Annotated in this window: 109 protein-coding genes, 3 tRNA genes and 3 pseudogenes (2 of these 115 cut by a window edge); 78 read left to right on the plus strand and 37 right to left on the minus strand. The window is 74.0% G+C overall.

Annotation, left to right across the window (positions count from 1 at the left end):
• The 3 genes and pseudogenes from ACWIX3_RS11480 to fxsT form a co-directional block, all read right to left on the minus strand.
• Positions 1-367: the 5' portion of a VOC family protein gene (locus ACWIX3_RS11480; RefSeq protein WP_448612200.1), read on the minus strand. It extends 32 nt beyond the left edge of the window; only the first 367 of its 399 coding nucleotides appear in the window; it begins with the start codon at positions 365-367; its stop codon lies beyond the left edge, outside the window.
• 63 nt (positions 368-430) lie between these two features.
• Positions 431-538 (minus strand): annotated as a pseudogene (locus tag ACWIX3_RS11485) (IS5/IS1182 family transposase); the annotation flags it as partial.
• 111 nt (positions 539-649) lie between these two features.
• Positions 650-3,169 carry an FxSxx-COOH system tetratricopeptide repeat protein gene (gene fxsT / locus ACWIX3_RS11490; RefSeq protein WP_448612201.1) on the minus strand — a complete coding sequence of 840 codons (2,520 nt, stop codon included), beginning with the start codon at positions 3,167-3,169 and terminating at the stop codon, positions 650-652.
• Positions 3,170-3,431: 262 nt separating this feature from the next.
• On the opposite strand from fxsT, the gene ACWIX3_RS11495 reads away from it, so the two are divergent.
• The 5 genes from ACWIX3_RS11495 to ACWIX3_RS11515 all read left to right on the plus strand — a co-directional run bounded on the left by ACWIX3_RS11495 (position 3,432) and on the right by ACWIX3_RS11515 (position 7,433).
• On the plus strand, positions 3,432-3,728 hold the full coding sequence (locus ACWIX3_RS11495; protein ID WP_448612202.1) for a hypothetical protein: 297 nt from the start codon (positions 3,432-3,434) through the stop codon (positions 3,726-3,728).
• Between the two features lie 590 nt (positions 3,729-4,318).
• A complete protein-coding gene (locus ACWIX3_RS11500; protein ID WP_448612203.1) occupies positions 4,319-4,627 on the plus strand; it encodes a dihydrofolate reductase family protein in 309 nt (102 codons plus the stop codon).
• A gap of 77 nt (positions 4,628-4,704) precedes the next feature.
• A complete protein-coding gene (locus ACWIX3_RS11505; protein WP_448612461.1) occupies positions 4,705-5,013 on the plus strand; it encodes an alpha/beta fold hydrolase in 309 nt (102 codons plus the stop codon).
• Positions 4,974-5,930 (plus strand): alpha/beta fold hydrolase, encoded by a 957-nt coding sequence (locus tag ACWIX3_RS11510; RefSeq protein ID WP_448612462.1) that lies wholly within the window; start codon positions 4,974-4,976, stop codon positions 5,928-5,930. Before ACWIX3_RS11505 ends, ACWIX3_RS11510 begins: the two co-directional genes overlap by 40 nt.
• Before the next feature lie 558 nt (positions 5,931-6,488).
• Positions 6,489-7,433, plus strand: a complete 945-nt coding sequence (locus tag ACWIX3_RS11515) for a diacylglycerol/lipid kinase family protein (protein WP_448612204.1) — start codon at positions 6,489-6,491, stop codon at positions 7,431-7,433.
• 327 nt (positions 7,434-7,760) lie between these two features.
• Here ACWIX3_RS11515 and ACWIX3_RS11520 read toward each other — a convergent pair.
• Positions 7,761-8,982 (minus strand): annotated as a pseudogene (locus ACWIX3_RS11520) (IS30 family transposase).
• 292 nt (positions 8,983-9,274) lie between these two features.
• Between ACWIX3_RS11520 and ACWIX3_RS11525 the strand changes: the two are divergent.
• The 4 genes from ACWIX3_RS11525 (at position 9,275) to ACWIX3_RS11540 (ending at position 14,958) form a co-directional block, all read left to right on the plus strand.
• The gene (locus ACWIX3_RS11525; RefSeq protein ID WP_448612205.1) at positions 9,275-9,499 is read left to right on the plus strand and encodes a hypothetical protein; all 225 of its coding nucleotides are present in this window, start codon (positions 9,275-9,277) and stop codon (positions 9,497-9,499) included.
• A gap of 312 nt (positions 9,500-9,811) precedes the next feature.
• Positions 9,812-10,360, plus strand: coding sequence for a TIGR03086 family metal-binding protein (locus ACWIX3_RS11530; protein WP_448612206.1), 549 nt, complete (start codon positions 9,812-9,814; stop codon positions 10,358-10,360).
• A 53-nt stretch (positions 10,361-10,413) separates the two neighbouring features.
• Positions 10,414-10,755: an ArsR/SmtB family transcription factor gene (locus ACWIX3_RS11535; protein WP_448612207.1), complete on the plus strand. Its 342-nt coding sequence runs from the start codon at positions 10,414-10,416 to the stop codon at positions 10,753-10,755.
• Between the two features lie 1,908 nt (positions 10,756-12,663).
• Entirely contained in the window at positions 12,664-14,958 is a 2,295-nt protein-coding gene (locus tag ACWIX3_RS11540; RefSeq protein ID WP_448612208.1) for a protein kinase domain-containing protein, read from the plus strand.
• Here ACWIX3_RS11540 and ACWIX3_RS11545 read toward each other — a convergent pair.
• The 3 genes from ACWIX3_RS11545 to ACWIX3_RS11555 form a co-directional block, all read right to left on the minus strand.
• Positions 14,878-15,636: a site-specific integrase gene (locus ACWIX3_RS11545; protein ID WP_448612209.1), complete on the minus strand. Its 759-nt coding sequence runs from the start codon at positions 15,634-15,636 to the stop codon at positions 14,878-14,880. The genes ACWIX3_RS11540 and ACWIX3_RS11545 overlap by 81 nt on opposite strands.
• Positions 15,637-15,724: 88 nt before the next feature.
• Positions 15,725-16,087: a hypothetical protein gene (locus ACWIX3_RS11550; RefSeq protein WP_448612210.1), complete on the minus strand. Its 363-nt coding sequence runs from the start codon at positions 16,085-16,087 to the stop codon at positions 15,725-15,727.
• A gap of 47 nt (positions 16,088-16,134) precedes the next feature.
• On the minus strand, positions 16,135-16,344 hold the full coding sequence (locus ACWIX3_RS11555; RefSeq protein ID WP_448612211.1) for a helix-turn-helix domain-containing protein: 210 nt from the start codon (positions 16,342-16,344) through the stop codon (positions 16,135-16,137).
• Between the two features lie 380 nt (positions 16,345-16,724).
• Here ACWIX3_RS11555 and ACWIX3_RS11560 point away from each other — a divergent pair, with 380 nt between their 5' ends.
• Entirely contained in the window at positions 16,725-20,201 is a 3,477-nt protein-coding gene (locus tag ACWIX3_RS11560) for an NB-ARC domain-containing protein (RefSeq protein WP_448612212.1), read from the plus strand.
• A gap of 359 nt (positions 20,202-20,560) precedes the next feature.
• Positions 20,561-20,815, plus strand: coding sequence for a DUF7662 domain-containing protein (locus ACWIX3_RS11565; protein ID WP_448612213.1), 255 nt, complete (start codon positions 20,561-20,563; stop codon positions 20,813-20,815).
• 672 nt (positions 20,816-21,487) lie between these two features.
• On the opposite strand, the gene ACWIX3_RS11570 is transcribed toward ACWIX3_RS11565, so the two are convergent.
• A tRNA-Gly gene (locus tag ACWIX3_RS11570) sits at positions 21,488-21,561 on the minus strand.
• 97 nt (positions 21,562-21,658) lie between these two features.
• Between ACWIX3_RS11570 and ACWIX3_RS11575 the strand changes: the two genes are divergently transcribed.
• The 7 genes from ACWIX3_RS11575 (at position 21,659) to ACWIX3_RS11605 (ending at position 28,862) form a co-directional block, all read left to right on the plus strand.
• A complete protein-coding gene (locus ACWIX3_RS11575; RefSeq protein ID WP_448612214.1) occupies positions 21,659-22,822 on the plus strand; it encodes an MFS transporter in 1,164 nt (387 codons plus the stop codon).
• A gap of 69 nt (positions 22,823-22,891) precedes the next feature.
• A tRNA-Pro gene (locus ACWIX3_RS11580) sits at positions 22,892-22,965 on the plus strand.
• Between the two features lie 118 nt (positions 22,966-23,083).
• Positions 23,084-24,580 (plus strand): trigger factor, encoded by a 1,497-nt coding sequence (tig, locus tag ACWIX3_RS11585; protein ID WP_448612215.1) that lies wholly within the window; start codon positions 23,084-23,086, stop codon positions 24,578-24,580.
• A 283-nt stretch (positions 24,581-24,863) separates the two neighbouring features.
• Complete coding sequence (locus ACWIX3_RS11590) at positions 24,864-25,499, plus strand: ATP-dependent Clp protease proteolytic subunit (RefSeq protein WP_448612216.1); 636 nt, start codon at positions 24,864-24,866, stop codon at positions 25,497-25,499.
• Between the two features lie 20 nt (positions 25,500-25,519).
• Complete coding sequence (locus tag ACWIX3_RS11595) at positions 25,520-26,146, plus strand: ATP-dependent Clp protease proteolytic subunit (RefSeq protein ID WP_448612217.1); 627 nt, start codon at positions 25,520-25,522, stop codon at positions 26,144-26,146.
• A 286-nt stretch (positions 26,147-26,432) separates the two neighbouring features.
• Positions 26,433-27,704 (plus strand): ATP-dependent Clp protease ATP-binding subunit ClpX, encoded by a 1,272-nt coding sequence (clpX, locus tag ACWIX3_RS11600; RefSeq protein WP_448612218.1) that lies wholly within the window; start codon positions 26,433-26,435, stop codon positions 27,702-27,704.
• Between the two features lie 237 nt (positions 27,705-27,941).
• Positions 27,942-28,862 carry a DUF559 domain-containing protein gene (locus ACWIX3_RS11605; RefSeq protein ID WP_448612219.1) on the plus strand — a complete coding sequence of 307 codons (921 nt, stop codon included), beginning with the start codon at positions 27,942-27,944 and terminating at the stop codon, positions 28,860-28,862.
• Between the two features lie 58 nt (positions 28,863-28,920).
• Here ACWIX3_RS11605 and valS read toward each other — a convergent pair whose 3' ends face one another.
• Entirely contained in the window at positions 28,921-31,503 is a 2,583-nt protein-coding gene (valS, locus tag ACWIX3_RS11610; RefSeq protein ID WP_448612220.1) for a valine--tRNA ligase, read from the minus strand.
• Between the two features lie 42 nt (positions 31,504-31,545).
• On the opposite strand from valS, the gene folC reads away from it, so the two are divergent.
• Positions 31,546-32,901: a bifunctional tetrahydrofolate synthase/dihydrofolate synthase gene (folC, locus tag ACWIX3_RS11615; RefSeq protein ID WP_448612221.1), complete on the plus strand. Its 1,356-nt coding sequence runs from the start codon at positions 31,546-31,548 to the stop codon at positions 32,899-32,901.
• A complete protein-coding gene (locus ACWIX3_RS11620; protein WP_448612222.1) occupies positions 32,898-33,302 on the plus strand; it encodes a DUF4233 domain-containing protein in 405 nt (134 codons plus the stop codon). Before folC ends, ACWIX3_RS11620 begins: the two co-directional genes overlap by 4 nt.
• On the opposite strand, the gene ACWIX3_RS11625 is transcribed toward ACWIX3_RS11620, so the two are convergent.
• A complete protein-coding gene (locus tag ACWIX3_RS11625; RefSeq protein ID WP_448612223.1) occupies positions 33,299-36,889 on the minus strand; it encodes a fibronectin type III domain-containing protein in 3,591 nt (1,196 codons plus the stop codon). The two genes, ACWIX3_RS11620 and ACWIX3_RS11625, sit on opposite strands and share 4 nt — an antisense overlap.
• A gap of 86 nt (positions 36,890-36,975) precedes the next feature.
• Here ACWIX3_RS11625 and ndk point away from each other — a divergent pair, with 86 nt between their 5' ends.
• Complete coding sequence (ndk, locus tag ACWIX3_RS11630; RefSeq protein ID WP_448612224.1) at positions 36,976-37,386, plus strand: nucleoside-diphosphate kinase; 411 nt, start codon at positions 36,976-36,978, stop codon at positions 37,384-37,386.
• A gap of 90 nt (positions 37,387-37,476) precedes the next feature.
• Here ndk and ACWIX3_RS11635 read toward each other — a convergent pair whose 3' ends face one another.
• Positions 37,477-37,989: a hypothetical protein gene (locus ACWIX3_RS11635; protein ID WP_448612225.1), complete on the minus strand. Its 513-nt coding sequence runs from the start codon at positions 37,987-37,989 to the stop codon at positions 37,477-37,479.
• On the minus strand, positions 37,986-38,252 hold the full coding sequence (locus ACWIX3_RS11640; protein ID WP_448612226.1) for a helix-turn-helix transcriptional regulator: 267 nt from the start codon (positions 38,250-38,252) through the stop codon (positions 37,986-37,988). The genes ACWIX3_RS11635 and ACWIX3_RS11640 overlap by 4 nt, the downstream gene beginning before the upstream one ends.
• 172 nt (positions 38,253-38,424) lie before the next feature.
• Here ACWIX3_RS11640 and ACWIX3_RS11645 point away from each other — a divergent pair, with 172 nt between their 5' ends.
• The 7 genes from ACWIX3_RS11645 (at position 38,425) to proB (ending at position 48,181) form a co-directional block, all read left to right on the plus strand.
• A complete protein-coding gene (locus tag ACWIX3_RS11645) occupies positions 38,425-40,353 on the plus strand; it encodes a TIGR03960 family B12-binding radical SAM protein (RefSeq protein WP_448612227.1) in 1,929 nt (642 codons plus the stop codon).
• The gene (locus ACWIX3_RS11650; protein WP_448612228.1) at positions 40,353-41,117 is read left to right on the plus strand and encodes a TIGR03936 family radical SAM-associated protein; all 765 of its coding nucleotides are present in this window, start codon (positions 40,353-40,355) and stop codon (positions 41,115-41,117) included. Before ACWIX3_RS11645 ends, ACWIX3_RS11650 begins: the two co-directional genes overlap by 1 nt.
• A gap of 263 nt (positions 41,118-41,380) precedes the next feature.
• Positions 41,381-44,542: an Rne/Rng family ribonuclease gene (locus ACWIX3_RS11655; protein WP_448612229.1), complete on the plus strand. Its 3,162-nt coding sequence runs from the start codon at positions 41,381-41,383 to the stop codon at positions 44,540-44,542.
• A gap of 251 nt (positions 44,543-44,793) precedes the next feature.
• On the plus strand, positions 44,794-45,105 hold the full coding sequence (rplU, locus tag ACWIX3_RS11660) for a 50S ribosomal protein L21 (RefSeq protein WP_012947747.1): 312 nt from the start codon (positions 44,794-44,796) through the stop codon (positions 45,103-45,105).
• 7 nt (positions 45,106-45,112) lie between these two features.
• The gene (rpmA, locus tag ACWIX3_RS11665; RefSeq protein WP_012947748.1) at positions 45,113-45,370 is read left to right on the plus strand and encodes a 50S ribosomal protein L27; all 258 of its coding nucleotides are present in this window, start codon (positions 45,113-45,115) and stop codon (positions 45,368-45,370) included.
• Positions 45,371-45,569: 199 nt separating this feature from the next.
• Positions 45,570-47,063, plus strand: a complete 1,494-nt coding sequence (obgE, locus tag ACWIX3_RS11670) for a GTPase ObgE (RefSeq protein ID WP_448612230.1) — start codon at positions 45,570-45,572, stop codon at positions 47,061-47,063.
• Entirely contained in the window at positions 47,060-48,181 is a 1,122-nt protein-coding gene (gene proB, locus ACWIX3_RS11675; RefSeq protein ID WP_448612231.1) for a glutamate 5-kinase, read from the plus strand. The genes obgE and proB overlap by 4 nt, the downstream gene beginning before the upstream one ends.
• Positions 48,182-48,318: 137 nt before the next feature.
• Here the strand turns inward: proB and ACWIX3_RS11680 are convergent, their stop codons facing one another.
• Positions 48,319-48,726: a RidA family protein gene (locus ACWIX3_RS11680; protein ID WP_448612232.1), complete on the minus strand. Its 408-nt coding sequence runs from the start codon at positions 48,724-48,726 to the stop codon at positions 48,319-48,321.
• Positions 48,727-48,789: 63 nt separating this feature from the next.
• Here ACWIX3_RS11680 and ACWIX3_RS11685 point away from each other — a divergent pair, with 63 nt between their 5' ends.
• From ACWIX3_RS11685 to ACWIX3_RS11705, 5 genes are all read left to right on the plus strand, one after another.
• Positions 48,790-49,443, plus strand: a complete 654-nt coding sequence (locus ACWIX3_RS11685; RefSeq protein ID WP_448612233.1) for a TetR/AcrR family transcriptional regulator — start codon at positions 48,790-48,792, stop codon at positions 49,441-49,443.
• Complete coding sequence (gene def, locus ACWIX3_RS11690) at positions 49,440-49,925, plus strand: peptide deformylase (protein WP_448612234.1); 486 nt, start codon at positions 49,440-49,442, stop codon at positions 49,923-49,925. Before ACWIX3_RS11685 ends, def begins: the two co-directional genes overlap by 4 nt.
• 1 nt (position 49,926) lies before the next feature.
• Positions 49,927-50,523, plus strand: a complete 597-nt coding sequence (locus ACWIX3_RS11695) for a GNAT family N-acetyltransferase (protein WP_448612235.1) — start codon at positions 49,927-49,929, stop codon at positions 50,521-50,523.
• A gap of 21 nt (positions 50,524-50,544) precedes the next feature.
• Positions 50,545-51,327 carry an isocitrate lyase/PEP mutase family protein gene (locus tag ACWIX3_RS11700; protein ID WP_448612236.1) on the plus strand — a complete coding sequence of 261 codons (783 nt, stop codon included), beginning with the start codon at positions 50,545-50,547 and terminating at the stop codon, positions 51,325-51,327.
• A gap of 88 nt (positions 51,328-51,415) precedes the next feature.
• Entirely contained in the window at positions 51,416-52,591 is a 1,176-nt protein-coding gene (locus ACWIX3_RS11705) for an acyl-CoA dehydrogenase family protein (RefSeq protein WP_448612237.1), read from the plus strand.
• Positions 52,592-52,599: 8 nt separating this feature from the next.
• Here ACWIX3_RS11705 and ACWIX3_RS11710 read toward each other — a convergent pair whose 3' ends face one another.
• The 4 genes from ACWIX3_RS11710 to ACWIX3_RS11725 form a co-directional block, all read right to left on the minus strand.
• Positions 52,600-53,010: a Fur family transcriptional regulator gene (locus tag ACWIX3_RS11710; RefSeq protein WP_448612238.1), complete on the minus strand. Its 411-nt coding sequence runs from the start codon at positions 53,008-53,010 to the stop codon at positions 52,600-52,602.
• A gap of 73 nt (positions 53,011-53,083) precedes the next feature.
• The gene (locus ACWIX3_RS11715; RefSeq protein WP_448612239.1) at positions 53,084-54,103 is read right to left on the minus strand and encodes a metal ABC transporter permease; all 1,020 of its coding nucleotides are present in this window, start codon (positions 54,101-54,103) and stop codon (positions 53,084-53,086) included.
• Between the two features lies 1 nt (position 54,104).
• Positions 54,105-54,905, minus strand: a complete 801-nt coding sequence (locus tag ACWIX3_RS11720; RefSeq protein WP_448612240.1) for a metal ABC transporter ATP-binding protein — start codon at positions 54,903-54,905, stop codon at positions 54,105-54,107.
• The gene (locus ACWIX3_RS11725) at positions 54,902-55,861 is read right to left on the minus strand and encodes a metal ABC transporter substrate-binding protein (RefSeq protein WP_448612241.1); all 960 of its coding nucleotides are present in this window, start codon (positions 55,859-55,861) and stop codon (positions 54,902-54,904) included. The genes ACWIX3_RS11720 and ACWIX3_RS11725 overlap by 4 nt, the downstream gene beginning before the upstream one ends.
• 74 nt (positions 55,862-55,935) lie before the next feature.
• On the opposite strand from ACWIX3_RS11725, the gene ACWIX3_RS11730 reads away from it, so the two are divergent.
• From ACWIX3_RS11730 to holA, 10 genes and pseudogenes are all read left to right on the plus strand, one after another.
• Positions 55,936-57,189, plus strand: a complete 1,254-nt coding sequence (locus ACWIX3_RS11730) for a glutamate-5-semialdehyde dehydrogenase (RefSeq protein ID WP_448612242.1) — start codon at positions 55,936-55,938, stop codon at positions 57,187-57,189.
• Positions 57,190-57,231: 42 nt separating this feature from the next.
• Complete coding sequence (locus tag ACWIX3_RS11735) at positions 57,232-58,119, plus strand: AAA family ATPase (protein ID WP_448612243.1); 888 nt, start codon at positions 57,232-57,234, stop codon at positions 58,117-58,119.
• A gap of 53 nt (positions 58,120-58,172) precedes the next feature.
• Complete coding sequence (locus tag ACWIX3_RS11740; RefSeq protein ID WP_448612244.1) at positions 58,173-59,585, plus strand: vWA domain-containing protein; 1,413 nt, start codon at positions 58,173-58,175, stop codon at positions 59,583-59,585.
• A 243-nt stretch (positions 59,586-59,828) separates the two neighbouring features.
• On the plus strand, positions 59,829-60,587 hold the full coding sequence (gene nadD, locus ACWIX3_RS11745) for a nicotinate-nucleotide adenylyltransferase (protein ID WP_448612245.1): 759 nt from the start codon (positions 59,829-59,831) through the stop codon (positions 60,585-60,587).
• Complete coding sequence (gene rsfS / locus ACWIX3_RS11750) at positions 60,584-61,117, plus strand: ribosome silencing factor (protein WP_448612246.1); 534 nt, start codon at positions 60,584-60,586, stop codon at positions 61,115-61,117. Before nadD ends, rsfS begins: the two co-directional genes overlap by 4 nt.
• Positions 61,114-61,845, plus strand: a complete 732-nt coding sequence (locus ACWIX3_RS11755; RefSeq protein ID WP_448612247.1) for a histidine phosphatase family protein — start codon at positions 61,114-61,116, stop codon at positions 61,843-61,845. Before rsfS ends, ACWIX3_RS11755 begins: the two co-directional genes overlap by 4 nt.
• A gap of 50 nt (positions 61,846-61,895) precedes the next feature.
• The gene (locus ACWIX3_RS11760; RefSeq protein ID WP_448612248.1) at positions 61,896-62,807 is read left to right on the plus strand and encodes a DegV family protein; all 912 of its coding nucleotides are present in this window, start codon (positions 61,896-61,898) and stop codon (positions 62,805-62,807) included.
• Between the two features lie 139 nt (positions 62,808-62,946).
• Positions 62,947-63,795: a ComEA family DNA-binding protein gene (locus tag ACWIX3_RS11765; RefSeq protein ID WP_448612249.1), complete on the plus strand. Its 849-nt coding sequence runs from the start codon at positions 62,947-62,949 to the stop codon at positions 63,793-63,795.
• Positions 63,796-64,484: 689 nt separating this feature from the next.
• A pseudogene (locus ACWIX3_RS11770) lies at positions 64,485-65,906 on the plus strand (ComEC/Rec2 family competence protein); the annotation flags it as partial.
• Positions 65,907-66,231: 325 nt separating this feature from the next.
• Complete coding sequence (gene holA / locus ACWIX3_RS11775) at positions 66,232-67,224, plus strand: DNA polymerase III subunit delta (protein WP_448612250.1); 993 nt, start codon at positions 66,232-66,234, stop codon at positions 67,222-67,224.
• A 309-nt stretch (positions 67,225-67,533) separates the two neighbouring features.
• Here the strand turns inward: holA and rpsT are convergent, their stop codons facing one another.
• Complete coding sequence (rpsT, locus tag ACWIX3_RS11780; RefSeq protein ID WP_448612251.1) at positions 67,534-67,800, minus strand: 30S ribosomal protein S20; 267 nt, start codon at positions 67,798-67,800, stop codon at positions 67,534-67,536.
• Between the two features lie 179 nt (positions 67,801-67,979).
• On the opposite strand from rpsT, the gene lepA reads away from it, so the two are divergent.
• Both lepA and ACWIX3_RS11790 read left to right on the plus strand, forming a co-directional pair.
• Positions 67,980-69,809, plus strand: coding sequence for a translation elongation factor 4 (gene lepA / locus ACWIX3_RS11785; RefSeq protein ID WP_448612252.1), 1,830 nt, complete (start codon positions 67,980-67,982; stop codon positions 69,807-69,809).
• Positions 69,806-70,465: an MOSC domain-containing protein gene (locus tag ACWIX3_RS11790; RefSeq protein WP_448612253.1), complete on the plus strand. Its 660-nt coding sequence runs from the start codon at positions 69,806-69,808 to the stop codon at positions 70,463-70,465. The genes lepA and ACWIX3_RS11790 overlap by 4 nt, the downstream gene beginning before the upstream one ends.
• A gap of 16 nt (positions 70,466-70,481) precedes the next feature.
• On the opposite strand, the gene ACWIX3_RS11795 is transcribed toward ACWIX3_RS11790, so the two are convergent.
• On the minus strand, positions 70,482-70,892 hold the full coding sequence (locus ACWIX3_RS11795; protein ID WP_448612254.1) for a VOC family protein: 411 nt from the start codon (positions 70,890-70,892) through the stop codon (positions 70,482-70,484).
• Between the two features lie 212 nt (positions 70,893-71,104).
• Between ACWIX3_RS11795 and ACWIX3_RS11800 the strand changes: the two genes are divergently transcribed.
• Both ACWIX3_RS11800 and ACWIX3_RS11805 read left to right on the plus strand, forming a co-directional pair.
• Positions 71,105-72,913: an FAD-dependent monooxygenase gene (locus ACWIX3_RS11800; RefSeq protein WP_448612255.1), complete on the plus strand. Its 1,809-nt coding sequence runs from the start codon at positions 71,105-71,107 to the stop codon at positions 72,911-72,913.
• Positions 72,910-73,443, plus strand: a complete 534-nt coding sequence (locus tag ACWIX3_RS11805; RefSeq protein ID WP_448612256.1) for a hypothetical protein — start codon at positions 72,910-72,912, stop codon at positions 73,441-73,443. The genes ACWIX3_RS11800 and ACWIX3_RS11805 overlap by 4 nt, the downstream gene beginning before the upstream one ends.
• A gap of 27 nt (positions 73,444-73,470) precedes the next feature.
• Here ACWIX3_RS11805 and ACWIX3_RS11810 read toward each other — a convergent pair whose 3' ends face one another.
• From ACWIX3_RS11810 to ACWIX3_RS11835, 6 genes are read right to left on the minus strand one after another with little or no spacing between them, the layout of a single operon-like run.
• Positions 73,471-74,013, minus strand: a complete 543-nt coding sequence (locus ACWIX3_RS11810) for a Clp protease N-terminal domain-containing protein (protein ID WP_448612257.1) — start codon at positions 74,011-74,013, stop codon at positions 73,471-73,473.
• Positions 74,014-74,015: 2 nt separating this feature from the next.
• Positions 74,016-74,249, minus strand: coding sequence for a helix-turn-helix domain-containing protein (locus ACWIX3_RS11815; RefSeq protein ID WP_448612258.1), 234 nt, complete (start codon positions 74,247-74,249; stop codon positions 74,016-74,018).
• Between the two features lie 59 nt (positions 74,250-74,308).
• The gene (locus ACWIX3_RS11820) at positions 74,309-74,608 is read right to left on the minus strand and encodes a hypothetical protein (protein WP_448612259.1); all 300 of its coding nucleotides are present in this window, start codon (positions 74,606-74,608) and stop codon (positions 74,309-74,311) included.
• An 18-nt stretch (positions 74,609-74,626) separates the two neighbouring features.
• Entirely contained in the window at positions 74,627-74,791 is a 165-nt protein-coding gene (locus ACWIX3_RS11825; RefSeq protein WP_448612260.1) for a hypothetical protein, read from the minus strand.
• A gap of 37 nt (positions 74,792-74,828) precedes the next feature.
• The gene (locus ACWIX3_RS11830) at positions 74,829-75,089 is read right to left on the minus strand and encodes a YbaK/EbsC family protein (protein ID WP_448612261.1); all 261 of its coding nucleotides are present in this window, start codon (positions 75,087-75,089) and stop codon (positions 74,829-74,831) included.
• On the minus strand, positions 75,086-76,054 hold the full coding sequence (locus ACWIX3_RS11835) for a zinc-binding dehydrogenase (protein WP_448612262.1): 969 nt from the start codon (positions 76,052-76,054) through the stop codon (positions 75,086-75,088). Before ACWIX3_RS11835 ends, ACWIX3_RS11830 begins: the two co-directional genes overlap by 4 nt.
• A gap of 198 nt (positions 76,055-76,252) precedes the next feature.
• On the opposite strand from ACWIX3_RS11835, the gene ACWIX3_RS11840 reads away from it, so the two are divergent.
• Positions 76,253-77,125: a class I SAM-dependent methyltransferase gene (locus ACWIX3_RS11840; RefSeq protein ID WP_448612263.1), complete on the plus strand. Its 873-nt coding sequence runs from the start codon at positions 76,253-76,255 to the stop codon at positions 77,123-77,125.
• A gap of 142 nt (positions 77,126-77,267) precedes the next feature.
• Here ACWIX3_RS11840 and selD read toward each other — a convergent pair whose 3' ends face one another.
• The gene (gene selD, locus ACWIX3_RS11845) at positions 77,268-78,275 is read right to left on the minus strand and encodes a selenide, water dikinase SelD (protein WP_448612264.1); all 1,008 of its coding nucleotides are present in this window, start codon (positions 78,273-78,275) and stop codon (positions 77,268-77,270) included.
• Between the two features lie 23 nt (positions 78,276-78,298).
• On the opposite strand from selD, the gene ACWIX3_RS11850 reads away from it, so the two are divergent.
• From ACWIX3_RS11850 to ACWIX3_RS11865, 4 genes are all read left to right on the plus strand, one after another.
• Positions 78,299-78,394, plus strand: a tRNA-OTHER gene (locus ACWIX3_RS11850).
• A gap of 41 nt (positions 78,395-78,435) precedes the next feature.
• A complete protein-coding gene (selA, locus tag ACWIX3_RS11855; protein WP_448612265.1) occupies positions 78,436-79,746 on the plus strand; it encodes an L-seryl-tRNA(Sec) selenium transferase in 1,311 nt (436 codons plus the stop codon).
• Positions 79,737-81,512 (plus strand): selenocysteine-specific translation elongation factor, encoded by a 1,776-nt coding sequence (gene selB, locus ACWIX3_RS11860; protein ID WP_448612266.1) that lies wholly within the window; start codon positions 79,737-79,739, stop codon positions 81,510-81,512. Before selA ends, selB begins: the two co-directional genes overlap by 10 nt.
• A 79-nt stretch (positions 81,513-81,591) precedes the next feature.
• Positions 81,592-81,957 (plus strand): VOC family protein, encoded by a 366-nt coding sequence (locus ACWIX3_RS11865; RefSeq protein ID WP_448612267.1) that lies wholly within the window; start codon positions 81,592-81,594, stop codon positions 81,955-81,957.
• A gap of 128 nt (positions 81,958-82,085) precedes the next feature.
• Here ACWIX3_RS11865 and ACWIX3_RS11870 read toward each other — a convergent pair whose 3' ends face one another.
• Complete coding sequence (locus ACWIX3_RS11870) at positions 82,086-82,235, minus strand: hypothetical protein (RefSeq protein ID WP_448612268.1); 150 nt, start codon at positions 82,233-82,235, stop codon at positions 82,086-82,088.
• A gap of 79 nt (positions 82,236-82,314) precedes the next feature.
• Between ACWIX3_RS11870 and ACWIX3_RS11875 the strand changes: the two genes are divergently transcribed.
• On the plus strand, positions 82,315-82,689 hold the full coding sequence (locus ACWIX3_RS11875; RefSeq protein ID WP_448612269.1) for a PH domain-containing protein: 375 nt from the start codon (positions 82,315-82,317) through the stop codon (positions 82,687-82,689).
• A 156-nt stretch (positions 82,690-82,845) separates the two neighbouring features.
• On the opposite strand, the gene ACWIX3_RS11880 is transcribed toward ACWIX3_RS11875, so the two are convergent.
• The gene (locus ACWIX3_RS11880; protein WP_448612270.1) at positions 82,846-83,616 is read right to left on the minus strand and encodes an enoyl-CoA hydratase-related protein; all 771 of its coding nucleotides are present in this window, start codon (positions 83,614-83,616) and stop codon (positions 82,846-82,848) included.
• Between the two features lie 50 nt (positions 83,617-83,666).
• On the opposite strand from ACWIX3_RS11880, the gene hemW reads away from it, so the two are divergent.
• On the plus strand, positions 83,667-84,887 hold the full coding sequence (hemW, locus tag ACWIX3_RS11885) for a radical SAM family heme chaperone HemW (RefSeq protein WP_448612271.1): 1,221 nt from the start codon (positions 83,667-83,669) through the stop codon (positions 84,885-84,887).
• Between the two features lie 150 nt (positions 84,888-85,037).
• On the opposite strand, the gene ACWIX3_RS11890 is transcribed toward hemW, so the two are convergent.
• On the minus strand, positions 85,038-85,463 hold the full coding sequence (locus ACWIX3_RS11890; RefSeq protein WP_448612272.1) for an SRPBCC family protein: 426 nt from the start codon (positions 85,461-85,463) through the stop codon (positions 85,038-85,040).
• The gene (locus ACWIX3_RS11895) at positions 85,460-85,771 is read right to left on the minus strand and encodes an ArsR/SmtB family transcription factor (RefSeq protein ID WP_448612273.1); all 312 of its coding nucleotides are present in this window, start codon (positions 85,769-85,771) and stop codon (positions 85,460-85,462) included. Before ACWIX3_RS11895 ends, ACWIX3_RS11890 begins: the two co-directional genes overlap by 4 nt.
• A 165-nt stretch (positions 85,772-85,936) precedes the next feature.
• On the opposite strand from ACWIX3_RS11895, the gene ACWIX3_RS11900 reads away from it, so the two are divergent.
• From ACWIX3_RS11900 to ACWIX3_RS11915, 4 genes are read left to right on the plus strand one after another with little or no spacing between them, the layout of a single operon-like run.
• Complete coding sequence (locus ACWIX3_RS11900; protein ID WP_448612274.1) at positions 85,937-86,842, plus strand: ABC transporter ATP-binding protein; 906 nt, start codon at positions 85,937-85,939, stop codon at positions 86,840-86,842.
• Positions 86,839-87,594 carry an ABC transporter permease gene (locus ACWIX3_RS11905; protein ID WP_448612275.1) on the plus strand — a complete coding sequence of 252 codons (756 nt, stop codon included), beginning with the start codon at positions 86,839-86,841 and terminating at the stop codon, positions 87,592-87,594. The genes ACWIX3_RS11900 and ACWIX3_RS11905 overlap by 4 nt, the downstream gene beginning before the upstream one ends.
• A gap of 20 nt (positions 87,595-87,614) precedes the next feature.
• Positions 87,615-88,724, plus strand: a complete 1,110-nt coding sequence (locus ACWIX3_RS11910) for a sensor histidine kinase (protein ID WP_448612276.1) — start codon at positions 87,615-87,617, stop codon at positions 88,722-88,724.
• The gene (locus ACWIX3_RS11915; protein ID WP_448612277.1) at positions 88,721-89,326 is read left to right on the plus strand and encodes a response regulator; all 606 of its coding nucleotides are present in this window, start codon (positions 88,721-88,723) and stop codon (positions 89,324-89,326) included. Before ACWIX3_RS11910 ends, ACWIX3_RS11915 begins: the two co-directional genes overlap by 4 nt.
• A gap of 84 nt (positions 89,327-89,410) precedes the next feature.
• On the opposite strand, the gene ACWIX3_RS11920 is transcribed toward ACWIX3_RS11915, so the two are convergent.
• Positions 89,411-89,782, minus strand: a complete 372-nt coding sequence (locus ACWIX3_RS11920) for a type II toxin-antitoxin system VapB family antitoxin (protein WP_448612463.1) — start codon at positions 89,780-89,782, stop codon at positions 89,411-89,413.
• A 241-nt stretch (positions 89,783-90,023) separates the two neighbouring features.
• On the opposite strand from ACWIX3_RS11920, the gene hrcA reads away from it, so the two are divergent.
• From hrcA to ACWIX3_RS11935, 3 genes are read left to right on the plus strand one after another with little or no spacing between them, the layout of a single operon-like run.
• Positions 90,024-91,046, plus strand: coding sequence for a heat-inducible transcriptional repressor HrcA (gene hrcA, locus ACWIX3_RS11925; RefSeq protein ID WP_448612278.1), 1,023 nt, complete (start codon positions 90,024-90,026; stop codon positions 91,044-91,046).
• A gap of 16 nt (positions 91,047-91,062) precedes the next feature.
• Entirely contained in the window at positions 91,063-92,187 is a 1,125-nt protein-coding gene (gene dnaJ, locus ACWIX3_RS11930) for a molecular chaperone DnaJ (RefSeq protein WP_448612279.1), read from the plus strand.
• 4 nt (positions 92,188-92,191) lie between these two features.
• Positions 92,192-92,959 (plus strand): 16S rRNA (uracil(1498)-N(3))-methyltransferase, encoded by a 768-nt coding sequence (locus tag ACWIX3_RS11935; protein ID WP_448612280.1) that lies wholly within the window; start codon positions 92,192-92,194, stop codon positions 92,957-92,959.
• A 205-nt stretch (positions 92,960-93,164) separates the two neighbouring features.
• Here the strand turns inward: ACWIX3_RS11935 and ACWIX3_RS11940 are convergent, their stop codons facing one another.
• Positions 93,165-94,349: a DUF418 domain-containing protein gene (locus ACWIX3_RS11940; protein WP_448612281.1), complete on the minus strand. Its 1,185-nt coding sequence runs from the start codon at positions 94,347-94,349 to the stop codon at positions 93,165-93,167.
• A gap of 57 nt (positions 94,350-94,406) precedes the next feature.
• Here ACWIX3_RS11940 and ACWIX3_RS11945 point away from each other — a divergent pair, with 57 nt between their 5' ends.
• A complete protein-coding gene (locus ACWIX3_RS11945; RefSeq protein ID WP_448612282.1) occupies positions 94,407-94,979 on the plus strand; it encodes a TetR/AcrR family transcriptional regulator in 573 nt (190 codons plus the stop codon).
• Positions 94,980-94,998: 19 nt separating this feature from the next.
• Here ACWIX3_RS11945 and ACWIX3_RS11950 read toward each other — a convergent pair whose 3' ends face one another.
• From ACWIX3_RS11950 to ACWIX3_RS11960, 3 genes are read right to left on the minus strand one after another with little or no spacing between them, the layout of a single operon-like run.
• On the minus strand, positions 94,999-96,612 hold the full coding sequence (locus ACWIX3_RS11950; protein WP_448612283.1) for a PhnE/PtxC family ABC transporter permease: 1,614 nt from the start codon (positions 96,610-96,612) through the stop codon (positions 94,999-95,001).
• Positions 96,609-97,355, minus strand: coding sequence for a phosphonate ABC transporter ATP-binding protein (locus tag ACWIX3_RS11955; protein WP_448612464.1), 747 nt, complete (start codon positions 97,353-97,355; stop codon positions 96,609-96,611). Before ACWIX3_RS11955 ends, ACWIX3_RS11950 begins: the two co-directional genes overlap by 4 nt.
• Entirely contained in the window at positions 97,352-98,293 is a 942-nt protein-coding gene (locus ACWIX3_RS11960; protein WP_448612284.1) for a putative selenate ABC transporter substrate-binding protein, read from the minus strand. Before ACWIX3_RS11960 ends, ACWIX3_RS11955 begins: the two co-directional genes overlap by 4 nt.
• Positions 98,294-98,615: 322 nt before the next feature.
• Here ACWIX3_RS11960 and ACWIX3_RS11965 point away from each other — a divergent pair, with 322 nt between their 5' ends.
• From ACWIX3_RS11965 to ACWIX3_RS11985, 5 genes are all read left to right on the plus strand, one after another.
• Positions 98,616-99,791, plus strand: coding sequence for an ABC transporter substrate-binding protein (locus ACWIX3_RS11965; protein ID WP_448612285.1), 1,176 nt, complete (start codon positions 98,616-98,618; stop codon positions 99,789-99,791).
• 101 nt (positions 99,792-99,892) lie between these two features.
• Positions 99,893-100,768, plus strand: coding sequence for a branched-chain amino acid ABC transporter permease (locus ACWIX3_RS11970; protein WP_448612286.1), 876 nt, complete (start codon positions 99,893-99,895; stop codon positions 100,766-100,768).
• Positions 100,768-102,603, plus strand: a complete 1,836-nt coding sequence (locus ACWIX3_RS11975) for a branched-chain amino acid ABC transporter ATP-binding protein/permease (RefSeq protein ID WP_448612287.1) — start codon at positions 100,768-100,770, stop codon at positions 102,601-102,603. The genes ACWIX3_RS11970 and ACWIX3_RS11975 overlap by 1 nt, the downstream gene beginning before the upstream one ends.
• Complete coding sequence (locus ACWIX3_RS11980; protein WP_448612288.1) at positions 102,600-103,349, plus strand: ABC transporter ATP-binding protein; 750 nt, start codon at positions 102,600-102,602, stop codon at positions 103,347-103,349. The genes ACWIX3_RS11975 and ACWIX3_RS11980 overlap by 4 nt, the downstream gene beginning before the upstream one ends.
• A gap of 44 nt (positions 103,350-103,393) precedes the next feature.
• Positions 103,394-103,753, plus strand: coding sequence for a histidine triad nucleotide-binding protein (locus ACWIX3_RS11985; protein ID WP_448612289.1), 360 nt, complete (start codon positions 103,394-103,396; stop codon positions 103,751-103,753).
• A 12-nt stretch (positions 103,754-103,765) separates the two neighbouring features.
• Here ACWIX3_RS11985 and ACWIX3_RS11990 read toward each other — a convergent pair whose 3' ends face one another.
• Positions 103,766-104,236, minus strand: coding sequence for a TspO/MBR family protein (locus ACWIX3_RS11990; protein WP_448612290.1), 471 nt, complete (start codon positions 104,234-104,236; stop codon positions 103,766-103,768).
• A gap of 43 nt (positions 104,237-104,279) precedes the next feature.
• Between ACWIX3_RS11990 and ACWIX3_RS11995 the strand changes: the two genes are divergently transcribed.
• The 11 genes from ACWIX3_RS11995 to ACWIX3_RS12045 all read left to right on the plus strand — a co-directional run bounded on the left by ACWIX3_RS11995 (position 104,280) and on the right by ACWIX3_RS12045 (position 113,823).
• Entirely contained in the window at positions 104,280-105,113 is an 834-nt protein-coding gene (locus tag ACWIX3_RS11995; RefSeq protein ID WP_448612291.1) for an enoyl-CoA hydratase/isomerase family protein, read from the plus strand.
• A gap of 158 nt (positions 105,114-105,271) precedes the next feature.
• A complete protein-coding gene (locus ACWIX3_RS12000; RefSeq protein ID WP_448612292.1) occupies positions 105,272-106,414 on the plus strand; it encodes a PhoH family protein in 1,143 nt (380 codons plus the stop codon).
• A 5-nt stretch (positions 106,415-106,419) separates the two neighbouring features.
• Entirely contained in the window at positions 106,420-106,923 is a 504-nt protein-coding gene (ybeY, locus tag ACWIX3_RS12005; RefSeq protein ID WP_448612293.1) for an rRNA maturation RNase YbeY, read from the plus strand.
• Positions 106,920-108,350 carry a hemolysin family protein gene (locus ACWIX3_RS12010; RefSeq protein ID WP_448612294.1) on the plus strand — a complete coding sequence of 477 codons (1,431 nt, stop codon included), beginning with the start codon at positions 106,920-106,922 and terminating at the stop codon, positions 108,348-108,350. Before ybeY ends, ACWIX3_RS12010 begins: the two co-directional genes overlap by 4 nt.
• A gap of 6 nt (positions 108,351-108,356) precedes the next feature.
• Positions 108,357-108,689, plus strand: a complete 333-nt coding sequence (locus tag ACWIX3_RS12015) for a cytidine deaminase (protein WP_448612295.1) — start codon at positions 108,357-108,359, stop codon at positions 108,687-108,689.
• Positions 108,690-108,903: 214 nt separating this feature from the next.
• Positions 108,904-109,830 (plus strand): GTPase Era, encoded by a 927-nt coding sequence (gene era / locus ACWIX3_RS12020; RefSeq protein WP_448612296.1) that lies wholly within the window; start codon positions 108,904-108,906, stop codon positions 109,828-109,830.
• A gap of 1 nt (position 109,831) precedes the next feature.
• A complete protein-coding gene (recO, locus tag ACWIX3_RS12025) occupies positions 109,832-110,623 on the plus strand; it encodes a DNA repair protein RecO (RefSeq protein ID WP_448612297.1) in 792 nt (263 codons plus the stop codon).
• A gap of 16 nt (positions 110,624-110,639) precedes the next feature.
• Complete coding sequence (locus tag ACWIX3_RS12030; protein ID WP_448612298.1) at positions 110,640-111,392, plus strand: isoprenyl transferase; 753 nt, start codon at positions 110,640-110,642, stop codon at positions 111,390-111,392.
• 67 nt (positions 111,393-111,459) lie between these two features.
• Positions 111,460-111,753: an antibiotic biosynthesis monooxygenase family protein gene (locus ACWIX3_RS12035; protein ID WP_448612299.1), complete on the plus strand. Its 294-nt coding sequence runs from the start codon at positions 111,460-111,462 to the stop codon at positions 111,751-111,753.
• Between the two features lie 137 nt (positions 111,754-111,890).
• Complete coding sequence (locus ACWIX3_RS12040) at positions 111,891-112,244, plus strand: hypothetical protein (RefSeq protein ID WP_448612300.1); 354 nt, start codon at positions 111,891-111,893, stop codon at positions 112,242-112,244.
• A 175-nt stretch (positions 112,245-112,419) separates the two neighbouring features.
• Positions 112,420-113,823, plus strand: a complete 1,404-nt coding sequence (locus tag ACWIX3_RS12045) for a glycine--tRNA ligase (RefSeq protein ID WP_448612301.1) — start codon at positions 112,420-112,422, stop codon at positions 113,821-113,823.
• Between the two features lie 40 nt (positions 113,824-113,863).
• On the opposite strand, the gene ACWIX3_RS12050 is transcribed toward ACWIX3_RS12045, so the two are convergent.
• Positions 113,864-113,954, minus strand: the 3' portion of a protein-coding gene (locus ACWIX3_RS12050; RefSeq protein ID WP_448612302.1) for a DinB family protein. Its footprint extends 482 nt past the window's final position; 91 of the gene's 573 nt are visible here — the last part of the coding sequence; the start codon falls outside the window, past its right edge; its stop codon occupies positions 113,864-113,866.

Consider the following 113,954-nt stretch of genomic DNA (forward strand, 5'->3'; position numbering starts at 1 on the left):
GGACTGTCGGCCCGGCCTGAGCCTTCGGGACCTGGCCGATCCCGATCTCGTTGCCGTCGGGATCGTGGAAGACGAACTTGCGTGCCTCGCCGTAGTCCTCGAGCTCGGTCGGCTCGATGCCGCGCTCGCTGATCGCCTCCGCCGTCGCGTCGAGGTCGGCGACCATGATGGTGACGAGCGCGCTGCCGGCCTTCGGCGCGTCCTCGAGGAGATAGAACCAGCGGTGCTCGCCGACCGCCCACACGGCCTCGACATCGTTGGGGAAGAATGCGGGCTCGCTTCCGAGGAGCCGTTGGTACCAGGCGCGCCCGCCCGCGATGTCACGGACCCGCACGCCGGCGAAGAGCTCGGTGAAGTCCATGCTCATACGACCGCTCCGGAGCCCTGAACCTGTCGGTGGGGACGCCTCTTGACTCAAGAAGTCGTTGCATCAGTTGGGTAGAAGGCGTCGGGCGCAGATGAGGACGACGGCCAGGCGGACCAGTGCGGTGATCGTTGTAGCGCTGCGGTCGTAGCGCAGAGCCAGGCTCGCGAACGACCCTGAACGCTTCACTTTGACCACTGTGGTGGCACCGCCCAGAGGCCGCCTGACCTACGTCCCCCGCCGTGCTCTCTCACGACAAGGCGCACGAGTTCCGTAGGTCCACGTTCACAGCGTCCGACTCGCACCGTCCGCAGCAGCATCGCCACCCAGCCGAAGGCGGCCGATGCTGGCGTCCTGCGTCAGGTACAGCGTGATCGGGTGCTCCGGGCCCAGCACCCGGCGGCAGCGCTCCAGCGTGTCCTCACCCAGAGCGCGGGCCGACTCGGCCTCACCGATTCGCGCCAGGGCGCCGGTGAGGGCGGCGGCCCCTAACAAGGTGATCGGATGGTCCGGGCCGAACACCCGGCGGCAGCGTTCCACCGTGTCCTGGCCCACGGCCCGGGCCGGTTCCGCCTCACCCAGCTGGGCCAGGGCGTGGGTAAGGGCGCCCGCCGCCGTCAGGGTGATCGCGTGGTCCGGGCCGAACACGTCCCGGCAGCGCTGCACGGTGTCCTGGGCCAGGGCCCGGGTCGGCTCCGCCTCGCCCAGCTCGACCAGGGCGTGCGTCAGTGCTGTTGCCGCCCCCAAGGTGGTGGCGTGGTCCGGGCCGAGCACCCGGCGGCAGCGCTGCAGGGTGTCCTCGCCCAGCGAGCGGCCCGGCTCCACCTCACTCAGCAGGTTCAGTGCAAGGGTGAGGCCGCCCGCGGCCCAGAGGGTGGTGACGTGGTCCGGCCCGAGGACCCGGCGGCAGCGCTGCAGCGTGTCCTCACCCAGGGCGCGCGCCGGCGCTGCCTCGCCCACCGCGAACAGGGCGAGGGTGAGATCGCTCGCCGCAGCCAGGGTGTCGGGATGGTCAAGGCCGAGATGCGACCGCCAGCGGTCGAGCAGTTGTTCGCCGACGGCCCGGCTGCCGTGGCTGTCGCCGTGGGCCTGCAGGTAGCGGATGGTGTTCAGAACCAGGCGCCGGCCAGCCGGAGACGGGTCCCCCAGCGGGGCGGTGGCCAGCACGTGCGGGGTGAGCTCGGCGTAGGCAGGCCAGCTGGCCGGGTCGTCCGGGTCGCCGGGGGTGGCGGTGGCCAGCAGCGCAATGACCCGCTCAGTGGTGGCCTGCTGACGGTCGGCGGGTAGCTGGTGACGGATCACGGCCTGCACGAGCCGGTGCAGCTGGAAGCCGTCGGGGGAGCGGCGGGCCAGGGAGTAGCCGACCAGCGCGCCGACGGTGTCGGCCAGCGCGTCGGGGTCGGCGGCGGTGGACCGCAGGGGCTCCTCGAGGAGCTCGGCGTGGTCGCCGAAGAGGGTCAGGGGGACGGCCTCGGGGGCGAGAAAGGCAGCCAGCTGCAGCAGCCGCACGGCGGCCGGGTCCTCGCAGCTGAGTCGCTCCAGCGACAGCGCCCAGGCGGTGTCCAGCCGCCCGGAGTAGCCGACCACCTCGCCGCGGGCCAGCAGGCCGGCCCGCCGGGTGCGGAAGCGGCGCAGGTAGTCCGCCGGCGGCAGGTCGGTCTGCTCCAGATAGCCGGCCGCCTGGGCGGCGGCCAGTGGCAGGTCGCCGAGTTCGGCGGCAAGCTTGTCCGCCAGCTCCGGGTCCACACCCGAGATCCGCGCTTGCAGTAGCGCGATCGTCTCGGTGCGGGCCAGCACGTCGACCTCCAGCCGGCCGCCCAGTGCGCCCCAGCCGGGAAAGCGGGAGGTGATCAGCACATGTCCGGCCCCGCCGGGCTGGTAGGCGGCGACGTCGGCCGGGCGCTCGGCGTTGTCGAAGATCAGCAGCCAGCGGTCCCGGCGCCGCAGCTCGGCCAGCAGCCGCTCGGCGGTGTCGGTCACCGTCGGCCCGGGACCCAGGTGCAGCCGGGTGGCCAGCGCGGCGAGCTGGTCGGGGATGAGCACCGGTTGTTCGGCGTCGATCCACCAGGCCAGGTCGTAGTCGGCGGCGAAGCGGTGGGCGTACTCGATCGCCAGCTGGGTCTTGCCCACCCCGCCCAGCCCGTAGAGGGCCTGCACCGTCAGCGTGCCCTCGCCGGTGCGCAGCCGCCGCCGCAGCGCGGTGAGCATGCCGTCCCGGCCGGTGAACCGTGGATTGCGCGGGGGCACCTTCCACACCGCCGGCGGGGCGCCGGCGAACCCCGGCCGGCCCTCGGGTCCCGGGTGGCCGGCCGGGGCCGTATCACGGCGCGGGAACGGCGGGGGGCCGGTCGGACGGACCCCGGCCAGCCGGTCCCGTAGCCGCACCGCCGCCGCAGGCTCGTCCAGACCGGTCAGATCCAGGTGGATCAGCGGCGCGTACAGCGGCGGCAGGGTGACCGGCTCGACGATCACCGGCACGATCCGTCCCTGCGCCGCCGCGGGCTGCGCGAAAGCCGCCCGCAGCTCTGCGCCGCCGAACGCGGAGGCGAAGTAGGCCTCGGTGCACACCGCCAGCAGCCGGTCCGCGGACTCCAACGCCGCGGCCATACGGGCCACGAAGTCCTCACCCGGCGCCCAGTCCCACACGTCCAGCTCGACGCTGTAGCCGGCTTCCCGCAACTGCCAGGCCAGCCACTCCGCCCAGGCGGTGTCCCGCCCGGCGTGGCTGATGAAGAAATCGGTCTGCTCACCGCTGATGCGCCACGGGGTCGCGCCGCCAGCTGCGGCGCCCGCTGGCCCACTCACGGTCACGGCTGTCCCCCCCTTGCGCGCAGCTAAGGAGATCGAGCGTCGAACCAGCCGGTCTGATACGGGGGACTCACCGTTCTCACGAGGAGTCGCATGAGTTCCGTAGGTCCTCAAGTGTGTCCTGTTCGTCGCATTGACCTGTCGATGGCGACGCCCGTCGTACTAGGTTGTGCCGCCCCGCCCGGGCCTTCGGTTCAGTGGGCTGGGCGGCGTCCTCGGGTGGCAGTGCAGGACGAGGCCGTTGGGTGACGATGTCGCGGTGACGAAGCGGGAGCGCATCGACCGGGACGTCCTGCATCGCCGCGCTCAGGTTGCGGTGCTGTCCGGCCTGACTCGGGGCGACGACGTCTACGACCTCGTGGCGGCCGCGGCTCCCAGCCATGTGCCTGGGTGGTTCACCCCGGACGTCGCTCTGCTGCAACTGGCCGTCACGGCGCTCGACCTCGCATGCCCGGCCGGCGTCGAGCCGTTGGAGTACGAGGAGCTGCGCGAGCGCTTCCTCCCCGAGGTGACGTTCCGCGGCCGTGTGGAGGCTTCATCAGCACCGAGCACCTGAGCCGGATCGAGCTCCACACCTCCGAGTCGACGGACGCTCACAAGTTCCTAGTTGACCGGCTGCTCGAGGAGCATCCGCGATCAAGGGTCTGGGAGGAGGAGCGTCATGGCCGCCTCCCAGGCTGGTCGGTGCGGCCGATCTACCGGCTCCTGATCCCGCCGATCCGGTTCCTCAGCGCCCGGGGCCGCCGGCGCGCCCTTGCTCCGGAGTGACTCGGAGGAACCGCATCTGGGCCTCCTCGGTCTCGTGCGGTTGAGCTCGTGGTGCGGCTCGCGGGACTGCGCCCACATCGTCGTTGCGGGTTCGACAACCGGGACTTCCGACGAGCGCGACCCGTTCGTACTCCAGCCTGCGCCCGACAGATCTGCACCGCCCGGTCGGCCTCGGGAGCCCGGGCCCGGCTGCGCGATGAGTTCGGCGGAGGTGGCGGGTCTTCACCTACACCAGCAGCCCCGCCTCCGTCGGGAGGCGGTCACCTACGCGGGACAGCCGTGCATCACTTTGCTCGGCGCGGCCACGCTGTGGCCACCCGCGGCGACAGGCCCCTAGAAGAGGGTTCAGAGGTAGTGATGCGAGACGTCGTTTCGTACATGTCGATGTCCCTGGACGGGTTCGTCGGCAGCGACCGTGAGCATCCCGGGATGGCGATCCCCGAGGGCGTCGAGCTGAAGCAGTGGAAGCTCGACGGCATCAGCGAGGCCGGTGCCCACCTCATGGGCCGCGTCACCTACCAGGAGATGTCGTCGTACCGGCCGCAGTCGCAGGATCCCTACGCCGCGCCGATGAACGACATTCCCAAGGTGGTGATCTCGAAGACGCTCTGCGACGCCGAGGCCACCTGGCCGGTGACCCGAGTCGCGCGGCGACCTGGCGACCGAGATCTCGACCATCGCGGCTGAGCATTCGTCGGGACCAGCGGCCGGCTGACGGACATTCGCTTCCGGGTTCTGGCGGGCAACGGCGCCGCCGCGGCGTGATGGGCTCGACTTCTTGGTTCGCCGGCCGGCCTGCGGAGGGGAGGAGCCGCGTGCGGGGTCACCACTTCAGGAGCGAGGGCTTCGTGCCTGTCGACGGCGCGCAGCTGTTCTACACGGCACGAGGCGCCGGGCGCCCGCTCGTTCTGGTCCACGGCGGCCTCGCGGCGGGAGCTACCTGGGCGCCGATCGCCGCAGCTCTCGCCGGCGAGTTCCTCGTCCTGACGCCGGACAGTCGTGGGCACGGCCGCTCGACCATCCCGGCGGTGTCCTGTCCTACTCCGCCCTCGCCGACGACGTGGCCGCCTTGATCGCGGCGCTGGGGCTCCGCGAGCCCGTCGTCGCCGGCTGGAGCGATGGCGGCCAGATCGCCCTCGAGGTCGCCGTCCGCCATCCCGAAGCCGTCGCAGCCTTGATCGTGGGAGGCGCCTATCCTGAGTTCAACGACAGCGGGCTGCGCGCGGCGCACCGCGACCTGCTCGCAGAAATCAACGCCGATCCCGATGGGCCCGAGCTCGCCGGGCTGCGTGCCCTGCACGATGACTGGCCTGCGCTGCTCGAGCAGACCACCGGGATGTGGCTGCAGTATCGGGGACTCACCGACGCCGACGTCGCCGGCATCACGCAGCCCACGCTCGTGCTCGCCGGAGACCGCGACGAGCTGGTCGGCCCGGACCTCGCCGCGGCGCTGTTCCGTGCTCTGGCACACGGCGAGCTCGCCGTCGTGCCCTACGCCGATCACCCGGCGCCAGCGACCGCCGAGCGCGGGCATGTATTCGCGGACCTGATCGCCGACTTCGCCCGCCGGCACGGGACGACGGCAGCGGCCGGTCTACGAGGTCGCGTCGCGACGCGCCTGCCCGCTCAGGACCTCGAGCGGGCCCGCCGCTTCTACTCGGACAAGCTTGGTCTCGAGCCGGCCGAGGAGCGCCCCGGCGGGCTGCTCTACCAAACCCTCGGCGGCGCCTTCGCGCTCTTCGAGTCGCGCGGGTCATCGCCTGGGACGTTCACCCAGATGGCCTGGGACGTCGACGATGTCGAGGCGACCGTGCGAGTGCTGAGCGAGCGCGGCGTGGTGTTCGAGCACGTCGATGCGCCTGGCTTGCGGACCGTCGGTGGCATCGCCGACGTGGAGGGCCACTACCCCAGCAAGGGAGGCCGAGGTGAACGCGCCGCCTGGTTCCGCGACAGCGAAGGCAACCGGATCGGCCTTGGCCAAGCCGTCTGATTGCGCGGCACCCCCACCATCGGCGGGCCGGCGTATCGCCTGGGGTCCTACCAACCGTGGACACGCCCGCTGGCCCCTGGCCGAGGATCGCGCCAACGACGCGGCGACCGTCGTGCCGACACCCCTCGCAACCACCCGCGGTCTCCCTGCTCCAAGCGCTGTGCCACCCGCGCAGCCTCGCGGCCGGCGAGCACGCCATGGAGGCCGCCACGATGACGTCGGCTCAGCCGCGTCCCGGTGACGGATCCTCTGAGAGACCCCGACGGCTGGCTGCTCCGACCCCCTTGAACGTCGCCGAAGCAGCTTCATTCTTCGGGTCGACCCGCTCCGCAGCGGCTCGTTGACGGCCGTCTGCGACGGGAAGGCGATCAATCGCTGAGGTCTTGGCGCAGCCCCGTCCTTGTCGGCAGGCCGTGGCGTGGGTGATCAGATTGCCGCCCGGTTGTCGGCCTTCGGCGTGTCATCGAATGCGGCGGAGCTCCACCGTCGGCCGGCCTCACCCTCGTCGTGGTGCAGGCTGCCGGGGCAGCCACCCGCGCCGGGAGGACGGAGATCGTCGTGACGGAACCTGTGCACCAGCGGTCGAAGGCGGCGCTGGACGCCGACATCCGCGCCCGGCGCCGCACCGCGCTGGTCGTCAACGTCCGGTCCCGCCGGGGACGCCGTCACTTCGCCACGGTGCACCGGCGGCTGCAGGCCACCGTGGAGCTGGTCGACGTGCGCCCGGTCGCCGACCCTCGGGGCCTGCCCGAGGCGCTCGCCGCCGCGGCCGACAGCGGCGCCGACCTCGTGGTGGTGGGCGGCGGCGACGGCACGCTGAGCGAGGCCGCGCACCAGCTCGCCCACCGCGACGTCTGCCTCGGCGTGGTCCCGCTCGGCACGACCAACAACTTCGCCCGCGGCCTCGGCCTGCCGCTCCGCCTGCCCGCCGCCCTGCGCGTGCTCACCGGCGGCAAGGTCGCCGACGTCGACCTCGGCCACGTGGCCGGGCAACACTTCGCCAACCTGACCAGCCTGGGGCTGTCGGTGCAGGTCGCCGAGCACGTCCCGCACCGGCTGAAGCGGGTGCTCGGCCGCGCTGCCTACCCGCTGACCGCGCTCGCACTGCTGCCCGACCACCAGCCCTTCACCGCGCGCCTGCGCATCGGCGACGAGGTCCACGAACTCGCGACCCACCAGCTCAACATCGCCAACGGCAGCCACCACGCCGGCCGGGCGATCGCCCCCGACACCGACCTCGACGACCGCCAGCTGGTGGTGTACCGGCTCGGCGACGCCAACCGGCTCGGGCTGAGCCTCGCGACCGTCCGCCAGACGGTCATCGGGCCCCGCCGGCCGCTGGCCCGCACCCGGTTCCTCACCGCCCGCGAGGTGTGGTTGGAGACCGACCCGCCCCTCGCGCTCGACGTCGACGGCGAGATCCGCGGACGCACGCCCGTGCGGATCGCGCTCGAGGCCAACGCGCTGCGGGTGATGGTCGGCACGGGCTTCCCGGACCGCTGATCACCACTCTCCTCGCGATCATGGACCTCTCCTGGGACGAGGAGCGCCGGTTCCTCCCGCGACGGGCAGGGTGATCCGTCCAGATCGCCGTCCGCGTGGATTTCCTGTTCTGCGCGTCGGTGACCGTGCCGTGGCGATCGCTCGCGCCCTGCAGGCGCGGACGTGGGCCGAGCAGTTCTACGACCCGCCTTACCGCGGTCGTCGAGGGCTCCGTCGGCTACCGGGGGACCCTGGGCGGCAGGCGGAGACGCGATCCCGTCAGGGGGACCTGCTACGGCGACGTTCGGACGAGGCGTTGGTCGCCGGGTCCCGTAGGGGATGGCGGTTTCAAGCGGTCGTCGCAACGACTGGTTTGTTGGGGTCGGACAGTAGCCGCTGCATGGCTTCGGCTGGGGTGGTGAATCCGAGGGTCTGGCGGGGTCTGCCGTTGAGTTCGACGGCGACGGCGTCGAGGTCCTCAGCGTTGTGGACCGAGAGGTCGGTGCTCTTGGGAAAGTACTGGCGCAGTAGACCGTTGGTGTTCTCGTTGCTCCCGCGCTGCCAAGGCGAGTGCGGATCGCAGAAGTAGATCGCCATATCGGTGGCGAGCGTGATGGCCTGGTGCTGGGCCAGCTCGGTGCCCTGGTCCCAGGTCAGCGAGCGGCGCAGCTGCTCGGGCAGGGTCTGAATCGCCGCGACCAGCCGGTCGCGGACGGTCTGGGCGCCGTGCCCGTCGGGCAGGTGCACCAGCAGGCAGAACCGGGTCTGGCGTTCGACCACAGGGTGCCGATCGCCGAGCGGCAGTGCTGGCCCAGGATCAGGTCGCCTTCCCAGTGGCCGGGCACCGCCCGGTCGGCGGCTTCGGCCGGCCGTTCGCTGATCGAGACCATGCCGGAGATCTTCGCCTGGGTCGGGCCGGAGAACCCGTGGGGCCGGCGCCAGGCCCGACCGGTGCGCAGATGCCGATGTAACTCGGTGCGCAGCTGGCCGCGGCCCTGCACGAACAACGCCTGGTAGATGGTCTCGTGGCTCACCCGCCTCACCGCCTCGTCGCCATGCTCGCCGGCCAGGTGCGCACTGATCTGGGCTGGGCTCCACTTCCGGCACAACTTGTCCTGCACCGCCAGCGCCAGCCGTGCGTCCTCCAGCTTGAACGGCTTGGCCGCCGCGCCCGCAGCCCGGCGCGTCTGTGCGCGGCGTACGGGGCGTATCTGGCCCGCCTCGCCCGCCCGGCCGCCGGCACGGGCCCGTTACGGCGCAGCTCGCGACTGATCGTCGATGGCGCGCGGCCGAGCTGAGTCGCGATCGCGCGCATCGACGCGCCGGCCAGATGCAGGTCGGCGATCTGCAGCCGCTCCTCCAGCGACAGATACCTCGCCGACACCACCCGCGGTGCCGCCGGCGGTCGACCGCCCGAGGCGCGTCGCCACCGATATCCCTGCCGCCGATCCACGCCGACAGCCTCGCAGGCCTGGGAGAAGGCCGATCCCGACTCGACCAGCTCCCAGAACCGCTGCTGCCGCCTATCCCGAACCCGCCGCCACTCCGAAACCACCACAACACCTCGCACTCGAAGGGTGTTGCGACGACCACCTGAACGCGCCGATCCCCTGCGAGACACCGGTAGCTGGCCGCCCCTGCTCGCATGAACGTCGCTGTAGCGGGTTCCCCCCGCGGTGGTCTGCCTCGCGCAATCGGCGGCCGTGGCTCGTGGCCGCTGACCGCTAGGCCAGTGGGACGTCCACACGCCGATGACTGGCGGAGGCGACTCGTCTGCGCTGGCCGCACGCACTTCTCGGGGATGATCTTGACCGGCTCTTGGCTGCGGCCATCGGTGAGACCCCGGCCGTGCTGTGCCGCCGGTGCTGCTCGAACGCCCAGCGTGGCAGCCTGCGCACGGGTACACGACCGCTGACGTCGCGGCCGGCGCCGGCTATGGCCCGACCGCGGCGTTCTCCCGCGCCTTCGCCCGCGCCCACGGCAGCCCGCCGAGCCGGCACAGTGGCCTGTTCGTCATCACTGGCCACCACCCGCTCCTGTCTCAGCCGGAGGCCGTCGCCGACCTGCTGCTCACGCTGTCCGGCTGACGCTGACGGGACCGTGCTGGCGCTCGGAGCGCGGACCCGCGCTCGACCTCGCCACGCTCGGACGCCCCGCCCCGCCGTGCCGACGATCTCCTAACCCGTGGCTGTGGGGGGTGTCGCGCGCATGTCGACCCCAGCGGGCCACGGCTGGGGAGATCGTGGCGCGGCGGCGGACGGCTAGGCGGCAGGGGCGGCGCGGCGGCCGGCACCGAAGGGCCTCAACGGTGATGTGCAGAAGGGCTTGACGGGGAGCGCCAGGGAGCATATACAACCAGTCAGTTGAGTAACCAGCAGGTTGAGCAAGAGGAGGGTCGTGTGACCACAGCGCAGCGGTGGGAGAAGCTGTCGGCGGGGTTGACCCGCCGGATCGAGGGGGTGCCCGAGGGCCGCTGGGAGTCCCCGGCCCCGCCGGAGGGCTGGGTGGCGCGCGACGTCGTCCGGCACCTCGTGGAGTGGATGCCAGGGCTCTACTTCGGCAGCACCGGGCTGCCGGTGCCCGAGGCGCCGTCGGTCGACGAGGACCCGGCGGGGGCCTGGGGAGCGGTCGACCGCGCCGTCGCGGCGGTGCTTGCGGACCCGAAGCTCGGCAAGCTCCTCACCCGCTCGCCGGCCGGCGAGATGACCCTCGAGGAGCTGGTGGCCATGACCGGCCTGATGGACCTGCTCGTGCACACCTGGGACCTCGCCCGGGCGACCGGGCAGGACGAGCGGCTCCCGCCGGACGAGGTGCACGACTTCCTCGTCGGTATCGAGCCGTGGGACGCGGCGCTGCGCGCGAGCGGGCAGTACGGCCCGCGGGTCGCCGTGCCGGACGACGCCGACGAGCAGACCCGGCTGCTGGCCTTCACCGGGCGGCAGCCGTGACCGCCGCTGCCCCGGACACCGGGGACGCTCGCGGACGCGCCCCGCTCAGCGCGGTGTTCGCCGCGCTCGCCGACCCCACCCGGCGGGCCATCCTCGCCCGGCTGACCCAGGGCGCGGCGTCGGTGGGGGCGCTGGCCGCGCCGTTCGCGATAGGCGGTCCGGCGATCAGCAAGCACCTGCGGGTACTCGAGCGCGCGGGAGCGGACGTGGGCTCTCATCGTCGATGGTCGGGTATTCGTCCGCGCCGCCAACGGCCCGTCATCCAGCCGGTAGACGGCCGGGCCCACAGTGTCGCCTTCACCGGATCCCTGGCCGCCCAGCTGGACGAGCGCCAGTACGACAAGGGCTTCGGTCCCACCTGCTGCTTCTCCGCGGTGCGCACGGCGGCAGGTTGATCCAGTAGCGGGTCAGATCGCACAGCGCCCGGATGGCCGGCGGTGGCTCGAAGCTGGCCCGGAGCGTCTGCCGCTCGGCGACCTTGCACAGCGACACCGCGTCCAGCTGGTCGATCCTCGGCCTCCCGGTACGTGCTTGACGTCGCCGACGTTGACCAGCCACGTGTCGAACCGCGCGGACGTATGCCTTTGACGCCCGCCTACACACTGCTGGCCGCTCCCCATGACCGGCTTGGATCCGGCTGCAGCGGACTGGGGGAAGGGTGGGCCGTAGGCCCACCCCGCAGGGACGCACAGCGCCCTTCCGGCGACCCGCTGCAGCCGGCACACTCGGCCGGCTGTGGAGCGGTTGTCTGGCCCCTCTGAACGGCTCGCGGTGGCCCGCGGATCACGCCAGCTGAGTCCGCACACAGTCCGCAGGGTCCGCAACTCACCCAACATCGGTCGTCGTCGGCCAACAGCGCCCAGCCATGAAGCTGCAGGTCAAGCCGACATTCCATCGACCACCGAATGCAGCCGTGCATCACGGGTCAGTTCTGGGTCAACGAGCCCGGCTGGGTCTTCGTCGCCCGGTGCGGCCGGTCGAAGCAAACGAAGACGGTCCTCGCGTCGGGCTTGTCTAGCCCTATGACTGCGCCTTCCACAACGGCGACCTGGCTCGCGCCCGGGAACGGCCCGGGCGACGCCGGCAGGCGCTGGCCCGTCCCGGGATCGCGTTCAGCGCAGCGTGACCGGTTCGAACCGCTCCTGCCACGTGTGACCTGAGTCCGTGGCCGCCGGCGGAACCTGGCAACTGGGCCGGCAGAGGGAACTTTGCGACCCAGCTGAGTCACAAAGTCATCTCCGGCGGGTCCGGCAAGGTCCTCACCAGGCTGCATGTGGCTCGGCGGCGTGACCCATCCATGACCCACACCTGCGCAGCGGAGAACAGGGATCATGACAGCGTTCCTATGAGCCGTCTGAGCCTCTCCAGAACTTCTCCAGGAGGTCTGACGGGCCCCTTGACCTGCGGCTTTGCGTGGAACGGGTGACGGGAATCGAACCCGCATGGCCAGCTTGGAAGGCGGGACCCCGTAGGGCCATCTGCCCTGCCCAGCGGCCTGTCTCGATGTTCTAGAGGGCCCCACGTGACCCATCGGATCTCAGCGGCTGTTACTCAAGCTGCTCTGGCTCATCGGCTGATGATGCGTTGACTGCGCCCCAGCACGGCGGCGGAGGAGTGCCCGAGCCGGCGCATCAGCTGTTTGTGGGAGCACCCGTCGCCGTGGCCAGGATGGCGCCGTGTGGCGGAGCTCGTGGGGCGGCACCGGTGGTAGGCCGATGATGTCGGCGGCGCGGCGGAAGCCGAGTTCCAGTCGCCGGGGCGAGGTAGCCGCCGGACCCGGGGCTGAGCAGGAGGACGTCTGGAGAGCGGGGACGGGGTTCTTCGGGTGCTCCTCCAGTAGGGCCGCGATGGCGGCGGGAGAGTCACGGCGCGATGCCCGGCCTGGGTCTTGGGCTCCCCGATAACCCACCGTTCGCCGACGCGTCGGACCGAGCGCTCCATGCGCAGCCGACTGCCAAGTAGGTCGGTGGACAAGTTGAAGGTCTCGGCCCGCCAGGGCTGCACGTCGAAGCAATGCCAATTCAGACCAGGGCGGCGTGTGGAACCGGCGTGCCCGCTGCTGCCAGGCGCGGCGGTCGACAGCCGCCAGGACCGGTGCCTGGCGCCGTAAGCGGTGGGTGGCGGGGTTAAGTGACCCCGTCAGGCGGACGCCTCGTTCTGTGTCACCTGCTCCGTGAGGATCTGTTCGTATGCGCGTCGGAGTGCTCTCCGCACTACCCTGCAGGCGTCTGGCTCATTGCCCATGATCGGTGCGATCGCTCGCGATTACGCCGATCGGCGACCACCGACGGGATGCGTGACGGATGGCCACGGCAGGCGGAGAACGCGAACTCGTCGCAGCCATGGCGGCTCTGATCACCGGGCAACAGGTGGGTGATGATCAATTTAGCCGTCTTCTCACCGCCGACGATGCTTCCTTCATCAATGCGACGGCTGAGCTGCTGACGGGATTGCTGAGCCGAATTAACGCTTACGAGTTGGAGAACTCGGGCCGGACCTTCCGGGCGGCGGCCGATGAGGCGGTCGCCACCGCCCGCCAGCGGATGACCAGCGAGGCGGACCTGGCTGACGCGGGGCGGCGTGCTCGCCTCCTAGGAGCGCTGGCAGCTGTCGCCCTGACGACCCGGCTGATGCAGCGCAGACTGTCGCCCCCTACCCGCCCATCGACGCCTCACGACGATGACGTCGCGGACCTGTTCGCCCCCGACCTTGGACTCCGGCAGAGCATCTATGCCCTCTATGACCCGGACATTCCGGTGATCCGATCGGTCGGTGCATCCTTTCCGCGAACGCCTCTCAACCCACGCGTCAGGCGGGAATGGGAAAAGCTTGTCCCGGGGACGTTCACGTACCATAAGGCAGGGACGACGTCCTTCATCCTCCGCTGCCACACAGACGAATGTCGGGATCCACAGGGTCGCGCCAACGACTGCCACGACGATAATGGTGTGTGGTTCCCGGGATGCCAGGCGCTGAAATGCGTGCTCTACCCGTGGAACGAGGTACCGTCGATTGCCAGCGCGACAGTCGAATACGCTGACAGATATCGAAACGCCCCCGCTATTGTCGTCGAGCCGATAACGTCGAGCGCACGGTGGATCCTCATGCCGTTCGTCGAAGGAGAAACGCTTGCTGATCGACTCGCCCGTCGAGGTAACGACGAACTGGAAATACATGCCCGGATTGCGCTGGCAGCCGATGTCGCCCACACACTCGTGGGTGCCCTTGATGAATTGGCTCGCGGGAGGCGCTTGGCCGACGTCAAGGAGGCGCACCAACATCTGGACCTCTCGCCGAACAACATCATCGTCACGCGCGCCGCTGCACAGGCGACTCCAAGTACAGTCCGGCTGATCGATCTCGGCGCGAATCACCTGTACACCCGCCAGGTAGGGCTTACCGAGCACGGCGACTCGGTGTACGTATCGCCCGAGGTGAAGAACCGCGGATTGTCTGTCACCAGCGACCTCTACAGCGTCGCGACCATTCTGGTGAGCGTCTTAGCCACGGAACCGCCACTCGACGGTAGGGTCCCTGATGAGGTGTACGAAGTCAGTCCAGCACTGGGCGCGATGCTGGACGACTTCCTCGACGAGGACCCCGGTCTGCGACTGGTGCTCGTCCCGAAGTTGGCCGAGTGCACGTTCGACGATCTGCGACGGCGCATCGACCAGACGTTCAAGCTGGTCGGGGACGAGCCTGTGGCCCGGCGCAGCGCTGTCAGCCGGCTGATCGCAAAGTACGCTCCCGCATCCCGAGAGCCCTCATCACTCATCCGTCAGTATTGGGACAGTCGGCAGGACCTCGCGTTCGGCGAGAGCCCCGGCTCCGCCGCCTACCAAGCGTTTTGGAGTGTCGTCGCGGCGGGCGCATGGTGGTTTGTCTTCGCCGCCACTGCACTATTTGGCTTCGACGACTTGGTCGTTGGCGACGTCGAGGGGCTGCCCCGCGGGATGGCGTTGTCCGCGGCGATCATCGGCTTCTGCCAAGGACTGACCGCGTCGAAGTTCTACCAGACCATCCTGGCCAGATTGACGGTCAAGTCGACCCGGGAACGGCCGAGCGACTGGCTGCCAACCGAGGTTCTTCTGCGGGTCGCCACGCTCGTCGCGGTGCCTACTGCGGCACTCGCGGCGTTCGGACACGCCGAGTACTGGGCGTGGAGTTGCGCGGCGGGCGCACTCCTCCTCACCCTGTGCAACACGGCGATGCGCCGGTTCGCCCATCGGTCGAACAGGGAGGGAGCCGCGGTTCCCTTCACCACCGTCCCCAGCCAGGGCAAGAAGGCCCTGGGCCAGTTCGAGCAGTGGCCGTTCACGATGCTGATCTACGCCGTGATCATCTTCGTCATTGCCGCAGGTCTGCAGTGGAGCTTTCTTGAGGATCTCCCTGCGTACACAGCCGGCTTAGCCTTGGTAAGCGTGGGGATCCACTACGTCAGCAAGAGCGCCATCGCGGGTCCGTCCGTCCGCGGAGTCCTCACTCGGGCAGTAGCGACGGCGCGACGCGTGCACGCGCTACGGAACGCGCCCCCTGGGGAAATCCCCGGCTGCCGGGAGGCCGTGTACGCCGGACGGGGGGGCAGAGACACCACCTGATCCTCCGAACCGGTCCGGATCGTCGTCTGATGACTCGCTGGCCGCACCCAGCATGGCGTCGAGGGCACGGGCGATCTCGGCGTCGCGGTCGTCGGCGGCGTGCTGGTAGAGCAGAGCGGCGGCGGGGGATGAGTGGCCGAGCCAGCGCATGAGCTCCTTCGTTGTCGCGCCCGTCGACGCGGCCAAGGTGGCGCCGGTGTGGCGGAGTTCGTGTGGCCGGACCGCCGGCAGGCCGATGGCGTCGGCGGCGCGGCGGAAGGTCGCGTTCCAGTTGCTGCGCGCGACGTAACCGCCGGAACTGGTGGAGAACAGGAGGGCGTCCGGAGAAGCTGCGACGTGCTTCTCCAGGTGCTCCTCCAGTACGGCCGCAACCGCGGCGGGGAGGGTCACGGTGCGATGCCCGGCATCGGTCTTCGGCTCGCCGACCACCCACCGTCCGGCGACGCGTCGAACCGATCGCTCGACGCGCAGCCGGCCGCCGGACAGGACGTCGGACCGGCGCAGCGCAGTGGCCTCACCGAACCGGAGCCCGCCGAAGGCGAGGACGAACAGCAGTGCGCGGTACCGAGCGGTCCTCCGGTCCCGCCCAGTTGCTCGGCGAGTTGCAGTGCCTCTGGGGCGGTGAGTGCGCGAGACGGCCGGGTGGCCTTCGGCGTGCCGGCGCCCCGCAATCGGCATGGGTTAGCCGCGATGGCTTCATCGGCGACCGCGACGTTGAGGATGGCGCGCAGGAGCCGGTACGACTGAGCCAGTGCTGTCGGGCCCGTCATCCGGCCGGCCTTGGCATGCCAGGAGCGGACGGCGGCGGGGGTGACCTCGTCAACGGGGACGTCGCCCATGGCTCGGCGAGGTGGTGACGCCACAGGCCCGTGTAGAGGACGCGGGTGCCCTCGCGGAGGTCGTTACGGGCGAGGTAGTCCTCGGCGTACTCGCCGACGCTCCGGCTACTGGCGTTCGGAGCCCGCCAGCTCTTGCGGAGGAGGTCGGTCTGCTGACTCGCGAGCCATGCCCAGGCGTCGGCCTTGGTGTCGAGAAGCTTGGTGTGCCGCTGACCATCGGGGCCGAGGTACCGGGCGCGGTAGCGGCCGCTCGGGAGCCGGTCGACCGACCCGAATGTTCGCTTGGCCACGCCGCGACCCTGGCGGGAGCGTCAGCGGTTGTCCGCCGTCGTCACCGCTACCTGTGGACGCGGCCGGCATCCACAAACGCTTCTAGCGTCGAGCGCTCGAGGCGCACATACTTGCCGATTTTGACGTAGGCGATGCGGCGCTCGGTGATGAGTCGGCGGATGAACCGCTCGCCGGTACCCAGGTACTCACCGGCCTGCGCGACGGTCAGCAGCGGGTCGCGGTCGAGATGCTGACCCTGTGCCGCTCGCGTCGTCATGAGATCGAGCGTCGCCGACGTCCTCCAGTTCTCCTCCGGTCGTCCCTACTGTCACCGTCTCACCGTGTGACCAAGGCACAGTGGCGACCGCAAGTCTCGGAGTCCGTCGGAAGTGCTGCAGATGAACAACCTCACGCGGGAGCAGTACTACGGCTTCTTGCATGACGCACCCGCAGGGTTGGACGGGGTCGCTAACGAGAGGGCGCCTGACGGCCTCACAGGGGCGCGTCCTTCCGCGACGACATGGGGCTGTCCAGTGACCTGAAGCATCCACTCCCGATGCCGCCGATGCTGAGACTGCTGAGCAGTTCGCCACCGCAGTCATGCCTGTCCGTGGACATTCGCACTACGTTGCGCATACGCACTCTGTGGGGGACGGCATGCACCGCATCGTCAAGGGGCTGGGATGGCGCGTGCGGCATGCGACCGTTCCGCTGCTGTTGCCCGGCTTGGTGCTGGTGCTGGCTTCGGCCCTGGGGCAGGCGCTCAACGTGGCCGGAGTGAACGTGCCGGCGCTGACGGCAGGCGCCTCACGATGGGCCACCGGTGGGCTCGGTGTGCTGTTGATCGGGTTGGCGCTGGTGGTTGGGGTTCCGCCACCGGCCCGGCTCGGGGGCGTGCGGGGCGCGTGGCCGCAACTGCCACCCCACCACGTGCCACGGCCGGAACTGCAAGAGCGGCTGTGGCAGGCACTGCACGAGCCGACTGACGGCCAGCCGTGTCGGGTCGGGGTGTGCGGGATGGGCGGCAGCGGCAAGTCAGTGCTCGCGGCCGCGCTCGGATGGGATTCCGCGGTGCGCCGCCGCTTTCCCGATGGCCTGGCGTGGGTGCGGCTGGATCCCCCTACCGGCGATACCGCGGCTCGGCCAAGCTCTCTGATTCAGAAACAGCAGGAACTGATTGCGAAGCTGAACGGAGACGGTGCCGTCGCAGGCCAGCTCGCCACCGTGGAGCAGGGCAGGGATCGACTGGCCGAGGTGCTCCGGGGTCGTCGGTGCCTGCTCGTAATCGACAACGTGTGGACCACCGAAGACGTGCATGCCTTCGATGTGCTGGACAGGCGCGGCGCGCTGGTGCTGACGACGCGAGATGCCGGGCTCGCCCGTCGGGCCGGCGCGGTCGAGGTCGAGGTGGCGGAGCTCACTGACGAGCAGGCGCGGCAACTGGCCGCCGGTTGGGCCCGCGTCGGTACGGACGCGCTGCCGAAGGCGGCAGCGCAGACGCTGCGCCTGGTCGGCAACCTCGCGTTAGGCGTGGCGACGGTCGCTGCGCAGGCTGAGGCAGGCGTCCAACGCTGGCCCGAGTTCACCAATCGACTGCGGGCAGCCGACCTCGCCGCTCTTCAGGTGCCGTTTCCCGGCTATCCGCACCAGACACTCCTCGCCGCACTGCAACTGGGGCTGGACTGCCTGGGCCCGTCAGAACGGCAGCGCTACCGGGAGCTCGCGGTGTTCGCAGGCCGGGGCCCAGTGCCCCGGTCGGTCGTCGAGGCGCTCTGGACACCCAGCGGCATGTCCGGCGCCGCGATTAGCAGTCTGCTGACGACCCTCCAGGAGCGGGCGTTGCTGTCTCGAGACCCGGTCACCGACCGCATAGACCTGCACGACCTACAGTTCGACGTCGTGCGCGCCGACCTCGACGCGGCGCTGCCGGCAGCGCATGAGCAGCTGCTAGCTGGATACGCAGCACGCTGCCCTCGCGGATGGCCGTCTGGCCCGGATGACGGCTACTTCTTTCAACACCTGGCAGAGCATCTGGCCGCGGCGGGGCGGCATTCGGAGTTAACGGTGTTGCTTGGCGACATCGAATGGATGCGGTCCCGGCTGGCCGCCGGGGGCGTGACCGGGCTGCTCGCGGACTACACCATCCTCCCCAACAATACCGAGCTAGCGCTGGTGCAGGCAACCATCCGACTGTCCGCGCATGTACTCGCCATTGATCCCGACCAGTTACCGGCCCAACTCGCCGGACGCACTATCGGTCGGGCGGAGCCAGTCCTGGCCCGCCTGCACGCCGGGGCGCGGACCTGGCCGCACACATCCTGGTTGGAGCCTCTATGGCCCACCCTCGCTCAGCCCGGTGAAGGCCTCCAACAGACCCTCACCGGTCACGGCGGCCGGGTGCTGGGAGTGGCGGTGAGCGCCGATGGGTCCACCGTGGTCAGCGGCGCGGAGGACGGCACGGTCCGGGTGTGGCAGCCAGGGAGCGCTGCCGGACCGCGGGTGCTCACCGGCCACACCGGTTCGGTGTGGAGCGTGGCGGTGAGCGCGGATGGGGCCACCGTGGTCAGCGGCGGCAAGGACGGCACGGTCCGGGTGTGGCAGCCAGGGAGCGCTGCCGGACCGCGGGTGCTCACCGGCCACACCGGTTCGGTGTGGAGCGTGGCGGTGAGCGCGGATGGGGCCACCGTGGTCAGCGGCGGGGAGGACGGCACGGTCCGGGTGTGGCAGCCAGGGAGCGCTGCCGGACCGCGGGTGCTGACCGGCCACACCGGTTCGGTGTGGAGCGTGGCGGTGAGCGCGGATGGGGCCACCGTGGTCAGCGGCGGGGAGGACGGCACGGTCCGGGTCTGGGAGCCCGGCGGATTTGCCCTGCCGGAAGTGCTTACCGGCCACACCGGCTGGGCGCGGGCGGTGGCGGTGAGCGCGGATGGGGCCACCGTGGTCAGTGGCGGGGAGGACGGCACGGTCCGGGTGTGGCGGCCCGGCGGCACCACCGGGCCGTGGGTGCTGACCGGCCACACCTCCTGGGTGTTGGGGGTGGCGGTGAGTGCGGATGGGTCCACCGTGGTCAGCGGGGGCGAGGACGGCACGGTCCGGGTCTTGGAGCCCGGCGGATTTGCCCTGCCGGAAGTGCTTACCGGCCACACCGGCTGGGTGCGGGGGGTGGCGGTGAGTGCGGATGGGGCCACCGTGGTCAGTGGCGGGGAGGACGGCACGGTCCGGGTGTGGCGGCCCGGCGGCACCACCGGGCCGTGGGTGCTGACCGGCCACACCTCCTGGGTGTTGGGGGTGGCGGTGAGTGCGGATGGGGCCACCGTGGTCAGCGGCGGGGAGGACGGCACGGTCCGGGTGTGGCGGCCCGGCGGCACCAGTGGGCCGGAGATCCTGACCGGCCACACCGGTTCGGTGCGGGGGGTGGCGGTGAGTGCGGATGGGGCCACCGTGGTCAGCGGGGGCGAGGACGGCACGGTCCGGGTGTGGCGGCCCGGCGGCACCACCGGGCCGCGGGTGCTGACCGGCCACACCGGTTCGGTGCGGGGGGTGGCGGTGAGTGCGGACGGGGCCACCGTGGTCAGCGGGGGCGAGGACGGCACGGTCCGGGTGTGGCGGCCCGGCGGCACCACCGGGCCGCGGGTGCTGACCGGCCACACCGGTTCGGTGCGGGGCGTGGCGGTGAGTGCGGACGGGGCCACCGTGGTCAGTGGCGGGGAGGACGGCACGGTCCGGGTGTGGCGGCCCGGCGGCACCAGTGGGCCGGAGATTCTGACCGGCCACACCGGTTCGGTGCGGGGGGTGGCGGTGAGTGCGGACGGGGCCACCGTGGTCAGCGGGGGCGAGGACGGCACGGTCCGGGTGTGGCGGCCCGGCGGCACCAGTGGGCCGGAGATTCTGACCGGCCACACCGGTTCGGTGCGGGCGGTGGCGGTGAGTGCGGACGGGGCCACCGTGGTCAGTGGCGGGGAGGACGGCACGGTCCGGGTGTGGGACGTCGCTCGTAGCCGAAAGCGAGTGAGCTGGATAGCCGACGCAAGAGTGACATCCGTTGCTCTCACGGCCATGACTATTCTTGCCGGGGATGCTGCCGGACAGGTGCATGCCCTCCGATTGCAGATGCCCGCAGTGGCGCCCGTGTGACGGCGTCCCTCGGCGTTGGCCGTGGGCAGCAACTAGCCGGACGGGTTGCCCAGGAACCGCTGTACCTCCGATGTCCATTTTTTCTTCCCGGCAACTTGTGGCCCTCGTCGTTGTCGATGGCCCGGGCCTGCACGTGATGCACCATCTCGCCTCTCCTGCGGGGAAGACAGAATCAGACGAGACCAACCGTCCCATCCAGGCACGCAGCCGCAAACCCCGGCGGCTGAGTCACCGATGCGGGGCGGTGGTTAGCAGCCGCGGCACTAGGTAGCCCGCCCTCGAGGTTGCCCTGGCAACGCACGCGCTCCTGTCGACGTGGGCGAGGATGTACTGGTTGCGCATCAGGCAGGAGTGACGTTGTGGCAGTACACGAGAAATACCAGCGGTTGTTCGAGCACCTGCGAGACGCTGCGGAAGGAGGAGAACAGATGATCGCCCTCCCCATTGCCGAGGTTGACGCCCTAATCGACGGTCTGCCGCCGGCAGCCCTGACGAGTAAGCAGTGGTGGAGCCGAACCACTAGTGTGCAAGCGCGAGCGTGGAACGCCGCAGGCTGGCGTGTTGAGGTGGTCGGCTTCCGCCAACAACGGGTCGCCTTCCGGCGACTCGACTGACGACTGGTGAGTCGTCGAAGATGGGACCGCGCGGGCCGAAGTCGGTCGGTTCTTGCCGATGTCGGTACAGCTCGCGGCCGACGCCGGGTTAAGTCACCGAAGCCCGGTCAGGAGCGCAGGTGTTGCTGCAACTGCTTGGCCAGCACGCCGCGGGACTGACCGTCGGCGAACCGGCAGTGCGTGCGGGAGATTGAACCGCCCCGGGTCTGATGGGGGCTCTGGGGTGCCCCCGGTTCGGTGGAGGATGAGAGTCATGGCGGCACCGAAGAAGTGCCCCGACGAGCTGCGGGAGCGGGCCCCGATGGCAGTCGACGGCCGGCGTGACCCGGTCACCCGCGCCGGCGCGCTGGCCCGTATCGGCAAGCAGTTGGGCATCAAGCCCGAGACCCTGCGCAGTACCCGGTACCCCGAACCCGGCAGCACGCACTCGCACTCACACTGCTGCAGAGCCCGGCCGGCGGGTCCGGGCCCATTCCCGCGAGACGGGCGGGACGGGACGGCCGTCGGCCCGAGGGCGCAGCGGCGCGGGCGGCAGCGTCGTGCCTTATCCGTGCCTTAGCATCGGCCCAAGCCGGTGGTCAGCGGTCAGCAGGGGTCAGCACCCTCAAGGCACGGAAGCGGCGCCAAGGCCGCGCTGAGCTGCGCAGACGGGCATACCAGCTGGTCAATACGTGGAGCGGGTGACGGGAATCGAACCCGCATGGCCAGCTTGGAAGGCTGGGGCTCTACCATTGAGCTACACCCGCGGAGGTGCACGGACAGCGTAGCCGCCCTGGTGCAGCCCCCTCTCGCAGGTCTCACGAGGCCGGCGCCATCGGGGCACCTCGATACGGTCCGTCGGTGGTGAGCGCTCCGTCCAGGCGGCCGGACCCGATCCGGTTGCTGCAGGTGAACGCGTTCGTCAGCATCCTGGACCGCTTCGCGATGCCCCCGCTGCTCATCGCCATCGCCGCCGACCTCGACGTCCCGCTGTCGGCGGTGGTGCAGGCGGCAGGCGCGTACTTCCTCGCCTACGGGGTCGGTCAGCCGGTGTGGGGGCTGGTGTCGGACAGCCTGGGACTGGTGCGGACCATGCGACTGGCCCTGGTGGTCGCCGGTCTCGCCGCCGTGGCCGCCGCGTTCGCCTGGACCCCCGTCGTGCTCGGGATCGCGCGAGGGGTGGGCGGCGCCTTCTTCGGTGCTGCCTACCCGGCGGGGATCGTCTACGTCGGTGACACGGTGCCGGCGGAGCGTCGCCAGCGGGAGCTCACCCGCCTCATGGTGGGAGTGGCCCTCGGCACCGCTCTGGCCTCGGCGGGGGCCGGTGTCGTGGGGCAGCTGTTCACGTGGCGGGCGGTCTTCGTGGCCACGGGCCTGGCAGCGCTGGCCCTGTCGCTGGCGCTGCGCCTCCTCGACGAGCCCCCGCGGACCCGGGACCACCGCAACGCGATGGCCCCGTTCCTGGCCGTCGCCCGGTCCCGGACGGCGCTGCTCGTGCTCGGCCTGGCCTTCGTGGAGGGCGGCGTGCTCATTGGCGTCCTCACGCTGCTGCCCTCCGCCATCGAGGCGGCCGGCGCCTCTATCGCCCTCGCCGGGGGGATCGCGGCCGTCTACGGCATCGCCGTCCTCGTCTTCGCGACCGCGGTGGGCCGGCTGTCCCGGCGTCTGCACCCGTCTCGGCTGATCGCGCTCGGCGCCGCCGCGGCCGGGGCGGCCTGCCTGGTGCTGTCGTTGTCCCGGGCGGCGCCCGCGGCGGTCGCCGTCACCGTCCTGCTCGGCCTCGCCTGGGCCGCCATGCACTCGTCCCTGCAGACCTGGGCCACCGATGTCCTGCCGGCGGCGCGCGCCACCGTCGTGTCGCTGTTCGCGGGGGCGTTGTTCTGCGGCAGCGCGTTGGCCGCCGTGGCCGTGGCCGACCTCGCCGCCGCCGGCCGCTACAGGACCATCTTCCTGGCCGCCTGCCTCGCGGTCGTCCCGTTGGGGATCGTGGCGGTCCGGGGACGAGCGCGCTGGCGGCCGCCCGCCTGAGGAGGCTGTGCGGCGGGCAGCCTGCGGCCGGAGCCGCGTCCGGACGGCCCGCCTAGACTCGGTCCGCCACGGGGTGTGGCGCAGCTTGGTAGCGCACCCGCTTTGGGAGCGGGGGGCCGCAGGTTCAAATCCTGTCACCCCGACCGTCTCCGTCCTCCCGGTCCGCCGGACCGGCACCTCCGCGGCTGTCTCTAGACTCGTGGGTCGACCCGGCGTCTCCCGGCGCCCGTCCCTGTCTGTCGATCGAGGAGCACTGCCGCTGTGAAGAGCACCATCGAGGAACTGGGCCCCACGCGGGTCCGGATGGCGATCGAGGTGCCGTGGGGGGACCTGGACCACGCCTTCGGTGAGGTCTACAAGGAGCTCGGCCGCCAGGTGCGCGTGCCCGGCTTCCGCCCCGGCAAGGTGCCCAACCGGGTGCTCGACCAGCGCGTCGGCCGGCCGCTCGTGCTGGAGCAGGTCGTCCAGCACGCCATCCCGGAGGTCTACTCCGAGGTCGTCCGGGAGAACCAGGTGCGCGTCCTGGGCCAGCCCGACATCGAGGTGACCCGCCTCGACGACAACGACACCCTTGCCTTCACCGCCGAGGTCGACGTCGCCCCCAAGGTCGAGTTGCCGTCGCTCGACGCCCTCGCGGTCACCGTCGACGACGTCGAGGTCACCGACGAGGAGATCGACCAGCAGATCTCGGTCATGCGTGAGCGCTTCGGCATGCTCACCGGCGTCGACCGCCCCGCCCAGGACGGCGACTTCGTCTCGATCGACCTCGAGGCCAAGCTCGGCGACGAGGTGCTCGAGGACGGGTCGACCACCGGCATGTCCTACGAGGTCGGCTCCGGCAACCTCATGGAGGGCCTCGACGACGCCGTCCGCGGGCTGTCAGCCGACGAGTCGACGACCTTCCAGACCGCGCTGCTGCAGGGCCCGAACGCCGGTGAGACGGCCGACGTCACCGTCACCGTCCGCTCGGTGAAGACCAAGGAGCTCCCGGAGCTCGACGACGAGTTCGCCTCCACCGCCAGCGAGTTCGACACCCTCGAGGAGCTGCGGGAGGACGTCCGCACCCGGCTCGCCCGCACCAAGGTGCTGCAGCAGGGCGCGCAGGCCCGCGACAAGCTGGTCGAGCACCTGCTCGAGACCGTCGAGGTGCCGATCCCGGAGAACCTGGTCGACCGCGAGATCGAGTGGCGCAACCAGGCCATGCAGAACGAGCTGGCACAGGCCGGCATGGACTGGGACAGCTTCCTGCAGATGTCCGGCGTCGAGAGCCAGGAGGCCTACGACGCCGACCAGCGCAAGAACATCGAGGAGGCGGTGCGCACCCAGTTCATCCTGGACGCCGTCGCCGACGCCCGTGAGGTCACCGTCGACAACGAGGACCTCTCGGCGCAGATCATGGCGCAGGCCCAGCGCAACCGGATGAGCCCGGAGCAGTACGCCCAGCAGCTGCAGGAGGGCGGCAACATCGCCGAGTTCGTCGCCGACGTCCGCCGCACCAAGACCCTCGCCCAGCTGCTCGAGGAGACGACGATCACCGACGCCTCCGGCAACGTGGTCGACCTCGAGGCGCTCCGCCCGCGCACGGTGCAGGCCCCCGCCGCCGCGACCGCGGACGCCGAGGACGCCGACGCGGAGGACGCCGACACCGCCGACGCCGCCGACGTCGACGAGGCCCCCGACGCCGAGGTGGCCAACGCGACCGCCGTCGAGGCGACCGAGGGCGCCACGGCCGACACCGAGGACGTCACCAAGGGCTGACGGAGACCCCCGGAAGGGGCCCTCGCACCACCGACGCCGTCCCACCCCGCGACCCGGGGAGGGACGGCGTCGCGCGTTCCCGCAGGGTGCCTCGCCGCCGGTCGCTGCGCCGACGGCGAACACCCCCCGCGTCGGGACTGCCCCCTCCCGCGCGCGCGTTAGGGTCGACGCAGACCCAGGCCGGCACCGGGTACACCGCACCACGGCGGCGTGCCGGGTCGGCACCACCAGCCCCGCCCAGCGAGAGCGACTGCCCGACAGTCCAACGGAGGTCACCGCACCCGTGAGCACCAACCCGAACCAGGCGAGCGCGCCGCTCCTGCGTGGCGCCGCCGGGGGGATGAACCTCGGCGACTCCGTTTACGAGCGGCTCCTGCGCGAGCGCATCATCTTCCTGGGCACCCAGGTCGACGACGTCATCGCCAACCAGCTCGCCGCGCAGATGCTGCTGCTGTCCGCCGAGGACCCCAAGCGCGACATCCACCTGTACATCAACTCGCCCGGCGGCTCGGTCAGCGCCGGCATGGCCATCTACGACACGATGCAGTTCATCGACTGCGACGTCGCCACCTACGGCATGGGCCTGGCGGCCTCGATGGGCCAGTTCCTGCTGACCGCCGGTACCAAGGGCAAGCGGTACGCCCTGCCGCACGCGCGGATCATGATGCACCAGCCCTCCGCCGGCGTCGGCGGCACCGCGGCCGACATCGCCATCCAGGCCGACCTGTTCCGCCGCACGAAGCGCGAGCTCAACGAGCTGCAGTCCTTCCACACCGGGCAGAGCGTCGAGCAGATCGCGAAGGACTCCGACCGCGACCGCTGGTTCACCGCGCAGGAGGCGCTCGAGTACGGCTTCGTCGACCACGTCGTCAGCCGTGCCGCCATGACCGACCAGGCCAACCCGGTCACCGACAACTGACGGTTCGGAGGAGAACTGCCATGAGCTTCCAGATGCCCTCCAGCCGTTACGTGCTGCCCTCCTTCGTGGAGCGGACCAGCTACGGCATGAAGGAGTCCAACCCCTACAACAAGCTTTTCGAGGAGCGGATCATCTTCCTCGGGGTGCAGATCGACGACGCGTCGGCCAACGACGTCATGGCCCAGCTGATCACGCTGGAGTCGAACGACCCCGACCGCGACATCACGATCTACATCAACTCGCCCGGTGGCTCGTTCACGTCGCTGATGGCCATCTACGACACGATGATGTTCGTCCGGCCCGACATCCAGACCGTCTGCATGGGCCAGGCCGCCTCGGCCGCCGCCGTCCTGCTGGCCGCCGGCACCCCCGGCAAGCGCCTCGCGCTGCCGTACTCGCGCGTGCTGATCCACCAGCCCTCCGGTGAGGCCGGCGGTCAGGTCTCCGACCTGGAGATCCACGCCGCCGAGATCGAGCGGGTGCGCAGCCAGATGGAGCAGATCCTGGCGCGGCACACGGGCCGCACCCAGGAGCAGGTCCGGTCCGACATCGACCGCGACAAGATCCTCACGGCCGCGGAGGCCAAGGAGTACGGGATCGTCGACGCGGTCATCCAGAGCCGCAAGCTCAACGCCCTGCCGGCCTGATCTCCCGAAAGCGGTACGGGCCGAGTGCGCGCGTGTCGGGCACTCGACCCGTACCGTCGGGGGACGCGGGACGCACGTGGTCGCAGGCGCCGTCCCCGCCGGGCGAGTCATCGCCCTGCGAGGCCGGTGCCAGCAGGTACGGTCGGCGAACGCCCGATCCCCGGCCCCCACGTGCCGGGAGGAGGACCTCGCCGGAGCGGGGCCGAGCACGGGACATCAGCACCATCAACAGGCGGGCCCCTGAGACACCAGGAGCCTGGAATCCCCCCGAGGTGGAGGTCAGCAGGTGGCACGAATCGGTGAGAGCGGTGACCTGCTCAAGTGCTCGTTCTGCGGGAAGAGCCAGAAGCAGGTCAAGAAGCTCATCGCTGGCCCCGGGGTCTACATCTGCGACGAGTGCATCGATCTCTGCAACGAGATCATCGAGGAAGAGCTCTCGGAGTCGTCGGACCTGAAGTTCGACGAGCTGCCGAAGCCCAAGGAGATCCACGACTTCCTCGAGCAGTACGTCATCGGCCAGGACAAGGCCAAGCGTGCGCTCTCGGTCGCGGTCTACAACCACTACAAGCGGGTGCAGGCGGGCAACGCCGGCAGCCGCGACGACACGGTCGAGCTGGCCAAGTCCAACATCCTGCTGATGGGCCCCACCGGCTGCGGCAAGACCCACCTGGCCCAGACCCTGGCCCGGATGCTCAACGTGCCGTTCGCCATCGCCGACGCCACCGCCCTCACCGAGGCCGGCTACGTCGGTGAGGACGTCGAGAACATCCTGCTCAAGCTGATCCAGGCCGCCGACTACGACGTCAAGCGGGCCGAGACCGGGATCATCTACATCGACGAGGTCGACAAGATCGCCCGCAAGAGCGAGAACCCGTCGATCACCCGCGACGTCTCCGGCGAGGGCGTGCAGCAGGCGCTGCTGAAGATCCTCGAGGGGACGACGGCCTCGGTGCCCCCGCAGGGTGGCCGCAAGCACCCGCACCAGGAGTTCATCCAGATCGACACGACGAACGTGCTGTTCATCGTGGGCGGCGCCTTCGCCGGGCTGGAGAAGATCATCGAGCAGCGGGCCGGCAAGCAGGGCATCGGCTTCGGCTCGGAGATCCGCAGCAAGAAGGAGATCGACGAGGCCAACACCTTCGCCGAGGTCATGCCCGAGGACCTGCTGAAGTTCGGGATGATCCCCGAGTTCATCGGCCGGCTCCCGGTCATCACCAGCGTGGAGAAGCTGGACCGCGAGGCGCTGATCAACATCCTGACCGAGCCGAAGAACGCCCTGGTGCGCCAGTACCGGCGGCTCTTCGAGCTCGACGGGGTGGACCTCGAGTTCAGCGACGACGCCCTCGAGTCGATCGCCGACCAGGCCATCCTCCGCGGCACCGGCGCCCGCGGGCTCCGGGCGATCATGGAGGAGGTCCTGCAGTCGGTGATGTACGACGTTCCCAGCCGGGACGACGTCGCCTCCGTGGTGATCTCCAAGGAGGTCGTGCTGGAGCACGTCAACCCGACGATCGTGCCGCGCAAGCCGTCCCGCGAGCGCCGCGAGAAGTCCGCCTGACGAAGGACCCCGTCCTCCCCACCCCTCGCCGGCTCGGGGCGGTGCCCTGGACGGGGCCGCGCGACGGCCCGTCTCCCACGAGGGAGGCGGGCCGTCGCCGTTCCCGGACCGGACTGCGTGCGCCGTTCGGCAGGTCGTAGCGGACGGGGTGCCGATCGGCGCACGTGGTCGACCCCGGCTGTCCACAGATCCGCCCGACCGGCCTGCGGCGGCCGCCCCGCGCAGCACCCTCCCGGCATGGCGTTCGACGTGTCCCTGGTGGTCGGTCCCCGAGGCTGGGTGACCAGCGAGGAGCTCCTCACGCAGGTGAGCCCGCGCACCGTGGGCTCGTGGGTCGCAGCCGGGAAGCTGGTCCGACTGCGTCCCGGCGTCCTCGCCCTCCCGTCCGCGGCGCAGCAGTGGCGCGCCCGTCTGTCCGCAGCACTGGAGGGACGGGAGGCGGTGGCTAGCCACGGCACCGCGCTGGCGCTGTGGGGCCTCGCGGGACACCCGAGCGGTCCGGTGCACGTCTCCGTTGACACCTCGATGAGCGCTCGCGGCTCCGCAGGGGTGGTGGTTCACCGCGCTCCGGCCATCTGGGCCGAACGGCGACGTGTCGACGGGCTGGCGGTCACCTCCGTCGAGCGGTCGGTGGTCGACTCCTGGCCGCGCTCGACTGGGCTCGACCGCACGGTCGTCCGGGCGGCAGCCATCACCGCGGTGCGGGATCGGCACTGTTCACCGCGAGACCTCTCGGCCGAGCTGGCGCGCCGACCCCGGCTCAGTGACCGCGTGGAGTTGTCGCGCCTGGCGACGCTGCTGGCCGACGGCTGTCGCAGTGAGCTGGAGATCTGGGGCTGTCTCCAGGTGCTGCGCGCGCCGGGGATGCCCCCCTTCGTGCAGCAGCGCCGGGTGACGGTCGCCGGGCGGACGTTCGTCCTCGACGCGGCGTACGACGACGTCTTGCTGGCCGTGGAGATGGACGGCGCCGCATGGCACGGATCGCGGGCCCAGCGGGAGGCCGACATCGCCCGGGACGCGCTGCTGGCGACGATCGGCTGGCAGACCCTCCGCTTCGGCTACGCGTGCATGATGTCGGCCCCGGACGCGTGTCGTCAGGAGATCCTCGCCGTACGGGAGACCCGGTTGCGGCTGTTCGCCGCTCACCGTGTGCGCTGATCGGCAGATCCTGAGCTGACACCTGCCGACCAGCGCACCGGGACGCCCGGGGAAGGGATTACTCGGCGGGTGGGGCGAGGACGACGTCCACGGCGAGCGGACCCTCGCCGGCGACGACGGCCAGCGAGGCGATCCGGCCGGCCTCGGTGAGGTCGGTGCGCGCGGCCTCCACGAGCGGCACCTGCTCGGCCGGCGCGGTCACCGTCGCGGACTCGACGTCGGCCCGCATCGAGACCTTGGCGTCGGACTTGGCCTTGCGGACCCCGGCCAGCGCGGTCGCCACCACCGACACCACCGCGGGGTCACCCCCGGCCGGCAGGTCGGTCGCGGCCGGCCACGGCGCGCGGTGCACCGAGCCAGACTGCCACCAGGACCAGACCTCCTCGGTGACGAACGGCAGCACCGGCGCGAACAGCCGCAGCTGCACCGACAGCGCCAGCGCCAGGGTGGCCCGGGCGGACTCGGCGGCCGGCCCCGACCCGTAGGCGCGGGACTTCACCAGCTCCACGTAGTCGTCGCAGAACGACCAGAAGAACGCCTCGGCGACCTCGAGCGCGCGGGTGTAGTTGTAGGACTCCATCGCCGCGGTCGCCTCGTCGACCACGCCCGCCAGCCCGGCCAGCAGCCCGCGGTCGATCGGCTCGGTCACGTCCGAGGCCGACAGGTCGGCCGACGCGCCCAGCCCCAGCACGAACTTGCCGACGTTGAGGATCTTGATGGCCAGCCGGCGGCCGACCTTCATCTGCGCCTCGTCGAACGGCGAGTCCGCCCCCGGCCGGGCGCCGGCGGCCCGCCAGCGCACCGCGTCGGTGCCGTAGCGCTCGAGCACGTCGATCGGCGTGACGACGTTGCCCTTCGACTTCGACATCTTCTTGCGGTCCGGGTCGACGACGAAGCCGGAGATCGTGGCGTGCGTCCACGGCACCGTGCCGTGCTCGAAGTGCGAGCGGACGACGGTGGAGAACAGCCAGGTGCGGATGATGTCGTGGGCCTGCGGCCGCTGGTCCATCGGGAAGACGTGCGCGAACAGCTCCGGGTCGGTGTCCCAGCCCGAGGCCACCTGCGGGGACAGCGACGACGTCGCCCAGGTGTCCATGACGTCGGGGTCGGCGACGAACCCGCCGGGCACGCCGCGCTGCGACTCGTCGTAGCCCTCGGGGACGTCGGAGGACGGGTCGACCGGCAGGGATGACTCCGGCGCCAGGATCGGGTCGTCGTGGACCGGCTCGCCCTCGGGGTCGAGCCGGTACCAGACCGGGAAGGGCACGCCGAAGAAGCGCTGGCGGCTGATCAGCCAGTCGCCGTTGAGCCCCTCGACCCAGTTCTCGTAGCGGTGCCGCATGTGGTCGGGGACCCACTGGATCTCCCGGCCGCGCTCGATGAGCGCGGACCGCAGGGCGTCGTCCCGGCCGCCGTTGCGGATGTACCACTGCCGCGTGGTGACGATCTCCAGCGGCCGCTCGCCCTTCTCGAAGAACTTCACCGGGTGGGTGATCGGCCGCGGGTCGCCGTCCAGGTCCCCGGACTCGCGCAGCATCTCCACGATCCGCTGCTGGGCGCTGAACACGGTCTTGCCGGCCAGCTCGGCATACGGGTCCGCCGGGACGCCGGACGGCGCCTCGGGCAGCAGCCGGCCGTCCCAGCCGACGATCGCGCGGGTGGGCAGCTGCAGCTCGCGCCACCAGGTGACGTCGTTGAGGTCGCCGAAGGTGCAGATCATCGCGATGCCCGAGCCCTTGTCGGGCTCGGCGAGGCGGTGGGCGACGACCGGCACCTCGACGCCGAACAGCGGCGTCCGCACCGTCTGGCCGAACAGCGGCCGGTAGCGCTCGTCGTCGGGGTGGGCGACCAGCGCGACGCAGGCGGGGATCAGCTCCGGCCGGGTGGTCTCGATGAAGACGGGCCCGTCCGCGGCGTGGAACGAGATCCGGTGGTAGGCGCCGGGGCGCTCCCGGTCCTCGAGCTCGGCCTGGGCGACCGCCGTGCGGAAGGTGACGTCCCAGAGGGTCGGCGCCTCCTGCGCGTAGGCCTCCCCGCGGGCGAGGTTGTGCAGGAACGCCCGCTGGGCGGTGGCGCGGGAGGTCTCCGAGATCGTCCGGTAGACGTTGGTCCAGTCCACCGACAGCCCGACCCGGCGCCACAGCTGCTCGAAGGCCAGCTCGTCCTCGGCGGTCAGCCGCTCGCACAGCTCGACGAAGTTGCGACGCGAGACCGGCAGCTGGTCCTTGCCCGGCTTGGCCGGCGGCTCGAAGCCCTCGTCGTAGGGGAGCGAGGGGTCGCAGCGGACGCCGTAGTAGTTCTGCACGCGGCGCTCGGTCGGCAGGCCGTTGTCGTCCCAGCCCATCGGGTAGAAGACGTGCTTGCCGCGCATCCGCTGGTAGCGGGCGACGATGTCGGTGTGCGTGTAGCTGAACACGTGCCCGACGTGCAGCGAGCCGCTGGCCGTCGGCGGCGGGGTGTCGATCGACCAGGTCTGGTCCCGGGGCGCGGAGAGCGCGGCCGCGCGGTCGAAGGCGTAGGTGTCGGCACCCGCCCAGTGGGCGGCCCACTTCTCCTCGAGCCCGTCCAGCGACGGCTTCTCGGGTACACCGGCGCCCGCTCCGGGGACGGTGGTCTCCGGGGTGTGGATGTCGGTGGTCATGCTCCTCATCGTAGGTAGTGGGTGACTGGCATCCTGGAGAGGATGAGCAGCACGGTGGACTCCGATCTCGCCCGCGTCGAGGCGGAGCTGCTGGCCCGCTGGCCGGAGACCCGTCTGCAGCCCTCGCTGGGCCGGATCTCCGCCCTGGTCGACCTGCTGGGCTCCCCGCACCGCGCGTACCCCGTCGTCCACGTGGCCGGCACCAACGGCAAGACGACGACGGCGCGGATGGTCGACGAGCTGCTGCGCGGCTTCGGCCTGCGTGTGGGCCGTTTCACCAGCCCGCACCTGCAGTCGGTCCGCGAGCGGATCGTGCTCGACGGCGAGCCGGTCGGCGCCGAGCGCTTCGTCGAGACCCACGACGACATCGCGCCCTACGTGCAGATGGTCGACGCCGCCGGCGAGCACCCCATGAGCTTCTTCGAGGTCATGGTGGGCATGGCCTACGCGACCTTCGCCGACGCGCCGGTCGACGTCGCCGTCATCGAGGTCGGGATGGGCGGCACCTGGGACGCGACCAACGTCGTCGACGCCCGCGTCGCCGTGGTCACGCCGGTCGCGCTCGACCACGCCGAGTACCTGGGGCCCGACGTCGGCACCATCGCCGGCGAGAAGGCCGGGGTGATCAAGCGCGACGCGGTCGCGGTGCTGGCCCGCCAGCAGCCGGCGGCGCTCGACGCGCTGGTCCGCCGCGCGGTCGAGGTGGAGGCCGTGGTCGCGCGCGAGGGCACCGAGTTCGGCGTGCTCGACCGGAGGGTCGCCGTCGGGGGGCAGCAGCTGCGCCTGCAGGGTCTCGGCGGCGAGTACGAGGAGGTCTTCCTCCCGCTCTTCGGCGCGCACCAGGCGCAGAACGCCGCGACCGCGCTCGCCGCCGTCGAGGCGTTCCTCGGGGCCGGGGCGGCGACCGGGCCGATCGACCAGGAGACCGTGCGCGCCGCGTTCGCCGCCGTCCGCTCGCCCGGCCGGCTCGAGCGGGTGCGCACCAGTCCGACGGTGCTGGTCGACGCCGCGCACAACCCGGCCGGCATGACCGCGACGGTCGACGCGATCCGGGAGTCCTTCGACTTCACCCGGTTGGTCGGCGTGGTGGGCGTGGTGCGCGGCAAGGACGTCGAGGGGATGCTGCGCGAGCTCGAGCCCGTGTGCGCGGAGCTGGTGGTGACCCAGAACAGCTCGCCACGGGCGGTGCCGGCCGACGAGCTGGGTGCGCTGGCCGTCGACGTCTTCGGCGCCGACCGCGTCAGCGTCTCGCCGCGGTTGCCCGAGGCGCTGACGGAGGCGATCGAGCTGGCCGAGGCCGGCCCGGACGACGCACTGGGCGGCTCCGGCGTGCTGGTCACCGGGAGCGTCATCACCGCGGGGGAGGCCCGCGCGCTCATGGGCGGGACGACGCCGTGACCGCCCCGGACCCGGTGGGGGCGGCGCGGGCCCTGCGGGGGGCCGCGGCCGGCGTGCTGGTGCTGGAGGGCATCGCCGTCCTGTTCGTACCGCGCGGGATCGCGCAGACCGAGGAGGGCCTCGACGGTGTGCGGCTGACGCTGCTGCTGGTGCTCTCCGTGGTCCTGGTCCTCGCCTCGGGTGTGCAGCGTCGTCCCTGGGGCCTGGTCGCCGGCACCGTGCTGCAGGTCCCGCTGCTGGCGACCGGCTTGCTCAACGGCGCCATGTGGTTCGTGGCCGGTGCGTTCGTACTGATCTGGCTGTACCTGCTGCAGGTGCGCAAGGAGCTGCTCGGCTCCCCGTTCGGTGGGCCTGGGCCGGCGCGCCTCCCGAGGGAGGACGACGCCGGCCCGACCGGCTAGCGCCGCGGGGTGACGGTGGCGCTCAGCGCGGAGGCGCGGCCGGTCCCGGCGGCGTTGACCGCGGCGACGGTGAACCGGTAGCCGGTGCCGTTGACCAGGCCGGAGACGGTGTGGCTGGTGCTGCCGGCGCGGGCGGTCACCGTCTTGACGACCGCCGTGCCGCGGTACACGCGGACGGAGTAGCCCGTGATCGCGGCGCCGCCGGTGTCGGTCGGGGCGGCCCAGCGCACGGTCACCGCCGAGTTGCCCGCCGTCGGCCGGCCGATGACCGGGGCCGACGGCACGGTGCGCGGCGTGACGGTGGCGCTGAGCGCGGAGGCCGGGCCCGCGCCGACGGCGTTGGCGGCGGTGACGGTGAACCGGTGGGCCTTGCCGTTGACCAGTCCGGTGACCGTCGTGAGCCGGGCGGTGGCCGGCACGGTCAGGGTCCGCACCAGGGTCGACCCGCGGTAGGCCCGCACGACGTAGCCGGTGACGGGGGACCCCCCGTCAGAGGTCGGGGCGGTCCAGCGCACGACGGCGGAGGCCCGGCCGGCGGTCGGCGTCCCGATGCGCGGGGCCACCGGGACGGTGCGCGGCGTGGCGGCCGCGCTCAGGGCCGATGCCGGACCGGTGCCCACCCCGCTGGCAGCCGTGACCGTGAAGCGGTGGGCGACGCCGTCGGACAGCCCGCGGACCACGACGCTCGTGGCGCTGCCGGGAGCGGTCGCCGTCGCGACCACCGTGGAACCGCGGTACGCGTGCACGGTGTAGGAGGTGATCGCCGACCCGTTCGCGGCCGGGGGCGTCCACCGGACGGTCACCGACGACCGGCCCGCGACCGGGGCGCCGATCCCCGGTGTCCCCGGGACCGTCGCCGGCGCCTGCGGGGCGACGGCCGCGCTGACGGCTGGGCTCCCGCCGACGCCGGAGGCGTTCCGGGCGACCACGGCCAGGACGTAGGTCGTCCCGTTGGTCAGCCCCGTGGCCAGGTGGCTGGTCGCCGTGGCCGCCGCGGTGGACGTGGAGACCACGGTGGAGCCCTGGAAGGTCAGGACCTCGTAACCGGTGATCGGGCTGCCGCCGTCCGAGGACGGGGGGCTCCAGTGCACCCGCACCGATCCGTCGCCGGGCTCCACCCGCCCGATCGTCGGTGCGCCCGGCGGGGTGGCGGGCACTCGTGGGGTGACCGACTGGCTGCGGGCGGACTCCGCGCCGGTGCCGGCCGCGTTGGTGGCGGCGACGGCGACCTGGTAGGCGGTGCCGTTGGTCAGCCCGGTGAGGGTGTGCGTCGTCGTGCCGGCCGCGACCGTCACGGTCCGCGCCGGAGTGGTGCCGCCGGCGTAGGCCGAGAGCACGTACCCGGTCAGCGGTGAGCCGCCGGTGGCGGCGGGGGCGGTCCACCGGACGACGAGCGAGGCGTCGCCGGCCGTGACGGAGCCGATGGCCGGAGCGCCGGGCACGGTGGGCTGCGCGGGTGCCACCGCGGCGGAACGTTCGCTGGTCACCACCGTGGTGCCGGCGGCGTTGCGCGCGATGGCCTGCACCACCAGCTGCTTGCCCAGCTCGGCGGAGGTGATCCGGTGCGTCGTGCTCCCGTCGAGGGCCGTGCAGACGTCGCCGGCGCAGGCCCGCCAGACGTGCTCGACGGTGTCGGCACCGGTGAAGGCCGCAGGCGTGCTGACGGTGCTGCCGACGGTCAGGTCGCCCACCACGCGGGGGGCGACGGACAGGACCGGCCGCTCCGCGACGGCCGGACCCTGCACGGCCACGCTCGCCGAGGGCCCGGCCTGCTGCCACGCGTCGACGGCGGACACCGCGTACGTCCGGGTGACGCCCGGCGGGGGTGCCGGGAGGGTGGCGCCCGCGGTGACCGGGGACGCGACGACCGACCCCTCGGCGCTGACCCGGTAGGTGTGGGCGGTCCCCTGGTCGTCCCACGTCAGCAGCACGTCCGTGCCGTCCACGTGGCCGGTCAGGCCGGTCACCGCGGCCGGAGGTGCCGGCGTCCCGGAGCCGGTGGTGACGGCGTTGGAGTCCGGGCTGCTCCGGCCGAGGTTGTCCAGTGCGCGCAGCTGCCACCGCGTCTCCGTGGTCGGCATGCGGCCGATCCCGATCGTCAGGGTCCTCGGCGTGGCGTCGAAGATGTAGGAGACCGTCCCCATGCTCACGCCGTCCCGCACGATCGCGTACCGCCCGCTGGGGGTGCCGGTGACGGATGCGGAGAGGCCGATCGTCGCGCTGGTGCTCGTGCCGCCCAGGGACGCGCTGTGCAGGACCGGGGTGGGCGGGGCCGGCGCCCCGACGGTGGCGAGCGCCGGGCGGCTGCGGTCGCCGGTGTCCGGCTGGACGTCGACGGCGACCTGGTTGCCGTTGGTCAGCCCGGTCACGGTCGCGCTGGTCCCGGCGACCTGTGCCCGGACGACGCCGTCGACCCGGACGGCGTAGGAGGTCGCGCCCGGGACGGCGTCCCAGCTGACGGCCAGGGCGCCGGGGGAGGCGACGACCGTGGGCGCGGCGCCGGTGCGGTCCGCGACGGCCATGGCGGCCGGCACGTCGAGCCGGCCGGCGCCCCAGGCGCGGTCCCAGGACGCGCTGTCGGCGCCCGCCTGCAGGGCGGCCTGCACGTCCTCGGGAGCGATGCCCGGGTGGGACGCCCGCAGCAGGGCGACGGCGCCGGCCACCGCGGGGCCGGAGAAGGACGTGCCCGAGCCGGTGGCGTAGTCGTCGCCGGGAAAGGTCATGAGGACGCTGTCGCCGACCGTCGAGACGTCGACCTGCCAGCCGTGCTGCGCCCAGTCCGCCGGGGCGCCGGTGCCCGTGGTGGCGGAGACGGCGATGACGCCGCTGTTGGCGGCCGGGTACATGACCGGGTTGCCGTTGCGCCCGTCGTTCCCGGCGGAGGCGACGACCGAGATGCCCCGGTCGAGGGCGTACCGGATCGCCGCCGCCGTCACGTCGGAGTAGGTGGAGCCGGCGAGGGACATGTTGATGACGTCGGCGCCGTGGTCGGCGGCCCAGAGCACCCCGCGCGCCACGGCGGCCGACGTGCAGCCGCCGTCGTTGCAGACCCGCACCGGCATGACCCGTGCCTCGGGGGCCATCCCGGCGCCGCCGATCCCGTTGTCGGCGCGGGCCGCGACGACCCCTGCCACGCCGTAGCCGTGCCAGGGTTCGCCGGCGCCACCGGCGACGTCGGTGCCCGCGACCACGGCGCCGGACAGGTCGGGGTGCGAGATGGTCGCGGCGGTGTCCAGCACGGCGACGATCTGGCCCTCACCCCGGCTGCGGTCCCAGGCCGCACGCACCCTGCCCGCCTCGCCCGGGTCGTCGGCCTCCCAGTACGGGTCGGGCGAGCCCACGACGTCGTAGGTCACCGACGGGCTGGCGGCCACCACCTCGGGGGAGTCCTCCAGCCGGTCCGCCGTCGCCTCCGCCTGCGGAGCCGGGACCGCCACCGTCTCGACGACGTACTCGCCGTCGACGAGGGTCAGCACGTCCACGGTCGCCTGCTCCTCCGCGTGCGCGGGAGCGGCGACGACCACGGACAGGACGGGGAGCAGCACGGCGGTGAGGGCCACGCGGGCGGACCACGAGCGGGACGGCATGCACGCGTCATCGGCGCGGACCCTGCGGACCCGTAGCGGGTCCACCCCCTCGGGTGAGCACGGCGTCCCCCGTAGGCTGCCGCCCCGTGACCGATCGCACCCTCGTCCTCGTCAAGCCCGATGGCGTCGCCCGCGGCCTGGTCGGCGAGGTGATCTCGCGCCTGGAGGCCAAGGGCCTGCGCCTGGTCGCCGCCGAGCTGCGCACGCTGACCCGGGAGGTCGCCGAGGAGCACTACGGCGAGCACCGCGAGAAGCCGTTCTTCGGCTCGCTGGTGGAGTTCATCACCGGCGGTCCGCTGCTCGCCCTGGTCGTGGAGGGCCCGCGGGCGGTCGAGGCGTTCCGCGCGCTGGCCGGCGCCACCGACCCGGTGAAGGCCGCCCCCGGCACCATCCGCGGCGACTTCGCCCTGGAGGTGCAGAGCAACATCGTCCACGGCTCGGACTCCGACGAGTCCGCCGACCGGGAGATCGCGCTGTTCTTCCCGCAGCTGGGCTGAGGTCCGCGACGGCGTCGGCAGTCCCGGCGGGGTGGGCGTCCGTGCCCGGCGAGACCGCCGACGTCGCTCCCGGCGAGCCCGGGCGTGGGATCAGTCCTCGAGGTCGGCGTCGGTCGGCTCCTCGGGCGCCGTCCAGGCCAGGTGCCAGTAGGCCAGCAGGCCGGCGGTGAACCAGAGCAGGAACCCGAGGCAGAGCGCCATCGCGACGTGGTCGGTGAGCGCGACGACGGCGACCGCCCCGGTCCACGCCGCGAGGGTCAGTGCCGTGCCGGGCCAGCCCATCGCGCTGTGGGACCGCTCCCGCAGGCGCTGCTGGTGCTCGTCGAGTGACCGGTCGTCGCGGTCGAACACCCCCCGGATGCCCAGGTTCAGCACCGAGTGCAGCGGGATGAACCCCAGCATGCCGACGGTCCAGGCGACGAAGTACCACGTCGTCCAGCCTTCGCGCGTCGACGCCGCGGCCACCGTGACGGCGACGAGCGCGGCCAGCAGCACGGCCTGGGCGACGACGGTGCGGCGGCGTACCCGTCGCGTGCGCGCCCAGGCGTAGCGCCCGTCCTCGAAGGTGCGGGCGAGGTAGGTCTGGTCGGGGGAGATGCTCACGACGTCCTCCTGAGGAGTTCCTGGCTGAGCGAGGGCAGCGGGTCGAGCGAGAACACCGCTTCGACCGGCAGGTCGAAGAAGCGGGCGATGCGCAGGGCCAGCGCCAGCGACGGGCTGTAGTCGCCTCGCTCCACGTAGCCGATCGTCTGCGGGTGGACGCCGACGGCGTCCGCGAGTTCCTTCCGGCTCACCCCGCGGTCGGCCCGCAGCACGGCGATGCGGTCGTGGACCTTGTCCGCCTCGGACTTGCGCTGTCGTCCCATGCGACGCAACGTAGCATTATTGCTACGAACTGAGTCAAGCGACGAAGCCCTGGGTGCACGAACGCGGCGTGCCGACGCGCTCGGGTCGCGCCCTCGGGAGTGGCGGGTGCCCGGTTCCGGCCGGTCCGGGCGTGGGGGAGGAGCGCCGGTCGCCGTCTACCCTGGACGGGTCATGAACGGTGAATCGCTGTACCCCCGTCTCGAACCGCTCCTCGCGCAGGTGCAGAAGCCGATCCAGTACGTCGGCGGTGAGCTGAACGCGCAGGTCAAGGCGTGGGACGACGTCGCCGTCCACTGGGCGCTGATGTACCCCGACGCCTACGAGGTGGGGCTGCCCAACCAGGGCCTGATGATCCTCTACGAGGTGCTCAACGAGCGGCCCGACGCCCTGGCCGAGCGCACCTACGCGGTCTGGCCCGACCTCGCCGCGCTGATGCGGGAGCACGGCGTCGGCCAGTTCACCGTCGACTCCCACCGGGCGGTCGCCGACTTCGACCTGCTCGGCGTCAGCTTCGCCACCGAGCTGGGCTACACGAACCTGCTCGAGGCCCTCGACCTCGCCGGGGTGCCGCTGCACGCCCACCACCGCGACGAGACGCACCCCGTCGTCGTGGCCGGCGGGCACGCCGCGTTCAACCCCGAGCCGATCGCCGACTTCGTCGACTGCGCCGTCCTGGGCGACGGTGAGCAGGTCGTCGGCGACATCACCGACGTGGTCCGCGCGTGGAAGGAGCAGGGCCGCCCCGGTGGGCGCCTCGAGCTGCTGGCCCGCCTCGCGCGCGTCGACGGCGTCTACGTGCCGCGCTTCTACGCGGTCTCCTACGGCCCGGACGGCGCCATCGCGGCGGTGACCCGCACCCGGGACGACGTGCCCGCGCGGGTCGGCAAGCGCACCGTTCTGGACCTCGACGAGTGGCCCTACCCGAAGACGCCGCTGGTGCCGATGGCCGAGAGCGTGCACGAGCGGATGAGCGTGGAGATCTTCCGCGGCTGCACCCGCGGCTGCCGGTTCTGCCAGGCCGGGATGATCACCCGGCCGGTGCGCGAGCGGACCATCACCGGCATCGGCTCGATGGTCGACCAGGGCCTGCGCGCCACCGGCTACGAGGAGGTCGGGCTGCTGTCTTTGTCCAGCGCCGACCACTCCGAGATCGGCCAGGTCGCCAAGCAGCTCGCCGATCGCTACGAGGGCACCAACACCGGGCTGTCGCTGCCGTCCACCCGGGTGGACGCCTTCAACGTCACCCTCGCCAACGAGCTGTCCCGCAACGGCCGGCGCTCCGGCCTGACCTTCGCCCCCGAGGGCGGCAGCGAGCGCATCCGACGGGTGATCAACAAGACGGTGTCCAAGGACGACCTGGTCCGCACCGTGACCACGGCCTACGCCAACGGCTGGCAGCAGGTGAAGCTCTACTTCATGTGCGGTCTGCCGACCGAGACCGACGAGGACGTGCTGGAGATCGCCGAGCTCGCGGTGGAGGTCATCCGCGCCGGCCGGGAGGCCAGCGGCCGCAAGGACATCCGGTGCACCGTCTCGATCGGCGGGTTCGTGCCCAAGCCGCACACGCCGTTCCAGTGGGCCGGGCAGGCCGGCGCCGAGACGATCGACTCCCGGCTCAAGCTCCTGCGGCAGGCCATCAACGCCGACCGCCGCACCGGCCGCTCGATCGGACTGCGCTACCACGACGGCAAGCCGGGCATCGTCGAGGGCCTGCTCTCCCGGGGCGACCGCCGGGTCGGCCGGGTGATCGAGCGCGTGTGGCGCGAGGGTGGCCGGTTCGACGGCTGGAGCGAGCACTTCTCCTACGAGCGCTGGACCACCGCTGCGGCCGACGAACTCGTGCCGCTCGGCGTCGACCTGGACTGGTACACCACCCGCGAGCGCGGCCAGGAGGAGATCCTGCCCTGGGACCACCTGGACTCCGGGCTGGACAAGGAGTGGCTCTGGGACGACTGGCAGGACGCGCTGTCGGAGGAGGAGGTCGCCGACTGCCGGTGGACCCCCTGCTACGACTGCGGCGTCTGCCCGACCAACGGCACCGAGATCCAGATCGGCCCCACGGGGCGCAGCCTGCTCCCGCTCACGGTCGTCGGCCGCTAGTGGCCCGCCAGCCCGAGGGGCCGCCCCCGCCGCCCACCGTGCAGAAGCTGCGGCTGCGCTACGCCAAGCGCGGCCCGCTGCGCTTCGCCTCCCACCGCGACCTGGCCCGTGCCCTGGAGCGGGCGCTGCGCCGCGCGCGCGTGCCGATGGCCTTCTCCGCCGGCTTCTCGCCGCACCCGAAGATCTCCTACGTGGGCGCGGCGCCCACCGGCGCGGCCAGCGAGGCCGAGTACGTGGAGATCGGCCTGGCCGAGCCACGCGATCCCGAGGAGGTGCGCGCCGCGCTGGACGCGTCGCTGCCCCCCGGCATCGACGTCCTCGAGTGCGTGGAGGCCCTGGGCTCCGGGTCCCTGGCCGACCGGATCGACGCCGCGGCCTGGCGGGTGGAGCTGCCGGGGGTGGCGCCGGCCGAGCTGGCAGCGGCCGTCGAGGCGTTCCTCGCCGCGGACGTGGTCACCGTCGAGAAGCGCACCAAGAACGGGCTGAGGGACGTCGACGCGCGGGCGGCCGTGGTCAGTGCGGCGGCGGCCGAGGAGGCAGGTTGTGCCATACTGCACATGGTCGTCCGGCAGGTGACGCCCGCCGTTCGACCCGACGACGTGTTGGCCGCCCTGGTTGCCGTCGCCGACCTGCGCCCGCCGTCGCCCCCTCGGGCCGTGCGTGAGGCGCAGGGCCGGCTCGACGACACCGGGACCGTGGCCGACCCGCTCGGCCCGGACCGCGTCGCGGGCACCCGCTGCCAGGGGGAGCCCGCCGCAGTCTGACCGGTGGGCCCCGGGGCCGCACGACGTCGAGCGGCACGGCTGCCAGACGTGACGCACCCCGAGAGCTCGCACCACCGAACGACCCGCACGACCGGCGCCCGGCCGCGGCAACTCCTCGCCCGGACACCGGCCCCCAGACTTCGCGGGTCGCGCCTGCCGCCGTACCCGGCGCGGGGGCCCGACCCGTCCGACCCCGTGCTCCTGCGCGGCCGCCAGTCCCTGTGATCGGCGCCCGGGAGCACCACACAGGAGGCGAGCCACGCGTGGCCGACCAGACAGACGACAGCACGACCACCCCGGCCGACGAGGGCCTCGACCCCACCGCCCTGCCGCAGGGCACGGGGACCGCCGGGGCCGAGGACGAGCTCCGCGCCGCCGAGGCCGGTGAGGACGACGACGCCGGCGAGCAGGCCGCCGCCGTGAAGGAGCTCGCCGCCGCCGAGGAGGACGCCGAGAGCCTCGAGCCGGCCACCGAGCCCGAGGAACCCCCGGTCTCCCGCTTCGGCGCCCAGTTCAGCTCCCCGGAACCCACCGCGGTCATCGCCCGCCCCCGCCGGCGGGCCACCCGCCCGGCCGGCGCGGCCGACCCCGGTGACCACCCGCCCGTGACGGCCGCGGCCCCTCCGATCCCGGCGTTCGTGAGCTTCGTCGCGCCGGCCGAGACCGACGTCCCGCCGCCCCGCCGGCGCAGCCGGCGTCCGCTCGCCGAGTCGCCGACGGTCGAGGAGACCGACGTCGAGCCGGCCGAGGACGCCGAGGACGAGACGCCGGCGCCGCGCTCCCGGCGCAGCCGCTCCCGCCGCCGCTCCGGCGCGGACGAGACCCCCGCGCCCAGCGAGGACACCGACACCGACGAGGACGGCACGGCGGACGCCGAGGCCGATCCCGACACCGGCAGCGACGACGGCGAGGACAACGGGTCCGGGGGCAGCCGGCGCCGCCGTAGGGGCCGCCGGGGCCGCGGTCGCGGGCGCAGCGGGGACGACGCCGCCGATGCCGAGGACGACGAGGACACCGGCGACGAGGACACCGGCGACGAGCAGGACGCCGACGAGCAGGACGCCGACGACGCCGAGGAGGACACCGACGCCGACAGCGGTGAGGACACCGCCGAGGGTGACGAGGGCGAGGGCGGCTCCAGCACCCGTCGCCGGCGCCGCCGGCGCCGCCGCGGGAGCACCGGGGAGGCCGGCGAGGTCACCGCGGAGAGCGACGACGACCGTCCCGAGCGCGCCGGCCGCAACGGCCGCACCACCAGCGACGACGACGTCAAGGGCGTCACCGGCTCCACCCGCCTGGAGGCCAAGCGCCAGCGCCGCCGTGACGGCCGGGACAACGGCCGCCGCCGGGCGCCGATCCTCACCGAGGCCGAGTTCCTCGCCCGCCGCGAGGCCGTCGACCGCAAGATGGTCATCCGTCAGCGGGGCGAGCGCACGCAGATCGCCGTCCTCGAGGACGACGTGCTGGTCGAGCACTACGTGACCCAGGCGCAGGCGACGTCCTTCGCCGGCAACGTCTACCTCGGCCGGGTGCAGAACGTGCTGCCCAGCATGGAGGCGGCGTTCATCGACATCGGCAAGGGCCGCAACGCCGTCCTCTACGCCGGCGAGGTCAACTGGGACGCCGCCGGGTTGACCGGCAAGCAGCGCTCCATCGAGCAGGCGCTGAAGTCCGGCGACAAGGTGCTGGTGCAGGTCACCAAGGACCCGATCGGTCACAAGGGCGCCCGGCTCACCCAGCAGGTCAACCTGCCCGGCCGCTTCCTGGTCTACGTGCCCGGCGGCTCGATGACCGGCATCAGCCGCAAGCTGCCCGACACCGAGCGGCAGCGGCTCAAGGACATCCTCAAGAAGATCGTCCCCGAGGACGCCGGTGTGATCATCCGCACCGCCGCCGAGGGGGCCTCGGAGGAGGAGCTGACCCGCGACGTCGCCCGCCTGCAGGCGCAGTGGGACGTCATCCAGAAGAAGGCGGAGTCCTCCTCCAACGCCCCGTCGCTGCTCTACGGCGAGCCCGACCTCGCCATCCGGGTCATCCGCGACGTCTTCAACGAGGACTTCAAGGAGCTCGTCGTCCAGGGCGACGACGCCTGGGACACCGTCGAGGCCTACGTCGCGCACGTCTCCCCGGAGCTGGTCGGCCGGCTGGGCCGCCACACCGGCGAGGGCGACGTCTTCCGCGACCTGCGCATCGACGAGCAGCTGGCCAAGGCGCTCGACCGCAAGGTGTGGCTGCCCTCGGGCGGCTCGCTGGTCATCGACCGCACCGAGGCGATGACCGTCGTCGACGTCAACACCGGCAAGTTCACCGGCTCCGGCGGCAACCTCGAGCAGACCGTCACGCGCAACAACATGGAGGCGGCCGAGGAGATCGTCCGCCAGCTCCGGTTGCGGGACATCGGCGGCATCATCGTCATCGACTTCATCGACATGGTGCTCGAGAGCAACCGCGACCTGGTGCTGCGGCGGCTGACCGAGTGCCTGGGCCGCGACCGCACCAAGCACCAGGTCGCCGAGGTCACCTCGCTGGGCCTGGTGCAGATGACCCGCAAGCGGGTCGGCCAGGGGCTGCTCGAGGTCTTCTCCGAGCCGTGCGAGCACTGCCGCGGCCGGGGCGTCATCGTGCACGTCGACCCGGTGGACGAGAAGCGCCGCGGCAACGGCGGCGGGGGCACCGGCGGCGGCAACGGTCGGCGCGAGCAGCAGCGCGGTGGCGGTGGCGGCGGCAAGGACAGCGCCGCGCCGGAGGACGCGAAGGACGCCGTTGCGGCCGAGCCCGTGGCGGTCGGTGCCGAGGCGCCGGCTCCGGGCAGCGCGGACGGCGACGGCGAGGGCCAGCGCTCCGGCGGCGGCCGGCGCAACCGCGGTCGCCGCAACCGCAGCCAGTCCGGTGAGGAGCGGGCGGCCGAGGATGCCGCGGTGCTCGCCGCCGTCGGTGAGTCCGGGGACGCGGAGACCGCGGACGCCGAGCCGGCTGCGGTCGAGCCCGACCAGCCCGCTGCCGGAACCCCGGAGGCGGCGCCCGAGCCCGTCGCGGAGCCCGCGGCCGAGGGGACGGCCGCCGCCGAGCCGGTCGCCGAGCAGCCGGCCGCCGCGGAGGCGGCGCCCTCGGAGCCGGTCGCCGCGGAGCCGGTGCCCGCAGTGCCGGCGCTCGCCGAGCCCTCGCCGGCCGAGCCGGCGGACCAGGCCGTGGACACCGGGCGGTCCGACGACGAGGACGTGCCCACCGGCGCCGGACCGGACGACCCCGGTCCCATGGACGACGAGCCCCCCGCGGAGCAGGCGCCCGCCGACACGCCGTCCGGCGGCGCGACGGGCGAGACCGGTGCGCCGGTGGCCGACGACGGCAGCGGGACCGCCACGCCGGTCACCCGCCCGCGCCGCCGTCGGGCTGCCAGCCGGCCGGCCGGACCGCCGGCGTCCTGAGGAGGAGGACCCCCTCCTGCCCCCTCGCCAGCTCGGGGCGGGGCCCGGGAGGGGGCCGGGGCGGAGCCGGGGGTCCTCCCCCTTCCCCCGTTCGACCGGGTCCCCGCCGCTCGGGTACGCTGGTCGGGTTGCACCGCCCTGGTCGCGCGCACCGTCTGGTGCCGCCTGGGAGGCGGGCAGCCCGTCCAGCACCCGGCGCCCGACGTCCGGGCGCACGCAGGACATGACAGAGGCGATCGAGGAGTTCAGTGGTGTACGCAGTCGTGAAGGCCGGTGGCCGGCAGCACAAGGTGGCCGTGGGCGACCGGTTCACGGTCAACCGTCTCGTGGGTGAGGCGGGCGACTCCGTCACCCTCCCGGCCCTGCTCCTGGTCGACGGCGACACCGTCACCAGCGACGCGGAGACGCTGGCCGGGGTGACCGTGACCGGCGAGATCGTCGGCCACGGCAAGGGCCCGAAGATCCGCATCCACAAGTTCAAGAACAAGACCGGCTACCACAAGCGTCAGGGGCACCGTCAGCCCCTCACCGACGTCGTGGTCCGCGACATCACGAAGGGCTGACGACGACATGGCACACAAGAAGGGCGCCTCGTCCTCCCGCAACGGCCGCGACTCGAACGCGCAGCGCCTCGGCGTCAAGCGCTTCGGGGGCCAGGTCGTGAAGGCCGGCGAGATCATCGTGCGCCAGCGCGGGACCCACTTCCACCCGGGCCTGGGCGTCGGCCGCGGCGGCGACGACACGCTGTTCGCGCTGCAGCCCGGTGCGGTGACCTTCGGCACCCGGCGGGGACGCAAGACCGTCTCCATCTCCGCGGTCGAGGCCTGATCACAGGACCCCGCCGCTACCACCGCTCGTAGAAGGACCTCCCTGCCCCCGCGACTCGCGAGCTCGCAGCGGGACCCTGCAGGGAGGCCAGCGGGACCGGGGACGGGACCTCAGCACACACGTACCGCGACGAGCGCACGGGCCGCCGGCCCGTGCGCTCGTGGCGCTTGACAGCGAAGAAGCAGGAGGCGGCGCGGACATGGCCGCTTTCGTCGACCGCGTGGTCGTGCACGTCGCCGCCGGCAACGGCGGGCACGGCGTCGCCTCGATCCACCGCGAGAAGTTCAAGCCGCTCGGCGGCCCCGACGGGGGCAACGGCGGCAACGGCGGGGACGTCGTCCTCGAGGTGGACCCCAGCGTGCACACGCTGCTGGACTTCCACCACCGCCCGCACCAGAAGGCCGGTAACGGCCGCCCCGGTGAGGGCAGCAACCGCCACGGCGCCCGCGGTGAGGACCGCGTGCTGCGCGTTCCCGCCGGCACCGTGGTCAGCACCCCCGACGGCCGGGTGATCGCCGACCTCGTCGGCACCGGCACCCGGGTCGTCCTGGCGCACGGCGGCAAGGGCGGCCTGGGCAACGCCGCGCTGGCCAACGCCCGCCGGAAGGCGCCGGGCTTCGCGCTGCTCGGGGAGCCGGGCGAGGCCTTCGACGCCGTCATCGAGCTCAAGAGCATCGCCGACGTCGGCCTGGTCGGCTTCCCGTCGGCGGGCAAGTCCTCGCTGATCGCGGCCATGTCCGCGGCGCGGCCGAAGATCGCCGACTACCCGTTCACCACGCTGGTGCCGAACCTCGGCGTCGTTCGCGCGGGCGACACCGTCTTCACGATGGCCGACGTCCCCGGGCTCATCCCCGGCGCGTCCGAGGGTCGCGGGCTGGGCCTGGAGTTCCTCCGCCACATCGAGCGCTGCGCCGTCCTGGTGCACGTCGTCGACATGGCCACGATGGAGCCCGGCCGCGACCCGGAGAGCGACATCGAGGCGCTGCAGCACGAGCTGGCGCAGTACCGCGGGGACCTCGTCGACCGGCTGCGGGTCGCCGTCCTCAACAAGATCGACGTGCCCGACGGGCGCGAGCTGGTCGACCTGGTCCGCGAGCCGCTGGAGCAGCGCGGCCTGCAGGTGTTCCCGGTCAGCGCCGCGACCGGCGAGGGGCTGCGCGAGCTCGGCTTCGCACTGGCGCAGGCCGTGGAGGAGCACCGCGCCGCGCTGCCCGAGCCCGAGCCGGTGCGGGTCACCCTCACCCCGCGCGCGGTCGACGACAGCGGCTTCACCGTCGAGCGCGACCCGGAGGACGAGGGCGCGTTCACCGTGCGCGGGACCAAGCCCGAGCGCTGGGTGCGCCAGACCGACTTCACCAACGACGAGGCCGTGGGCTTCCTCGCCGACCGGCTCAACCGGCTCGGCGTCGAGGACGCCCTGCAGGAGGCCGGCGCGCAGGAGGGGGACACCATCGTCATCGGCGACGTCGCCTTCGACTTCGTGCCGACGCTGCCGGCCGGCACGTTGAGCGTCGAGGAGACCGCCGGGCTCGGCGGGCGCGGCACCGACTCCCGCATCGACGCCCCGCACCGGGTGCGCGCCGAGGAGCGGCTGGCCGCCAAGAAGGCCCGCCGGGTGCCCTACGAGCTCACCGAGACCTGGACCGACGAGGACCTGCCCGGGGACGACGACCTGCCCGGGGACGACGGGTGAGCCTGCGCCCGGAGATCGCCGGTGCGCGCCGGGTCGTGGTCAAGGTCGGCTCCTCGTCGCTGACCAGCCTGCCCGGCGGGCTGGACGAGCAGCGGTTGGCCGCCCTGGTCGACGTCCTCGGCGCGGTGCACGCGCAGGGCCGCGAGGTCGTCCTCGTCTCCTCCGGAGCGATCGCCGCCGGCCTGGCCCCGCTGGGGGTCGCCGGCCGGCCGCGGGACCTCGCCACGGCCCAGGCCGCCGCCAGCGTCGGCCAGCTGCGCCTGGTGCAGACCTACGCCGACGCCTTCGCCCGGCACGAGGTGACCGTCGGGCAGGTGCTGCTGACCGCCGACGACCTCACCCGACGCAGCCACTACCGCAACGCCCAGCGCACGCTGGAGCGGCTGCTCACCCTCGGCGTGCTGCCGATCGTCAACGAGAACGACACGGTGGCCACCGAGGAGATCCGGTTCGGCGACAACGACCGGCTGGCCGCGCTGGTCGCGCACGTCGCCCGAGCCGACGCGCTGCTGCTGTTCAGCGACGTCGACGGCGTCTACGACGGCGACCCGCGGCAGGGGCCGGCGCAGCTGCTGGACACCGTGCGCGACCCCGCCGACCTGGGGGAGGTCACCCTCGGCACCGCCCGCCGCAACGGTGTGGGCACCGGCGGGATGGCCACCAAGGTCGAGGCCGCGCTGATCGCCGCGCACGCCGGCGTCCCCGTCGTCGTCACCTCGGCCGCCCAGGCCGCCGCCGCGCTGGCCGGCGAGCCGGTCGGCACCCGCTTCGCCGTCATGGGGCCGCGGCCCCGGGCCCGCCAGTTCTGGCTGCGCTTCGCCACCCGGCCGCGCGGCCGGCTGCACCTCGACGAGGGGGCGGTCCGGGCGGTGCGCGAGCGCGGCGCCTCCCTGCTGCCCGCCGGCATCACCGGGGTGGCGGGGGAGTTCCTCGCCGACGACCCGGTGGAGCTGGTCGGTCCCGACGGCGTCGTGGTGGCCCGCGGCCTGGTCGCCTACGACGCCAAGGAGCTGCCACCGCTGCTGGGCCGCAAGACCAGCGAGCTGGACCCGGAGTACCAGCGCGAGATCGTGCACCGCGACGAGATGGTGCTGGTGCGGCGCCCGTCCCTGGGCTGAAGGAGGACCTCGCCCCTCTCCACCCTCGGCGAAGGACCCCGTCCTCCCCACCCCTCGCCAGCTCGGGGCGGGACCCGGGACGGGGCCGGAGCCTGCGGGCGAGGCCGGGCTGCGAGCGGTGTGGGGCAGGGGGTCCTTCAGGGGAGGACGGCGACGGCGTCCACCTCGACGAGCAGGTCGGGTTCGCCCAGGGCGACCACCGGCAGGAGCGTCACCGGCTTGGTGAGGTCGGCGCCCAGGCGCTCGGCGGCCCGGCCCACTCCCGCGCCGAGGGCGGGGAGCTTCTCCGGCGACCAGTCCACGACGTAGACGGTGAGCTTGGCGACGTCGGCGAAGCTGCCGCCCACCGACTCCAGGGCGGTGGCCACGTTGAGGTACGCCTGCTCCACCTGCGCGGCGAGGTCGCCGGCGCCGATCGGCTCCCCGTCCGCCGTCCGGGCGACCTGGCCGGCCAGGTAGACGGTGCGCGAGCCGGTGGCCACGGCCATCTGGCGGTAGAACTCCGGGGCGGGGATGCCGGGCGGGTTGGAGAGCTCGATCGGCACGGGAACTCCTCGGTCGGATGATGTGACGGTGTTATGTAACACCATTGCGGTATGGTTGGCAACATGCCCCGCACCGCGGATCCCGCCGTCCGTCTCGCCCTGCTCGAGGGAGCCGCCGAGCTGCTGGCGCGCCGCGAACCGGTGACCGCGCGGTCGCTCGCCGACCGCGTAGGGGCCTCGACGACGGCGCTGTACACCCACTTCGGCGGCATGCCGGGGCTGTGGCGGGCCGTGCGCGCCGAGGGCTTCGCCCGGCTGGCCCGGCGCCTCGCGACGGTGCCGCGCACGGAGGACCCCGTCCGGGACCTGGCCGCGCTGGGCGCCGCCTACCTCGACAGCGCCCGCAGCGACCCGTTCCTGTACCGGGCGATGTTCGACGCGGCGGCCGACCTCGAGGACCCGGCGGTCGCCGACGACGCGTTCGCACTGCTCGTCGAGGCCGCGGAGCGGGCGCGCCGGGCCGGCCGTCTCACGGTCGCGTCGGATCCGCTCGCCGTGGCCACGCGCTACTGGGCTGCGGGGCACGGGCTGGCCATGCTCGTCGTGACCGGCGTGCTGCCGGCCGAGGCCCTGACGCAGCACGGCCCGGAGATGGCGGTCGCGGTCCTCGTCGCGGCGGGTGACGAGGCCGACCGCTGCCGCGCCTCGGTGTTGTCGGGCTGGGCCGGCGCCCGTGCCCGGGCGGGGGACACCGGGCTGAGAGACTCGCCGTCGTGACGATCCGTCCCATCCGCGAACTCGGTGACCCGGTCCTCCGCACACCTGCCGACGAGGTGCGCAGCTTCGACAGGGAACTGGCCGCGCTCGTCCGCGACCTCGAGGACACCGTCGCCGACCCCGGGCGGGCCGGCGTCGCCGCGCCGCAGATCGGCGTCGGGCTGCGCGCCTTCTCCTACAACGTCGACGGGCGCATCGGGCACGTGGTCAACCCCCGGATCGTCGAGCTGTCCGAGGAGACCCAGGACGGCGACGAGGGTTGCCTGTCCATCCCCGGCCTGTGGGCGCCCACGGTCCGGGCGATGCACGCCGTCGTCGAGGGGTTCGACGTGCACGGCGAGCCGGTGCGCGTCGAGGGCACCGGTCTGATGGCCCGTGCGCTGCAGCACGAGGTCGACCACCTCGACGGCAAGGTCTTCCTCGACCGGCTCACCGGCGAGGCCCGCAAGAACGCGCTCCGGGCGCTGCGGGACAGGGGCTGACGTGGCGGGGCTGGCGCCGGTGACGCTGGCCGGCGAGCTGGTGGTCCTCGAGCCGCTGCGGCGCGGGCACGCCGACGAGCTCGCGGCCGCCGCGTCCGACGGCCGGCTGTGGGAGCTCTGGTACACCTCGGTGCCCACGCCGGCCGGCATGGCGGCCGACGTCGAGTCGCGGCTGGCCCGGCAGGCGGCGGGGGAGATGCTGCCGTTCGTCGTCCGCCGGACCGCCGACGGCGCGGTGGTCGGGGCGACGACCTACTGCAACGCCGACCTCGCCGTCCCGCGGCTGGAGGTCGGGTACACCTGGACCGCCGCCTCCGCGCAGCGGACCGGGGTCAACGCCGCGAGCAAGCTGCTGCTGCTCACCCACGCCTTCGAGACCGTCGGCTGCCTCGCCGTGGAGTTCCGCACGCACTGGCACAACCACCAGTCGCGGACGGCGATCGCCCGGCTCGGCGCCAAGCAGGACGGCGTGCTGCGCAACCACCGGCGGATGCCCGACGGGTCCCTGCGGGACACCGTGGTCTTCTCGATCACCGACGCCGAGTGGCCCGCCGTCCGCAGCGGGCTGCGCCACCGGCTCGCACGCCACGCCGCCTGACCCGGTCGTAGCGTGGCCGGCATGACCGACCTCGCCACCCGCGCCCGCACCCTCCTCGACCTGCACACCGCCCCGGAGATCCTGGTCCTCGCCAACGTGTGGGACGTCGTCTCCGCGCAGGTCGTGGCGGCCACCGACGGCGTCCGCGCCCTGGCCACCGCCAGCCACGGCATCGCCGCGACGTTCGGCTACGAGGACGGCGAGAACATCCCGCTCGACCTGCACCTGGACATGGTCGGCCGGATCACCGCCGCCGTGGACCTGCCGGTGAGCATGGACATGGAGGCCGGCTACGGGGACCCAGGCGAGACCGCGCGCCGCGCCATCGGGCTCGGCGTCGTCGGCGGCAACCTCGAGGACCAGATGAAGCCGCTGGACGAGGCCGTCGCCGCGGTCGAGGCGGTGCTGCGCGCGGGCCGGGACGCCGGCATCGACTTCGTGCTCAACGCGCGCACCGACACCTTCGTCCGCGCCGCCGAGGGCGCCGACCGCGGTGAGCTCGTCGCCGAGGCGATCCGTCGCGGCCGGGCCTACCTCGAGGTCGGTGCGCCGGTCGTCTTCGTCCCGCGCCTGGTCGACCGCGACGAGATCGCGGCGGTCGTCGAGGGCCTGGGCCGCAACAGGCTGACGCTCATCAGCGTGCCCGGGGCCTCCCTGCCCGCCCGCGAGATGCAGGAGCTCGGCGTGGCCCGCGTCTCCACCGGCCCCTTCACGCAGCGGGTCGCGCTGACCGCGCTGCAGGACGCCGCGGCCGCGATGGTCGCCGGCGGCACCCTCCCTCCGGGCACCCGCGCGCTGAACTGACCGCTCGCTCGGGTGGCCGGCCGGGGCGTGAGGCGGCTACCGGGGGGTAACGAGCCCCGGGACGACGCCGTTCCGAGAGGGTGGACGCATGTCCGAGCTGCTGACCGGGGACTTCTTCGGCTACGAGTCGCTGATGTCCGACGACGAGCGCAAGGAGCTGCAGGCGCTCCGCGAGTTCCTCGAGGCCGAGGTGCGGCCCCGGGTGAACGCCGCCTGGGCGGCCGCCGAGTTCCCGATGGACCTGGTCCCGCGCTTCGCCGAGGTCGGCGCGGTGGGCCGGGGCTACGAGTGGGACGGCCGCCCCGCCTCCTCCCGGCTCTACAACGGCTTCCAGGCCCTCGAGCTCTCCCGGGTCGACCCGTCCATGGCCACGTTCCTGGGCGTGCACAACGGCCTGGCGATGGGCTCCGTCGTGATCCTCGGGTCGGAGGAGCAGCGGCAGCGCTGGCTCCCGGCGATGATGCGGCTCGAGGCCGTCGGCGCCTTCGCGCTCACCGAGCCCGGGGGCGGTTCGGACGTGGCCCGCGGCCTGCGCACCACCGCACGGCGCGAGGGCGACGAGTGGGTGCTCGACGGCGCCAAGCGGTGGATCGGCAACGGGACCTTCGCCGACCACGTCGTGGTGTTCGCCCGCGACGTGGCCGACGACCAGGTCAAGACCTTCGTCGTCGACAAGGGCACCCCCGGGTTCACCGCCACCAAGATCGAGGACAAGTTCGCGCTGCGCACCGTGCAGAACGCCGACCTGACCTTCACCGGCTGCCGCATCCCCGCCGACCACAAGCTGGAGGGCGGCAACTCCTTCAAGGACGTCAACAAGGTGCTCAAGGTGACCCGCGGCGGAGTCGCGTGGTCCGGCGTCGGCTGCCAGATGGGCGCCTACGAGACGGCGCTCCGCTACGCGGGGGAGCGCGAGCAGTTCGGCCGGCCGATCGGCTCCTTCCAGCTGGTCCAGGACCTGCTGGCCCGCATGCTGGGCAACGTCACCGCCTCGCTGGGCATGGTGGTGCGGGTCGCCCAGCTGCAGGAGGCCGGTGACCTGCGCGACGACCAGGCGGCGCTGGCCAAGAGCTACGTCACCACCCGGGGCCGGGAGACCGTCGCGATGGCCCGGGAGGTCTTCGGCGGCAACGGCATCGTCCTGGGCAACGACGTCATCCGGTACTTCGCCGACGCCGAGGCGCTGTACTCCTACGAGGGCACCCGCGAGATCAACACCCTCATCGTCGGGCGGTCGATCACCGGGCACAGCGCCTTCGTCTGAGCCGGCTCTCAGCGCCCGGCGGCGCAGGCGGCGCAGGTGCCGAAGACCTCGAGCTGGTGCTGGACGTCGGCGAAGCCGTGCTCGGCGGCGACGCGTGCCGCCCAGCGCTCGACCGGCGGGTCGGCCACCTCGACGGTGCGCCCGCAGGAGCGGCACACCAGGTGGTGGTGGTGCACCGGCGAGCACCGCCGGTAGGCGGCCTCGCCCTCGGTGCGCAGCACGTCGACCAGGCCGTCGTCCACCAGGGCCTGCAGCGCCCGGTAGACCGTCGCGAGGCCGACGGCATCGCCGCGTTCGCGGAGCAGGGCGTGCAGGTCCTGGGCGGTGCGGAAACCGTCCTGGTCGTCGAGCAGGGCCAGGACGGCGCTGCGCTGCCGGGTCTGGCGCCGCGGCGCCTCGGCCGGTCCGGACGCGGTCACGCGGTCTCCTCGCTGACGCTCGTCGGCCGCGTTCCCCAGGGTGCTGTGCTGCTGCATGAGCTCGCCGGCTCGCTCATGTCCGCCCCACCTGTTCCGCCGGCGGCGCGTGCTCGCCGTGCTCGTCGTAGTGGACGCCCGTGCCGGTGCGGTGCGGGGCGTGCAGGTGGCCGTCGTGGTCGTAGTCGACGTGGTCGCCGTGCAGGACCGCCGGGTGCCCGCAGCCGGCACCGTGCTCGTGCGGGTGGGCGGCGTGCACCTCGGCGCGGCGCCGGTGCCGGCGGCGGGCGGTCGCCTCGCGCACCGCGACCGCCGCCGTGGCCAGCAGGAACAGCGCGATCGCGAGCAGCACGATCGTGCCGCCGGAGGGTGTGCCGGTGTAGTAGGAGGCGGTCGTGCCGGCGACGCTGGTGACCAGGCCGATGGCGCAGGCGAGGTACACCGTCTGGCGGAAGCTGCGGGCCAGCTGCTGGGCCACCGCGCTCGGCACGATCATCAGCGCGCTGATGAGCAGCAGGCCGACGACCCGCATGGACAGGACGACGGTCGCCGCGACCAGGGCGGCGAGGACGACGTTGAGCGCCAGGACCGGCAGGCCGACCGCTCGGGCGTACTCCTCGTCGTCGCTGACCGCGTACAGCCGCTGGCCGAGCAGCCAGACGACGCCGAGCACCACGACGGTGATGACGCCGAAGACCGCGACGTCGGCGGTCGTCGTGGTGGTGATGGCGCCGAACAGGTACGCCTCGAGGTTCGTGGCCTGCCCGCGCGGGGCGAGGCTGAGCAGCACGACGCCGCCGGCGATGCCGCCGTAGAACAGGACGGCGAGGGCGACGTCCCCACTGGTGCGGCCGCGGGCGCGGACCAGCTCGATGAGGACCGCGCCGAGGACGGCGGCCACCAGCGCCGTCCCGACCGGAGCGGTGGAGGTGAGGACGCCGATCCCGACACCGGTGAGGGCCACGTGCCCGAGGCCGTCGCCGAGGAGCGAGAGGCGGCGCTGCACGAGGAAGACGCCGACCGCCGGCGCCACCAGCCCGACCATCAGCGAGGCCAGCAGTGCCCGCTGCATGAAGCCGTACTCGAGGACCTCCACCTCAGCGCACTCCGTCCGTCGTCACCCGGGGCTGGTCCTGCCGGTACCCGCGCGAGGGTGGCAGGCCGGTGCCCTCGGGGTGGTGGTGCCCGCCGGCCTCGGCGTCGGCCGCGGCGCCGGCCAGCGGGCCGTCGTAGGCGATCCGGCCGTGGTCGACGACGACCGCGCGGGTGAGGACGCCGGCCAGTGCGGCGGTCTCGTGCGTCACGACCATCAGGGTCGTGCCGGCGGCCGACACGTCGGCCAGGACGGCGGCCAGTGCGTCCTGGCTGGCGGTGTCCACCCCGGCGGTCGGCTCGTCCATGACCAGCAGCTCCGGCTCGGCGGCGAGCGCGCGGGCGACCAGCACCCGGCGCTGCTGACCACCGGAGAGCGAGGCGACCGGGTCGCCGAGCCGGTCGGCCAGCCCGACCGCGGCCACGGCGTCCTGCACCGCCGCGCGGTCGGCCGGGCGCAGCCGGCCGAAGGGGCCCAGGCGGGCCAGCCGGCCCACGCCGACGACCTCGCGCACCGTCGCCGGGACCGCGCCGCTCACCGTGTGCCGCTGCGGCACGTAGCCGATCCGGCCGCGTTGGGCGGGCGGGGGACGACGGAGCCGCCCGACCGGGGCGCCGAGGACCTCGACCTCACCGCCGAGCACCGTGGCCAGGCCCAGCAGCCCGCGCGCGAGGGTGGTCTTGCCCGACCCGTTCGACCCGAGGACGGCGACCGCCTCGCCGTCGGCCACGGTGAGGTCGACGCCCTGGACGACGGCGACGTCGCCGTAGCCGATGCGGGCGTCGTGCAGCCGGACGGCGCTCATGGACAGGACTGACCCTCCCGCAGCGTGGCCAGGTTGGCCCGCATGACCTCGAGGTAGTCGCTGCCGGCCGACTCGCCGGTGAGCCCCTCGAGCGGGTCCAGGACGGCGGTGCGCACGCCGGCCTCGGTCGCGACGGTCTCGGCGACGGCCGGGTCGACGAGGGTCTCGGTGTAGACGGTGGTCACGCCGCGCTCCCGGACCAGCTCGGAGATCTCGGCCTGGGCGGCCGGGCTGGGCTCGGAGGAGGGACTGAGCCCGCTGATGCCCACCACCTCGAGACCGTACCGGTCGCCGAGGTAGCCGAAGGCGTCGTGGCCGGTGACCAGGGTGTCCACCGCGCAGCCGGTCAGGCCCGCCTGCATCTCGGCGTCCAGCGCCTCGAGGTCGGTCCGCAGCGCCGCGGCGTTCTGCTCGTACGTGGCCGCGCCGTCGGGGTCGGCCTCGGCCAGCCGCTCGGCGAGCGCGTCGCCGACGGAGGCCAGCCGGACCGGGTCGAGCCAGAAGTGCGGGTCGACCGCCTCGCCGTCCCCGGCGTGCTCCTCGTGCTCCTCGGCGGTCTCGCCCTCGTGGGCGTCCTCCTCGGCGGTCAGCGTGAGGTCGGCGGCCCGGCCGGCGTCCCACGCGGTGTCCGCGGCCTCGTTCTGCGCGGCCTCGTCGAGGGCCGGCTGGAAGCCCCCGAGGTAGACGAGCAGGTCGGCATCGGCGACCGCGGCGACGTCCCGGGGCGCGAGCTCGAGGTCGTGGGCCTCCGCGCCCGGCGGGGTCAGCGAGGAGACGTCGGCGCGGTCGCCGCCGACCCGCTGCGCCGCCCACTCCAGCGGGTAGAAGCCGGCGACGACGGTGAGCCCGTCCCCGCCGCCGCCCGCGGCCTCGTCGGAGCCCCCGCAGCCGGCCAGGGCGAGGGCGGCGGCCGAGGCGGTGGCGGCGGTCACGGCACGCGTCGTCCAGGTGTTCATGGGAATCATTCTCACATATCCGGCGGGATCCGAGGCGGCCGGGGAGCTCCGCCCGCCCGCGTAGGCTCGCGGACGTGTCCGACGTCTCCGGCCTGCCGCTGATCGGGGCCGCGGCGCTGCGCGCCCGCGCCGCCGCCCGGGTGCTGCGCACCCTGCCCACCGACACCAAGGACGCCGCGCTGCGCGCCATGGCCGACGCGCTGGTCGAGCGCGCCGACGAGGTGCTCGCCGCCAACGCCGCGGACGTGGAGGCGGCCGCGGCCGACGGCACCCCGGCGTCCGTCCTCGACCGGCTGCGGCTCGACACCCGCCGCATCGCCGGCGTGGCCGACGCGCTGCGCCAGCTCGTGGCGCTGCCCGACCCGGTCGGCGACGTCGTCCGCGGGTCGACGCTGCCCAACGGGCTGCAGCTGCGGCAGGTGCGCGTCCCCCTCGGTGTGGTCGGCATCGTCTACGAGGCCCGGCCGAACGTGACCGTCGACGCCGCGGGCCTGTGCCTCAAGAGCGGTAACGCGGCGCTGCTGCGGGGCTCGGCCTCGGCGTTCCGGACCAACACCGCCCTGGTCGCCGTCCTCACCGAGGCGGCGGAGAAGGCCGGGCTCCCGGCCGGCTCGGTCGAGTTGCTGCCCGCCGACCGCGCCTCGGTCGGCGAGCTGCTGAACGCCCGCGGCCTGGTCGACGTGGTGATCCCGCGCGGGGGCGCGTCGCTGATCCAGCGGGTGGTGCGCGAGGCGCGGGTGCCGGTCATCGAGACCGGCGAGGGCAACTGCCACGTCTACGTCGACACCTCGGCCGACCCCACGACCGCCGAGGCGATCGTGCTCAACGCCAAGACCCACCGGGTGAGCGTCTGCAACTCCGCCGAGACGCTGCTGGTGCACCGCGACGTGCCGTTCCTGCCGCGACTGCTGTCCGCACTCGTGGACGCCGGGGTGACGCTGCACGGCGACGAGCGCGCCCGGGCCGCCCATGACGCCGTCGTCCCCGCGACCGACGAGGACTGGGCGACCGAGTACCTGTCGATGGACATGGCCGTGCGCGTGGTCGACGACCTGCCGGCGGCGCTGGACCACATCGAGCGGTGGGGGAGCGGGCACTCCGAGGCGATCGTCGCCGACTCCGCGCGCGCCATCGCCGACTTCACCGCCGGGGTGGACGCCGCAGCGGTGCTGGTCAACGCCTCGACCCGGTTCACCGACGGCGGCGAGTTCGGCTTCGGCGCCGAGATCGGCATCTCCACCCAGAAGCTGCACGCCCGCGGTCCGCTGGGGCTGCCGGAGCTCACCTCCACCACCTACGTCGTGACGGGCAGCGGCCACACGCGCTGAGCCCCACATCCGGCCCACCCCGCCACCCGATCGAGGAGCCGCATGCCCCGCCCGCCGTCGCAGTCCCCGCAGTTCTCCTCGGTCTCCGACGTCGGCAAGCGGCTGGCGGCGGCCGGCTACCTGCCCGACGCCCAGATCTCCACCACCGTCTTCCTCGCCGACCGGCTGGGCAAGCCGCTGCTGGTCGAGGGACCGGCGGGCACGGGCAAGACCGAGCTGGCCAAGGCGCTGGCGGCGTCCACCGGCGCGGAGCTGATCCGGCTGCAGTGCTACGAGGGCCTCGACGAGGCGCGGGCGCTGTACGAGTGGAACTACAAGAAGCAGCTGCTGCGCATCCAGGCCGCGCAGGGCACCGACGGCGCGGACTGGGGCACCGTCCACGACGACATCTTCGGCGAGGAGTTCCTGCTCGCCCGGCCGCTGCTGACCGCCATCCGGCGCACCGAGCCGACCGTGCTGCTCATCGACGAGACCGACAAGGCCGACGTCGAGGTCGAAGGCCTGCTGCTCGAGGTGCTCAGCGACTTCCAGGTCACCATCCCCGAGCTCGGCACGGTGACCGCGGCGCGCCGGCCGATGGTGGTGCTGACGTCCAACGCCACCCGCGAGCTGTCGGAGGCACTGAAGCGACGCTGCCTGTACCTCGCGCTGGACTACCCGTCGGCCGAGCGGGAGCGGGAGATCGTGCTCTCCCGGGTGCCCGACCTCGCCCCTGGTCTGGCCGAGCAGCTGGTCCGCACGGTGCGGGCGCTGCGGGCGCTGGAGCTGAAGAAGTCGCCGTCGATCTCGGAGACCCTCGACTGGGCGCAGACGCTGCTCGAGCTCGGCCTGGACACCCTCGACGAGACGGCGGTCCGCTCGACGCTCGGCGTGGTGCTCAAGCACGCCAGCGACCAGGAGCGGGCCGCGGCCGAGCTGCGGCTCAACTGATGCCGGCGGCGGGTGGCGGGACCGGAGGCGTGGCCGGGGGCGGGACCAGGGGCGTGGCCGCTCCCGGCGGGCTCGCGGGGCACCTCGACGGCTTCGTCCGCGCGGTGCGCGACGCCGGCATCCCGGTCGGCATCAGCCAGGCCGTCGACGCCGCCGAGATCCTCACCGTGGTCGACCTCCTCGACCGCGAGCAGCTGCGGCACGGGCTGGCGGCGGTGCTGCTGCAGCGGGCGGCGCAGCGACCGGCCTACGACGTGCTGTTCGACCTGTGGTGGCCGCTGTCGGACCGGCCGGTCGCCCTCTCCGCCGGCGACGAGCCCGACGGGGAGCCGGGCGAACCCGGCGAGCCCACCCTCGACCTGCCCGACGGCACCGACCTCGCGCAGCTCATGCGCGAGGAGCTGTCCCGGCTGCTGCTCGACGGCGACGAGGAGGCGCTGCGCCGCTTCGCCCGCGAGGCGGTCGACCAGCTGGGCCGGACGGCGCCGTCGCCGTCGGGCCAGTCCTTCTTCAGCTACCGCGTGATGCGCGCCCTCTCACCGGACACCCTGGTCGCCCGGCTCCTGGCCGGCCTGCTCGCGGACGGCGAACGCGGCGGGCTGGCCGAGCAGGTGGCCCGCCAGACGGTGCGCGAGCGGCTGGCCGCGTTCCGCGCCGCGGTGGAGGCCGAGGTCCGGCGGCGGACGGCGGCCGAGCGCGGCCGGGACAAGGTGGCGAAGAACGCCGTCCGCCCCCTGGCCGACCAGGTCGACTTCCTGCGCGCCCAGGCCGCGGACCTCGCCGAGCTGCGCCGGACGGTCGCCCCGCTGGCCCGGCGGCTGGCCGTGCGGCTGTCGGCGCGACGGCAGCTCGGCCGCGAGGGTCGGCTGGACTTCCGCAAGACCGTCCGGGCGTCGCTGGGCACCGGCGGCGTGCCGGTGGTGACCCATCACCGGCCGCGGAAGGTGCACAAGCCGGAGCTGGTGGTGCTGTGCGACGTCAGCGGCTCGGTCGCGGGCTTCAGCCACTTCACGCTGATGCTGACCCAGGCGCTGCGCGAGCACTTCTCCGGAGTGCGGGCCTTCGCGTTCGTCGACTCCACCGACGAGGTGACCCGGTTCTTCCGCCCCGGTGTCGACGTCGCCGATGCCGTCGCCCGGATCGGACGGGAGGCCGACGTCGTCGGCTTCGACGGGCACAGCGACTACGGGACGGCGTTCGAGGCCTTCGCCGACCGCTGGCCGTCGGCCGTCGGGCCGAAGACGTCGCTGCTCGTGCTCGGGGACGGGCGCACCAACTACCGCCCACCGGGGCTGCCGGTGCTGGCCGACCTGGTCCGCCGCTCCCGCTCGGCGCACTGGCTCAACCCCGAGCCGCGCCGTCTGTGGGGGAGCGGGGACTCCGCGGCCGACCGTTACGGCGAGGTGGTCGACATGGTCGAGTGCCGCAACGCCGCCCAGCTCGCGGACTTCGTCACCACGCTCTAGCGGGCGGGCCGTAACCCGGTCCACCGAGAGTCGTTGTACCCGATGGGTGCCGGGCGTCCCGGCGCCGGTGGCGTCTCCCGTGCGCAGGAGTCGCGGCCGGCCGTGACCGGCGGCACGGGGAGGCCGGTCGCGGAGGGCCCACGCTGGTCTCCGGTCCGGGGTACCTGGCGGGGAGGCCCCGTGCCCGCTGTCCGGGGCCGGTCCTCACGGGCCGGCCCCGGACCGCCCGGATACGCTCGATCGGTGGCGGGTCGGCGGGTCGGGGTGATGGGCGGGACGTTCGATCCCGTCCACCACGGGCACCTCGTGGCCGCGAGCGAGGTCGCGGTCCTCTTCGGTCTGGACGAGGTGGTCTTCGTGCCCACCGGCCAGCCGTGGCAGAAGAGCGACCGCGACGTGGCACCGGCCGAGGACCGCTACCTCATGACCGTCATCGCCACCGCCTCCAACCCGCGGTTCTCGGTGAGCCGGGTGGACGTCGACCGCGGCGGTCCCACCTACACGATCGACACGCTCACCGACCTGCAGCGGCAGCGGCCCGACGACGAGCTGTTCTTCATCACCGGCGCCGACGCCCTCTCGCAGATCCTCAGCTGGCGCGACAGCGACCGCTGCTTCGAGCTCGCGCACTTCATCGGCGTCACCCGCCCTGGCTTCGACCTGGGCGCGTCCCACCTGCCGGAGGGGGCGGTCAGCCTGGTCGAGGTGCCGGCGCTGGCGATCAGTTCCAGCGACTGCCGTGACCGGGTCGGCCGGGGGATGCCGGTCTGGTACCTGGTCCCCGACGGCGTCGTGCAGTACATCGAGAAGCGCGGGCTGTACCGGTCGGGCGTCGGTGCCCGCGCCGTCGCCCGAGAGGGCATCGCCGCCCGGGGCGGGGCCGGCGACGCCCCGCCGTCCGGGGACCGCCCGACCTACGACCGGCCGCCCGCGACGGCGCCCCGGACCGAGGGTCCGTCTCCCGAACCACCGACCACCGATCCCCAGGAGGTACCCCGATGACCGCCTCGACCGAGGCGCGGGAGACCGCACTGCTGGCCGCCCAGGCCGCCGCCGACAAGCTGGCGACCGACGTCGCGATCGTCGACGTCAGCGAGCGGCTGGCCATCACCGACGCCTTCGTGCTGGCGTCGGCGCCCAACGAGCGCCAGGTGCAGGCCATCGTCGACGAGGTGGAGGAGCGCCTGCGGCAGCACGGCGTCAAGCCGGTGCGCCGGGAGGGCGTGGCCGAGGCGCGCTGGGTGCTGCTGGACTTCGTCGACGTCGTTGTGCACGTCCAGCACGCCGAGGAGCGCGCCTACTACGCGCTCGAGCGGCTCTGGAAGGACTGCCCGACGATCCCGTTCGTCGACCGCTCCGCGCCGCAGGGCGACGGGGCGGCTCGCGGCACCGCGGCGCTGTCGGCCGACGACGTCGACCCGGCCGGCGCCGACCTGACGCCACTGGCCTCCGAGCCGGGCGACGGGGATCCGGCGGGCGGCGGTGCCCTCGAGGACGAGGACCCGGCCGCGCCGGAGGCGGCCGACCGGTGAGCGGCGTCCCGGCGCTGCCGGTGCCGAGGCTGGTCCTCTGGCGGCACGGGCGCACCGAGTGGAACGCCGCGGGCCGCTTCCAGGGCCAGCTGGACCCGCCGCTGGACGAGGTGGGCCGCCGCCAGGCGCTGCGGTCCGCGCCGCACGTGGCCGCGCCGCTGCCCGAGGGCACGGTCGTCGTCTCCAGCGACCTGGGCCGGGCCGCGGAGACCGCGGTGGCGCTCACCGACGTGCTCGGGGTGCCGCTGCGGCTGGACGCGCGGCTGCGCGAGGTCGGCATGGGCTCCTGGGAGGGGCTGACCCGCGAGGAGGTCGCCGAGCGCCACCCCGAGCAGTACGCCGACTGGCTCGCGGGGCGACCCATCGTCGGACGCGGCGGTGAGGACGCCGCAGACGTGCCGGCGCGGGCGCTGGCAGCGCTGCGCGACCTGCCCGAGGCCCCGGCGGTCGTCGCCGTCACCCACGGGGGGACGTCCGCGCGCCTGATCGAGGCGCTGCTCGGGCTGGGTCCCGAGCACCGCCGCGTGCTGGGCCCCCTGGCCAACTGCGCCTGGAGCGAGCTGGCCGAGCAGAGCGGCCGGTGGCGGCTGCTGCGGCACAACACCACGGCACCGGAGCTGGCCGACGGGCCGGTCCCTCCGCCGCAGCCGGGCGCGCGTCGCCCGGATGCCGGCGCCAGCCCCGAGGAGGGCGCGCCGGGCCCCACCCAGGACGCCGACGCACTCTGACCCCCGCCGTGGCCGGTCGGCCGCGAGAGGGCGCGGGCTAGCCTCGCCGGGTGTCCGTCGCCGTGGTCACCGACTCCTCGGCGTACCTGCCTGCCCGCTTGCTGGAGCAGTACGCGGTCGAGGTCGTTCCGCTCTACGTCGTCATGGCCGGTCACTCCGGCCGCGAGGGGGACGAGATCGGGCCGGCCGACGTCGCCCGCGCGCTCGGCGCCAGGGGCCAGCGCGTCTCCACCTCCCGGCCGACACCGGGCGACTTCGTCGCCGCCTACCGCCGGCGGCTGGCCGCCGGGGCCGACCGCATCGTCTCCGTGCACCTCTCCGCGGAGCTCTCCGGCACGGTGGACGCCGCCCGGCTGGCCGCTGCCCAGGTCGGTGAGCACGTCGTGACGGTCGTCGACTCCCGCTCGGCGGCGATGGGCAACGGGTTCGCGGTGCTCGCCGCGGCCCGCGCAGCGGCACGGGGGGAGGACATGGCCGGCGTGGCCGCGGCCGCGCGGGACACCGCCGCGGCCACCCGCACGCTGTTCGTCGTCGACACCCTCGAGCACCTGCGCCGGGGCGGGCGCATCGGGCACGCTGCCTCGATGATCGGCACCGCGCTGTCGGTCAAGCCGATCCTGCACGTCGCCGACGGCCGGGTGGTGCCGCTGGAGAAGGTGCGCACGACGGCTCGGGCCCTGGTTCGCCTGGTCCAGCGCGCGGTGGAGGCCGCGGCCGGGCAGCCGGTCATGGTCGCCGTCCACCACCTGGCCGCACCGGACCGGGCCGAGCGGCTGGCCGCCGACCTCGAGGAGCGGGTGCCCGGCCTCCGCGAGCTGTACGTCAGCGAGCTGGGCGCGGCGATCGGCGCCCACGTGGGCCCGGGGGCGGTGGGCCTCGTCGTGGCACCGGCCGGCCCACCGCCGGTGCCCCCGCAACAGCCGGAGGCCGCGGACCTTCCGCAGGAGTCGGAGGACCGGTAGCGGACACGGGCGGCGGGGCACCGGTGCAGCCTGCCCGTCCGACCCACGCCCGGGCCCTCCGTGTCCACAGCGGTCGCGGACGTCCACAGTCCGCCGACGGCCCGACCGACCGGGGCCGCGGCTCCCTAACGTCGCGCCGGTGCGCCTCCCTCCCCGTCGCAGCGACGACGCCGACCTGATCCGGGAGCGGCTGCGCGCCCTGCTGCAGGAGAGCCGGTCGCCCGGCTGGGTTCCCGACGACGACCTCGATCCCGAGCCGGATGAGGAGCAGCTCCCCACCGCGGGGGCGGAGGACGGGCTGCCCGACGGCATCGGCCGGCACCGTGCCCCCGGCAGTGCCGTCCGGCTGGCGCCGGATCGCCGCGCCGCGTGGTCGCTGTGGGCCGCCGGCCTGCTCGCCGCGCTCCTCGTGGCCGGCGGCACCTGGCTGAGCCGCCCGCAGGTGCAGCCCGCGCCGGTCGAGCCGGCCCCGGCAGCGACGCCGGCGGTGGAGGAACCCGCCGCCCCTCCGTCGGTGGGCGTCGCGGCCGACTCCGACTCCGCGGCCACGGTGGTCGTCTCGGTGGTGGGCTCGGTGGCCCGGCCGGGGCTGGTCACGCTGCCCGCGGGCGCACGGGTGGCCGACGCGGTGGCGGCCGCCGGCGGCCTGCTGCCCGACACGGACCCGGCCTCGGTCAACCTCGCCGCGGTCGTCTCCGACGGCCAGCAGGTGGCGGTCGCCGTCCCCGGCGCGGAGGTGGTCGGCGGCGCCGCCGGGGCGGGCGCAGCCGGCGGCGCGGGCACAGCGGCCGGTGCCGGTCCGGTGGACCTCAACACCGCCACCGCCGCCGACCTCGACGCGCTGCCGGGCATCGGTCCGGTGCTGGCCCAGCGGATCGTCGAGCACCGCGAGCGCAACGGGTCCTTCCGCAGCGTGGAGCAGCTCGACGACGTCCCCGGCATCGGCCCGACCACCTACGCCGAGCTGGCCGAGCTGGTGACCGTGTGAGTGCAGTCCGGGAGCGCTGGTCGTGGCTGGACCTGCGGCTCGCGCCCGCGGCGGGAACGGTCTGGACCGTCACCCTCCTCGGCCCGCTCCTGCCCGTCCCGGTCCTGGCCGGCGCGGTGCCGGTGGCCTTCCTGGCCGCGGTCGCGGTGTCCCGCCGCGGCCGGTCGCCGGCGGCGGTCGTGCTGCTCGGCGTCCTGGCTGCGCTCGCCGTCACCGCGGCCACGGCGGCGGTGCGGGAGTCGTCGCGGGAGGCGTCCCCGCTGGCCGGGGTCGCCGACGAGCGGCGGACGGTCGAGCTGGTCGTGGAGCTCGACGGGGACCCCACGACGGTGCGCGGGGTGGGTCCGCCGCGGGCCGTCATCGAGGCCACGGTCACCGCGCTGGACGACGGCGGCACGCGCACCCTGCTGGACGACGCGGTGGTCCTCTTCGGCCCGGCCGACGAGTGGCGCGGGCTGCTGCCGGGTCAGGTGGTGCGGGTCCGGGCGGCGGTCGCCCCGGCCGCCGCGGAGGAGGGCGTGGTGGCGCGGCTGTCGGCGCGGGCGCCGCCGGTGCCCGTGGGGGAGCCGTCGGCGCTGCAGCGGGCCGCCGGAGGACTGCGGGAGGAGCTGCGCCAGTTGGCCGGCCGGGTGCTCGGGCCGGAGGCGGGTGGGCTGCTGCCCGGCCTGGTCGTCGGGGACACGCAGGCGATGGACCCGGTGCTCGTCGAGGACTTCCGGCGGGCCGGGCTGGCGCACCTCACGGCCGTCTCGGGTGCCAACGTGGCGATCGTGCTGGCCGGGGTGCTGGCGCCGCTGCGGCGCCGGGCGGTCGACCGGCGGGTGCAGGCGCTGGTCGCGGTGGTCGCCCTGGCCGGGTTCGTCGTGCTGGCCCGGCCCAGCGCCAGCGTGGTGCGGGCGGCGGCCATGGGTGCGGTGACGCTGCTGGCGTTGGCCACCGGGCGGTCCCGGGCGGCGCTGCCCGCCCTCGGCGCGGCCGTCGTGGTGCTGCTGCTGGTCGACCCCCGCCTCGCTCGGGACGCCAGCTTTGCCCTCTCCGTCGCGGCCACCGCGGCCATCGTGCTGCTGGCGCCGGGCTGGTCGCGCCGCCTGCGCGGCCGCGGCTGGCCGCCGGTCCCGGCCGACGCGGTCGCGGTCGCCGCGGCCGCCGGTCTGGCCACCGCGCCGCTGGTGGCGGGGCTCTCCGGTCAGGTGAGTCCGGTGTCGCTGCCGGCCAACCTGCTCGCCGCGCCGGCCGTCGCCCCCGCCACCGTGCTCGGCCTGCTGGCTGCGCTCGCGCTCGCGGTGGTGCCGCCGCTGGGCGACGCGCTGGTCTGGCTGGCCGGGTGGCCCGTGCGGTGGCTGGTGGTCGTGGCCCAGCGCGCGGCGGCGCTGCCCGACGGGGCGACCGGTTGGCCGGCCGGCACCCGCGGCGCGGTGCTGCTGACGGTGCTGCTCCTGGCGCTCGGCTGGCTGCTGTGGCGCTTCCCCCGCGCCCGGCCGCTGGCCGTCGCCGCCCTTCTCGGCGTCCTGGTGCTCGGCTGGCCGCTGCGGCAGGTCACCCGCGGGTGGCCGCCCGAGCGGACGGTCCTCGTCGCCTGCGACGTCGGCCAGGGCGACGCGCTGGTGCTGCCGACCGCGCCGGGGGAGGCGGTGCTCGTGGACGCCGGGCCCGACGTCGGTCCGGTCGACCGCTGTCTGGACCGGCTGGGCGTCGACACACTGCCCCTGGTGCTGGTCACCCACCTCGACGCCGACCACGCCGGCGGGCTGGCCGGGGCGCTGTCCGGGCGGGACGTCGGTGTCGTCGCCACGGGCACGCTCTCGCCCGCCGAGGACCGCGCCGGCGCCCTGGAGGCGACGGTGCGGCGGGCCGGGGCCGAGCGTGCCGTCCTGGTCCCCGGCGACCGGCGGACGGTCGGGACGGCGACCGTCGAGGTGCTCGCGCCGCCGCCGGAGATCGCGACGGCCGCGGTGCCGGCCAACGACCTGTCGCTGGTCGTCCGGGTGACCCAGCGCGGGATCCGGGTCCTGCTCACCGGCGACCTGAGCGGCGCGATGGAGGCACGGATCGTCGCGCGCGGCGTCGACCTGCGGGCCGATGTGCTCAAGGTGCCGCACCACGGCAGCGCCGACGCCGACCGCGGCTTCTTCACCGCCACCCGGGCGCGGGTCGCGCTGGTCTGGGTGGGCGCGGACAACACCTACGGGCACCCGACGGCCCGGGTGCTGTCCTGGCTGGCGCAGCAGGGCGTCCGGGTGCACCGCACCGACCGGCAGGGCGACCTGGCCGTGGTGGGCGACGCCGGCACGTGGGGCGTGGCCGTCCGCGGGCCGGACGGCGGCGTCGCCGCGGCCGGCGCACCGGGGGAGGGCCTCCCGGCGGACCCGGTCGCCGGGCACACTGCCGTCCGTGCGGGACGACGGGAGCGTCGCCCCCGCGTGACACCATGCCGGTGTGGCAGCAGCACCCCCCGCACCGACCTCCCGCCTGCGCGCCGTGGTGGGCGAGGAGGAGCTGCTGCGCTCGCGGGCGGTCTCCGCCGTGCGGGCCGCCGTGCTCGAGCGCCACCCCGACGCGGAGCTGCACGACCTGCCGGCGCAGGGGCTGCCGGTCGGGCAGCTCGCCGACGTCCTGGCCCCCTCGCTGTTCGGCACGCACCGGCTGGTCGTCGTCACCGGGGTGCACGAGGCCGCCGGGGCGCTCGCCGACGCGCTCACCGGCTACGCCAAGGACCCCGACCCGGATCTGACCCTGGTCATCGTCCACTCCGGCGGCAAGCGCAACGAGGCCCTGGTCAAGGCGTTCACCGCCGCGGGGGCGGCCGTCGACGACTGCCCCAAGGTCAGCTCCGTGGGGGACCGGATCGCCTTCGTGCGCAACGAGGTCCGCTCGGCCGGCGGCCGGATCACCCCGGACGCCGCCTCGGCGCTGGTCGACGCGATCGGTGCGGACCTGCGGCAGCTCTCCTCCGCCGCCAGCCAGCTGGTCTCGGACTTCGGCGGCACGATCGACGCCGACGCCGTCGCCCGGTTCCACCGGGGGCAGGCGGAGGTCACCGGTTTCACCGTCGCCGAGCGGGTGCTCGTCGGCGACCGGCAGGGCTCCCTGGAGATGCTGCGCTGGGCACTGCAGCGCGGGGTCGCGCACGTCCTCATCGCCGACGCCATCGCCGACGGGGTGCGGACCGCGGCTCGCGTGTCCTCGGTCCGCAGCTCCAACCCCGGCGACCTCGCCCGCACGCTGAGGATGCCGCCCTGGAAGGTCAAGCGGGCGCAGTCGCAGGCGCGCGGCTGGAGCATCGACGGTCTGCAGCAGGCGATCGGCGTGGCCGCCGAGCTCAACGCCGACGTCAAGGGCGCGGCGGCCAGCGCCGACTACGCGCTGGAGCGGGCGATCCGGCGGATCGTCGCCATCCGCCGGGAGACCGGCCGCAGCGTCCGCGGCTGAGGGAGGACGGCCCCCCACCGCTCACAGGCTCGCGCCAGGCCCCGTCCAGAGGCTCGCCGCCGGCCCCGTCCCGGGTCCCGCCGGCCTCCCTGCAGGGTCCCCGCTGCGAGCTTGCAAGTGGCGGAGGCAGGGAGGTCCTGCTCCGAGGGGTGGGGAGGACGGTGTCCTTCCACGGTGAGGAGGACGGGGTCCTCCTACCTGCAGGGGCCGTCCTCCTACCTGCAGGGGGCACAGCCCCGGGAACGCGACGAGCCCCCGTCCCGCGAGGGGAGGGGGCTCGTCGGACGGCCGCGGGGACGCGGCCGGAGGTCAGCTGGAGAGGCCGGCCAGCTGCCGGGCCATGCCCGACTTGCGGTTCGCGGCCTGGTTCTTGTGGATGACGCCCTTGCTGGCGGCCTTGTCCAGCGCCTTGCTGGCGGTCTGCAGCGCGGTCGTCGCGGCCGCGGCGTCCCCGGTGGCAGCAGCCGTGCGGAAGCGGCGGACGGCCGTCTTCAGGGCGGACTTGACGGCAACGTTGCGCTGACGCGCCTTCTCGTTGGTCTTGTTCCGCTTGATCTGGGACTTGATGTTCGCCACGCGTGAGCCTCGGGTGTGTCTCGGAGGGGGTACTTCTGGACAGTGCGTCCGGACGGGGTGCGTCAGCGGACCGGTCTGCCAAGATACCAGCGTCGTCCACACGGCCCCAACCCGCCGGTACGCGTCCCGCCCGAGCGGTGGCTGGACGACGCGGCCGGCCGTGGGACCATGGGGGCACTGTGACGACTCCCGCCTCCACCGACCCGGCCCGCATCCGGAACTTCTGCATCATCGCCCACATCGACCACGGCAAGTCGACGCTGGCCGACCGGATGCTCGAGGTCACCGGGATCATCGAGGCGCGGCAGATGCGTGCCCAGTACCTCGACCGGATGGACATCGAGCGCGAACGCGGCATCACCATCAAGGCGCAGAACGTGCGCCTGCCGTGGCAGGTCGGGGACACCGAGTACGTCCTCGACATGATCGACACCCCCGGCCACGTCGACTTCACCTACGAGGTGTCCCGCTCGCTGGCCGCCTGCGAGGGGGCCGTGCTGCTGGTCGACGCCGCCCAGGGGATCGAGGCCCAGACGCTGGCCAACCTCTACCTGGCGCTGGAGAACGACCTCACGATCATCCCGGTCCTCAACAAGATCGACCTGCCGGCGGCGCAGCCGGAGAAGTACGCCGCGGAGATCGCCCACATCATCGGCTGCGACCCCTCCGACGTCCTCAGGGTCAGCGGCAAGACCGGTGAGGGCGTGCCCGCGCTGCTCGACGCGATCGTCGAGCAGATCCCCGCCCCGGAGGGCGACGCGCAGGCCCCGGCCCGGGCGATGATCTTCGACTCCGTCTACGACATCTACCGCGGCGTCATCACCTACGTGCGGGTCGTCGACGGCCGGATCTCCGCCCGCGAGCGGATCAAGATGATGTCGACCGGCGCCACGCACGAGCTGCTGGAGATCGGCGTCATCTCACCCGAGCCCAAGCCGGTTGACTCCCTCGGCGTCGGCGAGGTCGGCTACTTCATCACCGGGGTGAAGGACGTCCGCCAGTCCCGCGTCGGCGACACCGTCACGCTGCAGCACAAGCCGGCGGCCGAGCCCATCGGCGGCTACAGCGACCCCAAGCCGATGGTCTACTCCGGCCTCTACCCGATCGACGGCAGCGAGTACCCGCTGCTGCGCGAGGCGCTGGACAAGCTGCTGCTCAACGACGCCGCGCTGACCTACGAGCCGGAGACCTCCGCCGCGCTCGGGTTCGGGTTCCGCGTCGGCTTCCTCGGCCTGCTGCACCTGGAGATCGTCCGCGAGCGCCTGGAGCGCGAGGCCGGCATCAGCCTCATCTCCACCGCGCCCAACGTCGTCTACCGGGTGGTCATGGAGGACGGCTCGGAGATCACCGTGACCAACCCGAGCGACTGGCCCGAGGGCAAGATCGACCGGGTCTACGAGCCCATCGTCAACGCGACGATCATCGCGCCCAGCGACTACACCGGCGTGATCATGGAGCTCTGCCAGAGCCGACGCGGCCAGCTCGGTGGCATGGACTACCTGAGCGAGTCCCGGGTCGAGCTGCGGTACACGCTGCCCCTCGGTGAGATCATCTTCGACTTCTTCGACGCGCTGAAGTCGCGCACCCGCGGCTACGCGAGCCTCGACTACGCCGAGGCCGGCGAGCAGGAGTCGTCGTTGGTCAAGGTCGACATCCTGCTGCAGGGCGAGGCCGTCGACGCGTTCAGCGCGATCGTGCACAAGGACAAGGCCTACAGCTACGGCGTCATGATGGCCGGCAAGCTGCGCGAGCTGATCCCGCGGCAGCAGTTCGAGGTGCCGATCCAGGCCGCCGTCGGCTCCCGGGTCATCGCACGGGAGACGGTCCGCGCCATCCGCAAGGACGTCCTCGCGAAGTGCTACGGCGGTGACATCACCCGCAAGCGGAAGCTGCTGGAGAAGCAGAAGGAGGGCAAGAAGCGGATGAAGATGGTCGGCCGCGTCGAGGTCCCCCAGGAGGCCTTCGTGGCGGCGCTCTCCACCAACGAGTCCACCGCCTCCAAGAAGTGACCCGCGGCCGCCTCGACGCGGTCTGCGTCTCCGGCGCCGAGCTGCTCCCGCTGCCCGGCCGTCGTCCGAACCGCAGCGGCATCGACAAGCGGCCGGTCGCCGGGCGGGTCGCCGTCCACCCGCTCGGCCTGGACGGCGACGTCCAGGTCAACCGGAAGTACCACGGTGGCGAGGGCCAGGCGGTCTACGCCTACGCCCAGGAGGACGCCGACTGGTGGGCCGCCGAGCTGGACCGCGAGCTGCCGCCCGGCCGGTTCGGCGAGAACCTGCGGACGACGGGTCTGGACCTCACCGGCGCGGTGCTCGGCGAGCGCTGGCGGGTCGGGACGGCGCTGTTCGAGGTGACCGCCTGCCGCATCCCGTGCGCCAACTTCGAGCGGTTCTGGGGCGTGCCGCAGCTGGTCAAGCGGTTCACCGCCCGCGGGGCCAGCGGCGCCTACCTGCGGGTGCTCGAGACCGGGGACGTCGGCGCGGGCGACGCGGTCGAGGTGGTCTCCCGTCCCGACCACGGCGTCACCGTCGGCCTGCTCTTCCGGGCGACGACGACGCAGCGGCGCCGGCTGCCCGAGATCGCCCCCGCCCTGGTGCACCTCCCGCTCAAGGACCGGCCCAAGCTCGCGGCCCGGATCGAGCAACGGCTCGCCGCACGCTCCTGACCCCGTCCGGCGCTGCTCAGTGCAGCCAGGGCGCGTAGGACAGCCCGACGACCAGCCCCTCCAGGCTCTGCAGCCGGGCCACCGTCTGGCCCCACGGCTCGGTGCGCGCCGGGTGCAGCAGCCGGTACCCCTGCCGCTCCAGTTCGGCTGCGCCGCCGGCCACGGCAGCGGCGTCGGCGAGCTCGAACTCGATGCTGGCCTGCGGCACCGGCCGGTCGGCCGGCCACCCGGGGGTCCCGAAGCAGGCCTGCGCCGCCTCCGTGAGGGGCCAGACGCCGAAGTGCCTGCTGCCCTCGATCCGCTCGCTCGCGAAGTACTCGCCCTCCAGCCGCTCCAGCGGCAGGCCCAACGCGTCCACGTAGAGCGCCCGGCTCGCCACGGGATCCGGCGTGATCACGCTGATGCTGGCGATGAACAGCACGTCCACGGCACCAGCCTGGACCCGCCGTCGCGACGGCGGAACCCGGCCGCCTGCGGTCCGCGCCGGTCCTGCTGCGCGAGAGAGCCCTCCCCTGGACGGCGGGTCCCTGTCCACGTCGCCGCCGTGGAGGCTCACCGCGCCGGGCCGCTCCTCCTTCCCGGCGCCACGGCCTCCGTTCACCATCGGGGCGTCGGACAGGTCGTCCTGGGGAGGAACCGATGACCGGAGCACGGTCCCGCCACGGCGTCCCGGTGCAGGGACGCGGGTCCCCGGACGTCGACGTCCTGGTCGTGGGCGTCGGTCCGACCGGTCTCACGCTGGCCTGCGACCTGCGCCGCCGCGGCCTCGCCGTCCGGGTGGTCGACCGGCTGCCGCGGCCGGAGGTCAAGTCGCGCGGCAAGGGCGTGCAGCCGCGCACCCTCGAGGTCTTCGACGACCTGGGCGTCGTCGACCGGGTGCTCGAGGCCGGGTGGTCCCGGAACCTGAGGGTGCGCTGGTACGTCCAGCAGGAGCTGCTCGTCGACCTGCACCTGCCGGGGCGTGACCCGCTGCCCGACGTCCCCCACCCGAACCTCGTGCTCATCCCGCAGTGGCGCACCGAGCAGGTGTTGCGCGAGCGCCTGACGGAGCTGGGCGGGGCGGTCGAGTGGAACTGCGAGCTGGTGGGCCTGGAGCAGGAGGGGGACGGCGTCCTCGCCCACGTGGCCACGTCTCCCGACGGCGCCGTGGAGACGATCCGGGCCGCCTGGGTGGTGGGCTGCGACGGCGGCCACAGCCGGGTGCGGGACCTGCTGGGGCTGGCACTGGAGGGGCACTCGCGCGAGGAGCGCTTCCTGTTCGGCGACGTGGAGATCGAGGGGCTGGAGCCGGTCGACAGCGGATTCGTGTGGTTCGACGGCGGGGAGTACCTCGCGGCCAGCCCGTTCCGCGGCCTGCGCTCGTGGCAGGTGCAGGCCAGCCTGCCCACCGCGGCCGACGGGACGGAGCAGCCGGAGTCCCTGGAGCTGCTCCAGCGGCTGTTCGCCCAGCGCAGCGGCCTGGCGCACGTCCGCCTCTCCCGCCCGACCTGGCTCTCCACCTGGCACAGCAACGTGCGGCTGGTGGACCGCTACCGGGTGGGCCGGGTGCTGGTGGCCGGCGACGCCGCGCACCTGCACAGCCCGGTGGGCGGCCAGGGGATGAACACCGGCATCCAGGACGCCTACAACCTCGGCTGGAAGCTCGGGCTGGTGATCCGCGGCCGCGCATCCGACCGGCTCCTCGACACCTACGAGGAGGAGCGCCGGCCGATCGCGGAGGCCGTCCTCGGCGGCAGCGACCTCGGGTACCGCGCGGTCTTCGGGGCCGACCCGTTCACCACCTTCCTGCGCGAGCACGTCCTGACCCCAGCGCTGCGGATCCCGGCCGTGCAGCGGGCCGTCCTCGCGGGCGTCAGCGAGCTGGACCTCGACTACCGGGAGAGCTCCCTGGCGGAGGAGCACCGCACACCGGTGACCCGGACGCGATCGATCCCCGGTCGCGACGACGAGCGCGCCGACGCGGTGGACCAGGTGCGGTTCGCTCGAGGCGTCCGCGCGGGGGACCGAGCCCCCGACGGCACGGTGCAGGACGCGGTCACCGGTCAGCCCGCGCGGCTGTTCGACACCTTCCGCGGCCCGCAGTCCACCCTGCTGCTCTTCGACGGCGGAGCCCGCACCGACGACGGCTACACCTCGCTCGCCGGGATCGCCGACCGCGTCGAGCGGCTGTTCGGCGCCGACGTCCGCCCCTGGGTGGTGGTGCGGGGACGGCAGTCGCCCACCGAGCTCGCGGGACGGCGAGTGACCCTCGACCCGGACGGCGCGACGCACCGGCGCTACGGTGCGACCGCCGAGGCCCTGTACCTCGTCCGCCCGGACGGCCACGTCGGGCTGCGCGCCCAGCCGGCCTCGGAGGAGGTCCTCGTGCGCTACCTGGGGCGGGTGCTCGACCGCGTGGGTGCCGACGTCCGGCCGGCGCCCACCTCCCCGACGGGGAGCCCGCGGTGAGGGCGGCGAACCGGCTTCAGGCGTTGGCCGCCTGGGCCTGGGCCCGGCACCACAACGTCCTGAGCTGGTACGTCCGCCCGCTGTTCCTCCTGCCGCTGGCGTGGTCGGCCCACCGGCGCAGCCCGGCGGGCATCGCGGTCACCCTGGTCGGCCTGGCGACGAGCATGGCCTGGTTCCCGGCTCCCGCCCGGGTAGACCCCCGCGTGGCCGAGTTCCTCCGCTTCGAGCGGGAGTGGCTGACCGGGGAGTGGACCGGCCGCAAGGTGCTGCTGACGATCCTCTCGCCGCTGAGCCTGGCCGGGTTCTGCCTCGCCTTCTGGCGCCGGTCCCCGGAGTGGGGGCTGGTCGTGCTGAACGCGATGGCCGCCGGCAAGGTGCTGTGGGGTGTGGTCTCCGGTCGGGGCACCGGCTGGGCGATGCTCGCGCCCGCCGGCGCAGGGCTCGCGGTCGGCGACGTGGTCCTCGTCGTCGCCGTCCGGTCCCTGCGCCGGGGCGGGCCGAGGGAGCACGCGGCCCCTTCTGCGGCGTGACCCCTGAGCAGGGCGGTGGTCGCGGATTCAGGAGTCCAGCAACAACTCGAGCTCGTTCCGCAGGGCGGGGAGGTCGACCCCGCGGTCGTGCAGCACCTTGGCCGCCAACCCCTGGCCCTCCCGGATGAGGCCGAGGGTGATGTGCCCGTCGGTGATGCGGTTGGACCGCACCGCCAGGGCCTCGCGCAGCGAGAGCTCGAGGACCGTCTTCGCGCGGGACGTGAAGGGGATGTGCCCCGGGCTCCTCCGCCGGCGCCCGCGGCGGGGGCTGTCGAGCGCGCCCGGCCCGAAGGTCGCCTCGGCGACGTCGCGGACGGCGTCGAGGTCGATGCCCAGGGTCCGCAGCGCCTCGGCGTCCAGGTCCTCGCCCCCGAGGTGGGCGGCCACCGCCTCGGCGACCTCGGCGTGGTCGAGCCCGTGCCGGCGCAGGACGGCGGTCGTCGGGGTGTCCAGCCGCAACAGGGCGAGCAGCAGGTGCTCGGTCCCGATGTGGCCGTGCCGCAGGGCGCGCGCCTCCTCCTGGGCCAGGACGACGACCTCGCGGGCCGGGGGCGTGAAGCGTTCGAACACGGTCAGTCCCTCCGCCGGAGCGGCCCGCGGCCGCCTGCGTACTTCTTGTGCACCGCCTGCCTCGTGACGCCGAGCAGCTGGGCGATCTGCTCCCACGTCCAGCCCTGGTCGCGGGCGTTCTCCACCTGCAGGGCCTCCAGCCGCTCGACCAGGGTCCGCAGCGCGCGGACCGCTCTCAGCCCGACCGCGGGGTCACGGCTGCTGGCGGCGGAGGCCACCTGTGCTGTGTCGGCCATGCCGTCAACTGTGGTTGACGCGATGGGCGGTTGTCAACCGCCGTTGACGCGTAGAGCGGTCAGTGGACCCGGTGGTGGGTGACGACGCGTTCCCGGTCGACCAGCCAGCGGTCGTCCTCCGGGTAGAAGACGGCCCTCGAGACGTCGTCGCCGGCGAAGGCGCGGACGGCGTCCAGGGAGGTCCGGAAGCTGAGGGTGACGACCTCGGTGCGGCCGTCGTCGAGGTCCCGCGTGAGCAGGTGCGCCTCGATGTTGCCGGGGGTGGCGCGGTACTGCGCGATGCCGGTGTCGCGGACGTAGGCGACGTAGGCGTCGCGGTCCTCGGTGCGGACCCAGCCGCGCCAGGTGCGGGCGATCACGGTCCAGCCCTCCAGGTGTCAAGCCACGGCGGCCTCGTCGCCTCCGGTCAGCCGCAGCAGGTCGGCGTAGGTGAGCGCGACCATCGTGTGGTGGTCGCCGCCGCCTGCCCAGAGGAGCGGGTACGCCGCGAGGTCGACGTCCACCAGCGCGCGCAGCCGGGCGGGGTGGCCGGTCGGCGCCACCCCGCCGACCTCCTGGCCGGTGGCCGCGAGGACGAGGTCAGGGTCGGGCCCGGCGCACCCGCTGCGCGCCGACGAGCGCCGCCACCTTCCCCGTGTCCACCCGGTGCGCGCCGCTGGCCAGCACGAGCAGCGGCGCGCCGTCGGCGTCGAAGACGAGGCTGTTGGCGATGGCGCCCACCTCGCAGCCGAGCGCCTCGGCGGCGGCGGCCGCCGTCGGCACCGGCTGGTCGAAGCGACGCACCTCGGCGTCCACCCCGGCCTCGCGGAGCGCGGCGACCACCCGGTCGACCGCGCTCACGGGAGCGTGAAGACGATCTTCCCCGCCGTCCGGCCCTCGAGCATCCGCTCGAAGCCCTCGCGCGCCTGCTGCAGCGGCAGCTCGACGTCGATCACCGGGCGGACGCCGGTGGCCGTGCACATCCGCATCAGCGCCTCCAGCTCCTCGCGGGTGCCCATCGTCGAGCCGATGACCGACAGCTGGGTGAAGAAGACCCGGTTCAGCTCCGCGCCGGGGTTGAACCCCGTGGTCGCGCCGGACGTGACGATGACCCCGCCGGGCTTGAGCGACTTGACGCTGTGGCTCCAGGTCGCCTCGCCGACGGTCTCCATCACGCCGTCCACCCGCTCGGGCAGCCGCGCGCCGGTCTCGAACGCCTGCTCCGCGCCCAGCTCGAGCGCCGCCTGGCGCTTCTCCTCGCTGCGGCCGGTCACCCAGACCCGGAAGCCGGCCGCCCGGCCCAGCACGGTCAGCGCGGTGGCCACGCCGCCGCTGGCGCCCTGCACGAGCACGGTGTGTCCCGGCCGCAGCCCGGACTTCACGAACAGCATCCGGTAGGCGGTCAGCCAGGCGGTCGGCAGGCATGCGGCCTCGGCGAAGGAGAGCTCGGCCGGCTTGCGCAGCACGTTGCGCCGGGGGACGGCGACCCGCTCGGCCATCGTGCCCTGGTACAGCTCGGAGAAGAGCGTGCGCTTGGGGTCGAGCGTCTCGTCGCCGGTCCAGTCCGGGCTCGCGACGACGCCGTGGACGACGACCTCGTTGCCGTCCTCGTCGAGCCCCGCCGCGTCGGTGCCCAGGATCATCGGCATCCGCTCCTGCGGCAGGCCGATCCCGCGCAGGCTGAACAGGTCGTGGTGGTTCAGCGAGACGGCCTTGACCTGCACCGTCGTCCAGCCGTCGGGCACCTCCGATTCGGGGCGCTCCCCGACCTCCAGCACGGAGAGCGGGTCCTTCGGGGCGGGTGTCGAGACGAAGGCTGCGAGCATGCCCGGACTATGTCACTGCGACCCTCCGGCTCGCACCGCGGCCGGTGACCGTCCCGACCTGCGGGAAGCCGGTGCCCGGGTCCCCGGCGGTCGCCTCCGGGCACGCGCCGGAGGTCCGGAGCCGCGCCTGCAGGGGTGGGCAGACCCGTCGCCGTCCGGGACGATCGGACGTCCTGGACCCGCCGACGGGAGACGGCGATGACCGTGCCGGCACAGCCGCAGCCCCCGGTCGTCGACGCCCTCAACGCCGACATGGCCAGCGCCTGGAACGGCGAGGAGGGCGAGGACTGGGCGGCCCGGGCCGACCGCTTCGACGCGGCCTCGGCGGCCTTCGACCCGGCGCTGCTCGGCGCCGCCGGGATCGCCGCGGCCGACCGGGTGCTCGACGTCGGCTGTGGCGCCGGGATCTCGACCCGGGCCGCCGCGCGGGTGGCGGTCGACGGGCGCGCGACCGGCATCGACCTGTCGGCCCCGCTGCTGGCCGAGGCCCGCCGGCGCAGCGCGGTCGCTGGGCTGACCAACACGACGTTCGTGCAGGGCGACGCCCAGGTGCACCCCTTCGAGCCCGGCGGGCACGACCTGGTCATCAGCCGGTTCGGCGCGATGTTCTTCGGCGATCCGGTCGCGGGCTTCGGCAACATCGCGCGGGCCCTGCGACCCGGCGGGCGGCTGGCCCTGCTGTCGTGGCAGCCGCTCGCCCGGAACGAGTGGCTGCTCCTGATCCGTCGCGCCCTGGCCGCCGGCCGTCCGCTGCCCGAGCCGCCGGGCGACGCGCCCGGACCGTTCGGCCTGTCCGACCCCGACCGCGTCCGCCGCATCCTGACCGCCGCCGGGTTCGAGGCGGTCGAGCTCACCGAGGTGCCGGGGGTCGTCCGGCTGGGCGCCGACGGGGAGGACGCGTTCGACTTCGTCTCCGGGCTGGGCCTGACCCGGGGGCTCCTCGGCGGCCTCGACGACGGCGCCCGGCAGGCCGCGCTCGACGAGCTGCGCGCCGCGCTGGTCGAGCACGAGACACCGGACGGGGTGCTGCTGGACGCCTGGGCCTGGCTGACCACCGCCCAGCGGGCCTGACCGAGGTGTCGTGACGAGAGGGGCCCGGTGGGTCCCGCGAGGAGCGACGGTGGTGCTCAGCGCACCCGGGGGACGGCACGTGGCCGCGGTGTCGGCCGCGCGGTGTCGGCCGGTAGGCCGACGATGTCACCTCACGACGATGTCACCTCACGACGACGACGTGCTCCCCGCGCGGGACGAACTCGCCGATCACCGGGGCCCCGGCCACCTCGCCGCCGAGCAGCAGTCCGCCGGAGGTCTGCGCGTCGGCCAGCAGCAGCGCCTCGTCCTCGGAGACGGCGGACAGGTCGGTGTGCGGCCGCACCCAGTCGAGGTTGCGCCGGGTGCCGCCGGAGACGAAGCCCTCGGCGAGCGCCTCCCGCGCGCCGGTCAGGTAGGGGACGGCGGCGGCGTCGACCACCGCGGTCACCCCGCTGGCCCGGGCCATCTTGTAGAGGTGGCCGAGCAGGCCGAAGCCGGTGACGTCGGTGCCCGCGCGGATCCCCGCGGCCACCGCGGCCCGGCCGGCGTCGCGGTTGAGCGTCGTCATCGCCGCGACCGCCTCCTCCGACACCTCGCCGGTGGCCTTCATCCGGTTGTTGAGCACGCCGATCCCCAGCGGCTTGGTCAGCGACAGCGGCGTCCCGGCGACCGCGGCGGAGTTGGTGATCACCCGGTCGACGTCGACGACCCCGGTCACGGCCATGCCGTACTTGGGCTCGGGGTCGTCGATGGAGTGCCCACCGCCGACGTGGCAGCCGGCCTCCTGTGCGGCCTCGAGCCCACCGCGGAGGACCTCGGCGGCGAGCTCGGCGGGCAGCACGTCGCGCGGCCAGCCGAGCAGGTTCACCGCGACGACGGGCGTCCCGCCCATCGCGTAGACGTCGGAGAGCGCGTTGGTCGCGGCGATGCGGCCGAAGGTGTGGGCGTCGTCGACGACCGGGGTGAAGAAGTCGGTGGTCAGCACCAGCCCCTGGCCGCCCGCGATCCGGACGACGGCCGCGTCGTCGCCGTCGTCCAGGCCGACGACCAGCTCTGCGGCCGGGTCGGCCGGGCCGGCAGTGGTCAGGCCGGCCACCACGGACTCCAGCTCTCCGGGCGGGATCTTGCAGGCGCAGCCGCCGCCGTGCGCGTACTGGGTGAGCCGGATGCGGGCGGGCGCGGTCGTCACGCAGCCACCGTAAGCTCCCTCGCGGAGGCGTCAGGGCGCCTGGTGGCCCCCGCGGCCTCTAAAGCCGACGTGGCCGAGCACCTCGGTCAGGCGGGTTCGATTCCCGTCCGCCTCCGCCAGCCGTCCCGCCGCCGCGGGTCGCCGCCTACGCTCCCGGGCGATGAGCGACGACCCGCGGCGGCGCGTGCCGCGCACCGACATGCTGCTGGCCGACCCGCAGCTCGCCGCCGCCGCGGACCGGCTGGGCCGCGACCTGGTGAAGGCCGCGGTCCAGGAGGTCCAGCAGCGGGTCCGCACCGGCGCGCTCGCCCCGGCCGACGCCGTGCGCGCCGTCCTGACCGCGTTGCCGACGACGGCCGGCAGTCTGCGCCCGGTGCTGAACGCGACCGGCGTCCTCGTGCACACCAACCTGGGCCGCTCACCGCTGTCGCCGGCCGCCGTGGCGGCGGTCGTCGCCGCCAGCGGCACCACCGACGTCGAGCTCGACCTGACCACCGGCCGGCGCGGGCCGCGGGGCGAGGCGGCGCTGGCCGCGCTGCGCGACGCCGTCCCGGCCGCGGAGGCCGCGCTCGTGGTCAACAACTGCGCCGCCGCGCTGGCCCTGGTGGCCACCGCGCTCGGCGGTGAGCTGGTCATCGCCCGCGGCGAGCTGGTCGAGATCGGTGACGGATTCCGCATCCCCGAGCTGCTCGAGGCCACCGGCGCGCGGCTCCGTGAGGTGGGGACGACGAACCGGGTCGCACTCGACGACTACCGGCGGGCGCTCGGCCCCGACACCGGCGCGGTGCTCAAGGTGCACCCGTCGAACTTCGTCGTCCGCGGCTTCACGCGGGCGGTGCCGGTGGCCGAGCTCGCCGCGGGACTGGCCGGCAGCGGCGTCCCGCTCGTGGCCGACGTCGGCTCCGGGCTGCTGCGCCCGCACCCGGTGCTGCCCGACGAGCCGGACCTGCAGACCACCCTCGCCGACGGCGCCGACCTGGTGCTGGCCAGCGGCGACAAGCTGCTCGGCGGCCCGCAGGCGGGGATCGTGCTCGGCCGCGCCGACCTCGTGCAGCGGCTGCGGCGGCACCCGCTCTACCGGGCGTTCCGCGTCGACAAGACGACCCTCGCGGCGCTGGAGGCCACGCTGCGCGGACCGCGGCCACCGGTGCAGCAGATGCTCGCCGCCGACCTCGACGGACTGCGCCGCCGGGCTGCCGCGCTCGCCGCCCGGCTCGCCTCCGCCGGGCTGGACGCGGTCGCGGTGGACGCCGAGGCCCGCGTCGGCGGGGGAGGGGCGCCGGAGCACCCGTTGCCCAGCGCGGCGGTGTCGCTGCCGGCGGAGTTCGCGGTGCCGCTGCGCGCCGGCACCTCGCCGGTGGTCGGGTACGTCGCGGGGGACCGCACACTGCTCGACCTGCGCAGCCTGCCGCCGGCGGACGACGAGGCGCTGGCGACCGCGGTGCTGGAGGTGGCCCGCCGGTGGACGTGACCGCTCCCGGTCCGTCCGGGATGGACGTCCTCGCGACCGCCGGCCACGTCGACCACGGCAAGTCCACGCTGGTCCGCGCGCTCACCGGCATGGAGCCCGACCGGTGGGAGGAGGAGCGCCGCCGCGGCCTGACCATCGACCTCGGCTTCGCCTGGACGACGCTGCCGTCGGGCCGGCGCCTCGCGGTCGTCGACGTGCCCGGCCACGAGCGCTTCGTGGGCAACATGCTCGCCGGGGTCGGCTCGGTGCCCGCGGCGCTGGTGGTGGTCGCGGCGGACGACGGGTGGTCGGCGCAGACCGCCGAGCACGTCGCCGTCCTCGACGCCCTCGGCGTGCGGCACGCGCTGCTCGCCGTCACGAAGGCCGACCTCGCCGACCCCGCGCCGGTGCTCGCCGACGTGCGGGAGCGGCTGGCCGCGACGTCGATGGGCGAGGTGACCGGGGTGGCCGTCAGCGCCGTCAGCGGCGCCGGCGTGGCGGACGTCGTCGCCGCGCTCGAGTCGATGCTCGCCGGGCTGCCCGCGCCGGATCCCGACGCGCCGGTGCGGCTGTGGATCGACCGGGCGTTCCCGGTGAAGGGCGCGGGCACGGTGGTCACCGGCACCCTCGCCGCCGGATGCGTCACTGCCGGCGACCGGCTGCAGCTGAGCGGCCGGGAGGTCGGCGTACGGGGGGTGCACTCGCTCGGGCAGCCGGTCGAGCGCGCCGAGGCCACCGCACGGGTGGCGCTGAACCTGCGCGGCGTCGCGGTCGAGGAGCTCTCGCGCGGCGACGCCCTGCTCACCCCCGGCGCGTTCCGCGCGACCGCCGAGCTGGACGTCTCCCTCGTCCGCGCGCCGGAGGACCGGCTGCCCGCCGAGGTGGTCGTGCACGTCGGCTCGGCCGCGGTCGGCGCGCGACTGCGCCCGCTGGAGGGGACGGCGGTGCGGCTGCGGCTGGGCACGCCGCTGCCGCTGCGGGTGGGCGACCGGCTGCTGCTGCGCGACCCCGGCGCCCGCCGGGTCCTCGGCGCCGACGTCCGGGACGTCGACCCGCCGGAGCTGCGCCGCCGCGGAGCCGCCCGTCGGCGTGCCGCGGAGCTGGCCGCGCAGCCCGCCGGCACGGCCGGGGCCGCCGCCGAGCTCGCCCGCCGCCGGTTCGTCCGGGCCGCCGACTTCGCCGCGATGGGCTGGCCGGTGCCCGAGGAGGCGACGGCCGTGGGGCCCTGGCTGCTCGCACCCGGGCTGGTCGACGAGCTGGCCGCGGCCCTGCCCGGGATCGTCGCCCGCTACCGGCAGCTGCGCCCGCTCGAGCCCGGCCCGCCGGTGGCCGTCGCCCGCCGGGCACTGGAGCTGCCCGACGACGAGCTGGTGCCGGCTGCCGTCCGCGAGCCGCTGACCCTCCGCGAGGGCCGGGTGGTCGTCGCGACCGCCGGCCTGCCCGCCCCGGTGCAGCAGGCGGTCGACCGGATGCGCGCGACGCTGGCCGCCGAACCCTTCGCCGCACCGGACGCCGACCAGCTGCGCGCCGCGGGGCTGGGCCCGCGGGAGCTGGCCGCGGCGGTCCGTGACGGGCAGCTGGTGAAGATCGCCGACGGGGTCTACCTCGCGCCCGGGGTGGCCGAGCAGGCGCGGGCGCGGCTGGCCGGCGTCCCGGCGCCCTTCACGCTCAGCCAGGCCCGCTCCGCGTGGGGGACCAGCCGACGGGTCGCCGTCCCGCTGATGGAGTGGCTGGACGCGCGCGGCGTCACCGAGCGGCTGCCCGACGACACCCGCCGGCTGCGCTGAACCCGTGCCCTCCGGGGACCCCCGGACCCTGCACGGGACCCGCCCGTTCGCGTCACCACCCCGGGGCACGATGACGGACATGGCCGAAATCCCTGAGCACCATCACCACACCGTCGACTACGTCGAACTCACCGTCACCGACCTCGCGGAGGCGAAGCGGTTCTACGCCGATGCCTTCGGCTGGGGGTTCACCGACTACGGAGCGCAGTACGCCGGGATCCGCGACGGGTCCGGAGCGGAGGTCGGGGGTCTCGCGCTCGGCACGGAGGTGCGCCCGGGCGGGCCCCTGGTCCTGCTGTACTCGGCCGACCTCGACCAGACCCTCACCTCGGTGACGTCCGCCGGTGGCCGGGTGGTCAACGGTCCCTACGGGTTCCCCGGCGGACGGCGGTTCCACTTCCAGGACACCAGCGGTAACGAGCTCGGCGTCTGGTCGGGGGTCTGAGCCGCCTCCCCTCCGGTTCCGCCCACCGACCGCGCAGGTCGTCGAGCAGGTGCGCTCGACCGCGGCGCGGTGCGGCCTGGCGCCCGAGGAGTGGCGGGACGAGGGCTCGACCGGCGTCCGGCCGAGCGTCAGCCGCCGGCCTGGCGCAGGAACACCTCGCGCTCGTCACTGGCGTCCGCGGCGGGGACGGGGGAGGTGTCGACACCCTCGACCGTGTCCTCGAGTCGCACGGGCTCGGGGAGGGAACGGAACCGCTCGCGCTGGTCGGGCTCGGTCATGCCCGAAGGGTCCTCCTGCCGGTGGGCCGGGAGCAAGAACACACCAAGAGTCCGTGCACCGGCGACCTACCGTGACGCGGTGATCGACTTCGGCAACGGTTCCGTCTTCAAGCTCAACCCCGCCTCCCCGCAGGAGCTCGGTCCCGAGGTGGCGCCGCTGCTCGTCCCGGGTGAGCAGGTCGTGGCCTGCTTCAGAGCCGTGCGCGACTTCGTCGTCTTCACCGACAAGCGGCTGATCGCCGTCAACGTCCAGGGCGTGACCGGCCGCAAGAAGGACTTCACCTCGCTGCCGTACAGCAGGGTGCAGGCCTTCTCGATCGAGACCGCCGGCACCCTCGACCTCGACGCCGAGCTCGACCTGTGGTTCAGCGGGCTGGGCACGGTGCGGCTGGAGTTCAGGGGCAACGCCGACATCCGCGGCCTCGGTCGGATGATCGCGGGCTACGTGCTCTGATGCGGCCCCCTGCAGGGTCCCGCCGCGGCCCCGTCCCGGGCCCCGCCGGCGCCCTGCAGGGTCCCGCCGCGAGCCTGCGAGCGGCGGGGAGCAGGGGGTCCTGCTCCGAAGGGTGGGGAGGACGGGGTCCTCCCCGGTGGGGGGCAGGGATCCTCCTCAGTCGGCCGCGGGCACCCAGCGCGCCGGGCGCTTCTCGCGGAACGCGGCGATGCCCTCCTGGCCCTCCTGGCTCGCGAAGAACCGGGCTGACAGCTCCAGCAGGTCGTCGAACCGCAACGGGGGAGTCCCCGCCCGCAGCAGCCGCTTGGTCTCGGCCAGCGCCGCCGGCGCCCCGGCGGCGAGCGCGGTCACCTGGCCGGCCACGGCGGTGTCGACCTCGTCGTCGGGCACGCGGAGGTCCACCAGGCCGCCGGCGGCCGCGGTCGCCGCGTCGAACACCTCGCCGGTCAGCATCAGCCGGTGCGCCGTGTGCGGCAGCATCCGCGGCAGCACGACGGCGGAGATGACCGCCGGCACGATGCCCAGCCGCACCTCGGAGAAGGCGAAGGTCGCCGAGGCCGCGGCGACGACGACGTCGCAGGCGGCGAGCAGCCCCACCCCACCGGCGCGGGCCGGGCCGCGGACCGCGGCCAGCACCGGCTTGGGCGAGGACCAGATCGCCTGCAGGATCTCCGGGAACTCGCGCACCCCCTGCTCCCGCGCGCCGCCTCCGGCCGCCTCCGACAGGTCCATCCCCGAGCAGAACACCCGGCCGGTGTGGTCGAGCACGACCACCCGCACCGCGTCGTCGGCGAGCGCGTCGGCCAACGCCGTCCGCAACCGGGCGCGCATCGCGCGGGAGAGCGCGTTGCGGTTGGCGGGGGAGTCCAGGGTGAGGGTCGCGATCCCCCGGGACGTCGAGACCTGCAGCACGGTGTCGTCGCTCACGACCGGGATCCTGCCCGGCCACGGCACGAGGGGGAGCACACTGGGATCAGATGAACACCGTCCTGCCGCTGCTCGAGGCCCCGCCGCGGACCCTGCAGCTCCCCGACAGCGCCCGCCAGGGGGTGGCCCGCACGCCCTTCGGGCTGTACGTGCACGTGCCCTTCTGCGCCACCCGCTGCGGCTACTGCGACTTCAACACCTACACCTCCGACGAGCTGGGCCCGGGCGCCAGTCGCAGCGAGTACGCCGGCACCGCGATCGCCGAGCTCCGGCAGGCCGCCGAGACCCTGGGCCCGGACCTGCCGACCGTCTCCACCGTCTTCGTCGGCGGCGGCACGCCCACGCTCCTGGCCGCCGAGGACCTGGCCGACGTCCTGGCCGAGGCGCGCCGGCTGTTCCCGGTCGCCCCCGACGTCGAGGTCACCACCGAGGCCAACCCCGAGACCGTGACGCCGGCGTCCCTCGCCACCCTGCGCGAGGCCGGCTTCACCCGGATCAGCCTGGGCATGCAGTCCGCGGCCGAGCACGTGCTCGCCGTCCTCGACCGGCGGCACACCCCCGGTCGCCCCGTCGAGGCCGCGAGCGAGGCCCGCGCGGCCGGGTTCGAGCACGTCAACCTCGACCTCATCTACGGGACGCCGGGGGAGACCGACGCCGACTGGGCCGCCTCGCTCGACGCCGTCCTCGCCGCCCCGGTCGACCACGTCAGCGCCTACGCCCTCATCGTCGAGGAGGGCACCCGGCTGTCCCGCCGCATCGACCGCGGCGAGCTACCCGTGCCCGACGACGACGTCCTCGCCGACCGCTACGAGCAGGCCGACGCGACCCTGCGCGCCGCAGGCTTCGACTGGTACGAGGTCTCCAACTGGGCCCGCGGCGAGGCCGCCCGCTGCCGGCACAACGAGCTGTACTGGGCCAACGCCAACTGGTGGGGCGTCGGGCCCGGCGCCCACAGCCACGTCGGCGGGCTGCGCTGGTGGAACGTCAAGCACCCCGCCGCCTACGCCGGCCGGCTGCTGCGCGGGGAGAGCCCCGTGCAGGACACCGAGCTGCTCGACGACGACGACCGCGCCCTGGAGACGGTGATGCTCGGTCTCCGCCTGCGCGAGGGGCTGCCGCTGACCGCGCTGTCGGACACCGGCCGCGCCCGCGCCGCCGACGCCGTCGTCCGCGGGCTGCTCGAGCCAGGGGCCCACACCGCCGGCCGCGCCGTCCTCACCGACCGCGGTCGCCTGCTCGCCGACGCCCTGGTCCGGGACCTCACGGACTGAGGGAGGCCCCCCTGCCCCCCACCCCTCGCAGGCTCGCGGCGGGGCCCTGCAGGGGGGTCGCCTCGTCCCCACCCTCCGCGGGCTCGGGGCGGGCGCTGCAGGGGCTGCCGTCCCCCGATCCCTCGCGAGCTCGGGGCGGTGCCCGGGACGTCAGGCCGGGGGCTCCGCTGCGACCGCGGCCAGGCGCGGCAGGACCACGTCCCGCCAGCCGGGGCCCATGCGGTCGAGCGCGTCGCGGTCCCGCTTGGTCTCGAGGTCGAAGCCGGTGTGCTGCAGCAGGAGCCGTGTCCCTCGGCCCTCGGGGACGAGCCGCCACGTGAGCGTCCAGCTCTCGTTGAACGTGTGGACGAGCAGCTCGGGCTCGACCACCTCGAGCACCTCGCACGGCACCGCACCCCAGCCGGGCATGTCGAGGTGGAACCGGTGACCGACCTGCGGGGCGATGTCCCCGGGCGCCCACCACCGGGCGAGCAACTCCGGCTCGGTGAGGGTCCGCCACACCCGGGCGGGGTCGGCGTCGACGAACTGGTCGACCTCGATGCTGCCCGTGCGGGCGCCTGCGCCGGTTCCGGTCACGTGTCCTCCTCGGCGACGTCAGCGAGCGAGCGCAGCCGCGCACGCCAGAAGTGCTCGAACGGGTGCAGCCAGTCCTCGACCTCGGCGAGCGGCCCGGCCGTGAGGTGATAGCGCCGCTGACGCCCCACCGGCTCGTCGCGGACCAGGGCAGCCCGCCGCAGCACCTGGAGGTGTTCGGCGACCGCGGGACGGCTCAGGTCGAACTGCTCGGCGAGGTCGCCCGCCGTCCGTGGTCCCTCGGCGAGGATCTGCAGGAGCCGCCGACGCACCGGATGGGCCAGCGCGAGGAAGACTCCGTCGTCGGGCACACGGCAAGAATGCGTCGGACATTCCCGACATGTCAACTCCGCCCGACACGTTCGGCCCGGGCTCCGGTCGTCGCCGGTCCCCGGGGCGACGGCTGACAGATGTCAGACGGAGATCGCGACGTCCCGCACTACTGCGGACACCTCGCTGACCAGCACGCTCGTCGCGTGCCTCCCGACGCCCTCGACATCACCGACCTGACCGTCCGCCACGGAGACGTCCTCGCCGTCGACGGCCTCGACCTGCACATCGGCCGCGGTGAGACCGTCGCGCTGCTCGGCCCCAACGGCGCCGGGAAGTCCTCCACCGTCAGCGCCGTCCTCGGGCTGCTGCGCCCGGACGCCGGCACCGTCGAGGTGCTGGGCCGTACCCCGGCCGACGCCGTCCGCGCCGGCTGCGTCGGCGCGATGCTCCAGCACGGCGGCCTGCCCGGCGAGGCGCGCGTCGGCGAGGTGCTGCACCTGGTCCGGCACAGCTACGGGCGGGCCGGGCTCGCGGGGGCGTGGCCGCTCGACGACCTGGTGGCCACCACCGGCATCGGCGGGCTCCTCGGCCGCGACGTCGACGCGCTCTCCGGCGGCCAGCGGCAGCGGGTGCTGCTGGCCCTGGCCCTGGCCGGTCAGCCGCCGCTGCTGCTGCTCGACGAGCCCACCTCGGCCATGGACGTCGAGGGCCGCCGCGCCTTCTGGACGACGATGCGCGACCTCGCCGCCCGCGGCACCACCGTCGTCTTCGCCACCCACCACCTCGAGGAGGCCGACGCCGTCGCCGACCGGGTCGTGGTCATGGCCGCCGGCCGGGTGGTCGCCGACGGACCCTCCGCCGCGATCCGGTCGGCCGTCGCCGGGCGCACCGTCCGCTTCTCCGCACCCGACGGCGCGACCTTCGACCGCGTCCCCGGCGTCACCGGCGCGAGCCGGCTGGGCGGCACGGTCGCCCTGGCCACCGCCGACGTCGAGGCCACCCTGCGAGCGCTGCTCGCCGAGGGCGTCGCGCTGACCGACCTCGAGGTCCGCGGCGCGAGCCTCGAGGACGCCGTCCTGTCCCTCACCACTCCCGGAGTCGCGCGATGAGCCCGCTGTTCGTCTTCCAGCTGCTCGTCTTCCAGCTGCGCCGGGTGGCCCGCAACCGGCAGTTCCTGTTCTTCACCGTGCTGCTCCCGGCGCTGTTCACGGTCTTCTTCACGAAGGTCTTCGCCGGGACGCCGGGCGGCGTCAGCCCCGAGCAGGCCGCGGCCACGATGGTCTCGATGATGGGCTACGGCGCGATCGGGGCGGCCCTCGGCGCGACCGTGCGGCTCTCCTTCGACCGGGCGTCGGGCTGGCTGCGCCAGCTGCGCGTCACGCCGGTGCCGCAGACGTCCGTGGTGGCCGTCGACGTGGCCGTCGGGATGCTGCTGACCCTGCCGCCGCTGGTCGTCGTCGCGCTGACCGGCCGGTTCGTCAACGGCGTGCGGCTGGCGCCCGGCGAGTGGGCCGGCCTGATCGGCGTCCTGTGGCTGGGGTCGGCGGTCTTCGTCGCGCTCGGCCTGCTGCTCGGCTGGGCGCTGGAGGAGAAGGCCGCCGGTGGGGCCGTCGGCATCGTCGGGACGGTGCTGGCCGCGCTCGGCGGGCTGTGGGTGCCGGTCGAGCTGTTCCCCTCCGGTCTGCGCGCGGTGGCGCACGGGCTGCCCTCGTACTGGTACGCCGAGACCGGCCGCGCCGCCGCGGGGGGCGATCTGCCGCCCCTCCCCGCGGTCGCCGCGCTGGTCGCGTTCGCAGCGGTGTTCGGCGCGCTGGCCGTGCTCGTGGCGCGGCGCCGCCCGCTGACCGCGGTCGCTGGCTGATGGAGCTACGGTCGGGCGCCGTGGACCCCCGCCCCCGCTGGTACCGCGTCGGCTGGGCGCTGCCCTGGCTGCTGTTCCAGTTCTTCCCGGTCGCCGACCTGGTCACCACCGACCGGCCGATCGTGGTCCGGCTGGTCGCCGGCGCCGGCCTGCTGGCCTTCACCGTCGTCTACCTCGACGTCTTCCGGCGCGCCTTCGGCGGTTGCTGGAGCGGGTCGGTGCTGGGCCGGCTGGCGGTCGTCGCGGGGCTCGGCCTGGGCCTCGCCCTCTGGATGGGGCCGTCGTGGGCCGGGCTGCTGATCTACGTGTCGGCGGCCTCGGCGGCGGCGCTGCCGCAGCGGTGGGTGTGGCCGGCCGTCGTCGCGGCGGCCGCCGCCAGCGCGGCGGTGGTCACGGTCGACGGCGAGGGAGGGCTGCTCATCCTCCCGGCGCTGTGCCTGCTGACCGCCTTCGCGCTGCGCGGCACCCGGCACCTGGTCTCGGTCAACGCCGAGCTGGCCGAGGCCCGCGAGGAGCTGGCGCGCAACGCCGTCGCCGAGGAGCGGCTGCGCTTCGCCCGCGACCTGCACGACCTGCTCGGCCACAGCCTGTCGCTCATCGCGCTCAAGAGCGAGCTGGCCGGCCGCCTCGCCGAGGCCGACCCCGCGCGGGCCAGGGCGGAGATGGCCGACGTCGAGGCCGCCGCCCGCCGCGCGCTGGCCGAGGTCCGCGACGCGGTCAGCGGCTACCGGCAGGTCAGCTGCGCCCAGGCGCTGGCAGAGGCCCGCGCAGCGCTGTCGGGCGCCGGCATCGCCGTCCGGCTGCCCGCCCGGGTGCCGACGCTGCCCGGCCCGGTCGACGCGGCACTGGGCTGGGTGGTCCGCGAGGCGACGACGAACGTGCTCCGGCACAGCGGCGCCCGCTCGGTCACCGTCACGCTCACCGAGGACGGTGCCGAGGCGGTGCTCACCGTCGCCGACGACGGTCGCGGCCCGGCCGACGACACCGAGCCGGGCTCCGGTCTCACCGGCCTCGCCGAGCGGGTGGGCGCGCTGGGCGGGGCGCTCACCGGCGGCGCCGGGCGGGAGGGCGGCTACGAGCTGCGCGCCGTCCTGCCGCTGGCGCCGGTGCCCGCCGGGGCGGCGCGGTGATCCGGGTGCTGGTGGCCGAGGACCAGTCGATGGTCCGCGGCGCGCTCCGGGCGCTGCTGGAGCTGGAGGAGGACATCACCGTCGTCGCCGAGGTCGGCCGCGGCGACGAGGTGCTCGCGGCGGCGCGGGAGCACCGTCCCGACGTCGCGCTGCTCGACATCGAGATGCCCGGCCGGGACGGCATCGAGGCGGCGCGGGAGCTGGCCGCGCAGCTGCCGGACGTGCGCGCCGTCGTGCTCACGACCTTCGGCCGGCCCGGCTTCCTGCGCCGCGCCATGGAGGTCGGCGCAGCCGGGTTCCTGGTCAAGGACGCGCCCGTCGCCGAGCTGGCCACGGCCATCCGCGCCGTCGTCGCCGGTGAGCGGGTGATCGACCGGGAACTGGCCGCCGCGGCGCTGGCCATCGGCGCCACGCCGCTGTCGACCCGGGAGGCCGACGTGCTCCGGGAGGCCGCCGACGGCGCGACCGTCGCCGACATCGCCCGCCGGCTGTTCCTCTCCGAGGGGACCGTGCGCAACTACCTGTCCTCCGCGATCGGCAAGACCGGTGCGCGCACCCGCGTCGAGGCCGCCCGCGTGGCGGCCGACAAGGGCTGGTTGTAAGAGGACCCTCCTGCCCCCCGCCACTCGCGAGCTCGCGGCGGGACCCTGCAGGAGGGCCGTTCCAGCACGTCGCGAGGGGTCCTTCTACTGCTGGAGGTCAGGCAGCGGCCGCTGGGCGGGGATCGCCGCGGTCGTGGGACCCGTCTGCTGAGCCGGGATCAGGGTGTCGAGGTCGAGCACCCGGACGTGGATGACGGTGCGCTGCTGCAGCGCGGCCCGCAGCGCGCGGTGCAGGCCGTCCTCGAGGTAGAGCTCGCCCCTCCACTGGACGGCGTGCGGGAACAGGTCGCCGTAGAAGGTGGAGTCGTCGGCGAGCAGGGTGTCCAGGGCCAGCTCGCGCTTGGTGGTGGTGAGGGTGTCCAGCCGGATCTGCCGCGGCGGGATCATCGCCCAGTCCCGCGTCGACAGCCCGTGGTCGGGATAGGGCCGGCCGTTCCGGACCGCCTTGAAGATCAGGGGATCGACCTCCGCTCTACGCCGCCCGGTGCGGGCGCTGGACCGTCGGCCACCCTATCGGGCGACGCCCGCGGAGGGTGCCACGAGCCTCGTCCGCTCCGCGACGGGACCGCCGTCCCGACGTATGCTGATCTGGCACTCTGTCCGCGCGAGTGCCAGCGCCCGCGACCCGTCGTCCGGGCGCCGGGGGCTCCGGGAGGAGCGCCGCCCGACGCGTCGACCGGTACGGGGAGGTGTCACCGTGGCGCACGACGAGCGCCGCCTGCAGGTCCTGCGGGCGATCGTCCAGGACTACGTCTCGACCAACGACCCGGTGGGCAGCAAGGCCCTCGCCGAGCGGCACGACCTCGGCGTCTCGCCGGCCACCATCCGCAACGACATGGCCGTGCTCGAGGAGCAGGGCTACATCACCCAGCCGCACACGAGCGCCGGCCGGGTGCCCACCGACAAGGGCTACCGGCTGTTCGTCGACCGGCTCTCGGCGGTCAAGCCGCTGTCGGTGGCGGAGAAGCGGGCGATCGAGCGCTTCCTCGACGGCGCGGTCGACCTGCACGACATCCTCAGCCGGACGGTGCGCCTGCTGGCCCAGCTGACCCACCAGGTCGCCGTCGTCCAGTACCCGACGCTGTTGCGCAGCGCCGTCCGCCACCTCGAGGTGGTGCAGGTGGCCACCGCCCGGCTGCTGCTGGTGCTGATCACCGACACCGGCCGGGTGGAGCAGCGGCTGGTCGAGTGCCCGCTCGACGTCGACCGCGACGACGTCGCAGAGCTGCGCGCGCTGCTCAACCAGAGTTTCGCCGGAGCCCAGCTCGCCGACGCCGCCGCCCTGGTGCCCGACCTGCTGGAGACCGCGCCGCCGCACCTGCGCCGGCTGGTCGCCGCCATCGGTGCCGTCCTGGTCGAGACGCTGGTGGAGCCCGGGGAGGACCGCCTCGTCGTCGGGGGGACGGCGAACCTCGCGCAGGTCGCGGTCGACTTCCCGGGCAGCCTGCGCCCGCTGCTGGAGGCGCTGGAAGAACAGGTCGTCGTCCTGCGGTTGATCAGCGAGGTGGACACCGGGGGCGCCGTGCTCGTGCGGATCGGCGAGGAGAACGCCCACGAGGCGCTCTCCGGCGCGTCGGTGGTCTCCGTGGGGTACGGCTCGGGGGACCGCGCCCTCGGCGGACTGGGCATCGTCGGCCCCACCCGCATGGACTACCCGACCAACATGGCCGCGGTGCGCGCCGTGGCCCGCTACGTCGGCCAGATCCTGGCCGAGAGCTGAGGTAAGAGACTTCTCGATGGCAACCGACTACTACGGCGTGCTGGGCCTGTCCCGCGGAGCCTCCGACACCGAGATCAAGAAGGCCTACCGGAGGCTGGCCCGGGACCTGCACCCGGACGTCAACCCCGACCCCGGGGCCAAGGAGCGCTTCCAGGAGGTCAGCCGCGCCTACCAGGCGCTGACCGACCCGGAGAAGCGCCGCATCGTCGACCTCGGCGGCGACCCCTTCGACAACGGCGCAGGAGCCGGGACCGGCGGCTTCGGCGGGGCCGGCTTCGGCGGTCTCGGCGACATCATGGACGCCTTCTTCGGCGGCGGGGCGACCACCCGCGGCCCGCGCAGCCGGGTCCGTGCCGGCGGTGACGCGCTGATCCGTCTCGACCTCGACCTCGACGAGACGGTGTTCGGGACCACCAAGGACATCACCGTCGACACCGCCGTCCTCTGCGACGGGTGCACCGGCGCCGGCACCGCGCCCGGCACCCACCCGACCACGTGCACCACCTGCTCGGGCCGCGGTGAGGTGCAGAGCGTGCAGCGCTCCTTCCTCGGCCAGGTGGTGGCGACCCGCCCGTGCCCGACCTGCGCTGGTACCGGCCAGGTCATCCCCGAGCCCTGCCCCAAGTGCGGCGGCGACGGGCGCGTGCGGGCCCGGCGGACCATCCCGGTCAAGGTGCCGGCCGGTGTCGAGGACGGCATGCGCATCCGCCTCACCGGCCACGGTGAGGTCGGCCCCGGCGGCGGGCCCGCCGGCGACCTGTACGTGGAGATCGCCGAGCGGCCGCACGACGTCTTCACCCGGGACGGCGAGGACCTGCACTGCCGGGTCACCCTGCCGATGACCGCCGCCGCGCTCGGCACCACCCTCACCCTCGAGACCCTCGACGGTCAGGAGGAGGTCGACATCCGGCCGGGCACCCAGTCCGGCAGCGTGCTCACCCTGCGCGCCAAGGGTGCCCCGCGGCTGCGGGCCACCGGCCGCGGCAACCTGATGGTGCACGTGGAGGTCGAGACGCCGACCCGCCTGGACGCCGAGCAGGAGAAGCTGCTGCGCGAGCTGGCCTCCTTGCGCGGCGAGGACCACCCGGCCGCCGCCGGTGCCGAGGGCCACGGCGGCCTCTTCTCCCGGCTGTTCAAGTGATCCCATGAGCACCGTCCCCACCGACGACCGGCCGCCCGAGCTGGACGGTGCCCCGCTGTTCCTGCTCGACGAGCTGCCCGACGCCGTCGACCTGCTGGTCGACGGCGCCGAGGGCCGGCACGCCGTCGACGTGCTGCGGCTGGCGCCGGGCGAGCGGGTGCGCGTGGGCGACGGCCGCGGCAGCGTCGCCGAGGGCGAGGTGGTCGCCGCCGGGCCGCAGGGCCTGCGGGTGCAGGTCTCGGCCCGGCACGAGGTGCCGCCGCCGGCCCTGGAGCTGGTGCTGGTGCAGGCGCTGCCCAAGGGGGAGCGCGGAACGCTGGCCGTCGAGCTGGCCACCGAGCTCGGGGTCGACCGGATCGTGCCGTGGGCGGCGTCGCGCTGCGTGACCCGCTGGCGGGAGGACCGCGCGGCCAAGGGGGTGGCCAAGTGGCGCGCCGCGGCCCGGGCGGCCAGCAAGCAGTCCCGCCGTCCCCGCGTGCCCGAGGTCACCGACGTGCTGACCACCCGCCAGGTGTGCGGCGCCCTGGCCGACGTCGACCTCGCCCTGGTGCTGCACGAGCAGGCCCGCCACCCGGTGGCCCGCGTCGACCTGCCGACGTCGGGTTCGATCGCGGTGATCGTCGGCCCCGAGGGCGGGCTCAGCGACGGCGAGGTGGTCGCCCTGGCCGCCGCCGGCGCCCGCCCGGTGCGGCTCGGCCCGGAGGTGCTGCGCACCTCGACCGCCGGCGCCGCCGCCCTCGCCGCGCTGTCGGTCCGCACCCGCTGGGCCTGACGCGGTCGACATCGTCGGCCTACCGGCCGACACCGCGGCCAGGTGCCGTTCCCGACCTGCGCTGAGCTCCACCGTCGCACCCGCCGAGGACCCTCCGGGCCCATCGACGGGCCCGACACCACGGCCAGGCGCCGTCCCCGACGTCGGCGGACCACGCACCTCCGCCGTGACGCGTCGTGCACCGTCACGGCAGGCATCAGGTGGATCAGCGGCCGCCGGTCAGGGCCCGGTACGAGGAGTGCCACAGCCACTCCACCGGGCCGCGGTCGAAGCGGCGCAGCCACAGGTGGGCGAACGCGACGACGACGGCGACCACCGCCAGGTAGACGGCGATCGTCGCCGGCACGCGGACGCCGGGGTCCAGTCGCGACGCCAGGCCGAGACCCCAGCCGTAGCAGAGCGCCGAGGCGACGACGTTCTGCAGCACGTAGCTGCTCAGCGCCATCCGCCCGACGTCGGCCAGGCGCCGCCCGGGTGCGCCGAGATGCCGGCGCCGGTCGATCACCTCGACCACCAGGGCCAGCAGGCCGAGGGCGACCAGCGGCGCCGTGCCGTACCGGGCCAGCAGCAGCCCGGCCGTGCCGCCGAACACCCCGAGCGCCAGGTCGACCGGCAGGGCCGCCGCGCCGACGAGGAGCAGTCTGCGGCGCAGGCCGGCGCCCTCGGGAGCGAGCACGCCGGCCCGCAGCAACCGGGCGCCCAGCAGGAACACCGCCACCGACATGGCCTGGATGAACACCGGCTCGATCCGGAACAGCAGGGCCTGGTCCACCCGGAGCAGCACGAGGTCCCACCACGACCCGTCGGCATAGGGGTTCGGCAGGACGACATGGGCAGCCGGCTGCGCAGGGACGGCGGTCAGCGCGGCCGTGACCAGGCCGAGCAGGACGACGTGCACGCCGGCGGCCACGACCATCCAGGTGCGCTGGGCGCGCTCGCTGGTGACGAGGACGTAGGCCACGACGGCCCCGGTGACGGCGTAGCCCATGAGGACGTCGAACTCGACGACCAGCAGGTAGTGCAGGACCCCGTCCAGGAACAGCAGCGCGGCGCGGACCGGGTACCGGCCGGGCCAGCGACGTCCCGCCCGCAGCGCCGACCGGCGCTGGATCTCCAGTCCGATGCCGAACATCAGCGTGAGCAGCCCGAGGAACTTCCCCTGGGCGAGCTGCTGGAGCAGCGCCTCCACCCACGCCCAGCCGGCCGGGGTGGTGGCCGCGGTGTCCCCGAGGAGGTAGCCGATGAAGCCGGCGGGGTCGGTGAAGATCCAGACGTTGGTGGCCAACGTGCCGAGGATCGCCACACCGCGCAGCACGTCCAGCGACACGATGCGGGCGGACGACGTCGCCGCGGGCAGGGGGGTGGTGCGCGGGGGGATGCGCGTGGCCATGGCCGAGCAGCGTAGCCATACGATCGTATGGTCGTCGAGGATGTGACCATGTCGGGTGTGGACGAACCCTCCGACCGCCTCCTCACCTGCGTGCTCGACCTGCTGGTGACGGAGGGCTACGAGGGCATCAGCATCCGGCGGGTGGCGAGCGCCGCCGGGGTGTCGATCGGGGCGGTGCAGCACCACTTCCCGACCAAGGACGCCCTGCTGGCCGCGGCCATGGACCGCGTCTCCCGGCAGTTCGAGGAGCGGCTGGACCGGCGCATCGCGCCGGGGGCCGGACCCGCGGAGGTGCTCCGCGCGGTCGCCCACGAGCTGGTGAGCACCGGGGAGGAACGCCGTCCGGCCAGCGTGATCTGGCTCGTGCGCCTCGCGCGCGCCGCCGTCCACGAGCCGACCGCAGCCGTGCACCGTCGGGAGTGGCAGCAGGTCGAGGACCTCCTCGCGCACCTGATCGCGGCTGCCCGTCCTGACCTCGCCGAGCAGGCGGCCCGGGACGAGGCGACGGTGCTGCTGGCGTTGCTGGACGGGCTGGCCGGAGCGGTCGCCGTCGAGCCCGGCCGGGTGCCGGCAGCACGGGCCGAGGCGCTGGTGGCCCGGCACCTCGACGTCCTCGTGGGTCCCGCCTGAGCCGCGGTGGGCCGGACGCTCAGCGCAGAGCGGCGCGGGCGCGGTCGCTGACCACGTCGACGGCCCAGGTCAGGACGACGACCGCGGCCAGCACGGTGGTCACCGCGGCCCAGTCGAAGGTCGCCAGCTCGGAGGCGAGCACCGCACCGAGCCCGCCGGCACCCAGCAGCCCGACCAGCACCGTGTCGCGGACGGCGACCTCCCACCGGTAGAGGGTGTGGGCCAGCACCGGCCCGGCCGCCTGGGGCAGCACCCCGTACAGCCACGCACCCGCCGGCCGGGCGCCCAGCGCGGTCAGCGCCGCCCGTGGTCGGGGGTCGAGCTCCTCGGTCGCCTCCGCCGCCAGCCGGCCCAGCACCCCCAGCGTGTAGACGCCGAGCGCCAGGGCGCCGGGCAGCACCCCGGGCAGCAGCACGAAGAGCAGCACCAGCGCCCACACCGGCGGTGGCACCGCGCGCAGCAGGAGCAGCCCGCCGCGCAGCAGCGCACCGGTGACCCGCCGTGCGGGAGTCGGCCGCCCGGCCGGCCGCGCCGCCGGGCCGGCCAGCAGCAGGGCCCCCAGCAGCGCGACGGCGACCGCGATGACCGACGTCTGCACCGTGTCCACCGCCGACGCGCCGACCGTGCGGAGCAGGTCGCCGCCGGTGGCCGGCGGCCAGGCCGCGTCCAGCACGTAGGTCAGCTGGGCGACGGTGCGCTCGGACACCAGGGACGCCGGCGACAGCGCCAGGTACCAGCAGGACCACCCCACCAGGACGGCGGTGCCGACGACGGCCGCGGTCGGCACCGGGTCCCGGCGGGCGGAGGACGGCGGCGCGGCCAGTCGCCGGCGCAGCGCCCGCCCGGCGACCTCGGCGAGAAGGCAGAGCAGCGACAGCGCGTAGACCGCGCTCCACACCTGCTCCCAGCGCAGCGACGTGAACGACAGCGCCAGCTGGTAGCCCAGTCCGCCGGCGCCGACCATGCCGAGGACGACGGCCGAGCGGACCGCGCACTCCAGCCGGTAGAACGCGTACGAGAGCAGCCCGCCCGCGGCCGGCGGCAGCAGTCCGTAGAGCGCGGCCGCCGTGCGCCCGGCCCCCACGGCGAGCAGCGCCCGGTACGCCCCCCGCGGGACCTCGTCGACCAGGTCGGCGAGCACCTTCGCGGTCACCGCGCCGTAGGGCAGCCCGATCGCCAGCACGCCCACCCACGGGTCCAGCCCGAGCAGGTTGACCAGCAGCAGCCCCCACACCGCCTCGTGCAGCCCCCGCGGGACGGCGAGCACACCGCGGACGGCCAGCCAGCCGGCCCGGCGCCGTCCCCACGTGGTGCGCGAGACCAGCACCGCACCGGCCGCTCCCAGGGCGAGCGCCAGCGCGGTGCCGGCCGCGGCGTAGGCGACGGTGACCAGCGCGGAGCGGGCGAGGACGCCGAGGAAGGCCGCGTCCACCGCGGGCTGCACTGCGGCAGAGGCGAACCGGCCGAGCTGCGCCGTCCCGCCGGGGTTGAGGACGTCTCCGGTGAACAGCCCGGCGCCGGCCAGCGACCAGACGAGCACCGCCGCCGCGCCCAGACCCCAGGCCCAGCGGCGCCGGTCCCGGCGCAGTGGGAGCGCGGCCGGCCGGACCGGACGGTCCAGGCTCCGGGTCACGACGCCGCCCCGTAGAGCTCCGCGAGGTCGGCGGCCGACAGCGCGGCCACCGGGGCGTCGAGCACCACCCGCCCCCCGGCCAGCCCCACCACCCGGTCGCAGTGCCGCCGCACCAACCCGGAGTCGTGCAGCGCCGCGACCAGGGCGCCGCCGCGGGCCGTCGCCAGCTCGCCGAGCAGCGTCAGCGCCCGGTCGGCGAGCACCGGGTCGAGGGCGGACGCCGGCTCGTCGGCCAGCACGAGATCGGGCTGCTGGACCAGCAGGCGCGCGAGCGCCACCCGCTGCCGCTGGCCGCCGGAGAGCCGCTCGGTGCGCTCGAAGGCGCGGTCGGCCAGGTCCACCCGCTGCAGCGCGGCCAGCACCTCCGGCAGCCCCTGCGGGCGCACCAGCGACCAGGCGGCCCGGGCCGCCGACCAGTCCGCCAACCGGCCGGCGTTGACGTTGTGCACCACGCGCAACCGGCCGACGAGCTCCAGCGACTGGTGCACGGTGCCCACCCGGGCCAGCAGCCGGCGCCGGTCCCGGCCGGACAGCCCCGCGGGGTCGGCGCCGAGCACCCGCACGGTGCCGGCGGTGGGCGGCACCGAGCCGTTGGCCAGCGCGAGCAGCGTGGACTTGCCCGCCCCCGAGGCGCCGACGAGGGCGACCCGCTCGCCGGGACCGACCGCGAGATCGACCCCGGCCAGCGCCGTCGTCCCGCCGTACCGGACCGTGACGTCGTCCAGCCGCAGGACGGCGCTCAGCTGACCAGCCCCAGCTCGCGGCCGATCTCCTCGATCCGGTCGTGGTCCGACGTCCGCGCCGGCACGAACGCCCCGGCGCCGAAGAGCTCCAGCACCGGGGAGCCGGCGGGCAGGCCCGTGAAGAAGTCGAGCAGCCGGTCCCGGAGGTTCGGGACGCCGGTCCGGGCGGCGGCGCGGGGGCCGAGCAGCCAGTGGTAGTCGGAGTACGGCGGGCTCTCGGCGTAGCGCACGACCGCCGGGTCGACCGCGCCCTGCTCGGTGCGCGACCGCCAGACCTGGGCGTTGAGCACCCCGGCCTGGTAGGTGCCCGAGGCGACCAGCGCGAGCGTCGCGTCGTGCGAGCCGGAGAAGCCGGGACCGCCCGGGAAGCCCTGCGGGTCGACGCCGGCCTCGCGCAGGAACCACGCGGGCATCAGCCGGCCCGACGTCGAGGTCTCGCTGCCGTACGTGAACCGCAGCGGCGCCAGCGCGGTCAGGTCGTCGGACGGCGCCAGCCCGGTGCCCGCGTTGACCACGAAGACGGAGGTGAACGCCTCGTCGATGTCGCGCTGGGCGACCGGTTCGGCGCCGGGGGTCTGCAACCGGGCCTGGACGCCGGTGAGCCCGCCGAACCAGACCAGGTCGAGGTCGCCGGTGCGGAAGAGGGAGACGGCGGCGGCGTAGTCGGTGACCGGCGCGTACTCGACCTCGATGTCGAGCGCTGCGGCCACCGCGTCGGCGACGGTGCCGTGGAGGCGCTGCAGGACGTCGGGGTCCTGGTCGGGGATGGCGCCGATGCGCAGCGCGCCGGGGGAGGGCGAGGCGGCGGAACGGCCGCAGCCGGTCACCGCGGCGGCGAGGGCGACGCCGGCGCCGGCCAGCAGGGTGCGGCGGGAGAGGGAGGTCGGCAGGGGCTGGACTCCGGGGCCACCCGACCGGGCGGCACGTCGACTGCCCACTACGTCCTCGAGCAGGGGTGCGGAGCGGACACGGGAGACCTCCGGGAGACGGGAACGGGGCCCCCATCCTGTACCGCGCGTGGCCCTGCCGCGCCGGACGGTCCCGGCCGCGACCGTCCCAGGTCACGTTCTGGGCACGGTGGTCCGGCCCCGCGACGGACCACCGCCCGCAGGTGCTTACTGTGTCGGCTGCCACGGGTCGCCCGGACACCGGCCGGCCCCACGACGTCCGCGCGGAGGGGCCCGGTCCCCGGCCGGTCGCCGGGCCGCGACGCGGATCCGCCGGGCCGGCGCGGCCGCCGTGCACGACCAGGGGAGAGACATGCGCGTTTCGTTCAGCACCGCCGCCGCGGCCACCGCGGCGGCCTTCGTCCTCGCCTCCTGCGGCTCCGGCGACGGCGGCGGCGGTACGGCTGCCTCGGGCGAGCTCAGCGGCGAGGGCGCCGGGGACTCCTGCGCCATCGAGGGCGAGGTGCCCATCGGCGCCGTGCTGAGCCTGACCGGCGCCGCGGCCAGCTACGGCGAGTCCCAGCAGCGCGGGCTGGAGCTGGCTGCCGCGCAGCTGGCCGAGAAGGGCGGCGTCACCTACGACCTGCGGATCGAGGACGACCAGACCGACCCGCGGCAGGGCATCACCCTGTTCGACCAGTTCGTGTCCGACGGCGTGAGCCTCATCATCGGTCCCACCCTGTCCAACGCCGCGGTGCAGGCCGACCCGATCGCCCAGGAGGCGGGGGTCCCGGTGCTGGGCATCTCGAACACCGCCGCCGGCGTCACCGAGATCGGCGACTACATCTTCCGGAACTCGCTCACGGAGCAGGCGGTGATCCCGCAGACCATCGCCGCGGCCACCGAGGAGTTCGGCCTGCAGGACGTGGTCGTGATGTACAGCAACGACGACGCGTTCACCGAGTCCGGCTACCAGGCTTTCGCGGCCGCGCTGGAGGAGCAGGGCGTCACGGTCAGCGAGACGATCACCTTCTCCAAGGCCGACACCGACTTCCGCGCCCTGCTCACCCAGGCCCAGCAGAGCGACCCCGACGCGATCGTCGTCTCGGCGCTGATCGAGGCCGCGATCCCGCTGGTGACCCAGGCCCGCGAGCTGGGCATCGACGTGCCGATCATCGGTGGCAACGGGTTCAACAACCCGCGCCTGATGGCCGACGCCGGTCAGGCGGCCGAGGGCGTCGTCGTCGGTGCGGCCTGGAACTCCGCCTCCCAGAACCCCGAGAACACCGCCTTCCTGGCGGACTTCGAGGCCGAGTACGGCGCCCAGCCCGACCAGTTCGCCGCCCAGGCCTACGCCGGCCTGATGCTCGTCGACCACGCCGTCCGCGCCAACTGCGCCGCCGACCGCGAGAGCCTCAAGCAGGCGCTCGGCGAGCTGGAGAACGTCCCGACCGTGCTCGGGGAGTTCTCCATCGACGAGAACCGGGACGCCGTCCACCCGGCCGTCGTGCAGGTCGTCCGCGACGGGACGTTCGCCGTCCTGGAGTGACCGGGCAGCCCCCTCCGGCCGGGTGACCGGCCGGAGGGGCCTCCCGGTGCCTCCCGCGCGGGTGGGCCGGTACCCGCACACCCCACCAGACAGGAACGGCTGTGCAGCAGCTCCTCAACGGCATCTTCATCGGTTCGATCTACGCGCTGTTCGCCATCGGTTTCACCCTGGTCTTCGGGATCCTGGACCGGTTGAACCTGGCTCACCCCGCGGTGTTCGCCGCCTCGGCCTTCGTGGGCATCGAGCTGGTCGAGCGGGGCGGGCTGTCGCTCTGGGCGGCGCTGCCCGTCGTGTTCGTCTTCGGCGCGGTGCTCGGCCTGGTGATCGAGCGGCTGGCGTTCCGGCCGCTCAAGGGCCGGGCCGACGCGCACTTCGCGGGGCTGATCTCCTCGATCGCCCTGGCGGGGATGCTGATCGCCCTGCTGCAGTGGCGCTACGGCCCGGACACCCGCCGGTTCCCGCCCGGGTCGTTCCCCGACACCCGGTACGAGGTCGCCGGCGCGCAGGTGACCCTGGCGCAGGTGGTCATCCTGGGCGTCTCGCTCGCCCTGATGGTGGGGCTCACCTACATGGTCACCCGGACCCGACTGGGCCGGGGCATGCGCGCCGTCGCGGAGAACCCGACCGCGGCCCGCGTGCTCGGCGTCAACGTCGACCGGATCACCGCCGTCACGTTCGCCATCTCCTCGGCGCTGGGGGCGGTCGCCGGCGTGCTGTTCGCCATCAACGTGAACACCGCACAGCTCGGCATGGGCTCGGCCATCGAGCTCAAGGGGTTGGCCGTCATCATCGTCGGCGGCATGGGCTCGCTGCCCGGGGCGCTGATCGGCGGGCTCGTGCTGGGGCTGGCCGAGGTGTTCGCCGTCCAGTACATCGGGTCGTCCTGGCGTGACGTGATCGCCTTCGGGCTGCTGTTCCTGATCCTGCTGGTGCGCCCGCAGGGCCTGCTCGGCGCCCGCAAGGTGCGGGAGGTCTGATGCTCGCGCAGTACGCCACCACGCTGACCTTCATCGCCCTCGGTGCTGTCTTCGCCTACTCCTTCTACGCCGTCCTGATCGCCGGCCAGCTGAGCCTGGGCCAGGCCGGGTTCGCCTCCGTGGCGGCCTTCTCGGCCGCCACCCTCGCCCCCAGCGGGGACGACGTCGGCGACGTGCCCGCGTTGCTGGTCGCCGTCGTCATCGGCATGGCCGTCGGCGCACTGGGCGCCGTCGTGCTCGGCCTGCCGACGATGCACCTGAGGGGCGTATTCCTCGCCATCGCCACGCTGGGGTTCGCCGAGGCGGTGCGCGTCGTGCTGCTCAACCAGGAGTGGACCGGTGGTGCGCAGGGGCTCGCGGTGCCCCGCATCCTCACCGTCGGGATGGCGTGGACGGCGCTGGCCGTGGTCGCCTACTGGTTCTGGCGGATGGGCCCCTCCCGCTATGGCCGGGCGCTCGAGGCGATCCGCGAGGACGAGCTCGCCGCGCGGTCCATGGGCATCGACGTGGGCCGCCACCGGCTCGCCACCTTCGTCACCTCCGGCGCCGTGGCCGGCCTGTACGGCGTGCTCTTCGCCTACTACGTGCGGCTCATCGCACCCGGTGACTTCGACTTCACCGCTGCCGTGGACGGCCTGGTCACGGCCGTGGTCGGCGGCTCCACCATGTTCCTCGGCCCGCTGCTGGGCAGCGGGTTCCAGACGGCGATCCCCGAGATCCAGCGGGCGGTGGGGGTGGAGGCGGGGTGGATCCGTCCCTTCCTCGCCGGCTTGCTGCTCCTCGTGGTGATCCTCTTCCTGCCGGGTGGGCTGACCAGCCTGATCCCGCGGCGCACCCGGGTCCCGTCGTCGCCGGGAGGCCGGGGGGAGGGCAGCGATCCCGCGCCACGCCTCGCCTCCCGCCGCCACCCGGCGGCCGGGGAGACGGTGGTCAGCCTGACCGGCCTGGCCAAGGAGTACGGCGGGGTGCACGCCGTCCGGGGCATCGACCTGGAGGTCCGCAGCGGCGAGGTCGTCGGCCTGATCGGTCCGAACGGCGCGGGCAAGACCACCCTGGTGAACATGATCAGCGGCCTGGTGCCGCCCAGCTCGGGCAGTGCCACGGTCCTGGGGACGACGATCGGGCGGACCCCCGTGCACCAGCTGGCGGCGGCCGGGGTGAGCCGCACCTTCCAGCACTCCAAGCTGTTCAACCGGCTGTCGGCGCTGGAGAACGTGCTCGTGGGGGCGCACCTGGCCAGCCGCCCCACCTTCCTGCGCCGGCTGCTGTGGCTGCCCTCGGCCCGGCGCGACGAGCGGGCGGCCCTCGAGCACGCGGCCGGCTGCCTGCGGCGGGTGGGGCTCGGGGACCTGGCCGGCAACCGGGCGTCGTCGCTGTCCTACGGCGACCAGCGCCGGCTGGAGATCGCCCGTGCGCTGGCCTCGGAGCCCTCCCTGCTGATCCTCGACGAGCCGGCGGCCGGCATGAACCACGTCGAGGCGGCGACCCTGTCCGAGCTCATCCGGTCGCTGGCCCGGGACGGGTTGACGATCCTGTTCATCGAGCACAACGTCGGCATGGTCCTGGAGACCTGCACGCGGGTCGTCGTCCTCGACTTCGGGGAGGTCATCGCCAGCGGCTCGCCGGCGGAGATCGCCGCCGACCCGGCCGTGATCGAGGCCTATCTCGGATCAGGCGACGACCAGGCGGCCGGTGGGTCGGTCGCCGACGGGTCCCTGCCCGGCCCGACCGGGGGCAGCGGGAACGGCACCGCGCCCGGCGCCGTCACCAACGTGAACCCGAGCGCGGCCGGCACGCTGGATCCCCCGGACACCACCTCGAGGAACGCGACATGAGCAACCCCATCCTGGACGTGGACGGCCTGCGGGTCAGCTACGGGCGGGTCGAGGCCGTTCGCGGGGTCTCCTTCTCGGCCGAGCAGGGCTCGCTGGTGACGCTGGTCGGAGCCAACGGCGCCGGGAAGTCGTCGGTCATCAACGCCGTCTCGGGGATGCTGCGCCCGGCGGGCGGGCGGATCACCCTCGAAGGACGCGACGTGACCCGGACGCCGGCCCACAAGCTGGTGGGCCGCGGGCTGGTGCAGGTCCCGGAGGGGCGGCAGATCCTGTCCACGCTGACCATCGAGGAGAACCTCCAGATGGGCGCGTGGCACACCGGCGGGAGCGCCCAGCGGTCCATGGACGCGGTGTACGACCGCTTCCCGGTGCTGGCCGAGCGCCGCACCCTGCCCGCCGGGGCGCTCTCCGGTGGTGAGCAGCAGATGCTCGCCATCGCCCGCGCCCTGGTGGCCGCGCCGACGGTCATGCTGATGGACGAGCCGTCCATGGGCCTCGCTCCCAAGATCGTCGACGAGGTGTTCCGGGTCATCGAGGAGATCCGGGCGTCGGGCACCACCGTGGTGCTCGTCGAGCAGAACGCCCGCCGGGCGCTCCGCGCAGCCGACCACGGCTACGTGTTGCAGAGCGGCGAGATCGTCCACTCCGGTCCGGCGGCCGGACTGCTCGCCGACGAACGGATAGTGCAGGCCTATCTCGGGGTCGAGAGCCCGCCCGGCCCGGCCCCGTCCAGAGGCTCGCCGTGAGCCTGCGAGCGGTGAGGAGGACGGGGTCCTCTTAGGGTCTGCGCGTGACCGACTGCATCTTCTGCCGCATGGTCGCCGGCGAGATCCCCGCCGACGTCGTGCACGAGACCGACCGGACGCTGGCCTTCCGGGACATCAACCCGCAGGCGCCCACCCACGTGCTGGTGGTCCCCAAGGACCACCACCCGACGGCGGCCGCGCTGGCGCAGGCCGATTCCGACCTGCTCGGCGCCGTCGTCCGCGCGGCGGGGGCGGTCGCGGTCCAGGAGGGCCTGGCCACCGAGGACGGCGTCGAGCCCGGCTACCGCGTCGTCACCAACACCGGTCCCGCGGCCGGGCAGACCGTGCACCACGTGCACCTGCACGTCCTCGGCGGGCGGCACCTGAACTGGCCGCCCGGCTGAGCGACGGCCCGCTCAGCGCGGGTTGCGGCGGGCGATCGCCGCGGTGAGCGCGGCCGCGAACGACGTCCACGCCGCGTAGGGGACCAGGGCCGCGCCGGCCCGGCGGTCGAGCACCCACGACCGCCGGGTCAGGTCGGCCGTCGACGCGGCCAGCAGCACGGCCTCGGCGGTGGCGGCCGCCGGTCGCCGGGCACGGAAGAACAGCCAGGTCCAGCCGGCGTTGAGCGCCAGGTTGGCCAGGTAGGCACGCAGGTACCGGCGCCGCTCCTCCCGGCCGCCGGCTGCCAGTGACCGGCCGCCGGCCAGCGCCAGCAGGACGTACAGCGCCGTCCACACCGGGCCGAAGGCGGACGCCGGCGGTTGCCACGGCGGCTTGTCCAGCCCGCGGTACCAGCGGGTGCCGGGAGCCGTGCCGATCCCGCCGAGGACGGCGGTGGCGGTCACGGCGGCCGACGACAGCGCATACGGGGATCGGTCGCTCATGCGACCGCGGGTACCCCGCACCCGCGTCTGCCAGGCTGCGGGCATGACCGACACCACGACCAGCGACACGGTGCCCGTGCGCATCGAGCGGGACGGCGACGTCGCCGTCGTCGTCCTGGACCACCCGCCGCTGAACCTCTTCGACGCCCCGGTGTTCGACGCGATCGAGGCGGTCGCCGACGAGCTGGTCGGGCTCACCGACCCGGCCGACCCCGCGCGGGCCCGGGCGGTGCTGGTCGAGGCGCGCGGCAAGGTCGTCTCCGGCGGCGTCGACGTCACGGTGTTCCGCGACATCGCCGAGGGCCCCGAGCCGGCCGAGCGCGGCGCCGACCTGTGGCGGCGGCTGCTGCGCGTGGCGCAGACCTTCGAGGACCTCCCGGTGCCCACCGTGTTCGCCGCGCACGGGCTGACCCTCACCGCTGCGTTCGAGCTGGCGCTGGCCTGCGACGTGCTGCTGGCCGCCGAGCGGGCGTCGTTCGGGCTGGTCGAGATCGTCGTCGGGCTGACCCCGTCGATGGGCGGGCCGCAGCGGCTGGCCGAGCGGGCGGGGTCCGCGCGGGCCAAGGAGTTCGTCTTCACCGGCGAGCGCTACCCGGCCGCCGTCCTCGAGCGGTGGAACGTGGTGAACCGGGTGCTGCCCGACGAGGGCTTCGCCGAGGCCGCCCGCGCCTACGCCCACCAGGTCGCGGCCGGCCCGACGGTGGCGCACGCGGCCACCAAGCAGCTGGTCACCACCGCCGTCCGGCAGGGCGCGCGGGCCGCGGACGACCTGGTGCCCGACGTCTCCGGTGCGCTCTTCGCCACCGAGGACCTGCGTGGCGCGGTCAGTTCCTTCCTCGCCGACGGACCGGGGAAGGCGACCTACGCAGGGCGCTGACGTCCCCCGATGGTCCGGAGGCTCCCGCTGACGGACCGGGGAAGGCGACCCACTGGGGCAGGTGAGCGGTGATCCGGACGACGGTTCCGGGGCTTCACGCGCGGGTAGACTCGGGAGGGTCCGCACCTCCTCTCGCAGGAAGGCAGGGTCGAGGGTTCTTGCCCGACTCCTCCCCGAACGTCCCCGTGCCCGGAGCGCCCACGTCCCGTGAGGCCTCGGCGCAAGCCGCAGCCGCCGACGGTTACCCCGGACAGCCCGCCCTGGGGGACGTCGCCCCAGCCGCCGTCCGGACCACCATCACCGTCCCCGACTCGGTTCCGATGGTGTCGCTGCTCGGCTCCGGCGACGAGCTGCTGCGCCTGGTCGAGAACGAGGTCGACACCGACGTCCACGTGCGCGGCAACGAGATCGCCGTGACCGGCCAGCCGGCCGACAACGCCTTCGCCGTCGCGGTGTTCGACGAGCTGATCGCGCTGCTCGGCACCGGTCAGGTGCTGCGCCCGGACTCGGTGCGCCGGGTCATCGGAATGCTGCGCGCCGGCGGCTCCGAGCGGCCGGCCGACGTCCTCAGCCTCGACATCATCAGCCGCCGCGGGCGCACGATCCGGCCCAAGACGCTGAACCAGAAGCGCTACGTCGACGCCATCGACACGCACACCATCGTCTTCGGCATCGGCCCCGCCGGTACCGGCAAGACGTACCTGGCGATGGCCAAGGCCGTGCAGGCGCTGCAGACCAAGCAGGTCAACCGGATCATCCTCACCCGCCCGGCCGTGGAGGCCGGCGAGCGGCTCGGGTACCTGCCCGGCACGCTCAGCGAGAAGATCGACCCGTACCTGCGGCCGCTCTACGACGCGCTGCACGACATGGTCGACCCGGAGTCGATCCCGCGGCTCATGCAGTCGGGGACGATCGAGGTCGCCCCGCTGGCCTACATGCGCGGGCGCACCCTCAACGACGCGTTCGTCATCCTCGACGAGGCGCAGAACACCACCGCCGAGCAGATGAAGATGTTCCTCACCCGGCTCGGCTTCGGCTCCAAGATCGTGGTCACCGGTGACGTCACGCAGGTCGACCTGCCCGGCGGCGCGCAGAGCGGGCTGCGGATCGTGCGCGAGATCCTCGACGGCATCGAGGACGTGCACTTCTCCAACCTGACCAGCGCCGACGTCGTCCGCCACCGGCTGGTCGGGGACATCGTCGACGCCTACGAGCGCTGGGACAGCGCCCACAACCAGGGCCGCCCGGGGGCCGCCCAGCCGCCGGCCCGGCCCGCACGGCCGCGCCGCCAGGGGAGTTGAGCGCCGTGCCCGTCGAGGTCGCCAACGAATCCGAGATCGCCGTCGACGAGTCCTCCCTCGCCGCCATCTGCACGTACGTGCTGGGGGAGATGGGTGTGAACCCGATGGCCGAGCTGTCGGTGCTCTGCGTCGACACGGACTACATGAGCACGCTGCACGAGCGCTGGATGGGGGAGAAGGGGCCGACCGACGTCCTCGCCTTCCCGATGGACGAGCTGGACACCGGCCGCCCCGACGAGCCCGACCCCGGCCCGGCCCTGCTCGGGGACGTCGTGCTGTGCCCGTCGGTCGCCATCAAGCAGGCCCGCGCGGCCGGCCACACGATGGACGACGAGCTGATCCTGCTCGCCACGCACGGCGTGCTGCACCTCCTGGGCTACGACCACATGGAGCCCGAGGAGGAGAAGGAGATGTTCGGCCTGCAGACCAGGCTCCTCGACGGCTGGCGCGCCGCCCCACGGGCCCCGATGACCGGCGAGGCCGTCCCCCGGGGACCGGTCGACCGATGACCTCCGGCGAGATCACCCTGCTGGTGATCGCCGTCTGCCTGATCCCGCTCGCCGGCCTGTTCGGTGCGATGGACGCCGCGCTCCAACGGGTGTCCAAGGCGCGCGTGGACGAGATGCGCCGCGACGGCGTCAAGCGGGCCGGCGTGCTCTCCGACGTGGTGGCCGAGCGGGCCCGGCACGTGGCGCTGCTGCTCCTGCTGCGGATCGCCTGCGAGATGGTGGCCGCCACCCTGGTCGCGGTCATCCTCTACCGGATCCTGGGCGGGGGCTGGCAGCCGGTCCTGGCCGCGGCCGGGGTGATGACCGTCGTCAGCTACGTGCTGGTCGGCGTCGGCCCGCGCACGCTCGGCCGCCAGCACGCCTACGGCACGGCGCTGGCCGGCGCGGGCGTGGTCCGGCTGCTGGGCCGGGTGCTCGGGCCCATCGCCACGCTGCTCATCCTGATCGGCAACATGATCACGCCCGGGCGCGGCTTCCGGGACGGGCCGTTCTCCTCCGAGGTCGAGCTGCGCGAGCTGGTCGACATGGCCGAGGAGCGCGGCGTCGTCGAGTCCGGCGAGCGCAACATGATCCACTCGGTGTTCGAGCTGGGCGACACCATCGCCCGCGAGGTCATGGTGCCGCGCACCGACGTCGTCTGGATCGAGCGGAACAAGACCCTCCGGCAGGCCCTCGCGCTGTCCATGCGCAGCGGGTTCAGCCGCATCCCGGTCATCGGCGAGAACGTCGACGACGTCGTCGGGATCATCTACCTCAAGGACCTCATCCGCCGGACCCAGGGCGGGCAGGACCCGAAGAACACCGTGAAGGTCGAGGACCTCATGCGTCCGCCGACGTTCGTGCCGGAGTCCAAGCCGGTCGACGAGCTGCTGCGGGACATGCAGGCCCAGCGCATCCACATCGCGATCGTGGTCGACGAGTACGGCGGCTTCGCCGGGTTGGTGACGATCGAGGACATCCTCGAGGAGATCGTGGGCGAGATCGCCGACGAGCACGACCGCTTCCAGCGCCCGCCGGTCGAGGAGCTGCCCGACGGGTCGGTGCGGATCACCGCCCGGCTCCCGGTCGAGGACCTCGCCGCCCTCTTCGACGTCGAGCTGCCCGAGGACGACGACGTCGAGACCGTCGGCGGGTTGCTCGCCCGCGAGCTGGGCGTGGTGCCCATCGAGGGTTCCGAGGCGGAGGTCGCCGGCCTGCGGCTGGTCGCCGAGAGCACCGGCGGACGGCGCAACCGGATCGACACCATCCTGGTCTGCCGGGTGCCCGAGGAGGCCGAGTCCACCGAGGGCGAGGAGCCCCAGGCGCACGGGGCCACCGCCTCAGGGGCGACCGCCTCAGGGGCGACCGCCTCAGGGGCGACCGCCTCAGGGGCGTCGGCGTCGGGCGCCACCCGTGTCGAGGAGCCCGCCGGCGCCGTGGAAGGGTGACTCGTCGTGAGTGACCTGGACCCCGAGGACGCCAAGCTCGTCACCCTGGCCCGCTCCGCGCGCGGCCGCACCGGCGCCCCGGAGGGCGCGGCGGTCCGCGACACCGACGGCCGCACCTACCTGGCCGCCACCGTCTCCCTGCCCTCGCTGCAGCTCTCCGCGCTGCAGGCGGCCGTCGCCGCCGCCGTCTCCAGCGGGGTCGAGGGGCTGGAGGCGGCCGCCGTCGTCTCGGCCGCCGACGGCGTCGAGGACGCCGGGCTGGCCGCCGTCCACGACCTCACCCCGTCCGCTCCGGTGCACCTCGCCGGCCCGGACGGCGCCCTGCGCACCACCGTCTGAGGAAGGACCGCCCGCCCGCGCGACGTCCGCGCGCAGCCGCCGGCCCCCGGGCCGGCAGGTGTCCCCCACCGTCCTCCACCCCTGCTCACAGCTGTGAGCAGGGGTAGAGGATCGCCGGAACGACCGGCCACGGGGCCGATCCGCCCAGCCGGGCCTCCGGCGATCCCCGCGGGAACCGCCGGGCTGGGCGGGGGTGTCGTCCCCGGGTGGGAGGATGGAGGGCGTGACGCCACCGGACCAGCCGCCGTACCGGAGCGGTTTCGCCTGTCTGGTGGGCCGCCCCAACGCGGGCAAGACCACGCTGACCAACGCCCTGGTCGGCGAGAAGGTCGGCATCGTCAGCAACCGCCCGCAGACCACCCGGCACGCCATCCGTGGCGTCGTCCACCGGCCGGGCGGGCAGCTCGTGCTGGTCGACACCCCGGGCCTGCACAAGCCGAGGAGCCTGCTGGGGCGCAGGCTCAACGACGTCGTCCGCGACACCCTGTCCGAGGTCGACGTCGTCGTCTTCTGCGTGCCTGCCGACCAGCCCGTCGGCAACGGTGACCGCTTCATCGCCCGCCAGCTGCGCGAGGTGGAGGCGCCCGTCGTCGTGGTCGTCACCAAGACCGACGCCGCGAGCAAGAAGCAGGTCGCCGAGCAGCTGCTGGCCGCCAGCCGGCTGGTCGAGGCCGCCGAGGTCGTGCCGGTGAGCGCCGTGCGGGGCGACCAGGTCGAGCTGCTCGAGGACCTGCTGGTCGGCCTGCTGCCGGAAGGACCGCCGCTCTACCCGGAGGAGCAGACCACCGACGAGGACGTCGAGCGGCAGATCGCCGAGCTCGTCCGTGAGGCCGCCCTGGAGAAGGTGTTCCAGGAGGTGCCGCACTCCCTCGCGGTCACCATCGAGGAGATGACCCGCCGTCCCGACCCCAAGCGGGAGGGCGGCGAGCTGGTCGAGGTCCACGCGCTGCTGCACTGCGAGCGCCCCAGCCAGAAGCCGATGCTGCTCGGCCGCGGTGGGCAGGTCATCAAGGCGATCGGCAGCGAGGCGCGGCCCGGCATCGAAGCGCTGCTCGGCGCTCGCGTGCACCTGGACCTGCACGTCACGGTGCTCGGCGAGTGGCAGGACGACCCCAAGAAGCTGAACAGGCTCGGGTACTGACGTGAGCACCACACCGAAGGCGCTGTACCGCGACGAGGGCGTCGTCCTGCGCACCCAGAAGCTGGGCGAGGCCGACCGCATCGTCACGGTGCTCACCCGCCGGCACGGCAAGGTGCGTGCGGTGGCCAAGGGCGTGCGGCGCACCAAGAGCAAGTTCGGCGCCCGGCTGGAGCCCTTCAGCCACGTCGACCTGCAGCTCTACACCGGCCGCACCCTCGACATCGTCAGCCAGGCCGAGTCGATCCGCTCCTACGGCCAGTCGATCGTCGCCGACTACCCGGCCTACACCGCCGGCACCGCGGTGCTCGAGACCGCAGACCGGCTCACGGCCGAGGAGAAGGAGCCCTCGCTGCGGCTGTTCCTCCTCGTCATCGGCGCGCTGCGGGCACTCTCCGAGCGCACGCACCCGGCACCGCTGGTGCTCGACGCCTTCCTGCTACGGGCCATGTCGGTCGCCGGGTGGGAGCCGGCGCTCGGCGGCTGCGCCCGCTGCGGCGAGGAGGGCCCCCACCGGCACTTCTCGGTGCCCGCCGGTGGCATGGTGTGCCCGCCCTGCCGGCCGACCGGCTCGGCGATGCCCAACCCGGCCACCATCGAGCTGCTCGACGCGCTGCTCACCGGTGACTGGGACGCCGCCGAGGCCAGCCAGGGCACCAACCGCCGTGAGGGCAGCGGGTTGGTCGCCGCCCTGCTGCAGTGGCACCTGGAGCGCGGGCTGCGCTCGCTGCCGCTGGTCGACCGGTCCGATCCGACGGCGCCGCGCCGGGAAGCAGGTCTGCTGAGTGAGGCGTGAGGTCCCGCGTCGTGATGTGAAGGCCCCCGATCCGCATCCCTCAGGCGCCCGCCCGCCGCAGCTGCCCCCGGACAAGGTGCCCGGCCACGTCGCGATCGTGATGGACGGCAACGGCCGCTGGGCCGAGCAGCGCGGGCTGCCGCGCACCGCCGGGCACGAGGCCGGGGAGTCCTCGCTGTTCGACTGCGTCGAGGGCGCGATCGAGCTGGGCGTCACGGCGATCAGCGCCTACGCCTTCTCCACCGAGAACTGGCGGCGCAGCCCCGAGGAGGTCCGCTTCCTCATGGGCTTCAACCGCGACGTCATCCGCCGCCGCCGCGACGAGATGCACGAGCTCGGGGTGCGGGTGCGCTGGGCCGGCCGCCGTCCGCGGCTGTGGCGCAGCGTCATCAAGGAGCTCGAGGTCGCCGAGGAGCTCACGAAGGACAACGACGTCCTCACGCTCACCATGTGCGTCAACTACGGCGGCCGGGCCGAGATCGCCGACGCCGCCGCGGCCATCGCCCGCGAGGTCGCCGCCGGCCGGCTCGATCCGGGCAAGGTCGACGAGGACACCATCGCCCGGTTCCTGGACGAGCCGGACATGCCCGACGTGGACCTGTTCGTGCGCAGCTCGGGCGAGAACCGGACCAGCAACTTCCTGCTGTGGCAGTCGGCCTACGCCGAGTTCGTCTTCCTCGACACGCTGTGGCCGGACTTCGACCGCCGGCACCTGTGGGCCGCGTGCGAGGAGTACGCCTCGCGGCAGCGCCGCTTCGGCAGCGCCTGAGGGAGGACCGCGCCCGGCCCCCCTGCCCAGGCTCCGGACGGGGCCGGGCCGAGGAAGGAGATCGACCGTGTTCGTGGTGACCCGGCTGCGGGTGCCCGAGGCCGACGCCGACGCGTTCGCCGCCGGCGTCGACGTCCTGCTGGCCGCCCTCGCCGCCCGCCCCGGCTTCCGGGACGGCGAGCTGGGCCGCTGCACGGACGACGACGGACTGTGGGCGCTGGTCACCCGGTGGGACGGCGTCGGCGCCTACCGCCGGGCGCTCTCGGCGGCCGAGGTGAAGCTCGCGGGCGCGCCGGTGTGGGTGCACGCGCTCGACGAGCCCGGCGCCTACGTCCCGAGGGAGCAGCCGGTCGAGGCGTGAGCGCGCCCTCCGTGGGCACCCACCGTGCTGAGGCACCTGGTGTCGACCACGGAGGACGCGTGATGAGCGAGCCCAGGCGGGACGACGCGGCACCCCCGACGTCCGCCGAGCCCACGAGGGAGGTCCAGCCTCCTCCCGTGCCCGGCCGAGCGGTGCGGGCGCAGCTGGCGCGCGGCGAGCTCGCGACGCCACCGATCCGGCCGGACGAGCCGACCGTCACGCTCGACCGCCCGGCGCCGGGGGACCCGGAGCGCACGCTGGAGCTCGGCGGCCCGCCGCCGACCGGAGTTCCCGTCGAGCCGACCTCCGGACGACGCCGGCGCACCTGGCCGTGGATCCTCGCCGTCGTGCTCGCGCTCGTGGTGCTCGGCGTCGTCCTCGCGGTCATGCTGTGGCGAGGGGCGACCATCGACCCGGACAGCCGCCTGTTCAGCGGGCTGCCGGTGACCGGCGACCTCGTCGGGTGGTCCGGTGGGACTGCTCTCCGCTGACCTCCACCGCTGCTCCGCACCGTGGGTGGGGGATGAGGCCCCACCGAGGATGGTCGGTCGTCGGCGTCCGGAGCCGGCGCCGTCGCTGGGCCGGGCGGCCGGTGAGCAGGCGAGCAGTGGCAACTACCGTGGACGGGTCAACCCGCCGACCGCCAGCCGGATGGAGCCCCGCGCCGTGAGCGACAGCCCCGCCAAGCACGACCCCGCCCGCCTCGACAAGGTGGTGAACCTCTGCAAGCGCCGGGGGTTCGTCTTCCCGTCGGGCGAGATCTACGGCGGCACCCGCTCCGCCTGGGACTACGGGCCCCTGGGCACCGAGCTCAAGGAGAACATCAAGCGGCAGTGGTGGCGCACCGTCGTCCAGGGCCGTGACGACATCGTCGGCCTGGACTCCTCGGTGATCCTGCCGCGCCAGGTGTGGGTGGCTTCCGGCCACGTCGGCGTCTTCACCGACCCGCTGACCGAGTGCCAGAGCTGCCACAAGCGCTTCCGGGCCGACCACCTCGAGGAGGAGTTCGAGGCGAGGAAGGGCCGGCTGCCGGAGAACGGCCTGGCCGACATCGCCTGCCCGAACTGCGGCACCAAGGGCGCGTGGACCGAGCCGCGCGACTTCAACATGATGCTCAAGACGTACCTCGGCCCCGTCGAGGACGAGTCCGGCCTGCACTACCTGCGCCCGGAGACCGCGCAGGGCATCTTCGTGAACTTCGCCAACGTGATGGGCGCGGCGCGGAAGAAGCCGCCGTTCGGCATCGGCCAGATCGGCAAGTCCTTCCGCAACGAGATCACCCCCGGCAACTTCATCTTCCGGACGCGCGAGTTCGAGCAGATGGAGATGGAGTTCTTCGTCGAGCCGGGCACCGACGAGCAGTGGCACCAGTACTGGATCGACGAGCGCACCCGCTGGTACACCGACCTGGGCATCTCCCCGGACAACCTGCGGCACTACGAGCACCCCAAGGAGAAGCTCTCCCACTACTCGACGCGCACCGTCGACATCGAGTACCGCTTCGGGTTCCAGGGCTCGGAGTGGGGTGAGCTCGAGGGCATCGCCAACCGCACCGACTTCGACCTGAAGACCCACTCGGAGCACTCCGGCGCCGACCTCACCTACTTCGACCAGTCCTCCAACAGCCGCTGGACGCCGTACGTCATCGAGCCGGCCGCCGGCCTCACCCGCTCGTTGATGGCCTTCCTCATCGAGGCCTACACCGAGGACGAGGCGCCCAACGCCAAGGGCGGCGTCGACACCCGCACCGTGCTGCGCCTGGACCCGCGGCTGGCGCCGGTCAAGGCCGCCGTCCTGCCGCTGTCGCGCAACGCCGACCTCTCACCGAAGGCCCGCGACCTGGCCGCGAAGCTGCGGCAGAGCTGGAACGTCGACTTCGACGACGCCGGCGCGATCGGCCGCCGGTACCGGCGGCAGGACGAGATCGGGACGCCGTTCTGCCTCACCGTCGACTTCGACACCCTCGAGGACGACGCGGTGACTGTCCGCGAGCGGGACTCGATGAGCCAGGAGCGCGTCGGCCTGGACCGGGTCGAGGACTACCTCAAGACCCGCCTGCCCGTCTGCTGAGTCCCGGGCGGCCGTCCCCGTGGGGACGGCCGCCCGACGCTCAGTCGCGCCAGCGGTACAGGTCGCGCAGCAGCGCGATCTCCGCGCCGTGGTGCAGCACCTCACGGTTGACGTGCAGGACGAGCGCGACC

This window comes from Geodermatophilus sp. URMC 60, from assembly GCF_053502585.1.

Bases quoted from the DNA above. Each gene is read 5' to 3' on its own strand.
- ACWIX3_RS11840 (WP_448612263.1), top strand. From the start codon at position 76,253: ATGACCGTGCCGGCACAGCCGCAGCCCCCGGTCGTCGACGCCCTCAAC.
- ACWIX3_RS11545 (WP_448612209.1), bottom strand. From the start codon at position 15,636: ATGCCGATTGCGGGGCGCCGGCACGCCGAAGGCCACCCGGCCGTCTCG.
- ACWIX3_RS12010 (WP_448612294.1), top strand. From the start codon at position 106,920: ATGACCTCCGGCGAGATCACCCTGCTGGTGATCGCCGTCTGCCTGATC.
- ACWIX3_RS11980 (WP_448612288.1), top strand. From the start codon at position 102,600: ATGAGCAACCCCATCCTGGACGTGGACGGCCTGCGGGTCAGCTACGGG.
- ACWIX3_RS11905 (WP_448612275.1), top strand. From the start codon at position 86,839: ATGAGCCCGCTGTTCGTCTTCCAGCTGCTCGTCTTCCAGCTGCGCCGG.
- dnaJ (WP_448612279.1), top strand. From the start codon at position 91,063: ATGGCAACCGACTACTACGGCGTGCTGGGCCTGTCCCGCGGAGCCTCC.
- ACWIX3_RS11595 (WP_448612217.1), top strand. From the start codon at position 25,520: ATGAGCTTCCAGATGCCCTCCAGCCGTTACGTGCTGCCCTCCTTCGTG.
- ACWIX3_RS11640 (WP_448612226.1), bottom strand. From the start codon at position 38,252: ATGGGACGACAGCGCAAGTCCGAGGCGGACAAGGTCCACGACCGCATC.
- ACWIX3_RS11500 (WP_448612203.1), top strand. From the start codon at position 4,319: ATGTCGATGTCCCTGGACGGGTTCGTCGGCAGCGACCGTGAGCATCCC.
- rsfS (WP_448612246.1), top strand. From the start codon at position 60,584: ATGACCGCCTCGACCGAGGCGCGGGAGACCGCACTGCTGGCCGCCCAG.
- ACWIX3_RS11540 (WP_448612208.1), top strand. From the start codon at position 12,664: ATGGCCACGGCAGGCGGAGAACGCGAACTCGTCGCAGCCATGGCGGCT.
- ACWIX3_RS11605 (WP_448612219.1), top strand. From the start codon at position 27,942: ATGGCGTTCGACGTGTCCCTGGTGGTCGGTCCCCGAGGCTGGGTGACC.
- selA (WP_448612265.1), top strand. From the start codon at position 78,436: ATGAGCGACGACCCGCGGCGGCGCGTGCCGCGCACCGACATGCTGCTG.
- ACWIX3_RS11700 (WP_448612236.1), top strand. From the start codon at position 50,545: ATGACCGACCTCGCCACCCGCGCCCGCACCCTCCTCGACCTGCACACC.
- ACWIX3_RS11735 (WP_448612243.1), top strand. From the start codon at position 57,232: ATGCCCCGCCCGCCGTCGCAGTCCCCGCAGTTCTCCTCGGTCTCCGAC.
- ACWIX3_RS11705 (WP_448612237.1), top strand. From the start codon at position 51,416: ATGTCCGAGCTGCTGACCGGGGACTTCTTCGGCTACGAGTCGCTGATG.
- ACWIX3_RS11555 (WP_448612211.1), bottom strand. From the start codon at position 16,344: ATGACGACGCGAGCGGCACAGGGTCAGCATCTCGACCGCGACCCGCTG.
- ACWIX3_RS11725 (WP_448612241.1), bottom strand. From the start codon at position 55,861: ATGAACACCTGGACGACGCGTGCCGTGACCGCCGCCACCGCCTCGGCC.
- valS (WP_448612220.1), bottom strand. From the start codon at position 31,503: ATGACCACCGACATCCACACCCCGGAGACCACCGTCCCCGGAGCGGGC.
- ACWIX3_RS11815 (WP_448612258.1), bottom strand. From the start codon at position 74,249: ATGGCCGACACAGCACAGGTGGCCTCCGCCGCCAGCAGCCGTGACCCC.
- ACWIX3_RS11800 (WP_448612255.1), top strand. From the start codon at position 71,105: ATGACCGGAGCACGGTCCCGCCACGGCGTCCCGGTGCAGGGACGCGGG.
- ACWIX3_RS11560 (WP_448612212.1), top strand. From the start codon at position 16,725: ATGCACCGCATCGTCAAGGGGCTGGGATGGCGCGTGCGGCATGCGACC.
- ACWIX3_RS11935 (WP_448612280.1), top strand. From the start codon at position 92,192: ATGAGCACCGTCCCCACCGACGACCGGCCGCCCGAGCTGGACGGTGCC.
- ACWIX3_RS11505 (WP_448612461.1), top strand. From the start codon at position 4,705: ATGGGCTCGACTTCTTGGTTCGCCGGCCGGCCTGCGGAGGGGAGGAGC.
- era (WP_448612296.1), top strand. From the start codon at position 108,904: ATGGAGGGCGTGACGCCACCGGACCAGCCGCCGTACCGGAGCGGTTTC.
- rpmA (WP_012947748.1), top strand. From the start codon at position 45,113: ATGGCACACAAGAAGGGCGCCTCGTCCTCCCGCAACGGCCGCGACTCG.
- ACWIX3_RS11625 (WP_448612223.1), bottom strand. From the start codon at position 36,889: ATGCCGTCCCGCTCGTGGTCCGCCCGCGTGGCCCTCACCGCCGTGCTG.
- ACWIX3_RS11990 (WP_448612290.1), bottom strand. From the start codon at position 104,236: ATGAGCGACCGATCCCCGTATGCGCTGTCGTCGGCCGCCGTGACCGCC.
- folC (WP_448612221.1), top strand. From the start codon at position 31,546: ATGAGCAGCACGGTGGACTCCGATCTCGCCCGCGTCGAGGCGGAGCTG.
- ACWIX3_RS11975 (WP_448612287.1), top strand. From the start codon at position 100,768: ATGCTCGCGCAGTACGCCACCACGCTGACCTTCATCGCCCTCGGTGCT.
- ACWIX3_RS11995 (WP_448612291.1), top strand. From the start codon at position 104,280: ATGACCGACACCACGACCAGCGACACGGTGCCCGTGCGCATCGAGCGG.
- ACWIX3_RS11965 (WP_448612285.1), top strand. From the start codon at position 98,616: ATGCGCGTTTCGTTCAGCACCGCCGCCGCGGCCACCGCGGCGGCCTTC.
- obgE (WP_448612230.1), top strand. From the start codon at position 45,570: ATGGCCGCTTTCGTCGACCGCGTGGTCGTGCACGTCGCCGCCGGCAAC.
- ACWIX3_RS11940 (WP_448612281.1), bottom strand. From the start codon at position 94,349: ATGGCCACGCGCATCCCCCCGCGCACCACCCCCCTGCCCGCGGCGACG.
- ACWIX3_RS11720 (WP_448612240.1), bottom strand. From the start codon at position 54,905: ATGAGCGCCGTCCGGCTGCACGACGCCCGCATCGGCTACGGCGACGTC.
- ACWIX3_RS11870 (WP_448612268.1), bottom strand. From the start codon at position 82,235: ATGACCGAGCCCGACCAGCGCGAGCGGTTCCGTTCCCTCCCCGAGCCC.
- ACWIX3_RS11685 (WP_448612233.1), top strand. From the start codon at position 48,790: ATGCCCCGCACCGCGGATCCCGCCGTCCGTCTCGCCCTGCTCGAGGGA.
- ACWIX3_RS11835 (WP_448612262.1), bottom strand. From the start codon at position 76,054: ATGCTCGCAGCCTTCGTCTCGACACCCGCCCCGAAGGACCCGCTCTCC.
- ACWIX3_RS11865 (WP_448612267.1), top strand. From the start codon at position 81,592: ATGGCCGAAATCCCTGAGCACCATCACCACACCGTCGACTACGTCGAA.
- ACWIX3_RS11645 (WP_448612227.1), top strand. From the start codon at position 38,425: ATGAACGGTGAATCGCTGTACCCCCGTCTCGAACCGCTCCTCGCGCAG.
- hemW (WP_448612271.1), top strand. From the start codon at position 83,667: ATGAACACCGTCCTGCCGCTGCTCGAGGCCCCGCCGCGGACCCTGCAG.